This window comes from Hyphomonas oceanitis, from assembly GCF_036964545.1.
Taxonomy (GTDB): domain Bacteria; phylum Pseudomonadota; class Alphaproteobacteria; order Caulobacterales; family Hyphomonadaceae; genus Hyphomonas; species Hyphomonas oceanitis.
Genome location: NZ_JBALTL010000005.1, coordinates 1 through 115,343, shown reverse-complemented (window position 1 = coordinate 115,343; position 115,343 = coordinate 1). Strand labels below are relative to the sequence as shown.

Annotated in this window: 103 protein-coding genes, 1 tRNA gene and 1 pseudogene (1 of these 105 running past the window's edge); 40 read left to right on the top strand and 65 right to left on the bottom strand. The window is 59.9% G+C overall.

Annotated elements, in window-relative coordinates:
• Nucleotides 1–89 carry the start of a GDSL-type esterase/lipase family protein gene (locus V7651_RS14225; RefSeq protein ID WP_335613530.1) on the bottom strand. It extends 658 nt beyond the left edge of the window, so the window shows 89 of its 747 coding nt (coding positions 1–89); the start codon lies at nt 87–89; its stop codon lies off the left edge, out of view.
• A gap of 175 nt (nt 90–264) precedes the next feature.
• Here V7651_RS14225 and V7651_RS14220 point away from each other — a divergent pair, with 175 nt between their 5' ends.
• From V7651_RS14220 to V7651_RS14200, 5 genes are all read left to right on the top strand, one after another.
• The gene (locus V7651_RS14220; protein WP_335613529.1) at nt 265–459 is read left to right on the top strand and encodes a hypothetical protein; all 195 of its coding nucleotides are present in this window, start codon (nt 265–267) and stop codon (nt 457–459) included.
• 171 nt (nt 460–630) lie between these two features.
• Nucleotides 631–2,733 (top strand): TonB-dependent receptor, encoded by a 2,103-nt coding sequence (locus V7651_RS14215; RefSeq protein WP_335613528.1) that lies wholly within the window; start codon nt 631–633, stop codon nt 2,731–2,733.
• Nucleotides 2,734–2,831: 98 nt separating this feature from the next.
• The gene (locus V7651_RS14210) at nt 2,832–4,568 is read left to right on the top strand and encodes a carboxylesterase/lipase family protein (protein WP_335613527.1); all 1,737 of its coding nucleotides are present in this window, start codon (nt 2,832–2,834) and stop codon (nt 4,566–4,568) included.
• Between the two features lie 59 nt (nt 4,569–4,627).
• The gene (locus tag V7651_RS14205) at nt 4,628–4,891 is read left to right on the top strand and encodes a DUF4212 domain-containing protein (RefSeq protein WP_035541302.1); all 264 of its coding nucleotides are present in this window, start codon (nt 4,628–4,630) and stop codon (nt 4,889–4,891) included.
• A gap of 4 nt (nt 4,892–4,895) precedes the next feature.
• Complete coding sequence (locus tag V7651_RS14200; protein ID WP_418887251.1) at nt 4,896–6,671, top strand: sodium:solute symporter family protein; 1,776 nt, start codon at nt 4,896–4,898, stop codon at nt 6,669–6,671.
• A 37-nt stretch (nt 6,672–6,708) separates the two neighbouring features.
• On the opposite strand, the gene V7651_RS14195 is transcribed toward V7651_RS14200, so the two are convergent.
• Nucleotides 6,709–8,406, bottom strand: a complete 1,698-nt coding sequence (locus V7651_RS14195; protein WP_335613525.1) for a class I adenylate-forming enzyme family protein — start codon at nt 8,404–8,406, stop codon at nt 6,709–6,711.
• A 675-nt stretch (nt 8,407–9,081) separates the two neighbouring features.
• Here V7651_RS14195 and V7651_RS14190 point away from each other — a divergent pair.
• Together V7651_RS14190 and V7651_RS14185 are read left to right on the top strand one after the other, a co-directional pair.
• The gene (locus V7651_RS14190; RefSeq protein WP_035541299.1) at nt 9,082–9,999 is read left to right on the top strand and encodes a beta-keto acid cleavage family enzyme; all 918 of its coding nucleotides are present in this window, start codon (nt 9,082–9,084) and stop codon (nt 9,997–9,999) included.
• Entirely contained in the window at nt 9,996–10,418 is a 423-nt protein-coding gene (locus V7651_RS14185) for an acyl-CoA thioesterase (RefSeq protein WP_206741612.1), read from the top strand. The genes V7651_RS14190 and V7651_RS14185 overlap by 4 nt, the downstream gene beginning before the upstream one ends.
• 35 nt (nt 10,419–10,453) lie before the next feature.
• On the opposite strand, the gene V7651_RS14180 is transcribed toward V7651_RS14185, so the two are convergent.
• From V7651_RS14180 to V7651_RS14160, 5 genes are all read right to left on the bottom strand, one after another.
• Complete coding sequence (locus tag V7651_RS14180) at nt 10,454–10,939, bottom strand: DUF3237 domain-containing protein (RefSeq protein ID WP_335613524.1); 486 nt, start codon at nt 10,937–10,939, stop codon at nt 10,454–10,456.
• Between the two features lie 11 nt (nt 10,940–10,950).
• Nucleotides 10,951–11,937, bottom strand: a complete 987-nt coding sequence (locus V7651_RS14175; RefSeq protein WP_335613523.1) for an NADPH:quinone reductase — start codon at nt 11,935–11,937, stop codon at nt 10,951–10,953.
• 10 nt (nt 11,938–11,947) lie between these two features.
• Nucleotides 11,948–12,742: an SDR family oxidoreductase gene (locus V7651_RS14170; protein WP_335613522.1), complete on the bottom strand. Its 795-nt coding sequence runs from the start codon at nt 12,740–12,742 to the stop codon at nt 11,948–11,950.
• Nucleotides 12,743–12,814: 72 nt separating this feature from the next.
• Nucleotides 12,815–14,995 (bottom strand): TonB-dependent receptor, encoded by a 2,181-nt coding sequence (locus V7651_RS14165; RefSeq protein WP_335613521.1) that lies wholly within the window; start codon nt 14,993–14,995, stop codon nt 12,815–12,817.
• A 403-nt stretch (nt 14,996–15,398) separates the two neighbouring features.
• Nucleotides 15,399–17,030, bottom strand: a complete 1,632-nt coding sequence (locus V7651_RS14160) for a tetratricopeptide repeat-containing sulfotransferase family protein (protein ID WP_335613520.1) — start codon at nt 17,028–17,030, stop codon at nt 15,399–15,401.
• A gap of 56 nt (nt 17,031–17,086) precedes the next feature.
• On the opposite strand from V7651_RS14160, the gene gcvA reads away from it, so the two are divergent.
• The 3 genes from gcvA to V7651_RS14145 all read left to right on the top strand — a co-directional run bounded on the left by gcvA (nt 17,087) and on the right by V7651_RS14145 (nt 21,257).
• Nucleotides 17,087–18,079 (top strand): transcriptional regulator GcvA, encoded by a 993-nt coding sequence (gene gcvA, locus V7651_RS14155; protein ID WP_335613519.1) that lies wholly within the window; start codon nt 17,087–17,089, stop codon nt 18,077–18,079.
• A 113-nt stretch (nt 18,080–18,192) separates the two neighbouring features.
• Complete coding sequence (locus V7651_RS14150) at nt 18,193–19,749, top strand: carboxylesterase/lipase family protein (RefSeq protein WP_335613518.1); 1,557 nt, start codon at nt 18,193–18,195, stop codon at nt 19,747–19,749.
• Complete coding sequence (locus V7651_RS14145) at nt 19,749–21,257, top strand: BCCT family transporter (RefSeq protein ID WP_335613517.1); 1,509 nt, start codon at nt 19,749–19,751, stop codon at nt 21,255–21,257. The genes V7651_RS14150 and V7651_RS14145 overlap by 1 nt, the downstream gene beginning before the upstream one ends.
• 45 nt (nt 21,258–21,302) lie before the next feature.
• Here V7651_RS14145 and V7651_RS14140 read toward each other — a convergent pair whose 3' ends face one another.
• Both V7651_RS14140 and V7651_RS18715 read right to left on the bottom strand, forming a co-directional pair.
• The gene (locus V7651_RS14140) at nt 21,303–22,946 is read right to left on the bottom strand and encodes a BCCT family transporter (RefSeq protein WP_335613516.1); all 1,644 of its coding nucleotides are present in this window, start codon (nt 22,944–22,946) and stop codon (nt 21,303–21,305) included.
• Between the two features lie 415 nt (nt 22,947–23,361).
• Nucleotides 23,362–23,515 (bottom strand): annotated as a pseudogene (locus tag V7651_RS18715) (IS6 family transposase); the annotation flags it as partial.
• Between V7651_RS18715 and V7651_RS14135 the strand changes: the two are divergent.
• On the top strand, nt 23,441–23,641 hold the full coding sequence (locus tag V7651_RS14135; protein ID WP_335591281.1) for a hypothetical protein: 201 nt from the start codon (nt 23,441–23,443) through the stop codon (nt 23,639–23,641). The pseudogene V7651_RS18715 and the gene V7651_RS14135 sit on opposite strands and share 75 nt — an antisense overlap.
• A 263-nt stretch (nt 23,642–23,904) precedes the next feature.
• Here V7651_RS14135 and V7651_RS14130 read toward each other — a convergent pair.
• The 6 genes from V7651_RS14130 to ychF all read right to left on the bottom strand — a co-directional run bounded on the left by V7651_RS14130 (nt 23,905) and on the right by ychF (nt 29,439).
• Nucleotides 23,905–23,994, bottom strand: a tRNA-Ser gene (locus V7651_RS14130).
• 99 nt (nt 23,995–24,093) lie between these two features.
• Nucleotides 24,094–24,591, bottom strand: a complete 498-nt coding sequence (locus V7651_RS14125) for a Csu type fimbrial protein (RefSeq protein ID WP_335613515.1) — start codon at nt 24,589–24,591, stop codon at nt 24,094–24,096.
• Nucleotides 24,588–26,870 (bottom strand): fimbria/pilus outer membrane usher protein, encoded by a 2,283-nt coding sequence (locus V7651_RS14120; RefSeq protein ID WP_335613514.1) that lies wholly within the window; start codon nt 26,868–26,870, stop codon nt 24,588–24,590. The genes V7651_RS14125 and V7651_RS14120 overlap by 4 nt, the downstream gene beginning before the upstream one ends.
• A gap of 73 nt (nt 26,871–26,943) precedes the next feature.
• A complete protein-coding gene (locus V7651_RS14115) occupies nt 26,944–27,681 on the bottom strand; it encodes a fimbrial biogenesis chaperone (protein WP_035537234.1) in 738 nt (245 codons plus the stop codon).
• 19 nt (nt 27,682–27,700) lie between these two features.
• Nucleotides 27,701–28,210, bottom strand: a complete 510-nt coding sequence (locus V7651_RS14110) for a Csu type fimbrial protein (RefSeq protein WP_035537232.1) — start codon at nt 28,208–28,210, stop codon at nt 27,701–27,703.
• A 131-nt stretch (nt 28,211–28,341) separates the two neighbouring features.
• Complete coding sequence (gene ychF, locus V7651_RS14105; protein WP_335592313.1) at nt 28,342–29,439, bottom strand: redox-regulated ATPase YchF; 1,098 nt, start codon at nt 29,437–29,439, stop codon at nt 28,342–28,344.
• A 147-nt stretch (nt 29,440–29,586) separates the two neighbouring features.
• Between ychF and V7651_RS14100 the strand changes: the two genes are divergently transcribed.
• Complete coding sequence (locus tag V7651_RS14100; RefSeq protein WP_335613513.1) at nt 29,587–30,495, top strand: toll/interleukin-1 receptor domain-containing protein; 909 nt, start codon at nt 29,587–29,589, stop codon at nt 30,493–30,495.
• Between the two features lie 77 nt (nt 30,496–30,572).
• On the opposite strand, the gene V7651_RS14095 is transcribed toward V7651_RS14100, so the two are convergent.
• From V7651_RS14095 to V7651_RS14055, 9 genes are all read right to left on the bottom strand, one after another.
• Nucleotides 30,573–31,163, bottom strand: coding sequence for a F0F1 ATP synthase subunit B family protein (locus V7651_RS14095; RefSeq protein WP_084146205.1), 591 nt, complete (start codon nt 31,161–31,163; stop codon nt 30,573–30,575).
• A 4-nt stretch (nt 31,164–31,167) separates the two neighbouring features.
• The gene (locus tag V7651_RS14090) at nt 31,168–31,719 is read right to left on the bottom strand and encodes a F0F1 ATP synthase subunit B family protein (RefSeq protein WP_035537227.1); all 552 of its coding nucleotides are present in this window, start codon (nt 31,717–31,719) and stop codon (nt 31,168–31,170) included.
• Nucleotides 31,720–31,794: 75 nt separating this feature from the next.
• Complete coding sequence (locus V7651_RS14085; RefSeq protein WP_034737903.1) at nt 31,795–32,031, bottom strand: F0F1 ATP synthase subunit C; 237 nt, start codon at nt 32,029–32,031, stop codon at nt 31,795–31,797.
• Between the two features lie 115 nt (nt 32,032–32,146).
• Nucleotides 32,147–32,905 carry a F0F1 ATP synthase subunit A gene (locus V7651_RS14080; protein WP_418887250.1) on the bottom strand — a complete coding sequence of 253 codons (759 nt, stop codon included), beginning with the start codon at nt 32,903–32,905 and terminating at the stop codon, nt 32,147–32,149.
• A gap of 17 nt (nt 32,906–32,922) precedes the next feature.
• Nucleotides 32,923–33,273 carry an AtpZ/AtpI family protein gene (locus V7651_RS14075; RefSeq protein ID WP_051624638.1) on the bottom strand — a complete coding sequence of 117 codons (351 nt, stop codon included), beginning with the start codon at nt 33,271–33,273 and terminating at the stop codon, nt 32,923–32,925.
• Between the two features lie 149 nt (nt 33,274–33,422).
• Nucleotides 33,423–36,884 carry a chromosome segregation protein SMC gene (gene smc, locus V7651_RS14070; protein WP_335613511.1) on the bottom strand — a complete coding sequence of 1,154 codons (3,462 nt, stop codon included), beginning with the start codon at nt 36,882–36,884 and terminating at the stop codon, nt 33,423–33,425.
• A 15-nt stretch (nt 36,885–36,899) separates the two neighbouring features.
• Nucleotides 36,900–37,571, bottom strand: coding sequence for a DsbA family protein (locus V7651_RS14065; RefSeq protein ID WP_335613510.1), 672 nt, complete (start codon nt 37,569–37,571; stop codon nt 36,900–36,902).
• 64 nt (nt 37,572–37,635) lie between these two features.
• The gene (locus V7651_RS14060; RefSeq protein ID WP_051624636.1) at nt 37,636–38,301 is read right to left on the bottom strand and encodes a DsbA family protein; all 666 of its coding nucleotides are present in this window, start codon (nt 38,299–38,301) and stop codon (nt 37,636–37,638) included.
• Between the two features lie 26 nt (nt 38,302–38,327).
• On the bottom strand, nt 38,328–38,900 hold the full coding sequence (locus tag V7651_RS14055) for a DUF721 domain-containing protein (RefSeq protein ID WP_335613509.1): 573 nt from the start codon (nt 38,898–38,900) through the stop codon (nt 38,328–38,330).
• Between the two features lie 42 nt (nt 38,901–38,942).
• Between V7651_RS14055 and mutY the strand changes: the two genes are divergently transcribed.
• Nucleotides 38,943–39,986: an A/G-specific adenine glycosylase gene (mutY, locus tag V7651_RS14050; RefSeq protein WP_335613508.1), complete on the top strand. Its 1,044-nt coding sequence runs from the start codon at nt 38,943–38,945 to the stop codon at nt 39,984–39,986.
• Here mutY and V7651_RS14045 read toward each other — a convergent pair.
• The 4 genes from V7651_RS14045 to V7651_RS14030 form a co-directional block, all read right to left on the bottom strand.
• Entirely contained in the window at nt 39,983–41,065 is a 1,083-nt protein-coding gene (locus V7651_RS14045) for a site-specific DNA-methyltransferase (RefSeq protein WP_034737892.1), read from the bottom strand. The two genes, mutY and V7651_RS14045, sit on opposite strands and share 4 nt — an antisense overlap.
• 195 nt (nt 41,066–41,260) lie before the next feature.
• Nucleotides 41,261–42,403: a PA0069 family radical SAM protein gene (locus tag V7651_RS14040; RefSeq protein ID WP_335613507.1), complete on the bottom strand. Its 1,143-nt coding sequence runs from the start codon at nt 42,401–42,403 to the stop codon at nt 41,261–41,263.
• A 77-nt stretch (nt 42,404–42,480) separates the two neighbouring features.
• Entirely contained in the window at nt 42,481–42,885 is a 405-nt protein-coding gene (locus tag V7651_RS14035; protein ID WP_335613506.1) for a BLUF domain-containing protein, read from the bottom strand.
• An 83-nt stretch (nt 42,886–42,968) separates the two neighbouring features.
• Nucleotides 42,969–43,568, bottom strand: coding sequence for a TIGR04282 family arsenosugar biosynthesis glycosyltransferase (locus V7651_RS14030; RefSeq protein ID WP_335613505.1), 600 nt, complete (start codon nt 43,566–43,568; stop codon nt 42,969–42,971).
• A gap of 63 nt (nt 43,569–43,631) precedes the next feature.
• Here V7651_RS14030 and V7651_RS14025 point away from each other — a divergent pair, with 63 nt between their 5' ends.
• Nucleotides 43,632–44,168, top strand: a complete 537-nt coding sequence (locus V7651_RS14025) for a hypothetical protein (protein ID WP_335613504.1) — start codon at nt 43,632–43,634, stop codon at nt 44,166–44,168.
• Here V7651_RS14025 and V7651_RS14020 read toward each other — a convergent pair.
• Nucleotides 44,165–44,848 carry a TIGR04283 family arsenosugar biosynthesis glycosyltransferase gene (locus V7651_RS14020; RefSeq protein ID WP_035537219.1) on the bottom strand — a complete coding sequence of 228 codons (684 nt, stop codon included), beginning with the start codon at nt 44,846–44,848 and terminating at the stop codon, nt 44,165–44,167. The two genes, V7651_RS14025 and V7651_RS14020, sit on opposite strands and share 4 nt — an antisense overlap.
• 91 nt (nt 44,849–44,939) lie before the next feature.
• On the opposite strand from V7651_RS14020, the gene V7651_RS14015 reads away from it, so the two are divergent.
• Nucleotides 44,940–45,416 carry a hemerythrin domain-containing protein gene (locus tag V7651_RS14015; RefSeq protein WP_335613503.1) on the top strand — a complete coding sequence of 159 codons (477 nt, stop codon included), beginning with the start codon at nt 44,940–44,942 and terminating at the stop codon, nt 45,414–45,416.
• Here V7651_RS14015 and V7651_RS14010 read toward each other — a convergent pair whose 3' ends face one another.
• Nucleotides 45,417–46,220, bottom strand: a complete 804-nt coding sequence (locus V7651_RS14010) for a uracil-DNA glycosylase (RefSeq protein ID WP_335613502.1) — start codon at nt 46,218–46,220, stop codon at nt 45,417–45,419. It lies immediately after the preceding gene.
• Between the two features lie 92 nt (nt 46,221–46,312).
• Between V7651_RS14010 and V7651_RS14005 the strand changes: the two genes are divergently transcribed.
• The 5 genes from V7651_RS14005 (at nt 46,313) to V7651_RS18710 (ending at nt 54,586) form a co-directional block, all read left to right on the top strand.
• Nucleotides 46,313–47,995: an electron transfer flavoprotein-ubiquinone oxidoreductase gene (locus V7651_RS14005; RefSeq protein WP_335613501.1), complete on the top strand. Its 1,683-nt coding sequence runs from the start codon at nt 46,313–46,315 to the stop codon at nt 47,993–47,995.
• A 134-nt stretch (nt 47,996–48,129) separates the two neighbouring features.
• Nucleotides 48,130–50,043: a tetratricopeptide repeat protein gene (locus V7651_RS14000; protein ID WP_335613500.1), complete on the top strand. Its 1,914-nt coding sequence runs from the start codon at nt 48,130–48,132 to the stop codon at nt 50,041–50,043.
• A gap of 107 nt (nt 50,044–50,150) precedes the next feature.
• Nucleotides 50,151–52,775 (top strand): penicillin-binding protein 1A, encoded by a 2,625-nt coding sequence (locus V7651_RS13995; protein WP_335592326.1) that lies wholly within the window; start codon nt 50,151–50,153, stop codon nt 52,773–52,775.
• Between the two features lie 87 nt (nt 52,776–52,862).
• A protein-coding gene (gene prfB / locus V7651_RS13990; RefSeq protein WP_156950416.1) for a peptide chain release factor 2 occupies nt 52,863–53,982 on the top strand; the annotation gives its coding sequence in 2 pieces (ribosomal slippage) (nt 52,863–52,931 and nt 52,933–53,982; 1,119 coding nt in all).
• On the top strand, nt 53,960–54,586 hold the full coding sequence (locus tag V7651_RS18710; RefSeq protein ID WP_051624632.1) for a DUF1294 domain-containing protein: 627 nt from the start codon (nt 53,960–53,962) through the stop codon (nt 54,584–54,586). The genes prfB and V7651_RS18710 overlap by 23 nt, the downstream gene beginning before the upstream one ends.
• Here the strand turns inward: V7651_RS18710 and V7651_RS13975 are convergent.
• The 6 genes from V7651_RS13975 to V7651_RS13950 form a co-directional block, all read right to left on the bottom strand.
• The gene (locus V7651_RS13975; RefSeq protein WP_035537214.1) at nt 54,583–55,926 is read right to left on the bottom strand and encodes a vWA domain-containing protein; all 1,344 of its coding nucleotides are present in this window, start codon (nt 55,924–55,926) and stop codon (nt 54,583–54,585) included. The genes V7651_RS18710 and V7651_RS13975 overlap by 4 nt on opposite strands.
• Nucleotides 55,927–55,931: 5 nt before the next feature.
• Nucleotides 55,932–56,924 (bottom strand): AAA family ATPase, encoded by a 993-nt coding sequence (locus tag V7651_RS13970; protein WP_335613499.1) that lies wholly within the window; start codon nt 56,922–56,924, stop codon nt 55,932–55,934.
• A 392-nt stretch (nt 56,925–57,316) separates the two neighbouring features.
• Entirely contained in the window at nt 57,317–57,913 is a 597-nt protein-coding gene (locus V7651_RS13965) for a hypothetical protein (RefSeq protein WP_335613498.1), read from the bottom strand.
• A gap of 81 nt (nt 57,914–57,994) precedes the next feature.
• On the bottom strand, nt 57,995–58,399 hold the full coding sequence (locus V7651_RS13960) for an energy transducer TonB (RefSeq protein WP_335613497.1): 405 nt from the start codon (nt 58,397–58,399) through the stop codon (nt 57,995–57,997).
• Between the two features lie 101 nt (nt 58,400–58,500).
• Nucleotides 58,501–59,217: a DUF4328 domain-containing protein gene (locus V7651_RS13955; protein ID WP_335613496.1), complete on the bottom strand. Its 717-nt coding sequence runs from the start codon at nt 59,215–59,217 to the stop codon at nt 58,501–58,503.
• Between the two features lie 184 nt (nt 59,218–59,401).
• Complete coding sequence (locus V7651_RS13950) at nt 59,402–59,641, bottom strand: DUF2188 domain-containing protein (protein ID WP_335613495.1); 240 nt, start codon at nt 59,639–59,641, stop codon at nt 59,402–59,404.
• 175 nt (nt 59,642–59,816) lie between these two features.
• Here V7651_RS13950 and V7651_RS13945 point away from each other — a divergent pair, with 175 nt between their 5' ends.
• The 8 genes from V7651_RS13945 to V7651_RS13910 all read left to right on the top strand — a co-directional run bounded on the left by V7651_RS13945 (nt 59,817) and on the right by V7651_RS13910 (nt 68,236).
• Nucleotides 59,817–60,311 (top strand): hypothetical protein, encoded by a 495-nt coding sequence (locus tag V7651_RS13945; protein ID WP_035537205.1) that lies wholly within the window; start codon nt 59,817–59,819, stop codon nt 60,309–60,311.
• 56 nt (nt 60,312–60,367) lie between these two features.
• Entirely contained in the window at nt 60,368–62,536 is a 2,169-nt protein-coding gene (locus tag V7651_RS13940) for a primosomal protein N' (protein ID WP_335613494.1), read from the top strand.
• A 180-nt stretch (nt 62,537–62,716) separates the two neighbouring features.
• The gene (gene atpH / locus V7651_RS13935; RefSeq protein WP_335613493.1) at nt 62,717–63,277 is read left to right on the top strand and encodes an ATP synthase F1 subunit delta; all 561 of its coding nucleotides are present in this window, start codon (nt 62,717–62,719) and stop codon (nt 63,275–63,277) included.
• An 8-nt stretch (nt 63,278–63,285) separates the two neighbouring features.
• A complete protein-coding gene (gene atpA / locus V7651_RS13930) occupies nt 63,286–64,821 on the top strand; it encodes a F0F1 ATP synthase subunit alpha (protein ID WP_035537201.1) in 1,536 nt (511 codons plus the stop codon).
• Nucleotides 64,822–64,866: 45 nt separating this feature from the next.
• Nucleotides 64,867–65,745 (top strand): F0F1 ATP synthase subunit gamma, encoded by an 879-nt coding sequence (locus tag V7651_RS13925; RefSeq protein WP_335613492.1) that lies wholly within the window; start codon nt 64,867–64,869, stop codon nt 65,743–65,745.
• 15 nt (nt 65,746–65,760) lie between these two features.
• Nucleotides 65,761–66,291, top strand: coding sequence for a hypothetical protein (locus tag V7651_RS13920; RefSeq protein ID WP_335613491.1), 531 nt, complete (start codon nt 65,761–65,763; stop codon nt 66,289–66,291).
• A gap of 92 nt (nt 66,292–66,383) precedes the next feature.
• On the top strand, nt 66,384–67,811 hold the full coding sequence (gene atpD / locus V7651_RS13915) for a F0F1 ATP synthase subunit beta (RefSeq protein WP_034737861.1): 1,428 nt from the start codon (nt 66,384–66,386) through the stop codon (nt 67,809–67,811).
• Nucleotides 67,812–67,828: 17 nt separating this feature from the next.
• Nucleotides 67,829–68,236 (top strand): ATP synthase F1 subunit epsilon, encoded by a 408-nt coding sequence (locus V7651_RS13910; RefSeq protein WP_034737859.1) that lies wholly within the window; start codon nt 67,829–67,831, stop codon nt 68,234–68,236.
• A gap of 15 nt (nt 68,237–68,251) precedes the next feature.
• On the opposite strand, the gene V7651_RS13905 is transcribed toward V7651_RS13910, so the two are convergent.
• Genes V7651_RS13905 through V7651_RS13895 form a run of 3 tightly spaced genes read right to left on the bottom strand, consistent with a single transcriptional unit; the run spans nt 68,252 to nt 70,632 of the window.
• A complete protein-coding gene (locus tag V7651_RS13905; protein ID WP_335613490.1) occupies nt 68,252–69,043 on the bottom strand; it encodes a thioesterase family protein in 792 nt (263 codons plus the stop codon).
• Nucleotides 69,044–69,046: 3 nt separating this feature from the next.
• Entirely contained in the window at nt 69,047–69,367 is a 321-nt protein-coding gene (locus V7651_RS13900; protein ID WP_035537197.1) for a 2Fe-2S iron-sulfur cluster-binding protein, read from the bottom strand.
• A 17-nt stretch (nt 69,368–69,384) separates the two neighbouring features.
• Nucleotides 69,385–70,632: an NAD(P)/FAD-dependent oxidoreductase gene (locus V7651_RS13895; RefSeq protein ID WP_335613489.1), complete on the bottom strand. Its 1,248-nt coding sequence runs from the start codon at nt 70,630–70,632 to the stop codon at nt 69,385–69,387.
• A 167-nt stretch (nt 70,633–70,799) separates the two neighbouring features.
• Here V7651_RS13895 and tsaE point away from each other — a divergent pair, with 167 nt between their 5' ends.
• From tsaE to trxA, 6 genes are read left to right on the top strand one after another with little or no spacing between them, the layout of a single operon-like run.
• Complete coding sequence (tsaE, locus tag V7651_RS13890; RefSeq protein ID WP_335613697.1) at nt 70,800–71,255, top strand: tRNA (adenosine(37)-N6)-threonylcarbamoyltransferase complex ATPase subunit type 1 TsaE; 456 nt, start codon at nt 70,800–70,802, stop codon at nt 71,253–71,255.
• Complete coding sequence (locus V7651_RS13885) at nt 71,239–72,333, top strand: aminoglycoside phosphotransferase family protein (protein ID WP_335613488.1); 1,095 nt, start codon at nt 71,239–71,241, stop codon at nt 72,331–72,333. Before tsaE ends, V7651_RS13885 begins: the two co-directional genes overlap by 17 nt.
• Entirely contained in the window at nt 72,330–73,055 is a 726-nt protein-coding gene (locus V7651_RS13880; RefSeq protein ID WP_035537194.1) for a nucleotidyltransferase family protein, read from the top strand. Before V7651_RS13885 ends, V7651_RS13880 begins: the two co-directional genes overlap by 4 nt.
• Complete coding sequence (addB, locus tag V7651_RS13875) at nt 73,045–76,104, top strand: double-strand break repair protein AddB (RefSeq protein ID WP_335613487.1); 3,060 nt, start codon at nt 73,045–73,047, stop codon at nt 76,102–76,104. Before V7651_RS13880 ends, addB begins: the two co-directional genes overlap by 11 nt.
• Nucleotides 76,097–79,618, top strand: coding sequence for a double-strand break repair helicase AddA (addA, locus tag V7651_RS13870; RefSeq protein ID WP_335613486.1), 3,522 nt, complete (start codon nt 76,097–76,099; stop codon nt 79,616–79,618). The genes addB and addA overlap by 8 nt, the downstream gene beginning before the upstream one ends.
• Nucleotides 79,619–79,673: 55 nt before the next feature.
• Nucleotides 79,674–79,994, top strand: coding sequence for a thioredoxin (gene trxA / locus V7651_RS13865; protein ID WP_035537193.1), 321 nt, complete (start codon nt 79,674–79,676; stop codon nt 79,992–79,994).
• A 23-nt stretch (nt 79,995–80,017) separates the two neighbouring features.
• Here the strand turns inward: trxA and V7651_RS13860 are convergent, their stop codons facing one another.
• Nucleotides 80,018–80,506, bottom strand: a complete 489-nt coding sequence (locus tag V7651_RS13860; RefSeq protein WP_035537192.1) for a DUF305 domain-containing protein — start codon at nt 80,504–80,506, stop codon at nt 80,018–80,020.
• 62 nt (nt 80,507–80,568) lie between these two features.
• On the bottom strand, nt 80,569–81,528 hold the full coding sequence (locus tag V7651_RS13855; protein ID WP_335591618.1) for an ABC transporter ATP-binding protein: 960 nt from the start codon (nt 81,526–81,528) through the stop codon (nt 80,569–80,571).
• Nucleotides 81,529–81,646: 118 nt separating this feature from the next.
• Here V7651_RS13855 and V7651_RS13850 point away from each other — a divergent pair, with 118 nt between their 5' ends.
• From V7651_RS13850 to V7651_RS13840, 3 genes are read left to right on the top strand one after another with little or no spacing between them, the layout of a single operon-like run.
• Entirely contained in the window at nt 81,647–81,850 is a 204-nt protein-coding gene (locus V7651_RS13850; protein WP_035537190.1) for a zinc-finger domain-containing protein, read from the top strand.
• A 12-nt stretch (nt 81,851–81,862) separates the two neighbouring features.
• Entirely contained in the window at nt 81,863–83,068 is a 1,206-nt protein-coding gene (locus V7651_RS13845; RefSeq protein ID WP_335613485.1) for an FAD-dependent monooxygenase, read from the top strand.
• 54 nt (nt 83,069–83,122) lie between these two features.
• Complete coding sequence (locus tag V7651_RS13840; protein ID WP_335613484.1) at nt 83,123–84,499, top strand: L-serine ammonia-lyase; 1,377 nt, start codon at nt 83,123–83,125, stop codon at nt 84,497–84,499.
• Nucleotides 84,500–84,502: 3 nt separating this feature from the next.
• Here V7651_RS13840 and mprF read toward each other — a convergent pair whose 3' ends face one another.
• The 3 genes from mprF to V7651_RS13825 are packed head-to-tail and all read right to left on the bottom strand — an operon-like array spanning nt 84,503 to nt 88,607.
• Nucleotides 84,503–87,112: a bifunctional lysylphosphatidylglycerol flippase/synthetase MprF gene (gene mprF / locus V7651_RS13835; protein ID WP_335613483.1), complete on the bottom strand. Its 2,610-nt coding sequence runs from the start codon at nt 87,110–87,112 to the stop codon at nt 84,503–84,505.
• Nucleotides 87,105–87,674: a DUF1003 domain-containing protein gene (locus V7651_RS13830; RefSeq protein ID WP_335591622.1), complete on the bottom strand. Its 570-nt coding sequence runs from the start codon at nt 87,672–87,674 to the stop codon at nt 87,105–87,107. The genes mprF and V7651_RS13830 overlap by 8 nt, the downstream gene beginning before the upstream one ends.
• A 30-nt stretch (nt 87,675–87,704) precedes the next feature.
• A complete protein-coding gene (locus V7651_RS13825) occupies nt 87,705–88,607 on the bottom strand; it encodes an alpha/beta fold hydrolase (protein WP_335613482.1) in 903 nt (300 codons plus the stop codon).
• Between the two features lie 382 nt (nt 88,608–88,989).
• Here V7651_RS13825 and V7651_RS13820 point away from each other — a divergent pair, with 382 nt between their 5' ends.
• The 3 genes from V7651_RS13820 (at nt 88,990) to V7651_RS13810 (ending at nt 92,006) form a co-directional block, all read left to right on the top strand.
• Nucleotides 88,990–90,300, top strand: a complete 1,311-nt coding sequence (locus tag V7651_RS13820; protein ID WP_081812293.1) for a tyrosine-type recombinase/integrase — start codon at nt 88,990–88,992, stop codon at nt 90,298–90,300.
• 144 nt (nt 90,301–90,444) lie between these two features.
• Nucleotides 90,445–90,696 carry a helix-turn-helix domain-containing protein gene (locus V7651_RS13815; RefSeq protein ID WP_034742700.1) on the top strand — a complete coding sequence of 84 codons (252 nt, stop codon included), beginning with the start codon at nt 90,445–90,447 and terminating at the stop codon, nt 90,694–90,696.
• Nucleotides 90,696–92,006 carry a type II toxin-antitoxin system HipA family toxin gene (locus V7651_RS13810; protein ID WP_034742697.1) on the top strand — a complete coding sequence of 437 codons (1,311 nt, stop codon included), beginning with the start codon at nt 90,696–90,698 and terminating at the stop codon, nt 92,004–92,006. The genes V7651_RS13815 and V7651_RS13810 overlap by 1 nt, the downstream gene beginning before the upstream one ends.
• Before the next feature lie 10 nt (nt 92,007–92,016).
• Here V7651_RS13810 and V7651_RS13805 read toward each other — a convergent pair whose 3' ends face one another.
• The 21 genes from V7651_RS13805 to V7651_RS13705 form a co-directional block, all read right to left on the bottom strand.
• Nucleotides 92,017–92,211: a helix-turn-helix transcriptional regulator gene (locus V7651_RS13805; RefSeq protein WP_034742695.1), complete on the bottom strand. Its 195-nt coding sequence runs from the start codon at nt 92,209–92,211 to the stop codon at nt 92,017–92,019.
• A gap of 46 nt (nt 92,212–92,257) precedes the next feature.
• Nucleotides 92,258–92,476: a DUF2274 domain-containing protein gene (locus V7651_RS13800; protein ID WP_034742691.1), complete on the bottom strand. Its 219-nt coding sequence runs from the start codon at nt 92,474–92,476 to the stop codon at nt 92,258–92,260.
• Nucleotides 92,473–93,732 carry a TrbI/VirB10 family protein gene (locus V7651_RS13795; RefSeq protein ID WP_045698065.1) on the bottom strand — a complete coding sequence of 420 codons (1,260 nt, stop codon included), beginning with the start codon at nt 93,730–93,732 and terminating at the stop codon, nt 92,473–92,475. The genes V7651_RS13800 and V7651_RS13795 overlap by 4 nt, the downstream gene beginning before the upstream one ends.
• Nucleotides 93,729–94,751, bottom strand: coding sequence for a P-type conjugative transfer protein TrbG (gene trbG, locus V7651_RS13790; protein WP_034741927.1), 1,023 nt, complete (start codon nt 94,749–94,751; stop codon nt 93,729–93,731). The genes V7651_RS13795 and trbG overlap by 4 nt, the downstream gene beginning before the upstream one ends.
• A 12-nt stretch (nt 94,752–94,763) precedes the next feature.
• Nucleotides 94,764–95,450: a conjugal transfer protein TrbF gene (trbF, locus tag V7651_RS13785; protein ID WP_034741924.1), complete on the bottom strand. Its 687-nt coding sequence runs from the start codon at nt 95,448–95,450 to the stop codon at nt 94,764–94,766.
• Between the two features lies 1 nt (nt 95,451).
• Entirely contained in the window at nt 95,452–96,777 is a 1,326-nt protein-coding gene (gene trbL, locus V7651_RS13780; protein WP_034741922.1) for a P-type conjugative transfer protein TrbL, read from the bottom strand.
• 4 nt (nt 96,778–96,781) lie between these two features.
• Nucleotides 96,782–97,507 (bottom strand): P-type conjugative transfer protein TrbJ, encoded by a 726-nt coding sequence (gene trbJ, locus V7651_RS13775; protein WP_034741919.1) that lies wholly within the window; start codon nt 97,505–97,507, stop codon nt 96,782–96,784.
• A complete protein-coding gene (trbE, locus tag V7651_RS13770) occupies nt 97,492–99,921 on the bottom strand; it encodes a conjugal transfer protein TrbE (RefSeq protein WP_034741917.1) in 2,430 nt (809 codons plus the stop codon). The genes trbJ and trbE overlap by 16 nt, the downstream gene beginning before the upstream one ends.
• A complete protein-coding gene (locus V7651_RS13765) occupies nt 99,915–100,187 on the bottom strand; it encodes a VirB3 family type IV secretion system protein (protein ID WP_034741914.1) in 273 nt (90 codons plus the stop codon). The genes trbE and V7651_RS13765 overlap by 7 nt, the downstream gene beginning before the upstream one ends.
• A complete protein-coding gene (locus V7651_RS13760; protein ID WP_045698064.1) occupies nt 100,187–100,498 on the bottom strand; it encodes a TrbC/VirB2 family type IV secretion system protein in 312 nt (103 codons plus the stop codon). Before V7651_RS13760 ends, V7651_RS13765 begins: the two co-directional genes overlap by 1 nt.
• Nucleotides 100,499–100,503: 5 nt before the next feature.
• A complete protein-coding gene (trbB, locus tag V7651_RS13755) occupies nt 100,504–101,520 on the bottom strand; it encodes a P-type conjugative transfer ATPase TrbB (RefSeq protein WP_045698063.1) in 1,017 nt (338 codons plus the stop codon).
• The gene (locus V7651_RS13750) at nt 101,513–101,980 is read right to left on the bottom strand and encodes a hypothetical protein (protein ID WP_034741860.1); all 468 of its coding nucleotides are present in this window, start codon (nt 101,978–101,980) and stop codon (nt 101,513–101,515) included. Before V7651_RS13750 ends, trbB begins: the two co-directional genes overlap by 8 nt.
• Nucleotides 101,977–104,040, bottom strand: a complete 2,064-nt coding sequence (gene traG / locus V7651_RS13745) for an IncP-type conjugal transfer protein TraG (protein ID WP_051615504.1) — start codon at nt 104,038–104,040, stop codon at nt 101,977–101,979. Before traG ends, V7651_RS13750 begins: the two co-directional genes overlap by 4 nt.
• A gap of 337 nt (nt 104,041–104,377) precedes the next feature.
• Complete coding sequence (locus tag V7651_RS13740; protein ID WP_335613481.1) at nt 104,378–108,202, bottom strand: SIR2 family protein; 3,825 nt, start codon at nt 108,200–108,202, stop codon at nt 104,378–104,380.
• A 287-nt stretch (nt 108,203–108,489) separates the two neighbouring features.
• The gene (locus V7651_RS13735) at nt 108,490–110,394 is read right to left on the bottom strand and encodes a DUF3363 domain-containing protein (RefSeq protein WP_034741854.1); all 1,905 of its coding nucleotides are present in this window, start codon (nt 110,392–110,394) and stop codon (nt 108,490–108,492) included.
• Nucleotides 110,391–111,131, bottom strand: coding sequence for a S26 family signal peptidase (locus tag V7651_RS13730; protein ID WP_335613480.1), 741 nt, complete (start codon nt 111,129–111,131; stop codon nt 110,391–110,393). Before V7651_RS13730 ends, V7651_RS13735 begins: the two co-directional genes overlap by 4 nt.
• 81 nt (nt 111,132–111,212) lie before the next feature.
• A complete protein-coding gene (locus V7651_RS13725; protein ID WP_335612983.1) occupies nt 111,213–111,428 on the bottom strand; it encodes a helix-turn-helix domain-containing protein in 216 nt (71 codons plus the stop codon).
• 244 nt (nt 111,429–111,672) lie between these two features.
• Complete coding sequence (locus tag V7651_RS13720; protein WP_034744419.1) at nt 111,673–111,996, bottom strand: DUF736 domain-containing protein; 324 nt, start codon at nt 111,994–111,996, stop codon at nt 111,673–111,675.
• Between the two features lie 455 nt (nt 111,997–112,451).
• Entirely contained in the window at nt 112,452–114,470 is a 2,019-nt protein-coding gene (locus V7651_RS13715) for a ParB/RepB/Spo0J family partition protein (RefSeq protein WP_335613479.1), read from the bottom strand.
• Nucleotides 114,467–114,943 carry a hypothetical protein gene (locus V7651_RS13710; RefSeq protein ID WP_335613478.1) on the bottom strand — a complete coding sequence of 159 codons (477 nt, stop codon included), beginning with the start codon at nt 114,941–114,943 and terminating at the stop codon, nt 114,467–114,469. Before V7651_RS13710 ends, V7651_RS13715 begins: the two co-directional genes overlap by 4 nt.
• 2 nt (nt 114,944–114,945) lie before the next feature.
• Nucleotides 114,946–115,343 (bottom strand): antirestriction protein ArdA (locus tag V7651_RS13705; RefSeq protein WP_335613477.1); only part of this gene is annotated, 398 nt, incomplete at its 5' end.

The window sequence follows — 115,343 nt, the reverse complement described above, 5'->3', positions numbered from 1 at the left end:
AGTTCCGGCGCGCCCATAATCGACTGGTGGGTAAAGTTGCTCGCCGGATCGAGAAGGTCATGAACGACGCCCGCCATGAAAGTTGTCACGGTCGGATCTTCTGTCTGGCACGGCGGCGGTGCGTCTGCCGGCTCCGGTTGAGCGTTTGCAGTGAAGTGTAGTGCGGCAAGGGCGACTGAAAGAACCAGGGCATTTGGCAAGCGGACAAGCGGATAGTTTTTCACTTCGAATTCCCTTCAATGCGTATTTTGTTTTGAGATGGGCATGACGATACCGAATACGCAATGTTCGTCATCAAGTGTTTATATGGCTAACAACACCGGTATGATCGATGCGGACAATCGATTGTATTATAGTGATGCAATCGGTTCAAGCGCGATGTATGCGACCGATTTTGTTCGAACAGCAACAGTCTCCAAATTTTTGATTGAGTGGATTGCGATGCTTCAAGCGCGGTGATAGAGAATTATACAATCGATTGGATAAAAAATCGAGCGACAGGGAGAGGAGCAGGCCATGCGCACTGATTATGCTTGCCGAGATTATTCGGCATCGACAAAAGATATTTTCCGTAAATCCACAGCAATTGGAGGCTTGAAGTCCGCCAGCAGTGCGCTTGTGCTATCGGCTATGGCCGTCATTGCTGTCACTCCAGCCTTTGCGCAGGATGAAGCACCCGCAACAGCGGACGATAGTGTGCGCCGCGAGGCCACAATCGTCGTGACTGCCACCAAGACCGGCGCGCAGGCACTGGAAGACGTGCCGTTTGCCATTCAGGCGTTCAGCGGTGAATCACTGACGAACAGGAACATCCGTGAAGGCGCAGACCTGATCGAGTTGATTCCTGGGGCATCGCAGGTGCAGCAGATTGGCGCTGGCTATCGTATCTTCGCATTCCGTGGAACGGGAGCTGGCGGTCCTGTCGGTGATGGCATGGTAGGCTATTACCTGGATGATACGCCTTTTGGCGTGCCAAATAACCAGACTGCTCCGCCGCTTCAGTACTTTGATATTGAGCGCGTCGAGGTGCTGCGCGGGCCGCAGGGCACGCTTTACGGGCAAGGTTCAATGGGCGGCGCGATCATCTATCGCACCAAGAATCCCGACATGAGCGAGTTCACTACAGAAGGCGAAGCGGCCCTGTCGTCGACGGCGGATGCAAGCGATCCGAACTACAGGATTTCGGCGGCCGTTTCCGTTCCTTTGATCAAGGATAAACTGGGTCTGCGCCTCAGCGGCGGCTATGATTATCAGGCCGGTTATGTGGATGTGTATTCGGATGGTCCAGTGGGCAAACCACGTCTAACCGATGCAAACGATATCACGGCCAAGAACCTCCAGGCCGTGCTGCTCTGGCAACCGACCGATGACCTTTCTGTGCGACTTCGCGCCTGGGAATTCTCGACGGACCAAGACTTCTTGTCTGTCTTCGCGTCTGTTGATCCGCCATATGCGGCAAACCAGGGCGATGTGAATGGCTATGACAAGCGCAAAGCGCGATTCTACTCCAACACGATCAACTATGATTTTAGCAATTTCACGCTGACAAACGCGACCAGCTATCAGGAATCCCTGCCGGGTGGCTTCAGCACCGGTCTTGGCTTGGGCCCACCGCTTGGCACGGGCGTTCTGAAAAATGGTGGCAATTCCGACAGCTTTGTGAACGAATTTCGCCTCGCCACGAACGGCGATGGTCCCTTCCACTGGGTCGGCGGGCTCTATTATCAGAAGGCCGAGGGGCTCTACATATTCAACCTCGACTTCCCGTCACTTTCACTTGATGGCACCACCCTCACAAAAACAGAGAACAGCTCGGTGTTCTCGGAAATCAGCTATGACCTGTTTGGTGGCAAGCTCGTGCCACTGGTCGGGCTTCGGTATTATCAGGACACGCGGACGTCTGAATCCGTCTCCAACGGTGTGCCTGCCAACAGCAAGGCTAATCTCGACGCCACGACGTGGCGTGTGAATCTTGCTTATTACCCGACAGAAGACTGGACGGTCTTCTTCAATGCGGGAACCGGCTTCCGCAGCGGGATCCTGCAATCTCAGGCCCAGGCTGATGCGGTGATCGCTGACGGTGTCCCGACCGACATCTCTCTGCGTCCGGATGAGCTGCGCAATATTGAAGTCGGCGTGAAGGGCTCTCTTCTGAACGGCGCCCTCAATGTCGCGGCAAGTGTGTATGACGTGAAGTTCACTGACTTGCAGGCTGCGTTCAATACATCGATCGGGTTGGCAGCCTTTGCCAACCAGGGTGACGGCAAGACTCAAGGCCTGGACGTTGAGGTCAGGTGGGAAACGCCTGTCGAAGGTCTGAGCCTGGCCGCAATTGCCAACGTGAACAAATCGGAATTCACCAATATCGTTCCTGAGTTTGCGGCAGCCGACCCACGTGCCGGTAACGGACAAACACTTTTCAACACGCCGCCGCATAACGCCCGGCTTGATCTCGATTACTACCGTCCGCTTTCCGGCAAGTGGGAGCTGAACGCAAACGCCTCAGCTACTTTCAACAATACCGGGAAGAACCAAGACGCCTCCGTGGAACTCATTGGTAACTATGAGCTCTTCGATGCGAGCGTGGGCTTCCGTCGTGACAACTACGAGATCCGGCTGTTTGGCGACAACCTGTCAGACGAGCGCGGGCCGACGGCCGCAAACGGCACGACGTTGCTTGCTGGTCCTCGGCCACGGACGATTGGCGTCCAGTTGAGGCTTCTGACGAAATAATGCGTCGCAGTTTGAGCTGAGCTGGAGGGGGCGATCTTGTTTGAGGATCGCTCCCTTCTCGGCGCACATTTTCTGTGCTCGCTTGAGGGAGAAGACGTATGGCGACCAAGGACAAGAAAGATACGGCAGCCGTCGGTCAGGGTATTGCGCGTCGTGCCGTGCTCAAGGGATCTGCACTTTTGGCTGGCGGTTTGGCAACAGCCTGCGCGACGCGCAGTGGAACCACCGCAGATGTGGCACAGGGGCCTCCTCCGAAGGAAGATGAGGGGCCGGCCGTGAGAGCAGGAAAGGATACTGCGATCGTGAACACACAATCGGGCAAAGTTGCCGGGTTCGCTCGCGATGGCATTTTCGGATTCAAGGGCATGCCCTATGGCGCGCCCACAGGTGGCGAGAACCGCTTTCTTCCACCGAAGCCGCCCGTTGGTTGGACAGGCGTGCGAAGTTCACGCCAGTACGGCCCGGTTTGTCCGCAGGACAAAGGCATGGGCCGCTTCAATGACGAAGAAGCCTTCATTTTTCAATGGAATGACAGCGCTGAGTCGGAAGACTGCCTCCGCCTGAATGTCTGGACACCCGGCCTCGAAAAGACCGCGAAGCGTCCGGTCATGGTCTGGCTCCATGGCGGCGCTTTTGCCGCTGGTTCGGGGCACGACCTGCCGGCGTTTGATGGCGAGAGTCTGTCGCGGCGCGGTGACGTAATTGTGGTGACGCTCAATCACCGGCTCAATCTGCTTGGTTATCTCGATCTCTCTGCGCATGGCGACAAGTATGCGGAGTCTGGCAATGTCGGAATGCTCGACATTGTCGCCGCCCTGCAATGGGTCCGCGACAATATTGAGAGTTTTGGAGGCGATCCGGGGCGCGTGATGATCTTCGGACAGTCAGGCGGTGGGGCAAAGGTTTCCACGCTGATGGGCATGCCGGCCGCGAAGGGACTGTTCCACAATGCCGCCGTGATGAGCGGGTCGTTCGGAATGGTCAATACGACCGAGAATTCCCGCCGCCTGACGCACCTTTTTCTGAAGGAGCTGGGGCTTGATGCTTCGTCCGTACAACAGCTTCACACATTGCCCTATAATACGCTGCAAAGGGCGAGTGATGCCGTCTTGCAGCGAGAGAACGCGCCGTTTGACGATTTTGTCGACATTCGCAAGATTCGCAACAATCTCAGCTTTGCTCCCGTTGTCGACGGGAAAGTCCTTCCGGCCTGGCCCTTCAAGGAATCGGCGCCTGCGATATCAGCCGATGTACCCATGATTATCGGAACTACGCAGAATGAGTTCGTGACCGGGATCAACAATCCGGACGCGATGGCCATGACGGAAGATGAGCTGAGCGCGCGCGTCGCGCGTGCCTTCCCGGGCCGAGCAAAGGCGATCATTGCGGCATTCCAAAAGGCGGCCCCTCAGGCAAAGCCTTTCGAACTCTGGTCGCGCATTGCGACCGGGCCCATTCGCGCCGCTGCCATCCGGCAAGCGAAGGGGAAGGCGGATGGCAAAAGGGCGCCCGCCTATCTGTACGAGTTCACATGGCAAACGCCGATTCTCGATGGTCGGCCGATGGCATTCCATTGCGCGGATATCCCGTTTGCCTTCTTCAATACTGATCGTTGTGACACGATGTCTGGCGGGGGGGCAGAAGCGCGCGCGCTGAGCGCCACTATCGCAGATGCCTTTATCCATTTCGCGCGTACCGGCGACCCGAACCATGACGGATTGGTCGATTGGCCCGTTTATGAGAGTGCAACTTCGCCAACGATCATGTTCGGTGAGGATGTTAAGGTGTCACTGAACGGCGATGGGGTCGCATTGTCTACGTTGGGCGATCTTTAGGCGTTTCCAAGCCTCGGAAAGCTATGCAATATTCAGCAGAACGCCGGGGGAGTCGGGCTATGCAAGAGAAGATCGAAATTGACGGCAAGGGCTATTGGCGCGCTGTTTTGCGCCTGACCCTGTCATTACTCGCGATCTGGTTCCTGGCTTCATATGGCGCGGGCATACTGTTTCGTGACTTTCTAGACCAGGTGAAGATCGGCGGCGCCCCGCTTGGTTTCTGGTTTGCGCAGAACGGCGCGATCTATGTCTTCGTTGTGCTCATTTTCTATTACTGCTGGGCCATGGGTCGCCTGGAACGCAAGTTTGGTCTGAGGGGCTGAGATGATGGATCAGGACTTCTGGACTTACTTCTTCGTTGTTCTCACATTTGGTCTCTATATCGGTATCGCGATCTGGGCGCGGGCAGGGTCGACACAGGACTTCTATGTCGCTGGGCATGACGTGCACCCGACCATCAACGGCATGGCTACGGCCGCTGACTGGATGTCTGCGGCGTCCTTCCTCTCGATGGCGGGGCTGATTGCCTTCCTCGGCTATGGTGGCTCGGTCTACCTGATGGGATGGACAGGCGGCTTCGTGCTCCTGGCGCTTTTGCTCGCGCCTTTCTTGCGGGAGTTCGGAAAGTTCACGGTGCCTGACTTCGTCGGCGACCGGTATTATTCGACGACGGCGCGGGTCATCGCCGTGGTCTGTACCCTGTTCATCTCTTTTACTTATATCGCCGGCCAGATGAAGGGCGTTGGCGTTGCCTTTTCCGGATTCCTTGGCGTGCCATTCGAGTGGGGAATCGGGATCGGCATGGTGATCGTGTTTATCTATGCCGTGCTCGGCGGCATGAAGGGCGTGACCTATACGCAGGTCGCGCAATACGTGGTGATGATATTTGCCTATACCGTACCAGCGATCTTTATCTCCCTGATCATCACAGGCAATGCGATCCCGCAGCTAGGGTTCATATCCAATGTGCGTGGGGATGAGATTTCCATGCTCGACAAACTGAACGAAGTCGTCACCGGGCTGGGCTTTGGCGCATATACCGAGACAAGCAAGTCCAAGCTGGATGTCTTCGCCATTACGGGCGCGCTTATGTTCGGGACGGCTGGCCTACCTCATGTGATCGTGCGCTTCTTTACGGTGCGTAGCGCAAGTGCCGCGCGTTATTCCGCCGGTTGGGCGCTGGTGTTCATTGCGCTCCTGTATACGACGGCGCCTGCCGTTGGCGCGTTCGCGCGTCTCAACTTCGTAAATACGGTCAATGATGCGACCTATATCGAAGATGGCGAAGATTACGACACGACAGCCGCGGCCATTGTTGCAGAGGGCGGCAAGCCGGTACCAGTCTGGTACAAGGACTGGGAGAAAACGGGACTGCTCTCCTATGAAGACCTGAACGGCGATGGCATCATGCAGTATCGCGGACCGAATGCGCCTGACGGACTGCAAAACGAGTTGAAGCCAAGCAATGATATCTTTGTGCTGGCGAATCCGCAGATCGCGCAGCTGCCTGGCTGGGTGGTCGGTCTAATGGTAGCTGGTGGTCTCGCCGCTGCGCTGTCCACCGCAGCGGGCCTGCTGATGGTGATATCATCGGCGGTCAGCCATGACCTTTGCCGGAAGACCCTTTTCAAGGACATGAATGACAAGACAGAGCTGAGAGTAGCACGCGGCGCAGCGGCTTCCGCTGTGTTTGCAGCTGGCTTGCTGGGGATATTCTCGTCCCAGCTCGGCTTTGTCGCACAGGTTGTCGCCTTCGCGTTCGGCCTTGCGGCCGCCTCGCTGTTTCCGACGATCTTCCTCGGCATCTTTTGGAAGCGCATGAACAGGGAAGGTGCAATCGCATCCATGATCTTCGGATTGGTCGCGACCTTCACCTACATCGTTTATTTCAAGTTCGTGGATCTGGATCCGACGCACTGGTTCCTTGGCGTATCGCCCGAAGGGATCGGCTTCCTGTTCATGCTAGGGTCGTTGGCGGTTGGTATGGCCGTGTCACTGATAACGGCGCCACCCCCGCAGGAAATCCAGGACATCGTGGAGGATATCCGCGTTCCGGGCCTGCGGAGGACTTTATCTGTCGCGCAAGAACATTCCGCGCCCTAGCGCGCGGGTAGCAGGCAACATGCAGTCCGTCTGTGTATCAGGTGGACTGCAGTTCTGAACTTAGACGGTCACGCAGTTCGCGTTTGATGAACTTACCGCTCGCGTTGCGTGGCAGGGCGTCATCAAGGAACCAGATGTAACGGGGGACCTTGTGCTTCGCCATGACGGTAGCGCAATGGTCGCGCAGCTCCGCCTCCGTGAGGCTCTGCCCTGCATTCAGGACAATGGCGGCGCCAACTTCTTCTCCCAACCGGTCGTCCGGTACGCCGAAGACACAGCACTCTGCTATGGCAGGGTGGGTGTAGAGCGTGGACTCGACCTCGGCGCAGTAAATGTTTTCGCCGCCGCGTAGGACCATGTCTTTCTTGCGGTCGACGATGAATATGAAGCCGTCTTCGTCAATGCGCGCGACATCACCTGTATGAAGCCATCCATCGGTAATGGAATCTGCAGTCGCTTCAGGGCGGTTGATATAGCCCTTGATGACTGAGGACCCGCGGACCCAGAGTTCACCTGTTTTGCCGGGGGGAACGGTCTCGCCCATGTCATCGACGCATTTCGCTTCGAAATTCGGCATGGCGGGGCCAGCGCTGTCCGGCTTGTCGATGAAGAAGTCACCGGAGACCGACGTTATGATACCGCATGTTTCGGTCATACCATAGCCCGTTCCGGGGCGCGCGGTGGCAACCTGGGACTCGATCTTTTTGACTAGGTCAGGCGGCACCTGCGCGCCGCCTCCCGCCAAGGACGTAAGGCTGGATGTGTCGGTTGAGGCAAAGTCGGGATGGTTGATGAGCTCGCGTGCCATGACGGGCACGCCGCTCATCGCGGTTACGCCTTCGCGCGCGATGAGGCGGAGCGCTTCGCCCGCATCCCAGCGATACATCAGCACGAGTGTGCCGCCGGCCGCGGTGACCGCGTACGCGCCGCAATTGTTGGCGGTGACGTGGAAGAGGGGCGTCGTGATCAGGGTCACGGGGACAGGCGGATCTTCAGGAGGCGCCACGCCTGTGGCCCGCTGTGTCGCAAGCGAGGCCGAAGTGGCCGCATAGACCATGTTGAATAGGTTAGAGACGCAGCCCCGGTGCGTGAGTTGCGCACCTTTTGGGTGGCCTGTGGTGCCTGACGTGTAGAAAATGCAGCAATCGGAATCTGGGTCCACAGGGATATCCGGCATCGCTCCGTCATGCGCGATGACCTCAGACCAGGGGGGGACGTCTGCGCCAGCATCAGAAATTCGTATACCGACTAGCTTGGTTTTGTTTGCGACTTCCGGTCGTTCACGTATGCGATCAAGACGTTCGGCATCTAGAAAGACAACCTTCGGCGCCGAATCGGTGAGTGCATAGGCCATCTCTTCCGCGGTCCACCAGGCATTCATGCCAACCACGGCAATGCCACTGCAGGCGCAAGCCCAGTATATGAGCATCCATTCGGGATAGTTGCGCATGGCGATGGCCACACGGTCGCCAGCCTTGACGCCCTGGTCGGTCAACCAGGCAGCGACGGCGTTCACCTGCTCATGTGATTGAGCGTATGTAAGCCGCTCATCGCCATAGATGAGATAGGGGCGATCAGCGAATTCGGCTGTCGACAGCCAGAATTCTCGAACACTGGAAGGGGCATTCTTGTAGGTCCGGATTCGGTTGCCAAGTACCTCGGCTTCTATGATTTCAAAGTCGCCACCTGGCCCAGTCAACTCTTCACGAGCTTTCAATAATTCGGCGTAATGCATGTTTCTTCCCAATGATTTTGGGCAATCATACACGCAAGCTCACCAAGGGGAACACATGGCGCCGGGGCAAGCAGTGTGATCGGTAATTTGGCTTCGTGCGCGAGCCTGCGGGCAAAGAGGTTTTTAGTAGGTTGAATGATCAAAAAGCAGGACTCCGTTGCGAATTAAGTTTCATAATTACAGGGAACTGGGGGGCTCAATCGCGGCGCCATCTATCGTGTTCGAGCACGTTTTGAGACTTTTCATTGCAGGTCGGACGCGAGATGCCGATACGGCACTTACCGCTAGGGCTTCGCGTGGAGTGAATCCGGGGGCAATAAATGCCATCCGGCTTGCGTGCTCTGCTGTTCTTAGTGCTGCTAAAAACCAACATCTCGTGGGGTCAATTTAGGCAGGTTGATTTTAAGGTAGGCGCGACGAAATGCTGACCCAGAATTTGCCGTGAATCACTTGATTTAATAGTGAAATTCCCCCTATAATCAGGACTTAACAACTGCCGTTTACCGAGAGCGCCGCACCGTCTGATGCGCAAGCACAGGCCCATGAATTCGGCGCATTCAATTTCGGCGTTTTGCGCGTGCGGGCGACGTTTAAACAGCTTCTGCCATGAGCATCCTTGCGCAGGACAACTAGCGGCGAGATACAGGCGATCGTTCAGGCGGTCGATTAGCATTTATGAATCGGAATATCATCATTACCTGCGCCGTTACGGGGTCGGGAGATACTGCAGATCGTTCACACCACGTGCCGGTCACGCCAAAAGAGATCGCGCATGCTTCAATCGAAGCGGCAAAGGCAGGCGCTGCCATAGCGCATATTCATGTGCGGGATCCAGAAACTGGCGCGCCGAGCCGTGATGTGTCGCTCTACCGGGAAGTTGTTGATCGTATCCGGGATGCCGATACTGATGTCGTTATCAACCTGACAACTGGCATGGGCGGTGATTTGTATCTTGGGCCTGACGCAGAGCCGCTCGACCTGACAGATGACACAGACCTTGTGGGCCAGAGGGAGCGCATGGCGCACGTCGAGGCCCTGCTGCCGGAGATATGCTCACTCGATTGCGGATCATTCAATTATCCGGGCGGAAACTATGTGTATGTCTCAACGCCAGACATGCTGCGCCTTGGCGCGAAGCGCCTCCAGAAGGTAGGCGTGAAGCCCGAGCTGGAAGTGTTCGAACTCGGCCACATCTGGTTTGCCAAGCAATTGCAGAAGGAGGGGCTCTTAGACTCCCCGCCACTCTTTCAGGTCTGCATGGGTGTTCGCTGGGCTGCCGAAGCGACGCCACGCAACTTCATGAACATGGTCGACAACCTTCCTGACGGCGCAAATTGGTCGGGGTTTGGTCTTGGGCCGGATGAAATGCCAATGGCGGCGCAGGCTGCGCTGCTGGGTGGGCATGTGCGTGTTGGTCTTGAGGACAACCTGTATCTTCAAAAGGGCACGCTTGCTTCGAATCCGCAATTGGTGGAGCGGGCGCGTTCAATCCTCGAAAACATGGGGGCGAGCATCCAATCGCCGGCCGAAGCCCGAGAGACCTTGAGGCTTACAAAGCAGGCGAAGCCCGCTCTGGCGAGAACGTCAGCATGATGTACAGTGCATACAAGGGCGTTGCGCATCCATGGCTGTGTGATGTGATGGGGCACATGACGACACGCCACTATGTGGCGATGTTCGATGATGCGTCCTATCACTTCCTGAATGAGGTCTTCGGTTGGATGCCGGGGGCCTCTGATGGCCCGGGTTGGGTGGATGTGAAACACACGATTACGTATGAGGATGAAGTGGCCGCGGGTGACCTCCTTGAGGTGCGGGCGGCCCTTGCCAAGATCGGCGGAAAGTCAATTACTGTGATCTATGAAATGCACAATCTTACCAAGGGCGGGATTGCGGCAAATCTGGAGAGTGTTTCGGTATATTTCGATCTGACGGATCGCAAGGCGATTACCATTCCAGATGCGCTTCGTGCATCGGCACAATCATTTCTGCAGCCGGGCGACACCGGCTAATCTCTAAGCATCGTCATTGCGGAAATAAAGATAACTCAATGTAGAGCTTTATATTTTGGCACTTGCAAAAGTGGGTTGATCGCGAAAACACGATACTCAACGCCGGTCCGGGTTTCGCGTCCTTCGCCTATTGCTAGTGTTTCGTTGAGCCAGGCATATTCTGGATGGCTTGTCTCGAATTGCATCTGAGAGAGAAACAGCGTCTCGCCGAATTCGCAATCGTGTCCAGCTGCGAGACGGGCATCGACCTCGTCATTGAATTTGTAGAGGCCAGTGTAGGTGACATGAATGAGCGCGTCATCATCGGTGGCGAATGTTTTGCGTACATCTAGTCTTGCGAGACCATTGGCCCCTTTGATCATCCAGTCTCCGCCGCCTGGCAGGATGCGCCCGCGGAGGCGTTCGCCTTCGAACCGTCCCTCGCCGATTATGTATGTAATCCGATGTCCGAAGGGTGTGTCACCGATGGGCTGGACTGCCGCCAGCTCATTTCGAAATGTGAGAAGCGGAACCAGTTGCACGAATGAATATCCTATATGTCGATAATTATGTTGCCCATTTCGCTCGCCGCCTCGACGATCTCATGTGCCTTGGCGGTGTCCTCAAGCGGGATACGTTTGGCGATTGCATGGGATATCTTGCCGCTGGCGAGGGCGATGTTGAGGCCCTCAACGGTTTTCTTGCGGTCTGCTTCGCTAAGCAGGTACACGAGATACATCTTGAGCGTGACATTTTTGAACATCAGATCATAGAAAGGGAGTGCCGGTTTTGGGTCTGCCATAGAGCCATAGGTCGCGATGACTGCGCCAGCTTTGAGCACGGGAGCTACCTCCGACAGATTGCCGCCAAATTCGACCTCAACAACCCGGTCCACACCTGCTCCTTGGGTCAGGTCAGAGATCTTCTCGTGCACAGATTCCGTTTTGTAATTGATCACGTGATCTGCGCCAGCGCTTCGCGCGTGGGCGGCCTTGGCTTCGCCGCTAACCGTCGTGATAACTTTTGCACCGCCATATTTGGCGAGTTGTATCGCGTAATGACCGACAGCGCCCGCGCCGCCTGTGACCAGGATTGTCTGGCCTTCGACCGCGCCATCTGAAAATACGCCGTGATAGGCGGTGCTGGCCGGAATTCCGAGACAAGCGCCGGCGTCAAATTCCGTATTGTCAGGCAAGGGGATGGCTTGTGCGCTTGGAGTTGCGAGAAGCTCCGCGCAGGTCCCGAAAGCGCGGCGCCAGGCGGCATTCCAGATCCAGACGCGTTGGCCTATGCGGGAAGCATCAACGCCTTCGCCTACAGCTTCGATTATGCCTGCGCCGTCTGAGTGTGGAATGACTCGCGCAAAGGGGATGGGTCCGCGCAGGCCCGCGCGGGACTTCACGTCGGAAGGGTTCACCCCAGACGATTTAATCCTGACAAGGACTTCGCCCGGGCCGGCATCGGGCGATGCCATCTCTCCGAACTGCAGGACATCTTGAGCAGGGCCCGTTGCTTCATACCAGACAGCTTTCATCATCATTTCCTAAAGTTCAAAGTTGGGCCAGCGACTCTGTATGGCCATCCACACCGATGGCCTGGCCGGATATTTTCGCGCCGGCATCCGAGACCAGGAAGAAGGCCATTGCGGCGACATCATCGGCGCGAACAAAGGTTCTGAGAGAGCTTTGCCGCTGATAGTCTTCCCGGATTTTTTGAGGTGACACGCCGCGTTTGGCGGCTTCGCGCTCTATGACACCGTCTATCCTTGGACCTTCAACACTGCACGGGCAGAGCGCATTGACCCGAATGCCATGAGGGCCGAGTTCCATGGCCAGCGTCTTGGTCAGGCCGACAAGCGCCCATTTGGCTGCCGTATAGGGGGAGCGCATCGGGAATCCGAACAAGGCCGCATTAGAGGCCATCATGACGATAGAGCCGCCCCCTGAAGCTTTCAGCAGGGGGATAGCGTATTTCGCGCAATAGAACTGGGCGTTGAGATCGACATCTATCGTGCGGTGCCAATCCTCAATGTCTACGTCCTCGCAGAGCGCGGTCGGACCGGCAATACCTGCATTGTTCACGAGTATATCGAGTCCGCCCATCGTTTGCTCGGCGGCTTTGAAGAAAGCCCCGACTGCGGTTGGATCAGCTACGTCGACTTCAAATCCATGAAGCCTGGCGTAGCTGCCGCTCAGCCGAGATATGGCAGCGCCATCCACATCACAGATGCAAACAGTTGCGCCCTGTTCGAGAAAGTGGCGCGCCATAGCGAGTCCTATGCCGTTTGCGCCCGCCGTAATGACAACGCGCTTGCCCTTAAGAAGCCCTGAGGAGTCAGAAACCATTTCGTTTACTCTGTGTCGGTTGGATCGTCTCGCCTGCGCTTTTCGAGTGCAGGGGAGGATAGGGTCGGAGCTTTAGAAGCGCTGGTAGAAACTTACGCCGATCGTTCGTGGGCGATTTGTCGTTATCCGCTCGTCATAGGTGGCTGCATTGCGATTGAGCTCGGCGCGTTCATCCGCAACGTTGGTGACGTAGAGGCTTGCACCCCAGGCGTCGCGATCAATTCCGGTCGACAGGTTCACGATGGAATAGGCATCCTGTTCCTGGCGCGCTGCGACGAAGAGGTCGTTGTAGCGCTTGCCAACATAACGATAGCTGCCCTGAGCAAAGGCATCATTACCCATGAAGTCGAACTCGTAACGCCCGGTCAGCGCCAACTTGAGTTTAGGTATATCGGGAAGCTCAGTCCCGGCAGGGGCGTCGACATTCTCCCCAGACAAGTTGCGGATATAGTCTTCGGTCAGTTCTGCCTCGATCCAGGATGCGGCCCCGTTGATCTGGAAACCTCCTGCAAGGAGCAGAGAGAAGTCTGTCTCGATGCCGCGCGACCGGGCTGTGCCAACATTGGCTGTCAGGCCGAGGGGTGATTCTGCAGGATCGAACCGGGTGATTTGGATGTCATCCCAGTCCATATTGAAGATGGCGCCGTTCCAGCGCGCACGTCCGTCCCAGAAGGTCGTCTTCCAGCCTGCCTCATAATTTGTGATGAGATCTGATTTGTAGACAGCAGGAATATTGGACGTCGAGGCGCGGTTGTTGCCGCCAGGGCGGAAGCCTTCGGAATAGGTTACGTACACCAGAGCGTCCGGCGTGAAATTGTAGCTGAGATTGCCTTTGAAGACATCGCCACTTTCGCCGGACGATAGATCAACGAGCGGGCTGCCTGAGAACAGTGTTCCCACGGCACCTTTGAGGTCGCTTTCGGTCTCAAAGAAGCGTGCGCCGATTGTCCCGGTCAACTTCTCGGTAAAATCGAAGGCAACTTCACCAAAGAGCGCCTTTTCCTTTTCCTTGCGAGCCTGATCGGTGATGAAGTAGGCATCATCAGGATAACCGCTAAGTAGCGGGTTGGCATTCACACTCCGGTACGCAGGAATCGTCGGGATATGCCAGACGTTCAGATAGTCGTGCTCAGCGTCCTGATAGAACAAGCCCGCAATGAAACGCAGGCGTTCGGACCCATCGTTTTGGATGCGCAGTTCGTGCGTCATCGTTTTGTGCTTGTCGTCACTGTCATACTGGATGCGCGGGTCGGTACAGGTCGACTCGTCCAGCGTGCCTGAGCTGTAGCAAGAATAGTAAGGTATGTAGGCGGAATATTCTGCATAGGCAGAATAGTCGACATTATACTCGACTTCACGGTCGAGATAGGAGCCGGCATAGGTGAGCTGAAGCGCGCCGACATTGCCTTCGACAGAGAGGCCGGCCTGAGTGAACTTGTCCTGACCGCTATCATCGAAGAAACGGGCGACTTCGAGGTCTCCGATATCCTCCGGATCGTGATCCCACACACCATTAGTCTTCTGGCGCTGATGCATGACTTTCGCCGTGGCAGTCCAGTTTTCGTTGAGGTCGATCTTCAGGGCAGCGCGCGCGCCAGTATTCTCCTCGGTGTTGAAATCATCTTCTACGTATGCGGCATTGTCGACAGTGATGTTGCCGTAGGTGAATGTTTGAGTTGCTGGGACGTTGTCGATATAGCCGCCATCCTTGGAGTGCCATCCGACGATACGGAGGGCTGCTTTCTCGCCGAGTGGCAGGTTTGCGAATCCTTCCACTGAGTAGCTCTCGCTGCCTTCCTTGGTCGTTCCGACGGATAAGTCATAACCAGCTTCAAAGCCTGCGCTGCTTGGGGCGTGGGTGATGATCCTCAGCGTCCCGGCCTGGGATCCTGCCCCATAAAGCGTGCCTTGTGGGCCCGCGACAGCCTCGACGCGCGCGATATCGTACATATGCACATCAAGCACGCGGCCGATCGTGGTGACGGGCTGGTCGTCGAGATAGACGGCGACGCTGGGGCTTGACCCGGACTTGTTGCCGTCGCCGCCGGAGGAGATGCCGCGCATGAAGACTTGCGAGTTGCCAGGCCCCTGGCCAGCGAATGAGACGCTTGGCAGCAGCGCGACATAGTCTTCAAAGTTTGTAACGCCTTGGGAGGCAAGTTCGGAGCCGCCAAGCACCTGAAGGCTGGCGGGAACGTCTTGGAGGTTTTCAGTCCGCTTCTGCGCTGTCACGGTAACCGTTTGCAGTTTCATGGTCGAAGACTTGTCTGGCGTACCCTCTTGTGCGGCGCTTTGGCCTGCTGCAACCACGCTGGCGAGCGCGAATGCTGACGCTTGTGCAAGCAGCTGCTGCCGACTTCTCCACATTTGGTATGACACTTTTTTATCCTCCCTGAAGCAGCTCATCCGATATTTCGGTACGGAGCCTGCCTGACAATTTTTTACGGCTCGTGCGGGTGCCTTCGCACAAGAAGCGAGCGCTGCTCTCCCATCCTCCATGGCTAGTGGGACGCTGCTTCGGTGACAAAAGATGATTTGTCACGAATACATGAATACAATTCATGCGATGGGCAGAAGCTAAGCGAGGCTCAGGCTGTTATGCACTTTATCTAAGGGGGGAATAGAAGTGATGTGCGCGCGATGAGGTCAACATTTTCTATTGCTTGTAGGATCGCAGTGTTTCGCCAAGCGCGGTTTTAAGAGGGCTCAGCCATGGTTCATAATTTTCCCATTGGTCCAGTCCGGACGTGAATATCGGCTGGCGCACCTGTTCTGAACTCGCTGTTTTCACCGCGCGGCGATTCTCATAGAATCGAAGGCAGGCCTCCTCAAAGGGAAGGCCGCAATGCGCCAGAAGCCTCCGGACCTGTGTTTCGGTGTCCGCCACCACATTTTCATATTGCATGTGAAGGACATGGCCCGGCAGCACGTGATGCCAGTGCCGCATCAACCTGACATAATCGGCATAATAGCGACCGATATCCGTCAGATTATATGTGAAATGCTGCCCCTTGGCGAAGAGCTGCTTGTATCCACTGAAGCAGCAGGCGAGGGGATGACGCCGTGCATCAATTATCGTCGCATTGGGCAGGATCAGTTTGATCAGGCCAATATGGGCGAAATTGTTTGGCATCTTGTCGATGAAGAAGGGCGCGTCGGTCCTGTGGATGCGCGTCCGCTCTATGTATTCCTCGCCGAGGGCGGTGAGGTCCGAATCTGTCAGGCTGCTTATGCCGAGAGGGTAATTCGATTGATCTCCGGCGCGTTTCTTCTCCGCGATGCGGCGGGCTATGGAAATGATGTCCGGTAGTTCCTGAGTGCCTTCGACCTGACTATGGCTGGCCAGGATTTGCTCCAGCAGGGTCGAGCCTGCTCGCGGGAGCCCAATGATGAAGATTGGGGCCCGGCTCTGGTAGCCGGCATTTTGTCTGGACGCAAAGATACTCGCTGCAAAATAGTCGGAGAGCTTTGCCATGTCGGCCTGGTTCTCGTCGGCATTGTAAGCAACGAGGCGCCGCTTGATGGCGTTGCCGCGTCGGTACCAAGTGAAAGACTCCTCATATTCTCCCCGGTCTTCGAGCGCTTTACCGAGTGCGAATGCGAGATGATAATAGTCTTCGCGGTCTATCGTCTCGCGGGCGGCGACGCGGCGCATTGTATCGATCTCTTCATCCGAGAAACGAAAGGTCTTGAGGTTCGCGAGGCTCCAGTAGGCATCGCCGAGATCGTCCCGCATGGCGCGTGCCGCATTATAGGCGGCGATGGCTTCATCTTGGTCTCCGACAGTTTTCAAGCTATGCCCGAGGCTCATTTGGAGCCCCGCAGTGGCAGGCGCACGCGCAAGTACGTCACGATAGATGGCGATAGCGCTGGTATGATCACCAATGCGCACCAGTGTGTTTGCTTTCAGAACAAGATAGCCGGGTTGCGCGGGCTCAGAAGCGAGCAGCGCATCGAGTTCAGTCAGTGCTGCTTCGAATTTGCCCCGACGTCCGAGAGCATTCGCATAGCTTCCGCGCGCCAGGCGAAAGTCGGGTGCCAGTTGAAGGGCTCGTTCCAGCAACGCCTCGGCATCCTCGAGGCGACCGACCTCCATGCCGATCTCGGCGAGCAGACGCATTGCGTTCACATCGAGAGGGTCTCGTTTGAGGACGATGCGGCAAAGTGGTTCTGCTTTGCCAAACGCGCCAGCCATTATGTGGCTTGCGGCCTCGATCAGTTCAGGGTGGCCAGCGGCCCGCAAGGCGTCAGCCTCCGCCAAGCGCACATCTGAGGATTTGTCTGTCATCTAGGCAGACTGGCCGAGATGGCGCTGACTGACAAAGGTAAAATTGCATCTGGCCCTTGAAAAAATCTCATGTCACATTGCAATTTATGAAACGAACGCTTCCTCCCCTTACCGCCCTAAAAGCATTTGAGGCGGCTGCGAGGCTCGGCTCGTTCCGCCAAGCGGCTGAAGAGTTGAGCGTCTCCCAGTCTGCCATCTCTCATCAGGTGAAGCATCTTGAAGAGCAGTTGGGTGTTGAGCTTTTTGTGCGCACGCCGCGTGCCGTTGAGCTGAGTCCTGCAGGTGCGGAGTATTTTCCAATCATACGGGAGGCATTTGACCGGATCGCTGACGGCACTCAGCAACTCCTCCGTCCCCAGGAAGAGAATATCCTTACCGTTCAGATGTATTCGACATTCGCAGTCCGCTGGCTGATGCCACGACTGCATACATTCCAACAGGTGCATCAGGACATAAAGGTTAGGGTGAACTCCTCGCAGATGGACGCAGACTTTTCGGAGCACGGAATAGATCTTGCTCTCATGATAGGCCAGCGCCGTCGTAGCGGGATACATTATGAATATCTCTTTTCTCCGACAATGCTTGCGGTTTGCAGTCCGCGCTACAAGGAGAAATCGGACCTTGAAGGTCGACGACTTGAATGGCCCTCAGATCTTTCAAATCATCCCATCCTGCAGGTTTACCCGTCCGCCAATGACTGGCTAGTCTGGCTTGAGGCCAACAAGGTTGATGATGTCGATCCGGATGCCGGGTTACGCTTTGACAGCTATGATCACGCTCTGAAAATGGCTTCAAGAGGGATGGGTGTTGCCTTGGCTATGCAGCCTTATGTTGCAGAGGATATCGAGGCTGGGCATCTGGTCGATATATTCCCGGAGCGACGCGTGCGTACGATCGGCCACTGGTTTGTTACCTACCCCAAAGAACGCGCAAGCATTCGCAAAATCCGCCTGTTCCAGGAATGGCTGAAGGATCAGATTGCCGAGGACGAGACACTCGCGCCCTTGATCGACCCCGCTATGGCTGCGCCCGGTGTGGTAGAGGGATGAGCTAAATTCATCTACAAGCGAAGTTTATTCGTTTGTCGCAAAGTTCTGTCGGCGCATAAACTGGACTCTGGACGAGTCCATCCAAGTGACTTGCCGATGGGGAGGCTTGCAAGATGTGGCAACGCGCACAGCTGATCACAGCTTTGGCGATAGGCGCCGTCGCCTGCCTTTCAGGTTGCCTGGACTCGAAGTCACTGTTTTCGGCGGACACTGCGCCAACGATGGTTGCTGGCGGAGAGACGCTGGTAGGCGTCAGGTTGGAGTCTGGAATCTCGGCTTATCTGGGCGTGCCATATGCGGCTGCGCCGGTAGGTGACCTGCGTTGGCGCCCAGCCGAGCCGCATGTAGTAAGGCAGGGCAGTATTGATACCTCGCATTACGGACCGGCGTGTCCTCAAAGTCAGGGCAATCCCGAATGGTACCGGATGGTGGCAGAGGGGTTCGGCCATGACGCCGCGGCTATTCCAGACCTCACAAACATGGACGAGGATTGTCTTTATCTGAACATATGGACACCAAGCCGCGAAGGTTCGGCCGCGTTGCCTATAATGATCTGGGTACATGGCGGCAGCAATGTGAATGGGTGGGCATATGAGCCAAACTATATTGGTGCCCGGCTCGCGGGGCAGGGAGTTGTCGTCGTTTCCATAAACTATCGCATGGGTTCACTTGGTTTCCTGCCTGTTCCATTTGAGGGGGCAGGCGATATGCCTTCAGGAAATTACGGCATCTCCGACATCATCGCGGCTGTCCAATGGGTGCGAGACAATTCGGCGGCATTCGGTGGAGACTCCGATAACATCACGCTATTCGGTGAATCGGCCGGCGCTGCTGATATTTATGCCCTGCTAAAAAGTCCACAAGCGGATGGAATATTCCGGCGTGCTATTCTGGAAAGTGGTGCACTGGGGCCGGGCGACATGCCTTCTTTTGACATTGCTCAGGCACGGGCGAAAGAGATGTTCTCCAAGGCAAATATTACCAGCGTTGAGGCCGCGCGCGCGCTTCCGTGGCGGGACCTCGTGGACCTCCACAATGCGACGGGGGTAGATTATTACCACGGTCCTGTCGTGGATGGATATTGGGTGAGCGACACTGAGCGCTTCCATGACGATGTGGATGTCATCGTCGGTAGCAATCTGAACGAGATGCTTATGTACATTGGTGGATCGGACGCGGAAATGCTTGCCGAGGGCCTGGCATATTATCCAGTATATATTCGCTCCTCGCTTCTGGCCCTTCCCATGTTTGAAAATCGATCTGCCCAAGAGATCGCGGATGTATTGTCCACGGCTTCGCAGTTCCATTGCCCCTCCAGAAGGATAGCGGACATGGCTGCTGGACGGGGAAAGGACTCATTTCTCTATCGCTTTACACGCAAGCGGGTGGGCGCTGATGCCTATGGTGTCTATCATGGCGCGGAAATTCCCTACGTCTTCGATACGCACGACGATTGGCTGCCAACCAATGCAGATGATCGCAAGTTGACGGCGACTATGATGGCGTACTGGAGCAATTTCGCACGCAGCGGAAACCCGAATGGGCCTGGATTGCCGGAGTGGCCGGTGCATGCGCCCGGTCAGAATGTTGTGCAGGAGCTAGGCGACCATGTGGGCGCTACAGATGATTTCATGGCGCCGCTTTGTGATGCGCTGAACGGGAGCAATTGATGACAGGCAAGCCTATCGACAAGACCGTCTTCGCGCTGGCTGTCGCCACATCGCTGCTAGTCTCAATTCCTCTTATCCTGTTCAGCAATTCGATAGGTCCCGGAATTGTTGAACTCTATGACTGGACGGCCAGTAATCTCGGCATCATTTATCAGTGGGCGGCCATTGGTGCGATGGCTGCCGCCGGGTATCTCGCATTCGGTCCGTATGGTCATATCAAGCTGGGCGCCAAGGATGACGTCCCGGACTTCTCGACACTGAGTTGGGTCGCCATGCTCTTCTCGGCAGGCGTCGGCGGCGGTCTTCTGTACTGGGCTGGTATCGAGTGGACCTATTACTATGAAGCGCCGCCCTTTGGCGTTGAGCCTAGGTCAGCTGAAGCCATTCGATGGGCGACGAGCTATGGCCTGTTTCACTGGGGCATCAGCGCTTGGTGTATTTACGGCCTTCCCTCGGTAGCGCTGGCCTACGCCTTCTATAACAAAGGCGTGCCGTACCTGCGTTTCAGCGCAGCAATATTGGGCGACAAGTGCACGACCTCGCCATGGGGAAAGCCTCTCGACCTGATCTTCATGATCGGTCTGATCGGCGGGGCAGGCACGTCACTTGCCCTCACCGTGCCTGTCATTTCTGCCGGTATGGCGGAACTGTTGGGCATTGCGCGATCAACGGCTATGGACCTGATCGTTATTGCGGTCTGTGTCGGCCTCTTCGGGGTGTCCGTCTATCTTGGCCTCGAGAAGGGGATCAAGCGTCTCTCCGATACCAATTTGTGGCTAGCCTTGCTCTTCCTGGCATTCATCCTGATCGTCGGCCCTACCGGCTTCATCCTCACGATGGGTACCGAAAGCCTCGGGCACATGATGTCGAACATGTTCACCATGATCACCTATACCGACCCGATCGAGAAAACCGGGTTCGTGCAGGACTGGACGATTTTCTACTGGGCCTGGTGGATTGCGTTTGCGCCCTTTGTTGGCATTTTCGTCACGCGCATCTCGAAGGGACGCACAATTCGGCAAGTTCTGCTTGGCATGTCCCTGTTGGGAAGCCTCGGTGTGTGGACCTTCTATATCATATTCGGGAATTACGCGTTGCATCTCGAGCTCACGGGGGCGCTGCCCGTTGTCGATATGGTCCACGAAGACGCGCCAGCCGCCATTGCAGCCATCATAGCCCACCTTCCGCTTGGCAAGGTTGCGCTGGCAATCTTTGTGGCTGTGACGACTGTCTTTGTAGCGACGACATATGATTCTGCCAGCTACACGCTGGCGTCTGCCGCGACGCAGGCTTTGCATGCTGGTGAAGATCCCGCTCGCTGGCATCGGCTTTTCTGGGCGGGCGTGCTTGGGCTGCTTCCCGTTGGCCTCATGTTTATTGGCGGATTGAAGGTTGTTCAGTCGGCCGTGCTTCTGGCGGGTCTGCCAATAGCAATCGCTGGCGTATTTATGGTGCGCTCACTGCTTCGATGGTTGAAGGAAGATGCTTCAGCCACTGAAAAGGCTTAGCCGTAAGTGCCTGTTCCTAAATGAGCGCGGTATCTTAAAGACCGATTAGTCGGCATCGCTCTCCGGCAAATCGGATGCGGTATTTTGCATTTCTCGCCACTCATCCCGCATGCCGATATAAAGGCTTAGGCAGCACGCGAGCAGGATGACTGTGAATGGCAGGGCTGCCGTTATCGTGCCGGCCTGAAGTGATCTCAGCACGTCTGTTCCGCCACCATACAGCAAGGCGGAAGCTGTTAGCCCCAACATGCAGGCCCAGAACACACGTTGGGCGACCGGCGCATCCGTCTTTCCGCCGCTCGTGATCGTGTCGACGACCAGCGCGCCGGAGTCTGCCGACGTTACGATAAAGACGATCAGTAGAAGAATGGCGATGCCTGATGTGACTTCCGGAAAGGGCATATCGTGAAGCATTTCAAATAAGGTGATCGACGCACTTGTCATGTCGCCTGCTAGTTCGCCCGTGCCGGACTTATGTTGGGCGATAGCGGTCTCCCCGAAGGCAGAAAACCAAATGATGCAGATCGTGAAAGGTGCAATCAACACGACAGAAAAATACTCGCGCACGGTGCGTCCGTGCGAGATGCGTGCGATGAACATGCCCACGAATGGCGACCAGGATATCCACCAGGCCCAGTAGAAAATTGTCCAGTCATGGAACCAGACAATATCTTCGCGTCCAACCCACGTGGTAAGGGCGGGCGTGTCGATGATATAATCTAGCAGGTTTGTCCCAATTCCGGTGAATATGACCAGCGTTGGCCCAGCGATAATGACGAACATGAGCAATGCGAAAGCTACGCTCATATTTATATTGCTCAGCAATTTGACGCCACCATCCAGGCCTCGAAGCACGGACAGGACGGCGAGGCCTGTCATTGCAAGGATGAGAAGAATCTGGATCAAGCGCGTCTGTTCAAAACCGAAAAGGTAAGCAAGTCCGCTCGTCGCTTGCGTCGCGCCAATGCCGATGGTTGTCGCGAGTCCGAAGACTGTCGACACGACGGCGAAAAGGTCAATGATGTGGCCAGGCCATCCCCATACGCGCTCGCCGAGTATGGGGTAAAAGGCGGACCGGATACTTAGCGGAAGCCCTTTGTTGTGGGCGAAGAAGCCCAATGAAAGGCCAACGATTGCGTAAATGGCCCAAGGTGCCACGCCCCAGTGGAATATCGTGGCACTAAAGGCGAGGCGCTCTGCAGCCGGCGTTCCGGGCTCGACGGCTAGCGGTGTCCCGGCCCAATCCGTGTAATATGCAAGGGGCTCAGCTGCGCCATAGAACATGAAGCCGATTCCCACGCCCGCAGCGAAAAGCATCGCGACCCATGAGTGAATCTTGAAATCAGGTACGGCCGTGGGGCCGCCCAGACGTATGCGACCGAGCGGGCTGATGGCCAGTGAGAGCGAGAACAGAAGGACGATCACCGGCGTGATGGCAAATAGCCAATCTGCGCTTTGCAGAGTCCATGTTTTGGCGTTGGCCATGGCGAGGCTCGACGCCTCTGGAAAGATCAATGAGACGGCCGAAAACAGGATGACCAATGCTGCGCTCGTAAAGAAGACCGGGTTATGAACATCCAGTCCAATCACCTCCACATTGTCCTGCCCAATCTCATATTCGGTTTCGTATGGGTTGCTCGCGGAGAGATCAGGTTCGTCGTCGGGCAGTACGGGAGGAATTGAGGTCATCCCCGCCTATTGCAGATTTCTTCTCGATAATCAAAATGATCTCACGCCTATGACGCATTGCCTCGCGCAAGATTTCGTAAATACCATGACAAATTAGGGCCCTGTGTAGCCTCTTGTCAGGTGCTATAGGAAATGTCGGTCGATAACCTTTCTCTTATCAAGACAAAAATTAGCGCCCCTTTGCGAGCTACCGCCCTCGATAGATCGCCCTATCCGCTGCATGAAACATTTTCGTACAGTTTCAGCGATCTTCCTGGCTGGGAGCAATCGATACTGATTTCTGAATTGGAAAACTTCGACTTCGCTATTGAATGCCGAGATCCTTCATGCTGCTCCGGTCCCTGATATTAGTGATCTCCGCCCAAGCCCCTCAGGGCATTTTATTTCCCTTCTCGAAGTCTGCTTTGAGGATTCTTCGCATCGACTCTGATCGCCGCCTTCGGATCTTGTGAACGAAGTAGGTGCCGAAACGATCGACCCAGACGGACGCGTTCATGGCAAATCTCGATCCCACGCTCGTGGAGGAGGTCTTCTACATTGAGCAGAGACAGCGGGAATCGGACATATATCATCACGCCAAGCTGGATGATCTCACGCGAGGTTTTGAAGTAGCGGAACGGGTTCTTGCTCATAATCCGAGGCTAAATAGCAAGATCAGTCGCCCTGATGCCTTCACACAATTCCCAGAAAAGTAAACTCGCTCGGAATGCTTTCCTCTTGGCGATTTGCTCATCGTGGCTTCGGAGCGACCATCGCAGTTCGTCGCGGTAGAGTTTGGGCTGGAGATGGGAAGGCTGAGTTGAAATCGATTGCCACGCCGCGTGATGTATTTTGTCCACTGGAGGCTCATCGCGAGCCTCCCGCGCGGGAGTATTGGAACAGTAAATTGGAACACCTGTTGCAAGTCGAAACCGAGCGTATTGCTAGGTGTTTGATTTGTTTGAAGTATCTACAAAAGTGGCGGAGAGGAAGGGATTCGAACCCTCGATACGCGTTAACGTATACGCCCTTAGCAGGGGCGCGCCTTCAGCCGCTCGGCCACCTCTCCACACGAACCTAGTCGTCTATTGAAACAGGAGCGGAACCGCAAGTCCTGCCTTGCGTGAAAACGCATACGACCCCTCTCACGCATACCGGACTTTGTTGGTCAGAAGGTCACGGTTGCCACAAGGGAGTCGGAATAGCTGCCTGCCCCAACTGGCTGGGCGGGGGGGATGCGACCATAGACCGGGAAAGCGTCGGTCCTGGGAACGAGAAGGCTGAGGGAATAACCGTTGCTGAGCGTGACGGTACCTCCCGCTCCATTGCCCCAGATGCTAGTTCGGGCCGGAGTAGTGTACAGGTTGTAGGGGAGTGTTGTTCCGCCATTGGCCATAGTGCGAGCCAGCGATGTGCCGCTGCTGCCGCTACTCAGGGAAATTGTGTAGGAAACGGTTATGCTTGCGACGAGCGCCCCGCATGTCACACGCACCTCGCCGGTCGCATCATGGTTGGATGCGCTTAGCGGATCATAGGCGCCGAAAGACAAGTCATCCGCGCTGATCGAGCAGCTGCATCCAATGCCGGTGCAAGTTGCGTCTGCGCGTTCGCAGAAGATGATGACCAGCGCCAAGAACAGGCTAAGAGGGATGAAGGCGGGTCTCATGCCGGAGCGCCTTGGTTGACCAACTGGCAAGTGATCGTACCGAGGTCCGTGATTGCCATGTTCGTTTGCCCCGCGGGGCCGTGGAGACTTGCCACGCAGGTACCCGTATCTGATTCATGCGTCAGGTGGGTCAATGTGTCAGCGTCTGGAATGAAGACACGTCCGTCACTTCCGACGACATAAGACTTGCCTGTTACCCGATCTTCAAGCCGCGTCCCCGTCTCGAGCGGCCGCCCATCGGGTCGAACGACATGCGCAATCACATCCGCATGATGTGAGATGCCGAACTCCACCCGATGCCCGGTTCGGAATCCCGGCACAAGTGTTACTTCGGTCTTGGAGAAATCAGCTGTGAGAGGCAGGTCTGTTGGTTCGAAGGCAACGACATTTGTCTCATGGTTCCGAATGTCCGAGATGACCAGCCTTCCTCTCTTGTCGGTCACGCCGGCCAGCTGCCTGTCATGATAGACGCGAACGCCAGCCTCGCCGTTTAGTTCGACCAAGGCCATGCTGTCAGTGATAGCCGGGGCCACGACAAGTTCACTGCCGAAATAAGCCAGCCCGCCACGCAGTCCCAGTCGTCCGGCTCGGCGGCCCTCAATATCGCTTACGTCGGCAGAAGCCTCGCCGACGGCGCCACGATAGACCATGCCGCCCGCGAACCGATCGATGCCATCCCTTTCCATCTCAATATTATAGCCCAGCCCACCGCTGCGCGGCGCGCTCCTGCGAAAACGTGCTTCGACGCCTAGGTTGTTGTTGCGGTAATCCAGTCCCGATGCTGCGGTTCCATCGGATCCAAAAGGAACTGAAACGCGCAAGCTCGCCAGGAATGTGTCATCAGGCTCGGTTGCCTTGAGTGCCGATATGGCGATGGAGGCGCGCTTCCATCGGCTGTTGAGGCCAAAGCCTACAGCTGAATAATCCTTACCCGTACGTGCGTCCTGTTTGACCCAGTTGAGCGTGGCGGCCCCGATGGCATCGATATTCCATCCGACAAAGGCGCGCGCTGTTGTGCGGGGCAGGGCGCCGTCTTCGCCGATGCGCTTATAGGCTTCAGAAGCGTAAGTCACGGTCGATCCCAGGGTGAGGGACCGGCTGCGGTATTCGTGGCTTAACTGGAACTGGCTGCCTGTATGCCCGTCGCTACCTGAAAGCGCTGCCGAGGTTTCGATGACGCCGAAGTGTGTGCCTGACTTTGTTGCCGATAGGCCTGCGATATAAACGTCATCGGAGATTTCAGCCCGCGCGCCCATGGTCAACGTATCAGTCAATCCGCGCGCGTAGCCCCCCGCGAGAAAGGGGTCGCTATAATGGTTGGACTGCAGCCCGAAATCCTCTCGCAGCCAGCCAGCTTCAAGCGAATAGTCGGCAAGGCCCGGGCGCAGCAGCTGGGGCGCCGCATAGAATTGCGTCGTGACAATCGTTTCCCGCCCGAGCACATCGGTAACGACGGCCTGCGCTGTGCCCGCGCCAGTGACAACGGGCAAATCCGTAATCGTGAACGGTCCGGGCTTGAGACTGCCCTGAAAACGCTCTGTGGCATTGATCAGAACAGACACTGTTCCCGGCACGGTCGCGTCGCCGGAGAGTGACGGGGTAGGGAAGGTCAGGATGTCGGGGCTGAGGCTGAAGTCGGTGCCCCATCGCACTCCTCCGAAGCGCACCGGGATACCCCATGTTCCGGCATCGCTGACCGTATCGCCCAGTCGCAGACGCCGGGTCGAGCCGGGATCATCTATTGTCCAGTTTGATTCAAGGCGTATGCATTCGTTCGAAGGCTTTGAAATGCAGAACATGTCGTTCAGGCCAGTGCCCCAGGGGGTGAACAGGCCTGTTTCGGCAAAGCCCGCGACTGAATCGCCTGTGTCGCCGAACTGCGAGTATAGATCATAATTGATGAATAGGCCTGGTGTTACCGCCGAATAAGCCGGTTGCGCGCCGCTGTTCAGATCCAGTCTGTTGGACTCATAACACTCGGTGCTGCAGGTAATGTCGAGACGGGTATGGTCTGGCGAGAAGCGTACTTTTGCATCGCCAATGGCGCTGACCGGTACGTAGTCCTGGCCGCGTACTTTTTCAAAGCCAGCCGGAATTTTAAGGCCTGCTTGGCCGAGATAGGCTTTAGGGAGCCAGATAATGCCGTCCCGTTCGACAATCATGAGCGGGTCCGGCGAAACCTGCCCATTGAGGCGTGTCTCGACAATATGGAATGTGTCAGTTGTAGACGACAGGAAGCCTCTCAGACCGAGCGTACGCGAAAGGGAAGCGGCGACCATGCGGCCTCCCTCTCTCGCAGCAGGCGTGTCTGCATACACCAGACTGCCAGCGACGGCGCCCGGTACAATAAGACTAATCGTCAGTCTGGTGCGGAACACTTGCATTGCCCGCTGCGAGGTAAAGCATTTGCGCATTTGAGGCGTATGTCGGCGCTAGTTCAGCCGTAATAAGAGCGTGGGGCACACCCATCAGCGCTTCCGAACATATAGTGGCCTCAGACGCTGGCAGGATGTATTGCTGGACGGGGACCATCTCAGCCGGGCCGTTGTGGCCGCCTATGCCAATAATCTTCTGGTACGCGTTGCCCTCGTTTCGCAGACGGATGCACAAGGCGCCGTCACGCTCGCGCGCATCGGCGAGTCGGAGATTGGTCTGAGGTGCATTTGCGGGAACAATTACAGGCAACAGGAACTCCATGCGGATACGAAGGGCGTTCGCGGCGTTCGGGCTGGCGGGGGTGATATCTCGAACGCGTATCCGATATGTCTCTTCGCCATCGCTATGTGTAGAGGCCGAAGCGAGACCAACGCGGACCAGGGTTTCTTCGCCAGGCGCAAGCGATGTCACCGGAGGCGTGATGATCAGTGTCGGAGCCTTGGATAGTTGGTCATTGCCGTCCCGTTGCCGCCATGAAAACCCGGTCAACTCGTACGTCTTTTCTGTCGCCCCATCATTGGCCAGCTTCAAGGTGGCGATGGGGCGGTCTCGCTCCAGAGTGATCATTGTTGGGGCGATTTCGAGAGCGTTTGCAGACGGGAACAGGGAGGAAACTGCGGCCCCCAAAACGGCGACTTTCATTCGTGTGAACATCGGAATTTCCCTCCGCCTGCTAGTACGTAATCGTTGCGGTCACTGTGTCAGAATAATCACCGGCAGGTTCGCCTTGACCTGCAGGCATGCGTCCATAAACAGTCAGGTCCTGAGAGGCGCCACTCCCGGTGCCGGTCACTTCTGCAGAGCCACCCGTACCATCACCCCAGACTGTGCCATAGCCTGCGTTCGTGTAGAGGTTGTATGAGAGTGTGTTGGAGCCATCCGTCATGAGGCGGGCCGGGATCGTACCACCGCCCGTGGTTCCGGCATTCAGCGCGACGGAATAGCTCGCGCCTGACGTACAGGTAACCGAAATTGTCGATGTAGAATCAAGCGGCGTCGGCGACAGTGCGTCGTAAGTGCCGAAGTCATGATCGGCCGCCGAAATATCGCATGCTGCAATAACTGTTACAGTTACATCGAATGTATCCGTATCGGTCGCGGCATTGGTCATCCCCCATGGCAGCAGGAGCCCGGCAAGTGCAAGGATGGTAGATGGGCGGTAGTGAAAACGTATTCTCTGCATCGCGATTTCCCAAGCTGCATCCCCACAGCTAGGAATGTCTCTCCGGAAGGTAGAATGATGTGTATACCTTACGCGATAGTTAATTCTTGCTCATATCTACACGCTCAAAATGATGTCAGTGAGATCCCTCCTCAAACGTTGAATCTGAAGTGAAGCACATCGCCATCCTGCACGACATATTCCTTGCCTTCCGCACGCATCTTGCCGGCCTCTTTTGCGCCCGCCTCACCGCCATTGGCGACAAAATCGGCATATGCAATAGTTTCGGCGCGGATAAAGCCTTTCTCGAAGTCACCATGGATGACGCCGGCCGCCTTTGGGGCCGTCCAGCCGCGCCGGATGGTCCACGCGCGCGCTTCCTTTGGGCCGACAGTGAAATAGGTCTGCAGGTTGAGCAGGTCATAGCCAGAATGGATCAGGCGCGTGAGACCGGGCTCTTCCAGTCCGAGCGTCTCAAGATATTCGGCGCGGTCGGCATCGTCGAGCAGGGCTAGCTCGCTCTCGATCTGGGCCGAGAACACCACGCAACCTGCGCCTTCTTCCTTGGCGCGCTCCATCACACGTTCGGAATGGGCATTGCCGGTGGCGGCGCTGTCTTCATCGACATTGGCCACGAAGAGGACGGGTTTGGATGTCAGCAGCTGGAGCATGTTCCAGGCGCGCGTCTCGTCCTTGGGCACGGCGGCCTTGCGGGCAGGGCGGCCTTCATTGAGTTCAGCCAGGGCGAGGTCGATCAGCGCAACCTGCGCCTTGGCATCCTTGTCACCTGATTTAGCTTTCTTCTCGACCCCGGCCTTGCGCTTGTCGAGGCTTTCGAGGTCAGCCAGCATCAGCTCTGTTTCGACAACTTCAAAGTCTGCAATCGGGTCGACTGTGCCGCGGACGTGCGTGATGTCATCGTTCTCAAAACAGCGTAGCACGTAGATAACCGCGTCGGTTTCGCGAATATTGGCCAGGAACTGGTTGCCCAGACCTTCGCCCTTGGACGCGCCCTCAACAAGGCCAGCGATATCGACGAAGTTCATTCGCGCCGGAATGATCTCCTTGGAGCCGGCAATCCGGGCCAGTTCATTCAGCCGGGGTTCTGGCACAGCGACTTCACCAACGTTCGGCTCGATCGTGCAGAACGGATAGTTGGCGGCCTGTGCGGCGGCCGTCTGCGTAAGCGCGTTGAAGAGCGTCGACTTGCCTACATTGGGCAGGCCCACAATTCCACATTTGAAGCCCATTCCGGCCTCCTTTTTCTGACTGTCTGACGGGGGCCTTAGCGCTATTTCGCAGCGAAAAACAGGCAGTTTTGTCGCCTGAAAGCGGAATTGGGTGGCCAAGGGGGGCAGTATTGCTATGCTCGGCACAAGAGTTGCAGGAATGACCCCATGGCATATGACGTCTTTCTGGTATCCGCGAACGAAGATCGCGACACGGCGAAGCTGATCGCAAGGCGGCTTCGCGCCCTCAAATTCAAAGTCTGGTTTGACCAGAAGCAGGTCGACGAGACTTTTGACGCCAAGGACGCGCGTAATGCGATGAACTCGACGTCCATGCTCGTCCTTTGGTCTGAGAACGCGGTTAAGAGCGACTGGGTAAGGGCTGCCGCCTCGGTCGGACATTCCCGTCCTGGCACGCTTGTTCAGATGGCGCTCGACAAGACCATTCCCTATGAGCCATTCCGGACCAACAAACGCTTCTCGATAGCCAGCATGACGTCTCGCAAGACGCCAGAAGGCTTTTACCAGGCCGTGGACGAGCTTGGCAGCCGAGATGGTCGTACCGACCTGCGTGAATGGATGGGCTACGGCTCCAAGGACGAGGACGAGCGCGCCGATTGGCTCGCCGCCCACCCTGAGGACCCTCTGGCGCTCCACGCCAAGGCACAGCGCGAGAAAGAGCTAGGCAAGAAGCCCGCACCTGCGCCTGAGGCTCAAGGCGCTGCCGCGCTCGCTGCGGCATCACTCAAGGGCACCAATGGCAACGGTCATCGTCCGGTCGCCGGGGTCAAGATTGCCGAGGCGGCCCGTCCTACAGCAGCGACCATCCGTCAGGCGGATGCAGACATGGGCATAGGCTGGGGCACGATAGGCGGCATAGTGGTCGCAATCGGGGCAATGCTGGTGCTTGCGTGGGTATTCCGGTCCCAACCTCTGACATCTGAAATGCGGGCATCCATGCCAGCAATCAGCAATGGCACGCCTGTGGCCATGACGTGCCCTGCCGGTCAGGTGCCACGGTCGCTGGTGAACCAGGTGCTCCAGCCGGGCGCCATAGTGGACGACACCACCGAATAGCCATTTCTCCAACGCCAAAAGAAAAGCGCCGCCGGATTTCTCCAGCGGCGCTTTTCTTTTGGGATTGGCGTAAGTGTCTAGCTCAGCGCGCGGTCGATCTCGCGTGCAGCTGCCTCGAACTGGTCAACGCCATTATCCTCGCTGAGAACGCGGCGAGCGGCCGAGATGGCAGCATCAGCTGCAGCGCGGCGAACCTGTTCGGTCGCTTCCGCTTCGGCGCGGTGGATGCGGGCTTCTGCCAGCGCTTCACGACGAACGAGACGGTCGGCAATGTCCTTGCGGGCTTCTGCCATGATCTGTTTCGCATCAGCCTTGGCCTGGTCGATCATCGCCTCGGCTTCCTTGTCGGCATCCTGCTGGCGACGCTCGGCGAGGGCGAGTGCCTCAGCTGCACGTTCGCGTAGGTTGCGGGCTTCTTCCAGTTCGGCAGAGATGGCGCTGGCGCGATTGTCCAGGCCGCCCAGAATGGTCTTGAAGGCGCCCATGCGAGCAGCGATCAGGAGGAAGACAACAAATGCCAGGAAGGCTGTGAACGTCACCGGATCGGTGAACGCATAGGCCAGTCCGCCAATGAAGCCCTCACCATGACCTTCTTCAGCCGCAAGGGCCGGCAGGGCCGCACTTGCGGCAAGCACGCTCATCGGGATGAGATATTTCATCGTCCGCATGTGACTACTCCAGCGCCGCGGTAACGGCTTTTTTCAGCTCGGATTTCGAAGCCGACACGCCGAAACGGCCAACAATAGTGTCCGCTGTTTCAATGGCGATCTGCTCGACATTCTTCATGGCTTCAACGCGAAGACTTGCGATCCGCTCGTCAGCCGCATCCAGCTTCTTTTCAATTTCGGCGTCAACGCGTGACGTTTCGGCTGCCATTTCGGCATCCATCTTGGCGCGTGCCTTGTCAGCCGTTTCACGGGCCTTGTTCTTGGCCTGCGCAATGCGCAGCTCAAGGGCCTGCTGGGCTTCCGTCGCCTGGTCGTTCAAGCGAGCCGCCTGGTCGAGGTCGGATGCGATCCGGTCAGAGCGCTTTTCAAGCGTATCCGACAGTTTCGGCAGGATGACCCGCGACATGGTGAGATAGAGGATGCCGAACAGAACCGCCAGCCAGAACAGCTGGGACGGCATATGCCACGTTTCGAACGGCGGAAACGGCGGCGGTGTGTCTTCCGCAAGATGTTCGGACCCGTGGGCCGCAGTTTCTGCAAGCAATGCGATCAGCATCAAATTATCCTCGGTTTCATGTCAGTCGTCAGGGCTGGAGACGCAAGTGTCGCCAGCCCGAAGCAGAAAAGCTTCTTAGACGACGAACAGGATCAGGATGGCCACGAGGAACGACAGAATGCCGAGCGCTTCGGAGAGGGCCATACCGATGAAGAGGTTACCGGTCTGCTGTGGGGCAGCGGATGGGTTGCGCATTGCGGCGTCGAGGAACGAGCCGAAGATGTTGCCCACACCGATAGCGGCACCGATCATGCCGAGTGTTGCGAGGCCTGCGCCAACATATTTGAGGCCGAGGGTGATATCGCCTTCCATGGGGATCTCCTTATGGGAATGCTGTTGTTCTACAAAGTGCCGCCCGTGAAGCGTGTTCCGTGTGCGGCGTCAAGCGGTTTGGTGTGACCATGTGGCCGCACCGGCGAAAGGGTAACTAGTGTGCGGGGTGGAGCGCGTCGTTGAGGTACACACAGGTCAGAATGGCGAAGACGTAAGCCTGCAGGCCAGCCACCAGAAGCTCAAGCGCGTTGAGCGCAACGCCCATGGCAAAAGCGAACGGTGCGATGATGATGTAGGCGCCACCTGCTGCGATCAGGCCGACAGCAAAACCAGCGAACAGTTTCAGCATGATGTGTCCGGCGAGCATGTTGGCGAACAAACGCAGCGAAAGGGTCAGCGGGCGGGCAAAGAAGGAAATGATCTCGATCGGGATCAGAATGATATAGATTGGCCATGGCGCGCCCGATGGCGCAAACAGTTTCAGGAACTTGAAGCCGTTCTTGTAGAACCCGAAGCCGATAACGATCGAAATCACGAGCAGGGCCAGGGCGCCGGTCACGATGATATGGCTCGTCGTGGTGAAGGCGTAAGGCACCATGCCGATCATGTTCGCGAAGAACAGGAAGAAGAAGAGCGTGAACACGAACGGAAAGAACTTGAGGCCTTCCTCGCCTGCTGCGCCGCGCACCATGTCAGCCACGAAGCCGTAACCGATCTCGGCCAGCGACTGCAGGCGCGAAGGTACAAGCTGGCCTTTCGACGCGGCGACACCAAAGAAGGCGATCGTCAGGATGACGCCGAGCGCCATGAAGCCGGATGCGTTTGTGAACGACAGGTCGATGCCGCCGACATTGAAGTCGAGCCACTTGGTAACCTTGAACTGGTGGATGGGATCCAGCGCAACGCTCGGCATAAACAGGTTCATCCGTCTCAATTCCCGTCTTCGGAGGCCTGCGGCCCCTCTGTCTGTTTCAGCGCCTGAGCATTCAGCTCTTTGTAGGCGTTCAATATTGCCCGAATGCCCGCTGCGAAGCCAAAAGACCCCATGATCAGCAAGCCCCAGGGCTTCGTTCCTGCGAAAACATCAATCCAGTAGCCCATGAAGCCACCAACAAAGATGCTGGCGCCAAATTCCGCGCCATATCGCAGGGCATAGGCCCCAGCCGAATGATTTCCTTCGTCAGCCTTGGTCTGGGCTTGCTTTGTCGCTTCCCGTTCAGCGCGGGCTGCCCTTGCTTTGGCGATTTCCTCACCAAGGCCGTCTGGACCCTCACTGGACATGTTTTTAAGCGCTCCGCAGCCGCGAATCCTTGCTGATCGGGAGACCCCCGGATTTCGGCGCAAACTATGAGGGGGGCTCTGCCAAGTCAACCGCGATTACAGAAACACAATTCCTTGTTTTTATTGCAATTCCTGACTGTGGGTCTGCGCTACTCCGCCGCAACAAGCTGTTCGGCGGCCTCAAGGTCCACAGAAACGAGTTTTGAAACGCCCTGTTCACGCATGGTAACGCCGAAAAGACGGTCCATCCGGCTCATGGTAACGGGGTTGTGGGTGATGACCACGAAGCGCGTATCGGTGCGCTGGCGCATTTCGTTCAGCATGTTGCAGAAACGGTCCACGTTGGCGTCATCAAGCGGCGCGTCCACCTCGTCCAGAACGCAAATCGGTGCAGGCCGTGAAAGGAACACAGCGAAGATCAGGGCAGCCGCTGTCAGGGCCTGTTCGCCGCCTGACATCAGGTTCAGCGTGCCCAGCTTTTTGCCTGGCGGTTGGGCGAAAATTTCCAGACCGGCATTCAACGGGTCTTCGGCGTCGACAAGCCGGAGTTCCGCCTGGCCGCCCCGGAAAAGGGCCGTGAACAGGGCCTTGAAGTGCTCGTTGACGGTCTCAAAAGCTGCCAGCAGACGTTCGCGCCCCTCGGCATTGAGCGCATCGACCCCTTCGCGCAGCTTGGCGATAGCGGCCGTCAGGTCTTCCTTCTCGTGAACCTGGCTGCCGAGGCGGGTTTCGAGTTCCTCGGCCTCTTCCTCGGCATTCATGTTCACGCCGCCAAGCTGGTCGCGCTCGCGACGAAGGTCTTCAACCTTACGCTCTGCATCGCGCGGCGTGAACTCGCCCATCTCGGCTTCGTCGAGGCCTGACTCGGCAATGGCCAGCAGGCCTTCGGGCGTGCGCTGGAACGAGTTGCGGGCGATCTCGACGCTTTCTTCGAGGCGGCCTTCAGCCGTTTCCAGCTTCACGCTCCAGCCGGCCAGAGTCTCGCGCGATTCAGATGCGGCGACGGCAGCCTGACGTGCAGCGGTCTCAGCTTCGCGCGCAGCGGTTTCCTTTTCCGACAGCTGGTCAGCGATGCGTTTGCGCTCGGCTTCAAGCCGCTCGACATCGGCGGCCATGGCCTCGATTTCAATGGCGAGTTCCTCAGGGCGAGACTTGGCGGCGATGGCTTCGGACGCGGCACTGGCGCGCCGCTGAACAAGCCTTTCGACACGCTCACCTGCGGCGATCGCGCGTGTGGTCCAGGTCTCGACATCGCGCTCGAGCCCGGCGCGCCGGTTGGCGGCCTGTTCCCGACCGCGTGTAATGTCGGTGAGTTGGCCGCGCGCCTCGATTTCGGCATCGCGGGCCCTTGTGACGCCCATGCGTGCCTCAGTCAGCCTCTCCTCAAGCGTGGATTCTTCCTCAGCGGAAGACTGTGGCGACATCAGCGACAGGGCTTCCTTGACCACAGCAAGGTCGGCATTGGCGCGTGCAAGGGCTTCACCGGCGGTGTCGCGCTTCATGGCGGCTCGTTCGGAGGCCTGTGAGGCTTCCGTGACCCGTGTGCGGGCCTCGCTGAGGCTACGCTGGGCCGGTGCAATGGTCTGGCGGAGGCCCCGAAGGGCTTCCTCGGCTGCCAGCCGGGCATCGCGGGCTTTGGTTAGCGTTCTGGTGTGGTTTTCAAGTTCGGCCTGAAGGGGGCCGATCTCTTTTTGCGCGGCTTCAAGCCGGGCCTGTTGTTCAAGGCGCGCGGCGGCAGATACAGGCGCATCCGGTGTGCGTGTGAAGCCATCCCAGCGCCACAAATGCCCCTCGCGCGAAACCAGGCGCTGGCCCGGTTTCAATTCGGCCATCAGGCGAGCGCCATCTTCTGCAGCTGCAACGCCGCACTGTGACAGGCGGGCCGCCAGCTCGGAAGGCGCTTCGACGAATTCGCTCAGCGCGGTTGCGCCATTGGGCAGGGATTGCGTTGCAGCGGCGGCGCCGCTCCAGAACATGGCCGCGGAACGGTCCGTCGGCGCCTCGATATCGTCCCCAAGCGCGGCAGCAACGGCCTTTTCATAGCCATCACGGGTACGGATACGGTCGATAACGGGCGGCGCGCTGGGGCCATCGGGCTTGCGCAGGAGTTTTTGCAGGCCAGCAATCTCGGCTTCGAGTGCGCGCACATCCTTGTCGGCTGCGTCGCGCGGAGGCTGGGCATCCGCTTCAGCCGCGCGTGTCTCGGTTAGCCTTGCTTCGGCGGCTTCGACCGCGGTCTCGGCATCCTGCAATGCTTGCTCGGATTGCGCTTCGGCGTCCTTGGCATCCTTAAGCTTGCGCACGAGCGACACAGCGTCTTCCAGGCTAGCCATCTCGGTGGTCAGCCGATTTATATCGGACGTGATTTGATCGCGACGACGCGTCTGGGCGCCGACATTTTCTTCCGACGCCTTTCGGCGTGCGCGTACTTCAGAAAGCGCTGCCTGCGCGTTGTCAGCGGCTTCTTCGGCGGCTGACAACTGGCTTCTGGCGGCTTCCAGACGGGCGCGAATCTCGGCCTCGATCTCGTCATTGCGCGCTTCGTCCATGACGGGCAGCGCGGAGAGTTCGTTGCGCGCGTTCTGGGTTGCGGCTTCGGCTTCAGCTTTTGCTGCCTGTTCGCGCTCAAGGTCTTCAATGAGGCGGGTTGCCTCTGCTTCCAGTCGCGCATGGGCGTCGGCGGCGATCTTGCGCTCGGTTTCCAGACGGGCCAGTGCGATACGGGCCTGGCCGAGCTTGGCCGAGGCGACGCTTTCGGCTTCGCGCAGCGGGCCGAGGCCTTCGCTGGCTTCGATTCGCTCACGCTCGCAAATCGCGTCCCGGCGCGTCAGGTCTTCGACGGCACGGCGCGATTCTTCCAGTTTTTCACGGGCAATATCGCAGGCGAGCTTGGCTTCGCTCCAGCGCAAATGCGCAACAAGCGCGTCGAGCGCATGGATTTCGTCCGACAGGCGCTTGTATTTACGGGCCTTGCCGGCCTGACGCTTGAGACTGGCCAGCTGGCGCTCCACCTCGGCAGACACTTCCGTCAGGCGTTCAAGGTTCGATTCGGCGCCATTGAGCTTCAGTTCGGCTTCATGGCGGCGTGTGTTGAGGCCAGCGATACCTGCGGCCTCTTCCAGGATCCGGCGGCGGTTCTGCGGTTTGGAGCCGATCAGTTCCGAAATCTGGCCCTGGCGCACGAGGGCAGGGGAGTTGGCGCCCGTCGAAGCATCCGCGAACAGGAGCTGGATGTCCTTGCCACGCACTGTCCGGCCGTTGAGCTTGTAGGATGTGCCCGCACCGCGGCGCAGTTTACGCACGATTTCCAGTGTGTCCGAGGAATTGAACTCGGGAGGAGCCGTGCGTTTGGAATTGTCGAGCACGAGCGTGACTTCGGCCGTCTCGCGCGCGGGCCTGCCTTGCGCGCCGGAGAAGATGAGGTCGTCCATCTCGCCGCCACGCATGGCCTTTGCCGAGCTGGCGCCCATGGCCCAGCGAAGGGCCTCAAGCAGGTTGGACTTGCCACAGCCGTTCGGCCCCACAATGCCCGTAAGGCCCGGTTCCACGGGCACGGTTTGCGGGTCGACGAACGACTTGAAGCCGGCGATGCGGAGTTCGGTTATCTGCATGCCGGCCTCATATCTCTATTGTCCTGCCGTGTCGCCAGCGAGCAAGGAATCAAGCTTCGCTGAAAAGCCTTCGACTGTACGAATGTCGCCATCAAAGCGGGACATTTGACCGTCAAAAATGAATGTCGGGGTGCTGTCGACGCCGTCCTTTTGAGCTTCATCATAGGTCGCCTTGAGGCGGTTCCGAATGGCCTCATTCGACATGCAAGCATCGAAAGCGGCTTCATCGGCAATCCCGTGGCGTTCGCCAATGGCAACCAGCGCCGCTTTCAGCACGCCATTGCGGGCTGCGTCGGTGATACCGGACTGGTGTTCGAACATATCGTCGAGCACATCGAAGAACTTGCCGTCACCCGCACAGAGCGCCATCGCATAGGCGGGCACGTCGATGTCGTGCACAGGATATTCGCGGAATACCATGCGCACCTTGCCTGTGGAGATATACTTCTCGGTGATCTCCGGCAGGACAGAGTCATGGAAATACTTGCAAGCCGGGCATGTCGGCGAGGCGTATTCGATAAATGTCACTGGCGCATCAGCCGAGCCGATAGCGTGTCCGATTGCGGCCGGGTCGCTTCCCGATTTCTTGGGGCTCGTCGGGCTGTTGTCGCTGCCACCACAGGCAACAAGAGCCAGCGCCGAAACGGCGGCAAAAGCGGTTCGTCTGGAGATGCGTTCCATCATCATAACCTTCGCGTTAAGAATTGAGTCGGGCTGGTTGCCAAATCGTTAATGCTGTGTGCCGGGTCGCCTATTGGGGCAGCTTGGCCAGTTCGCCGTTCAGATAGGCCTCGAATGCTTCGCCGGAGCGAGCATCCTGGTCAGCTGGTTTGACCTGACCATTGACCACGAACGTTGGCGTGGCGTGAACGCCAAAGATATCGCCGGTCATGATCGTGTCGGCAATGCGCTGGCGGATCGCGCGGTTCGTGGTGCAGGCATCAAAGGCCTTCTCATCAGTGATGCCATGACGCGCGGCGATATCGAGGAGTATTTGCTTGATCGTCCCGGACTTGGAAGCATCGAAGATATCCTGCTGATGCTCAAACAGATCGTCCAGTACGTCAAAGAACTTGTCCTCGCCGGCACAGTTGGCGATCGCATAGGCGGCGACGTCGATATCGTTCAGCGGGTATTCGCGGTAGATGAACTTCACTTTGCCGGTTGCGATGAATTTCTCGTCAACCGTGGGCATGACATCGTCATGGAAATGCTTGCAGTGTGAGCAGGTCGGCGACGCGTACTCGATAACGGTCAGCGGCGCGTCGGCCGCGCCCTTGACGTGACCCAGCACGGCGGGCGCTGCAGGGGCTTCGGCTGGAGCCGGCTTTGCGTCGTCGCCCGTAGCACTGCCGCAAGCGGCGATGAGGAAAGCGAGAGCCGTGACAAGAGCGGATGGGCGAGCAATCAGAGACATTCAAACGGGCCTTCGGGACAGGAGGTCTACGTGGCCGGACGTGGGTCCGGGGTGGAAGTATCAGAGTCGTCTGCGGTTAGCACAGCTGCGCCCAGCGCAACAATCGCCGCGCGCAGGCTGGAATCCTGAATGCCGGCGGTCCGTGCCTCAAGTGCCTGGCGCTCTGCCGCCGTAAGGGCGCGTTTCTTGCGGCGCGGCGCGACTGGGTCACTGGTCGTAAGGGCGCCCTGCACGATCTTGATGGCAACAATGTCGCCACCAGCCGAAACGGACACGCGCTGGCGGATCGTTTCGGCTTGGTGCTGCACCAGCGGCGCAGCCTGCGGGATGACGCGCAGTGTCAGCACGCGACCGTCCTTGCCGCCGGTAATCTTTTCCGGCCGGCAGAATGGATAGAGTTTTTCGCCGACGATTTCCCGCCAGCGGCGCTGCAAGATCTGCACGGCTGGCAGTTTCTTCGCGCCCGATTTGCGCGTCAGGCGCTCGGCAGCGAGGCCGATCTGCGATATGCCGGGGTGGACCTTGCGGGCGCGCAAATAGCGCAGCCGGACGCGTGCGCGCGCCTCTTCGATGGGGTCCAGGGTTGATCTTGTTACCATTCCCCAAGACAAGCACGGCTTGGTGGCGAGGAAAAGGCACACATGCCCGGCAAGAGGTCTTTCAAGGAACTGCCTTCACGGCTTCTGGCCTGGTACGACCAGCATGCCCGTGATTTGCCCTGGCGTGTCTCGCCAGCTGACCGAGCGCTCGGAAAACGCCCTGATCCTTACAGGATCTGGCTATCCGAGATCATGCTACAGCAAACGACCATCCCGCACGGCACGCCGTATTTCCACGCATTCACGCAGCGCTGGCCCACGGTGGAGGCGCTCGCAAATTCTCGTGATGAGGAGGTCATGACCGCCTGGGCGGGGCTCGGATACTATGCCCGGGCGCGCAACCTGCTGAAATGCGCGCGCGAAGTTGTTGGCCTCGGTGGATTTCCGGAGACCGAGAAGGCACTCGTGAAATTGCCGGGCATAGGCCCCTATACAGCCGGGGCCATCGCTGCGATTGCGTTTGACCGGCAGGCGGCGGCTGTCGATGGAAATGTGGACCGCGTGTTCGCGCGTCTGCTGGCGCTGAAAGGCGACTGGGCCGAAGCGAAGAAGGTGATTGCGGCTGAGGTGCGTGCGCTCGTACCTGAAAAGCGACCGGGGGAATTCGCCGAAGCGCTGATGGACCTTGGCGCGACTGTCTGCACGCCGACGCGCCCGAACTGTCTCATCTGCCCGCTGGCGACTATGTGCGCGGCGCGAGCCGAGGGCGAGCCGGATACCTATCCCCGCAAGCCTGCAAAGGCGGTGACAAAGGTGCGTCACGGGGTGGCTTATGTGCTTCTGGATCGCGACGAAATCATGCTCGTGCGTCGCCCGGACAAAGGCCTGCTGGGGGGCATGCTTGCGTTGCCATGCACTGACTGGCCCAAGACGGGCATGCCTGAAGAGGCGCCGCCAGTAGGGGCGGGCTGGGAAATAATCGGCGAGGTGCGCCATGTGTTCACGCACTTTGCCCTGATCCTGACGGTCAAACGGGCCCGTCTTAAAGCAAAACGCCCGGACGGTGTGTGGACACCCATCCGGGACGTTGAAGGCTTGCCGAGCGTGTTCGCGAAAGCCTTACGGCTCGCGGTGCCCGAGGCCTAGTTGAGGCCCATTTCGTCGCGATAACGGCGGCGCAGCAGGTCGATCGGGGCGAGGTTCCGCTTCGGGTCTTCGAAGTGCCAATAGGTCCAGCCATTACAGGCGGGTGCCTGCTGGACATGCGCGCCAAGGCGGTGGATCGAGCCGGAGACGGCGCCGGTTGTCAGCGAGCCATCGACGCGGATGCGCGCCTGGAAGCGGCGTTGCGGCGAGAAGAGGCGGTCGCCCGGTTTCAGCCAGCCATTGTCGATCAGGGCGCCGAACGGAACGCGTGGAAGGGACTTCTTGCTGCGCTCTGTCTCAAGGATTTCGCCCTCAATCGGCGTGATGGCCGCGATGCGGGCGCGCGACAGGCGGACATAGTCAGGGTCACGCTCGATGCCGATGAAGTCGCGGCCGAGGCGCTTGGCGACGGCGGCCGTCGTGCCTGTGCCAGAGAAAGGATCAAGCACAACATCACCCGGATGGGTCGTGGCGAGCAGGATGCGTGAGAGCAGACTTTCCGGCTTTTGCGTTGGATGCGCCTTCTTGCCGGCCTCATCCTTCAGGCGCTCGCCGCCCGTGCAGAGCGGGATGACCCAGTCCGACCGCATCTGCTTGTCTTCATTGAAGACTTTCAGCGCGTCATAGTTGAACGTGACGCGCGAGGCTTCGGACTTGCCCGCCCATATCAGCGTTTCGTGGGCGTTCTGGAAACGCGTGCCCTTGAAGTTCGGCATCGGGTTGGATTTCAGCCAGATGACGTCGTTCTGGATCCAGAAGCCTTGGTCCTGCAGCACGGTGCCGACGCGGAAGATGTTGTGATATGAGCCGATCACCCAGATCGCGCCATCATCCTTCAGGACGCGGCGGCACTCTTCCATCCACTCATGCGTGAACAGGTCATAAGCATCGAAGCTGTCGAACTTGTCCCAGGCATCGTCCACACCATCGACGACCGACTGGTCGGGGCGGGTCAGGCCACCGCCGAGTTGGAGGTTGTAGGGTGGATCGGCAAAGACCAGATCGACTGAGCGGTCCGGCAGGCGGCGAAGAATGTCGATGCAGTCGCCCTGCAGGATCGTGTTGCGCTTCAATTCCATTTGGCCAGCCCCGTATTGTCTACATGTGTTTCGTGGAGACGAATCACTGAAGGACGCCGGTTTCCGAAACCCTAATAGTTGCGGAGCCGAATCAGTCCGGAGTCGTTTCGGAATCGAAACTAACGGGTTTCCAGCCTGTGGATAGAGCTGTTCATAACCTTGTGCATAGAGTCGGGAATATTGGTGAAATAATTGTCAAAAACCAAAGCCTAGCTGGCCATTTGGGGCGACAGGTGGCTGGAAAAGGTCTGTCCGCAGCGCAGGCCGAGGCGCATCAAGACCGAGCCGGCGTGTTTCCCGCGCAAAGCGCTGCGAAATTATCTGCGCCACCGGACCATTGCCGCCGCCGCGTTCGAACCAGCGCGCGTCATAATCCTTGCCGCCGCGCATTTCACGAATCGTATTGATCACCTTCGCGGCGCGGTCAGGCACGTGGGTCACCAGCCATTCGTGGAAGAGGTCCTTTATCTCATGCGGCAGGCGCAGCATCACATAGCCCGCGCCTGTGGCCCCATGATCTGCGGCTGCTTCAAGGAGGTGTTCGATCTCATGGTCCGTCAAACCAGGAATGATGGGGGCCGTCATGACTGTTACAGGTATGCCCGCGCCGGAAAGTGCGCGGATGGTCTGCAGCCTTCTTGTGGGTGTGGCGGCGCGTGGCTCCATCTTGCGGGCCAATGTGCGGTCGAGCGTCGTTATGGATACGCCGACCCGCAGCAGCCCGGCTTTTGCCATGGGGGCCATCAGGTCGATATCACGTTCTATCAGCGAAGATTTGGTGAGGAGGCTGACGGGGTGGCGATAGTCGGACAGGATTTTCAGCAACTCCCGCGTAAGTCCAACCTCGCGTTCGACCGGCTGGAAGGCATCCGTGTTGATACCCAGCGCAATGACACGGGGACGATAACCGGGGCGTGACAATTCCCGCTTCAGCAATTCCGGCGCGTTCGGCTTGAAGAAGAGCCTGCTTTCGAAGTCGAGCCCGGCAGAGAGGCCGCCATAGGCATGGCTCGGCCGGGCGAAGCAGTAGATGCAGCCATGCTCGCAGCCCCGGTAGGGATTGATTGACCGGTCAAACGAGATGTCGGGTGACTTGTTGAAAGTGATGATCGTTTTGGCGGATTCGCGCGTCAGCGTCGTCTCGATACGGGCGGCTGTTTCTTCGACAGTGTCCCAGCCATCATCAAACGTGTGACGTGTTTCGGGCTCGAACCGGCCGGTCTGGTTGGAGACTGCGCCGCGCCCGCGCTGGTCAGACCGTTCGACGGCCTGCTGCGTGTCGATCAGCGTCACGCGCCCTGTGGGCTTGAGTTTCTGTTCGGTCCTCATGGGGCGCATGTGCACACAAGATGAAGAACAAAACAAGAACATAGTTATGAATGTTGCGGAGAACCTGTGGATTCACGCAGGTGTCATCAACCCATCAGGCTGTCGAAATTCTTGATGATCGCGCGCACGTTATCCGGCATTTCGAGGGCCATGATTTCGGACATGGTCACCTCAGGAATATCTTGTTCCGTGGTTTCAGGTTTGAGCTTCTTAAATAGCATGGCCCATGGGGCAAAAATCCGCGTATCGGCATCGCCTTGCAAGATCGAGGCAACGGACACATGGCGCTTGTCTTGGGATATCTTTTCAAACAGGGGTTCGACATCGTCCCGCTCGCCTTCGAGCACCTGCATGAAGTTCAGTCCGTTGTACATCAACAGGCCTGTGATCTCCATATTCCGGTTATTGGACACAGCGGTTGTCAGGATATCCTGAATGTCCGTAGGGGAAATCTCTTCGGACGCGGAGCTGATATAGATAAGCCGAAACATGGGTGTCCCCTCATGTAGAAAAACATGATCGTTATCCACCGGCATTCCTCTCGCCAAGCGATAACATAAATTAATTCCACTGCTTATCGGGCTGCGTTCCACGCATGCCAGTCATCTGCCTCATCAATATCAGTCAGTGTGCGCAAAAGACCGACACGCGCATGTGGCGGAAGGTTTCCCCAAACGTCCTCCATTGCGTGTGGCCCCGACCAGCGCACGCCGTCAAACGGCGCGCGCGTGCGCGATCCCTTGTTGAGGCCGAATAGCCAGAATCCGCCATCGCGCGCCGGGCCAAAGACGGCGTCGTGGTTCTGCAACGTGCGGATCGCCGTGCGCAGAAGGGCCGTCGACAGGTCCGGAGTGTCGGCGCCAATGAACAGGACCGGGCCGGGCGGGGCTTCGGCAAGTCCCTTGGCCAGCCGTTGGGTCAGACCGCCATGCCCCTGGCTGCGCCGTATGAGGCTGGCTGGCCAGAGTCCGCCGATACTATCGCCCAATGCCTTGTCAGGCGCGGTGTATAGAATGGGAGTCCAGTGTCCGCTGAGCGCCGCACGCATTGTGCGGGCCAGCGTAAAATGGGCTACGCGCCGCGCTTCAGTGAGGCCGAGGCCTGCTGCCAGCCGCGTCTTTGACAGTCCCATGCGGGGTGGCTTGGCATAAATGAGCAAGGTCGCTTTTGTCATGGCCTGGCCTTACTTTCGACCTCAACCGGATGAAAGCTGGAATTAAGTGGAGGGAGAAAGAACATGGGACCGTTTCGTATCCTCACAGCGCTGGCGAGTCTCGCGGCGCTGTCTGCCTGCTTCTATAGCGAGGTGCCGCTGATACCGCCTGGTGAGCAAGTCACTTTGCCGTATGATGGCGTCGTTCTCTGCCTCGCAGATGATTGCCGCAATGTGATGGTTGGCGACGACGGCGTCTATGAAATTTCCCCACCCCCGGATGAGGCCGACGAAAAGCCTTTGCGCGTGCGCTTCCAGGTGCTGATGTCGGATGCCGCTAACCCGGTCTATCTTGCCGAGGTCGAGATGCGCGATGATCCGGAGATCAGCTATCACTATCTCGTCGCGCACATTCGCACAGGCGCCGCCACGCATGTCCCGACCTATGAGTTCGCGATGCCCGCCTGCAATGATTCCGAGGATGACGTTCTGACCGCACATGGTCTCGAACGGGTCGATGCCTATTCCTGCCGCGTGACCGATCTTGCTGCCTTTAAGGCCTATCTGATCGCCGCCCATGGCGAGGATTTCGGCACGGAAGCATTCTGGACCGAAGACTAGGTATATTCCTTGGCAAGCTTGTCCGGGCTGACGCCCAAGAGGAAGCGCGCCAGCATCCAGGAATTCTTCCATGCGCGGCGACGCCAGCCATCACGCTCGTATTTCACTGCCGACGTGCGCGCTTCTGCATCCAGGAAGGTCAGCCTTTTCTTGCCGACAGCCCGCACGATCATGACGTCTTCCATCAGGCGTACATCCGGGAAGCCGCCGACAGCATCATAAAGCTCGCGCGAGATCAGCAGGCCCTGGTCGCCATAGGGCAGGCCGAGCCACCGGGCCCGGCGGTTGGCGCGCGATTCCAGCCAGCGGGCGCGCTTGTCGTCGGAGCGATACTTGAGGCGGAAGGCGCCTGCATTGCCCGGCCGGTCGCGAATATGGTCAGAGACACGCTCGGCCCACTCGCGCGACAATATCGTGTCGGCATGAAGAAACAGGAACCAGTCGCCGCGTGCGGCTTCTGTTCCGGCAATCAGCTGTCGGCCGCGGCCTTTGGCGGTGGCGATATAGGTCGCTCCCGACGCCTCGGCGATGGCCTGCGTCCCATCTTCGGAAAAGGCATCGCATGCAATGACCTCACGGATAAGGCCGGACTCCAGGCCTGGCATCAGGCTTTCGAGACAGAGCGGCAGGTCATAGGCGGCGTTCAGTGTGGGAATGATGACGGAAAGGGGAGCGGGCATTGGAGATCCCTAGCAGGCGCTTGTGATGTCAGGAACTCTCTTGGGTCTGCTGCGTTCCATCTCCAATCTCCAATGCACAAGGAAAACGCATATGACCAGCATCTATGAACGGCTGAAATCTGACCATGACCGCCAGCGCGACATGCTCGCAAGCCTCGCCGAGACATCCGGCGACAGCCAAGAGCGCCGCAAACTCTGGAAGACATTTTACTACGATATTGGTGCTCACGCTGCTGCTGAAGAAGAAGTTTTCTACGCCCCATTGATGGAAGATTCCAAAGGCCAGCCCAAGGCGCGCCACTCGGTTTCTGAGCACCATGAAGTCGACGAGATGATCCAGGATATCGAGGACATGGACTTTAGTTCGCCGGGATGGCTCACGCGCTTCAAGACCATGCGCGAGCGCTATGAGCACCATATGAAAGAGGAAGAAGAGGAAATCTTCGAGACCGCCCGCAAGGTGCTGGGCGCGGATTCTTCGGGCGAAATGGCGGACAAGTTCGACACGCGCAAGAAGAAAGAGCGCGGCCTCGTCGACAAGAAGGCCGAAGAAGAGATGGAAGAATAGTCAGGCGAGCTCTTTGAGCCTCTGCTCCACCAACAACAAGTCCCGCCAGGCGCGGCTTTTGTCCTGCGGGCGGCGGAGCAGGTAGGCCGGGTGAAGGATCGGAATCAGCGGAATGCTGGTCCCGTCTTGCGTTTGAAAGACATGTTCGGTGCCGCGCAGGCGCATGATGCCGTCACTCTTGCCCAGAAGGGCCTTGGCCGGCACGCCGCCTGCCGCGATTATGAGCTTGGGTTTGCCCAGCACGATCATCCGTTCGACGAAGGGGCGGCAGACGTCGAGTTCTTCGTCTTCCGGGTTCCGGTTTCCCGGTGGGCGCCAGTAGGTCACATTCGTGATGAACGTGTTCTCGGTCCGCGAGCGATTGATCGCCGCCAGCATCTTGTCGAGCAATTGCCCCGCCTTACCGATGAAAGGGAGGCCTTTGCGATCCTCTTCGGCTCCCGGGCCTTCACCGATCACCATCAGGTCGGCACCTTGTGTGCCATCAAAAACCACCGTGTTTTCAGAGGAAGACTTAAGCGGGCAGCCTTCGAAGCCCTCGATGGCGGCTTTCAGCGCGTCGAGCGAATCGGCAGCAGCTGCCGCCTTTTCGGCTTCCGTGACCCAATTCTTGGGTGCGCGGGAGCGGCGCTGCATGGGTTTGATGGAGGGTGTGACGGCTTTGGCGTGGGTATTCGAGGGCGCTTGGGAGGGTTTCAGCTGGCGCATCAGCGCGTCAATGCGGGCCGAATCCACTTCTACGCCCATGTCCTGCCACCACTCGGTCAGGGCCTGAAGGGCTGAGGTTGACGTAGGGGCGGACATTGCGACGCTCTGGACCTTCTTGAAACAGGCTGTAATTGCTTAATGTTTGAAATATACGGCGGTATCCTACACGCCAAAATGAGGAGTTACCAATGGCTGATGACGCCCCGCAGCGCGAGTCGATGGAATATGATCTGGTCATCGTCGGCGGCGGCCCGGCTGGGCTCTCGGCAGCGATCCGATTCAAACAGCTCGCCAATGAGAAGGGCGAGGACCTTTCGGTCGTCGTTCTGGAAAAAGGCGGAGAGATCGGCGCGCATATCCTGTCGGGCATCGTGCTCGACCCGAAGGCGCTGGACGAGTTGCTGCCTGACTGGCGCAACAATAGCGATTGCCCGCTGAAAACCGAGGTCAAGATCGACCGCTACAAGCTGCTCGGCGAGAATGGCTCGGCTGAACTCGGCTGGCTGCCCTTCCCGCCGCTGATGAGCAACCACGGCTGCTACGCTGGTTCGCTGGCCAATGTCTGCCGCTGGCTCGGCCGCGAGGCCGAAGCGCTGGGCGTTGAAATCTATCCGGGCTTTGCCGCCTCTGAAGTCGTCTACGATGCCGAAGGCGTCGTGCGCGGCGTTGTGGCGGGTGTCATGGGCATCGGCGCGGATGGCCAGAAGAAAGCCGATTACGAACCCGGCATGGAATTGCTCGGCAAGTACGTTCTGTTTGCCGAGGGCGCACGCGGCTCTCTGACCAAGCAGATCATGAACCAGTTCAACCTGCAGGCCGATTGCGACCCGCAGAAATTCGGTATCGGCCTCAAGGAAGTCTGGTCCGTCCCAGAAGCGATTTTCGTCGACGGTCTCGTCCAGCACTCGTTTGGCTGGCCTGTCCAGGACAAGGACGGCAATGGCGGTGGCTTCCTCTACCACTTCCGCGACAATGGCGAGCCCTTCGTTTCGGTCGGCTATGTGGTTCACTTGAACTACAAGAATCCGTACCTGGCCCCGTACCAGGAATTCCAGCGCTACAAGCACCACCCCGACATCCGCCGCTATCTCGAAGGCGGCAAGCGCGTAGCCTATGGCGCGCGCGCCATCACGTCGGGCGGCCTACAGTCCATTCCGAAGCTCAGCTTCCCGGGCGGTGCGCTGATCGGTTGCTGCGCCGGCTTCGTGAACCTCCCGCGCATCAAGGGCACGCACAATGCCATGAAGACCGGCATGCTCGGCGCCGAGTCAGTCTTCGCGGCGCTGCAATCAGGTCGCTCGGGCGACGAGATGACCGAATATGATGATGCGATGCATTCGAGCTGGGTGCAGAAGGATCTGTCGACCGTTCGCAATATGAAGCCGCTGATGTCGCGCTTCGGCACGATGATCGGTGCCATGATCGGTGTGCCGGACATGTGGCTGCGTTCGCTGGTGGGCTTCGGTTTCCTGCCGACGCTGAAGCACGGCAAGACCGATGCGGCCTCGCTCAAGCCTGCCAAGGATTACAAGCCAATCGCTTATCCGAAGCCCGACGGCGTCCTCAGCTTCGACAAGCTGACCAATGTGTCCTTCACCAACACATTCCATGGCGAGGACCAGCCGTGCCACCTGATCGTGAAGGACATGGCCCTCCAGAAATCTTCCGAGCATGATGTCTATGCTGGCCCATCGGCGCGCTATTGCCCGGCTGGCGTGTATGAATGGATCGGCGAAGGCGCAGACCTCAAGTTCCAGATCAACGCGCAGAACTGCATTCACTGCAAGACGTGCGATATCAAGGATCCGAACCAGAACATCAACTGGACCGTTCCAGAGGGCGGCGGCGGCCCTGCCTACCCGAATATGTAGCAACCGCTACACAAAGGCGTGACAAGAGCGCGGGCAGGGCAACCTGTCCGCGCTTTTACCATCTGGCGCCTTGCTCTTGCCGCAAGGGGCTGCTTCACTCTTCGCACACGCGAAAACGGAGATACCTGACGCCCATGCGCCTCAAGCCAGCCCTTGCCGCCTCTGCTCTTGTCCTAGCCTTTGCACTCGGCGGGTGCGCTTCCACACAATCCGGCGGAACAGTCGGCGCGACAGCCAATGCTTATCCGGATGAAGCATTGTCACCCGCAGCGCGCTCGACCGCTGTTCTGGGCGACAATGGCAAGCCGATCGGTATCTCGGCTTATCCGGCGCCAATAGACGCCGTGAAGGCTGGCGACATGGCCGCCTTCCTCGTCATGACGCAGGGCCTCGACGCTGCGGACAGGAACTCCAATCCCTTCTTCAACGCTTTCCTCGCCCTCGACCGTGCCGCAGCCGGTGACACCGCAGGCGCGCGAATGATCCTGAATATTCAGGATGATGCCGAGACAGCCGATGCCGGATCAAACCTTTACGCCTATCTCGACGCCTGGTTTCTGGCGATGGACGGCCAGCCCGATGCAGCCATTGAGCGTCACCGCAGTGCCGCTTCTGGCATGCCGGGCCTGACCGGAGAGCTATCGCTTGCGGCCATGCTCGAAGCCGTGGGCCGGGCGGACCAGGCCCTTGCGGTCTACGAGTCCCTGACGCCTTCCAAGATCGAAGCGCCCGAGCACCAGTTTGACCCACGCGGCCTGCTTTACTCGCATATCAAGACGGTGATCTCGCGTCATGCCCTGCTGCTTCAGCGGCTCGGTCGTGTCGAAGAGGCCAAAGCTGTCTACCAGCGCCTCGCCGATGCAGAGCCTGAGGAAGCGATCAGCTATGCGGCTGCGCTCGACAGTCTCGAGACGGGCAAGAACCTCAAGAACGAGCCACTTACGGTCCGTGCGGCCTTTGCGCAGTCGCTGTCCGATGTGTCGCGCACGCTGCAGGAGCAGCGGATCATCCGCAAGATCATGATGGGCGGACGGCCTGACGGCTTTGACGACCAGCGCTCTGCGATGGATCAGGTGGCGCTGCTGATCAATCCGGAGGATGACGGCCTGCGTTCGGCGATCATCGACGACTTTTACGATAATGCGCTTTACGATTCCGCTGCGCACATGGTCTCGGTCAGCCCCAAGCCGACGGCGTCTCTGGAACTGGCGGCCGGCCAGGCTCTCCTAATGGCCGGCAAGGTGGATGGGGCGCGTGAAGCCGTCGACAAGGCGCTCTCGCTGGCGACAGATGAGGACCGCCTGCCTACGCTCTATGGCGCGCTCCAATTGACTACTTTGCTGGATGATGAAGCTCGGTCCGACAAGCTGCTTGGCGAATTGCTGAAGACAGCTGAGAGCCCCGCAGAGCGTGCCTCCGCGCATGGTCTGGCGGCCGAGATTTACGGCCAGTTCGGCAATTACGAGAAAGCCGCGAAGAATGCCGAAGAGGCGCGCAATCTGGACGATACGCATGATCGCCGTCTCGCCCTGGCCGACGCGCTTGGCAAGGTCGGCAAGGTGAATGAGGCGATCATCCTGCTCCGCACAGAGCGGCTGGCCCGTCCAAACGATCCCTACACGCTGAATTCGCTCGGGTATTTCCTGATCGTGAATACCGACAAGTATGAGGAAGGCTATCGCGTTCTTGCGCGTGCACGCGCGCTCGCCCAGCACGACCCATACATTTCAGACTCCTTTGGCTGGGCGCTGTTCAAGATGGGTGACCTTGAGGCGGCCCGCCGGATGATCGAGTCATCACGTCAGGAATTGCAGCCTCACCGTCACTGGGAGATCGAGAACCATCTCGGCGATATCTACTGGTATCTCGATCGCAAGGATGAGGCCAAAGAAGCCTGGCAGTACGCACTCGACAACCGCCCGCCGGCGGTTGAACGCAAGCAGCTCGAAGACAAGCTCGCCTCCGGCCTGACGGCGCCCGCGCCCGAGAAGCGGCCGCTTCCGGATGTTTCGCTGACAGATGGAGAAGTTGATAGGCAGGACATCTGACACTCAACCCTTTAACGCGCCGCCGACGCGCCTTACTATCGCCGGAAACGGATGCGATTCCAGCGCGCGGCGCCAGGAATGGCTGGCCTTAGTAACAGGACAAGTACATGGCTGATGCCTACGAAAAACCCCGCATTCCTGTCTGGGTTTGGCCGGTAGCAAAGTGGACGCTCATTGCCGGATTCGTCCTGGCAATCATCGTGTTCATTGCGGTCTGGATGTATTTCCTCGCGCTGGGCCGTGACGTGCCGAGCATTTCCAAGCTCAAGCAGTATGAGCCGCCGATCACGTCGCGCGTTCACGCCGGCGACGGGACGCTCATTGCAGAATTTGCTGACGAGCACCGCGTCTTCGTGCCGTATGAGTCCATTCCCAAGCATGTGATCGACGCCTTCGTGGCAGCTGAGGACAAGAATTTCTTCACCCATGACGGGCTCGACTATCAGGGTATCGCGCGCGGCGCCGTGAACTCGGCGAAGAACAAGCTGACCGGTTCGGGCGGGCTGCAGGGCGGATCCACCATCACCCAGCAGGTGGCCAAGAACATGCTGCTGACCCGCGACCAGAACCTGACCCGGAAGGCCAAGGAAGCGATTGTCGCCCAGCGTATGGAGAAGGAATTCTCCAAGGGGGACATCCTCGAGCTTTATCTCAACGAGATCTATCTTGGCGGACGCTCCTACGGTGTCGGCTCTGCTGCCCTGAACTATTTCAACAAGTCGCTCCCTGAGCTGAACCTTTCAGAAGCCGCGGTGCTGGCCTCGCTCGCCAAGGCACCGTCGGCTGTGAACCCTTACACCAACCCGGAAAAACTGCTGGCCCGCCGCAACTACGTTCTCAACCGCATGGTCGAGGACAAGTATATCACGCGCGAACAGGCCGATGAGGCCATTGCCATGCCGTTGACCACGGCCAAGCGATTCCGAGGACCTGAATATGCGGCAGCCACCTATTTCGTACAGGAACTGCGCCGCGACCTGATCAATACCTATGGCGAGGAAACGCTGGAGCAGGGCGGCTTATCCATCCGCTCGACCATCGACACGCGCATGCAGCTCGCCGCGCAGGAAGCGCTGCAGACTGGCCTGATCGCCTATGACCGTCGCCATGGCTATCGCGGCCCGGTGACGAAACTGCCTATCGGCGATGGCATGCTGGAAGCGCTGAACGCTGTTGAACTGCCAGGCGGATACGGCACGTGGGAAGCAGGCCTGATCACGTCCATGAATGACAAGGGCGCTGAATTGCTGCTGATCGACGGCGCCAAGATCAAGCTGCCTGCCGAAGAAATCGAATGGGCCAAGACCTATAAGCCGAAGGAAGGCAAACCCGGCCTCCAGGTCGGCGATGTCGTGCTGGCAGAGCTGGAGCGGAAGGTTCTGAACGCGAAAGAAGCGTCTGCCCCTGACCTGAAAGAGGAACTGGACGAAGAAGGCAATCCGATCGCGAAGCCTATCGCCCAGCCCATGCTGGTGCCCGCGGGCAATGCAACGCTGCGCCAGGTGCCTGCAGTGGACGGCTCACTGGTCGCTATCGATCCGAACACAGGCCGTATTCTGGCGATGCAGGGCGGCTATTCCTTCTTCAAGTCCAGCTACAACAGGGTCACACAGTCGAAGCGTCAGACAGGGTCCAGTTTCAAGCCGTTCGTCTACGCAGCCGCGCTGGAGAGGGGCTATACGCCTGCCACGCGCATGCTGGACGCACCCTTTGTTTCCTATGACGTGTCGACCGGCGATTACTGGCGCCCGGCCAACTATACTGAGGGTCGGTCCTACGGGATGGTCACGCTGCGTGTGGCGCTCGAGAAGTCTTTGAACCAGGTGACGGCGCGTGTTGCCCAGGATATCGGCATGGACTCCGTCGCAGACCTCGCTGTGCGTGTCGGTGCTTATGACGAACTGGCGCCCTATCCGGCCATGTCGCTCGGCTCGGGTGATACTTACCTGATCGAACTCACACGCGGTTACGCGGCATTTGTGAACGGGGGCAAGAAGGTCACACCGACACTGCTCGACCGGGTTCAGGACCGTCACGGTCGTACGCTGTTCCGGAACGATGAGCGCGTTTGTGAGGGCTGCGAGTCCGAAGAGTGGAACGGAGGCGAGCCGCCTGAGCTCCCGGATGACCGCGAACAGGTGCTTGATCCGATCATCGCCTACCAGATTACCCACATGATGGAAGGCGTTGTGGAGCGCGGGACGGGCCGCCGGGCACTGCGCGTCGGCAAGCCGCTTGCGGCCAAGACCGGTACAACGAACGACTATCGCGATGCCATCACGATCGGGTTCTCGCCTGACCTTGTTGTCGGTGTACGGGTGGGCTTTGACGACAACCGCTCGCTTGGCGAAGGCGAGGCAGGCGGCTCGGTCGCGGCCCCTATCTTTACTGACTTCATGGAAAAGGCGCTTGAGGGCACACCGGGCATCCCATTCCGGATTCCTCCCGGCGTACGGCTCGTGAAAATCGATGCCCGGACAGGCGAATTGCCCGGTCCAGGTACGTCAGTCATCATTGACGAGGCTTTCCGGCCCGGTACCGAGCCCGGCATGGCGGCCTTCAACGGGTCTGACGACTGCCTGTCGATTTCCGGCAATTGCGGCCCTGGCGCTGGCACCGGTAGTTACGGTACATTTGACCCGCGCACAGGCGAACAGCCCGTGCCGGAGGATGGCCAGCCGGCCAAGGCACCTGAACCTGCCTCAGGTGGCAATCTCGACGGGATTTTCTGATATGGCGTTTTGACGGATTGCCGACCCTCGGCTATCCCCGGCATCAGTCAATCAAGTCACCTAATTCAGCCCAAAGAGGCCAGTTCAATGTCCGCAGAAATCAAATCCCTGATCGACCAGATCCGCCAGTCGTCAGATCTGCTACGGAGGCGTCTTTGACTGGGATACAGCCACAAAACGCCTTGACGAACTGACAGCACTCTCTGAGCGTCCTGACTTCTGGGACGATCCTCAGGAAGCGCAGGCGATGATGCGCGAACGTCAGCGCCTTGCCGACGGGATCGCCACAGTCGAGGCCCTGCAGCAGGAATCGTCGGATGCCGAAGAGCTGCTTGAGCTGGCCGATGGCGATGCGTCCATGATTGCAGATATCGAGCGGACGCTTTCGAAAGCGGCCGAGCGTGCGGAAAAGGCTGAACTGGCGGCACTCCTCTCCGGCGAGGTCGACGGGAATGATGCCTTCGTACAGGTCAACGCAGGCGAAGGTGGTACGGAAAGCCAGGACTGGGCGAACATCCTGCGCCGCATGTATGTGCGCTGGGCCGATGCGCATGGCATGCAGGTCGAGGAACTCGACGAACGCGAGGGCGAGGAAGCCGGCATCAAGTCTGCGACCATCCAGGTTAAGGGCGAGAATGCCTATGGCTGGCTGAAATCGGAGCAGGGCGTGCACCGCCTCGTGCGTATTTCTCCCTTCGACAGCTCTGCCCGACGCCACACGAGTTTTGCTTCTGTCAGCGTCTCTCCCGTGATCGATGACAAGATCGAAATCGACATCAATCCGGGCGACGTACGCACCGATACTTACCGGGCCTCGGGCGCGGGCGGCCAGCACGTGAACCGCACCGATTCGGCCGTTCGGCTCACGCACATTCCGACAAATATCGTGGTTCAGTGCCAGAACGACCGATCGCAGCACCGTAACCGCGATCAGGCCTGGCAGATGTTGCGCTCGAAGCTCTACGAGCTGGAGATGCAGAAACGGCGCGCCGTTGCGGATGCCAGCTATGCCGGAAAGAGCGAGATCGGCTTTGGCCACCAGATCCGCTCCTATGTGCTTCAGCCCTATCAGATGGTGAAGGACCTCCGCACCGAAGTTGAGACATCTGATACGCAGGGTGTACTTGACGGTGATATAGACAGGTTCCTCAGCGCGGCTCTGGCCGCGGCGGTGAAGAGCGAGAATGGAGCCGATGATGCGGCGTGAAGGCCGCCTTGTTGAATGGTTTGCAGATCGGGGGTTTGGTTTCATCGCTCCCGATGATGGCGGACCCAATGTATTCCTGCATATTCGCGCCCTGCCGAAGAACGACAAGCGTCTGGAAATCGGTCAGGCCTACGCGTTTGACGCCGTCCTTTCGCCAGACGGCCGCGAGCGGGCGGACAATGTTGTTCCGCTCGACAAGCCTGTCACGCCGCAGCCCGAGCCAGAGAAGCCCAAGCGGAGCCGGTGGCGCCTGCTGGAACACGTGCCACCTTTTCTGGTGATCGTGGCCTTTGCCGGCATTTTCGCCAGCGTGTCGATGGTCACGGATGTCTCAAGCAACTGGTACATCATCTACGGCGAGGCGAGTTTTGCCTGTCTGGTCGGCTACTGGATCGACAAGAACGCCGCGATCCAGAAGAACTGGCGTGTATCGGAGACGATTCTTCTCCTGATCGGTCTTGTGGGCGGTTGGCCGGGGGCGATTGTGGCCCAGGAAGTTTTCCGCCACAAAACCCGCAAGGGCACGTTCCGTTACCTGTTCTGGATGACCGTTGCGATCAACATGGCGGCCTTCGTGCAGATCAACGTGTTCAAGTCGCTCTAGCCGTAGGCGCTGAGCACTTCATCGACGGCCCGTTCCAGATCCTTCAGCGTCGCCACGTGGCTCATCTGCGTACAGAAGGGCAGGTAGCGTGGAATAGCGCTGTCGCCGGTACCCCAGAGGGCGCGGCCTTCGGGATTGAGCCAGATCATGCTTTTTGCGCGCTGGGCAAATTCACGGAAGAGGTCGGCACGCGGATCGCCATAGTTTGAGCGGCCATCGCCCAGCACGATGACCGTTGTGCGCCGGTCAATGATACTCTCATGATTGACCTTCAGGTCTGACCAGGCCTGACCGTAATCGGTCGAGCCCATACCCATCTCGCGGATAATCTTGGTCATTGCCTGCTCAAACTCATTGTCGGCGAGAATGTCGTCCACCGGTTTCAGCCGGTGCGAAAAGGCGAAAGCGTGAATGTCGGGCACGGCGTCTGCGAGCGAGTAAAGCAGCAGCAGAAGGAAGCGAACGTATTGGGCGACTGAGCCAGACACATCGCAGATCGCGACGATCTTCGGCCTATCCTTCTTTTTTTGGCGCCAGATCACATTGAAGGGCACGCCGTCGAGCCCGGCATTGGCGCGCATTGTGCGGCGCGTATCGAGTTGGCCGCGATTGCGCTTTTTTCGGCGGCGGGAGTGTTTGACCGCGAGGCGTTTGGCGATCTTGGCGATGAGGGTTTTCATCCGCTCCATGTCGTAGCGGTCGAGCGCGCTGAGGCGTTTCTCGGCAGCGAAGTCATCGCGGAATTGCTGGGTCTCGCCGGCGCCGAATATGTCAAAGGCACGCTCGGCGCGTTCGCGGGCACGCATTGTGAGATCGCGGCGAATGTCGATCAGCTCTTGCGCGTCAGTCTCGTTTTCAGGTTCGCGGCCCTGGAGCGCTTCGAGCAGGCGCTCCTGCAGCCCTTCGCCGCCCATCTGCTTGATGATCTGCTGGGCGTAATAGGCGACCTGCGTTGAGAAGCGGATATCGTCGATTCCGGCGGCTTCAGCCGCGCGTTCCATGGCGGTGGAGATGGCGGCTTCATCGCCGGACTGCATGAGTTCGATAAGGTTTTCGGGTGCAGGCTGGCTTTCGCCATTTTCCGCTTGGGACTCTTCGCTGTGGGAGTCTGATTTTGAAGTGGATTCGGAATGGGAGAAGTAGAGATCGAACAGGCGGTCGTGGACCTGCTTTTCCTGTTCGGATTTCGCCAGCACGCAGCCGAGGGATTCCTTCAAAAGCGAGCGGTCGCCATAGCCAATCAGGGCGACGGCGCGGGTCGCATCAAGGGCTTCGCCGGTGGATACCCGCACTTCGGAAGAACGCAGGGCCCGGATGAAATTGGTGAGCGCGCGCTCCATCTCCGCTATCCGAGATCAGGATAGCCGGAGGATGTGCGACCTGCCTTGTCCGGCCCGGCGGCCTCGCGGACGAGGCGGGGGATTTCCTTCGAGACCGCGGCGATGTCGCTCTCATGCTTGAGGAGGACATTGAGCGTTGAGCGCACGAAGTTCTCGTCGAGTACATTCGCGTGCATCAGCAGAAGCGTTCTGGCCCAGTCGACCGTTTCGGAGATAGACGGGCGTTTCTTGACGTCGGTTTCGCGAACGCCCTGAACGAAGCTGACCAGCTGCTTCAGCAGGATTTCTGCCACGTCCGGCACGCGGGCCTGAACGATCATTCGCTCGCGGGCTGCATCGGGGAAGCCGATATGGAGATGGAGGCAGCGGCGCTTCAGGGCGTCGCCGAGTTCGCGGACATTATTGGACGTCAGGATCACGATGGGCGGGACGTTCGCGCGGATCGTGCCGATCTCGGGAACGGTGACCTGATAATCTGACAGGACTTCCAGAAGGAAGGCCTCGAATTCCTCGTCCGACTTGTCGATCTCGTCGATGAGCAGGACCGAGCCGGCGGGCTGCTGCATGGCGGTGAGCAGGGGGCGCGATTCGAGGAATTGCTCGGAGAAGAAGAGGTCTTCAAATGAGGAAAGCTTGCCCAGCGACTGGGAGAGATTGTCGGCCGAGCCGATCAGCTCGTTGAGCTTCTCTTTCAGGATCTGCGTGTAAAGCAGCTGCTTGCCGTATTTCCATTCATACAGCGCCTTGCCCTCGTCGAGGCCCTCATAGCATTGCAGGCGCAGGACCGGCAGGTCGAGCCATTTGGCGAGCGACTGGGCGAGATCGGTCTTTCCGACGCCGGCAGGGCCTTCGATCAGGATCGGCTTGCGCAGGCCATGGGCGAGGAAAACCGAGGTCGAGATCTCGCGGGTGGAAATATAGCCGACGGTTGCGAGCCCGGATGTGACTGCCTCGATCGAAGTGAGCGGCTCGTAGCCGGTGGAAATATCTTTTGCCATGGCAAAAGGGGTAGGGGGCAGGCGAATGGCTGGCAAGGCATATCGCTGGGGCAGGGTGGTGTGTGGGGGCTTTGCGAGCCCCTTACCGCATCCCCGGCGCAGGCCGGGGTCTCTTGCCTTTCTTCAATTGCCTGAGGTCCCGGCGTTCGCCGGGAGCACGGCGTGGGGGATGCCCCCCTTTTGAGAGACCCACTCACCTCCCGGGGATACCTGCGCAGGCAGGTATCCATGGACGGGACTTTCCCAAAGCGCTGTGAGGCTCGGCCAGTCCATGGGCCCCTGCCTGCGCAGGGGCCATCGGGGGAGCGTTGGGTGTACGAATTAGAGGGATGTGGGTGTGACCGGAAACGCCTTTAAGCGCCCGGCAAAAAAGGTCTGATTGACTGTCGGATTTAGCCGGATGTTTCCCAGCTTTTGAACGCGTCGCGCAGCAATTCCGGCAGGGCCGTGGCGATGGCGCCGAGTTCCGGCGGCAGGCGGTGGGTGCGGGTCATGGGGAGCGCCATGGGGGCCGCTTCACCGGCCTTGCGCTGGCGTTCCAGCGTGCGGGCGAGGCGTCTGGCATGGGCTTCGGGGGCTGCGAGCAGTTCCTGTAACGCCGCGAGGCGGGCGAGGATCGGGGCAGCTTGAACGGGTCCGCAGGCCCGTGTCGAAACCGCGAACCCGTCCCTGTCCATGTCCGGCCCCAGGCAGCGGGGCGACAGGCCTTGCAGGCCGGTTGAGGCTTTCGTTTCAACGCGCTCGGTATCCGAATGATGCCCGGACGATGCCCGAATAGTAACCGGAGGCAGCACGAGTCCGAGCGCCATCAGCACGAGCAGGCGCCGGATGATGATTTCGAGGCGGGCGAGTTCGGCGCGTGCGCGCTGGGCGAGGGTACGTTTCAGGGTGGTGGGGTGGAGGTGTGCGTTCGTCATCGCGGCGAGGTTCGCCAGCGCGCGTTGCGCATGGGCGATGCCGTGGGTGACGAAGGCGGACGAATTTGTCATGGCGGCCAGTATAGGCCGGGCGGGATTAGGGTTGGATAAGGTGGGGGAGCGAGCGGCCCCATCCTCCGGTTTGCTGACCTGTCAGGACGTCAGACCGGCCGCACAGGCCAATGTTTCGAGATCATTCGGCAGTTGTGCATCACGATTGAGTAAAAAGGACATTGGATAAACAATGTTGTCGCGGCGCCCGGGAACTTTCGTTCCTTCCTCGTCAGTTACTTTGAACCTGGTTTTCATGATGGCATTGATGGCCGCATCGCAGAATATGGGCGAGGTGCAGGCCGCATCTTCAATTTTTATGGTGTCACCATAGTCGCGGACCGAAAAGCGGACCTCGCAATAACCGCTGACCCCCAGGAGCGAGGCAATCAGCGGGAAGACCGGCCGAGGCGGTTCCAGAACTTCTGCTTCGATAGTGGTGATGTCGGGCTTTGCGATTGCCACGTAGGGCAATGCCAGTAGCGCAAGGGCGATGAGCGACTTCATTCCGGTCCAGCGTCCTCGTGCTCTATCAAAGATTGAAGTTTAGCCGCGGTTCGCCTGTTGTCCAGAGTGTATTGGAAGGCCTTTCTGCACGACGCCTTAGGTCAGGCGAATGTTTCGGCGAGGCTGCCCTGGCTGAACTGGTCCTGTGCAGCGCGGATACGGCGGACGAGTTTCCGCAGGAATAAGGCCGAGACAGCCCCCAGCACAATGGCGACAATACCAACGGCAATCGACATGATCGGATCGGTTCTGCCCATGAAATTTGAGATGAAGGAAAGGATGCTCATGGCAAGCCATGTGCCCCACCACCAGCTGACGATATTGGACGTGTTGAGCGCGCCGGTTTCCTCAATGGAGCCCTGATGGATTTCCGACATGCCCTTGGCCGGCAGGAACCATGTCGCGAAGGGCACGAAATACCAATAGACCGTGGCGCCGGGCGACATGTCCGGAACGGTGCTGCGCACGGTATAGAGGTTGCGCATGGCGCGGTAGGTGAAACGGGCGACCGTAAACGCGCATATGATGAATAGCGCCCGTTCCGCAACATAGAGCAGAAACACAAGTGAAGAGGCGATGATGAGCAGGTAGTCGTCATCCGTCGCGTCCTCAAACGCATACTCATCCAGCATGCGCGCGTCGACGAATGTATATGAAAGCGCCAGGGCGAGCAGTAGGCTGACGATAGCGTAGGTCAGCAATGTGACGGACAGCACACCGGCAAACTTGCCGAGGGGGCGGCACCCGTCCTCGTATGCATATTCGCTTGGACGGCTGAGCCGCTTGGGTATGTAGTCCGAACCGATTGTCGCTTCCATGGCCCCTCAACCTTCCCGCTTCCCGACTCGATTTACACTCACAAGTTTCAGGTTTTCAACCTTAATTTTGTGACGGATCGAAGATGTCGGAATCTGCGCCAGAGTGTGCAGGGGCACGGACGATAAAGGCAGAAGGCGTTGACGGTCTGAGGGGGCGTGCTCAACGTGGGCGCAGGACGGCTGGCTAGCCTTCGACGTCTGTCTGTGGGCGGTCTTCGCCATGGGCATATTCGGTGTGCCATTTGCCGTTTTCGTCTTCCCAGGTGATGTGGGCATCCTTGCCGGGCAGGTTCTGTCGGCGGGCGGCCGAGAGGGCGGCGGCGCGGGCCGCGTCATGGGTGCGGAACGCCTCGGAGATGGTGTCGCCGAGCTTGTAGGCCCAGCCATCACCATGCTTGACGACGTGATACACGATCTTTTCCATGCTGTGCCTCTTTCCGGAATGTCTGCGAACCAGACCTTGTATATTGGGCCGGGCGCTGAGGCTCACAAGTGAACGAAAGTACAGGCGCGGCAGGCGATGCTGGCGGACTTGGGCCTGTGTTTGCGTTTTCCCTTACAAGCGGGGCCTTTGCCCGCAAACCGGAAGGGGATCCGATATGACATTCAGTGGCTCAAGACTTGTTCTGGCAGGCTTGGTGGGGGCGATGGCCTTCTGTGCGGCCTGTTCGGGGAGCGCATCGCCGGATGCCGGTGAAAAGGGCGAGGCGGCGCAGGGAAAGAAGGTGGCCGGGGGTGAGGCGGATCGCCTTCTCGGGGCCGTGAACCTGCCGAAGCCGGACTGGCTGCCGAAGGGATTCCCGCTGCCGGATGATGCGCACATCTATATTGTGACGAAGCCCAATGTGACGCCGGCGGCCTACCAGCTGCAGGCGCGGACCATGGCGGACGGGGACAAGGTGTTCGCCGACATGATCCAGTGGGGCGAGGATCAGGGCATCTCGGTCACGGATGCGCTGGCGGGCCGGGAAGTGGGCGCGACGCGGGTGCTGGAAGTATCGGGCGGCGGCTGGGCGGGGGTCAGCTCGGTGCAGATACAGGATGATGCGAGCGGCTATCGGCGGATTATCCTGTCATTGCAGAAGGCGGAGTAGCGAGGGACCTGCCCGGACGGGATGACGCCTTGGCTTAACGGCGCTAAGCCAAGGCCATGGCTGTCGCGCGGATTCTCTTTGTCTTGCCCCTGCCGGAACCGTTTGATTACGCGGTGCCGGAGGGGATGGATGTACGCGTCGGCTCCTATGTGACGGCGCCGCTGGGCCAGACCGAGCGGTTGGGCGTTGTCTGGGAGCTGCTGGGCGACGAAGCGGTCGCCGGGCGCACGCTCAAGCCGGTTCTCTCTGTCTATGACGTGCCGCCGATTCGGGACGCGATGCGCGAATTCATCAGCTGGGGCGCGAAATACACGGTGTCGCATCCGGGCCATGTGCTGGGCATGACTCTGCGGGCGCGGGGCGGGCTGTCGCCTTCGCCGACGGAGACCGTGTTCCACCTGACGGGCCAAGTGCCGGGGAAGCTGACCGATGCGCGGCGGCGCGTGCTGGATGTGGCGGAGGAGGTTGGCGCGGTGAATGCGGCGACGCTGGCGGCGGCGGCAGGCGTGTCGAGCGGCGTGGTGAAGGGGCTGGAGAAGGCTGGCGCGCTGCGCGCCGAAGAGATGGCGGCAGACCTGCCATTTGCCCTGCCGCAGCCGGACCTGCCGGGCGCGACCCTGACGGGCGAGCAGGCCGAGGCCGCCGAGGTGATGAAGGCATCAATGCGCACGGGCGGCTTTGCGGCCTTCCTGCTCGATGGCGTGACGGGCTCCGGCAAGACGGAAGTGTATTTCGAAGCGATTGCGGAAGCGCTGCGCGTGGACCCGGAGGCGCAGATACTGGTGCTGCTGCCGGAGATAGCGCTGACGCAGGCGATTCTCTCGCGGTTCGAGGCGCGGTTCGGGGCGGCGCCGGCGCCGTGGCATTCGGGCCTCTCGGACAAGGAGCGTCGGCGGACATGGCGCGAGGCGGCGCATGGCCGGGCGCGGATCGTGATCGGGGCGCGCTCGGCGCTGTTCCTGCCCTATGCGAACCTGAAGCTGGTCATCGTCGATGAAGAGCATGATGGCAGCTACAAGCAGGAAGACGGCGTGACGTATCATGCGCGCGACATGGCGGTGATGCGGGCGAAGCTGGAGGGGGCGGCTGTTGTGCTGGCCTCCGCCACGCCTGCGCTGGAGACAATGGTGAATGCCGAGGCTGGGCGCTACACGCGGCTGATGCTGGCGGCGCGGCCGGGGGCGTCGCGCCTGCCGGATGTGGAGCTGGTGGACCTGCGCAGGGCGCCGCCGGAGAAGAATCACTGGCTGTCGCCCTGGTTGATCCAGGCGCTGAAGGAGACGCTGGCAGCGGGCGAGCAGTCGCTGCTGTTCCTGAACCGCAGGGGCTATGCGCCGCTGGTGATCTGCAAGGCGTGCGGCGAGCGGCTGAAGACGCCGGGCACCGAGAACTGGCTGACCGAGCACCGTTATAGCGGACGGCTGGTCTGCCATGTGACGGGCTATTCGATTCCGAAGCCGAGCGTCTGCCCGGCCTGCGGGGCGAAGGATTCGCTGATGGGCGTCGGGCCGGGCGTGGAACGGGTGGCCGAAGAGGTGCGCGTGCTGATGCCGGAGGCGCGGATCGAGATATTCTCGTCGGACACGGCCATGGGCGGCGACGCGACACGCGGCATCATCGAGCGGATGGAGACGGGCGACATTGATGTGCTGATCGGCACCCAGATCGTGGCCAAGGGGCACAATTTCCCGAACCTGACACTGGTGGGCGTGGTGGACGCCGATTCGGGCATGAAGGGCGGCGACCTGCGGGCAGGGGAGCGGACCTATCAGCTGTTGAGCCAGGTGGCGGGCCGGGCCGGGCGGGCCGAGCGGCCGGGCAGGGCGCTGGTGCAGACCTATGCGCCGGACAATCCCGCCATGCTGGCACTGGCGGACGGCGACCGGGACGGCTTCCTGCAGATCGAGCGGGATGTTCGGGCGGAACTCGGCCTGCCGCCCTTTGGGCGACTCGCGGCGATGATCGTGTCGGCGCCGAGTGCGGAAATGGTGGAAGAGGCCTGCCGCGAGATATCGCTGGCGGCGCCGAACGGGGCGGGAATCGAGCTGTTCGGGCCGGCCCCGGCGCCGATCACGGTGCTGCGCGGGCGGCACAGGCGGCGATTCCTTGTAAAATCGCCCAGAAACGTTGATCTTTCTGCCTATATGGCGGCCTGGATGGCGCGCCTGAAACCCCCGCGCCCTGTCAGGATTTCGGTGGATATCGACCCATACTCGTTCATGTAGGGCGTATTCACCGTGCCGCTTGCCATTTCGCCGCAGAAATTGGCGCGGCGGCCATGTTGTCAGGGTGATTTTCTGGTGCTAAGCGGCGCACAGATCAATGGGGCGCGCGTGTCGGGCACGCTGTCTCTTTAACATAATTCCGGGCCTTACCCGCCCCGACAAGCAACGGATCCTGGACCCTTGGCGGCATCGACACGTACACATGCGAGTGAAGCTGCCCGGCGCTATGCGCGGGCACTGTTTGAACTGGCGCAGGACAAGGGCCAACTGGCCGATGTTCATAATGATTACAAAGCTTTCGTCGAAATGGCGAACGGCTCAAAAGACCTGACCATCCTGCTCGATTCGCCCGCGTTTTCGCGCGACGAGAAGGTGAAGTCGCTGGCCGCCGTGATGAAGAAGTCCGGCCTTGGCACGCTGCTGGCGAATTTCGTCGGCGTGATGGCCACGAATGGCCGCACGGCCGACATTGTGCCGGCCCAGGGCGCCTTTGATGAGCTTTATGCAAAACAACGCGGCGTTCAGCGCGCTGTTGTTCGCACAGCAAAAGACATGTCAGGCGCCGAACGCGCCCGCATCGAATCGATCCTCGCAAAAGCCGTTGGCGGCGAGGTGGAACTGACAAGTGAGGTTGATCCCTCGCTCATCGGCGGCATCCAGCTGCGCATCGGATCGAAACTGGTCGATGCGAGCATTGCCGCCAAACTTGAACGCATGAACACCGCCATGAAGGGAGCATAGTCAGCTCGATGGATATCAGCGCAGCAGAAATTTCGGGCATCCTGAAGTCCCAGATCGAAAACTTTGGCGTCGACGCTGAAGTCTCCGATGTTGGCCAGGTGCTTTCAGTAGGTGACGGTATTGCCCGTATCTATGGTCTCGACAGCGTGCAGGCTGGCGAACTCGTTGAGTTCGACGGCGGCATCAAGGGCATGGCCCTGAACCTTGAAAGCGACAATGTCGGCGTCGTGATCTTCGGTAGCGACAGCTCGATCAAAGAAGGCGACACAGTCAAGCGTTCGGGCGAGATCGTCTCCGCGCCGGTCGGCAAAGGCCTTCTCGGTCGCGTTGTTGACCCGCTGGGCGAGCCAATCGACGGCAAGGGCCCGCTGACAGACGTTGCTTCGCGTGACCGCGTGGACGTGAAAGCGCCAGGCATCATCCCGCGTAAAGGCGTTCACGAGCCAATGATGACAGGCATCAAGGCGATCGACGCCATGATCCCGGTCGGCCGCGGCCAGCGCGAGTTGGTCATCGGTGACCGTCAGACCGGCAAAACGGCTGTCTGCATCGACACGATCCTGAACCAGAAAGCGACGAACGACGCTGCCAAGTCCGACAAGGACAAGCTGTTCTGTATCTACGTTGCTATCGGCCAGAAGCGTTCGACGGTTGCCCAGGTTGTGAAGACGCTCGAAGAGCGCGGCGCCCTGGACTATACGATCGTTGTCTCCGCTACGGCGTCCGAGCCAGCTCCGCTCCAGTACCTTGCACCGTTCACCGGCTGCACGATGGGCGAATGGTTCCGCGACAACGGCATGCACGCCCTCATCATCTATGATGACCTTTCCAAGCAAGCTGTTGCGTATCGTCAGATGTCGCTGCTGCTTCGCCGTCCACCAGGTCGTGAAGCCTATCCGGGCGACGTGTTCTACCTTCACTCGCGTCTCCTTGAGCGCGCTGCGAAAATGGGTGATGCTGCCGGTGCCGGTTCGATGACCGCCCTGCCGATCATCGAAACGCAGGCCAACGACGTGTCGGCCTACATTCCAACGAACGTGATCTCGATCACCGACGGCCAGATCTTCCTTGAAACCGACCTGTTCTACCAGGGTATCCGCCCTGCCGTGAACGTCGGCCTCTCGGTGTCGCGTGTGGGCTCTGCCGCCCAGACGAAAGCGATGAAGAAGGTTGCCGGCTCGATGAAGGGTGAACTCGCCCAGTATCGCGAGATGGCCGCCTTTGCGAAATTTGGCTCCGACCTTGATGCCGCCACCCAGCGCCTGCTGAACCGTGGTGCGCGTCTGACCGAACTCCTGAAACAGCCGCAATACTCGCCGCTGCTGATGGAAGAGCAGGTCTGCGTGATTTACGCCGGTACGCGCGGTTATGTGGATAAAGTGCCGGTTGCTGACGTGACCCGTTACGAGAAAGAGCTTCTGGCCCACCTGCGTGGTTCGAAGAAAGAGCTTCTCGCAACGATCCGCGACGAAAAAGCCGTGTCGGACAAGACAGAAGCCGAGCTCAAATCGACGCTCGAATCCTTCACGTCGAAGTTCGCCTGATCCCGCCCGTCCTGACGCATAGTTTGAACAACCAGAAGGCCTGACATGCCCAGCTTGAAGGACCTCAAGAACCGGATCACCAGCGTGAAATCCACGCGGAAGATCACGAAGGCCATGCAAATGGTGGCCGCAGCGAAGCTGAAGCGTGCGCAAGACGCCGCGACGGCCTCGCGGCCCTATGCTTCGCGTATGGCTTCCGTTCTGGCAAACCTGTCGGCTTCGGCCGGCGCGGGCGGCCCGAAACTGCTGGCCGGTACCGGTGAGAACAAGACGCACCTGATCGTCGTCATGACGGCAGAACGCGGCCTCGCCGGTGGCTTCAACACCTATGTGGTGAAGCTGGCCAAGCAGAAGATCGGCGAGCTGCGCGCAGAGGGCAAGACGGTCAAGATCCTGACTGTCGGCAAGAAGGGCCGCGAACAGCTGTCGCGTGAATACGGCGACATGTTCATCTCGCACGTTGACCTGACGGACGTGAAGGGCGGCAACTATACCGAGTCTGCCCTTGGCCTCGGCCATGCACTGACGAAGCGGTTCGAGGATGGCGAGTTCGACGTGGCGACACTGATCTACTCGCAGTTCAAGAACGTGCTGAGCCAGGTGCCGACCGCGCAGCAGATCATCCCGGCATCCGCACCCGCTGATGCGCCGAAAGTGGACCTGAAAGGCGCGATCTATCAGTACGAGCCTTCCGAGACCGAGATCCTCGAAACGCTGCTGCCGCGCTACATCAATACGCAGATCCTGTCGGCCATGCTGGAAAGCGCGGCGGGTGAGCAGGCGAGCCGCATGACCGCCATGGACAATGCCACGCGCAATGCCGGCGACATGATCGACTCCCTGTCGCTGCAATATAACCGCGCCCGCCAGGCGCAGATCACCAAGGAGCTGATCGAGATCATCTCCGGTGCTGAAGCGCTTTAGAGAGAGGGACCCGCCATGATGAAGTTTCTCATAGGGATCGTGGTCCTTGCCGCTGGCGCTGCCGTCGGTTGGTTTTTCCTAATGGTGTTGCCAGCGGGGAAGCAGAAGCAGACGGTGGCGATGACACTTAATGTCGGCACGGCATGGATGTACTGGCTGACGGACGAGGTTGGAGATTCTAGCTCGGGTTCCAACGTGAACGCCGAGCTTATGACAAGGCCAGAAACGCAAATCATTTTTGATGCGAATAAGAAGCTCGGTGGAGCGTACAGGAAGCTGGACTACGACGACATGACGAAGCTTTTGAAGCCACGCTACCTGCAAGATGTCCCGAGGGTCGATGGCTGGGGAAGCGAGCTGGAGTTTTATCTCTCGGATAATCTTTTGAACTCATATGTAATGCTTGTCCGCAGCCCCGGCAGCGACGGCAAATTCTCGGGCAATACCTATACTATGGGCGCGTTTGATTCGAAAAATGCCGCAGAAGATATTGTGTGGGCAGACGGATATTTCGTCCGGTGGCCCGAACAGAGCAAGGCGCCATGAAATCCTAGACAGCTGAAAAAGCTTCCCAAATTCCCGCAGCAACGATTGCTGCATTTCTTTCCAAGACTACCGCTCCAAAGGAGACGACCCGCATGAGCACTCCCGCAAACGCAAAAGGCCGCGTATCACAGGTCATCGGCGCCGTGGTCGACGTCGAGTTCGACGGCGAGCTTCCGAGCATTCTGAACGCGCTTGAAACCGACAACAATGGCAACCGCCTTGTTCTCGAGGTTGCCCAGCACCTCGGTGAGAACACTGTGCGCACGATCGCCATGGACTCCACGGAAGGCCTCGTTCGCGGCAATCCGGTGGCTGACCTTGGTCGCTCGATCAACGTGCCGGTTGGCCCGGCCACGCTCGGCCGCATCATGAACGTCATCGGCGAGCCGATCGACGAGCGCGGCCCGATCGACACGGACATGCGCCGTTCGATCCATGCGGATGCGCCTCCGTTCACCGACCAGTCGACCGAGTCCGAAGTGCTCGTGACCGGTATCAAGGTTATCGACCTGCTCTGCCCCTACGTGAAGGGCGGCAAGATCGGCCTCTTCGGTGGTGCCGGCGTGGGCAAGACGGTTCTGATCATGGAACTGATCAACAACATCGCGAAACTGTTCGGCGGCTATTCGGTGTTTGCCGGCGTTGGCGAGCGGACCCGTGAAGGTAACGACCTTTACCACGAGATGATCGAATCCAAGGTTATCAACCTGGAAGGCGAAAGCCGCATCGCGCTGGTCTACGGCCAGATGAACGAGCCTCCAGGTGCGCGTGCACGCGTCGCCCTGACCGGTCTCGCACAGGCCGAATACTTCCGTGATGAAGAAGGCAAGGACGTTCTGTTCTTCGTCGACAACATCTTCCGCTTCACGCAAGCCGGTGCCGAAGTGTCCGCTCTGCTTGGCCGTATTCCATCGGCTGTGGGCTATCAGCCAACACTGGCTACCGACATGGGCCAGCTGCAGGAACGCATCACATCGACCAACAAGGGTTCGATCACCTCGGTTCAGGCCGTGTACGTGCCTGCAGATGACTTGACCGACCCTGCACCAGCCACATCGTTTGCCCACCTTGACGCGACCACGGTTCTTAACCGCGCCATCGCTGAAAAAGGCATCTACCCCGCTGTGGACCCGCTTGACTCCACAAGCCGTATTCTTGACCCGCGCATCGTTGGCGAAGCGCACTACGAGATCGCTCGCGGCGTGCAGGAAATCCTGCAGCGCTACAAGGAACTGCAGGACATCATCGCCATTCTCGGCATGGACGAACTGTCGGAAGATGACAAACTGGCCGTGGCGCGCGCCCGCAAAGTGGAACGCTTCCTGTCGCAGCCGTTCGACGTGGCTGAAATCTTCACCGGTTCGCCAGGCGTCCAGGTGAAGCTCGAAGACACGATCAAGGGCTTCCAGGGCCTGATCGCCGGCGAGTTCGACCACCTGCCAGAGCAGGCCTTCTACATGGTCGGCAACATCGACGAAGCCAAAGCCAAAGCCGCCAAAATGACGGCTGACGCAGCCTAGGATACAGGATCAGCCTCATGGCCGACAAACTTCACTTTGCACTCGTTTCACCTGCCAAGGAACTCTTCTCCGGTGAGGTCGATCAGGTGATCGCGCCGGGCACCGAGGGTGAGTTCGGCGTGCTGGTGAACCATGCGCCGTTCATGACGACGCTGAAGAATGGTGTCGTGCGCGTTCTCGAAGGCGACAGCGTGAAGATGCGCATCTTCGTGCGCGGCGGCTTCGCCGACGTGACGCCGGATGGCCTGACCATCCTCGCTGAAGAGGCCCGCAATCTTGACGGCGTGAAAGTCGAAGAGGTTCAGGCCGAGATGGAAGCGACGCTCCTGAAGATCCAAGCGCTGGACAAGGATGATACGGCAAAGGGTGCACTGCAGGCGCACTTCGACTATCTCGAAAGCCTGAAAGCCGCGCTGGTCCACTAAGGGGCCAGTCTGGCCCTAGCCAAAAATTGCAATTGTCTGACGGCCAACCATCACAGGTTGGCCGTTTGCGTTCCAGAGGGTCATGGCCTGGCTGGAATAGCCGTGGCGGGCCGTCTCGGCAACGTGACGCGCGAGGAACCAGCCGTCGCGCGTGGTGATTTCGTCGGTCAGGAATTCCGCCATCCAGGTCATCGAGCTGATCCGGGCGGGTGCCGTGAACATGGACATGGCCGCAGGCGGCGGCGCATCGGCAATGGCGAGCACAGCGACGGCGTCCGGGACGACAGCTGGATCGACATGGCGCATCCAGATCGTGACGTCACCTTTGTCTGCCCCGGAAATGGGGCGCTCGCCCGCCGCCATGCGCATGTTGAAATTGCGCGTGAAGTTGGGCCGGTTGGGATTCTCGCCAAAATAACTGACCGTTTCCTCGGGTGAGGTCACGTCAGGCGCTTTGAGATTGTTGAAATCGAGCGCGGATTCCCGCGCTGCGCCGAAAGCGAAGATCGCTTCGGCAGCCACGCCATCGCTGCCCATCATGCGGACCGAGACGAAGACCGTGTTCTTGCCCTGCCGCAGCAGGGTGGGGGTGCACGTCACCTCGCCGCCCACCGGGCCGACAAAGGCGACCTGCGCGGAGCGGATCGGCATGCCGGGTGCCAGCGGCATGGCTGCTTCGAGGCAAAGCGCCGCTGTCAGGCCACCATAAGTGGTGCGGCCCTGCATCCATGCGTCGGGCAGCACCACTTTGGTGGCGTTCGCCTCATCCCTGCGGATGCCTGCGAGTAGTTCGGTATAGGCAGCCAAGACCTAGTGCTGGCTTTCCGGCGTCGTGACCTTGAGGCCATCAAGCGCGTCAGACACGGTGATCTGGCAGGACAGGCGGGAATTTTCCTGAACGTTTTCAGCGAAGTCGAGCATGGACTTTTCCATTTCCTGCTGCTCGCCGACCTTATCCATGAAGGCTTTGTCGACATAGACATGGCAGGTGGCGCAGGCGCAGGCACCGCCGCAATCGGCATCAATGCCGGGAATGCCGTTTTTCACGGCGGCTTCCATCACGGATTCGCCGTTGGTGGCCTCGACGACGCGTTCTGTGCCGTCATTGTCTACGTAAGTGATCTTTGCCATGGGCTGTATTGTCTCCTTCAAGCGGCAGTGGCTGCCGCGGCAATGTCTTTCATCGAAACTGATGTATCGCCAAGCGTGGCGGGCGCAAGCTTGGCCCCCGACATGATCAGCTTTTTCGAGGCGAGGAATTCCGGCGGGCTGTTCACAGCGTCCACCGCAATCAGGGTTCCGTTGCGCAGGTAGAAGGCCGCGAACTTGCGCTCCTTCGGGTCGCCGCGCACGACGATTTCATCATAATCCTGGCTGAGACCGGCAATCTGCAGCTTCAGGTCATACTGGTCGGACCAGAACCAGGGGCAATCTTCAGCCGGGCGAGGCTTGCCGAGAATGGCCGCCGCCGCGAGCTTGCCCTGCTCGATGGCGTTGTGGACGCTTTCAAGACGTCCCGACCGACCGAAATGCACGAGCGGACGGCTGGCGCAGTCACCCGCCGCGAAGACGCGCGGGTCAGACGTACGGGCGTCGCGGTCAACGAGGATGCCGTTGTTGCAGGCGATGCCAGCGTCCTTGGCGAGTTCCTCATTGGGCAGGATGCCGATGCCGACGAGCACGATGTCTGCGTCGAGGCGGGTGCCGTCAGCCAGTATAGCCGCCGAAACTTTGCCATCGGCGCCGTCAAGATGGTCGAGGCGGGCGCCGGTAAGAATGGTGACGCCCTGGGCACGGTGTTCGGTCTCGAAGAATTCGCTCATGACCGGGCTGGTAACGCGCGCGAGCACGCGGGGCGCCATTTCCAGAACGGTGACATCGAGCCCCATCTGGCGCGCAACGGCGGCGGCTTCGAGGCCGATATAGCCCGCGCCGATGATGACCATCCGACGTCCGGCAATCATGTTGGGGCGGATGCGCTCGACATCCGAAAGGTCCCGCAGGTCGTGAACACCTTCGAGATCGGCGCCTTTGGTGGGCAGGGCGCGCGGGCGCGAGCCCGTTGCGATGATCAGCGCATCATAATCGATTTGCCCGCCATGGGGCAGTTCCACTGTCTGCGCCGTGCGATCAATCTTCGCCGCATGCGTCGAGAGAATGACCTCGATATTTTGATCCTGATACCAGGATTCAGGACGGAAATAGAGGCGCTCCTCGGAGAACTCGCCCTTCATGTAGGCCTTGGACAGAGGCGGGCGCTGATAGGGCAGCGCAGCTTCGTCAGCAACGAGCGTCAGTTTGCCTTCATAGCCACCCTGGCGCAGCGACTGAAGCGCTTGCGCGCCAGCCTGTCCGCCGCCGATGATGACGATGCGTGTTGCGCCTGTCAGATCCAAAATGCGTTTCCGTCCCGTGGTTTTGATCAAATTATGACGCTAGCGTCATTTTTGCAATCCCTTATGGCACTGGAGTTCCAGCCGGAGGCGTCGGTGTCAAGAACCCTGTCGGATCCCGCAAGGAATTGCGCGTAGCCGGAGTGACAGGAGTGGCTATATTGCGCGGTATGAAATTGACCTTTGACCTTGTAAATGATGCCGCGACGCGAACCCTTGGCGCGCGCCTCGCCACCCTCCTGCGTGTGGGCGATGTGGTCGCCCTGCATGGCGATCTGGGGGCCGGCAAGACCACGTTGACCCGTGGCCTCGTGCAGGCGCTGTGCGGGGCCGATGAAGAGGTGCCGAGCCCGACTTATACGCTGGTCCAGTCCTATGAGGGTCCGGAATTCCCCATATGGCACTTCGACTTGTACCGCATGAACACGCCGGATGAGGTGATGGAACTGGGGTGGGACGAGACGCAGGAGGGTGTGGCGCTGATCGAGTGGCCGGAGCGGGCCGGACGCCATTTGCCGAGCGTGAGGCTGGACCTGACTTTGGAAATGGTTGGGGAGCAGCGCCGCGCGAGGCTGGAACCTGTGGGCGAAGACTGGCAGAAGCGGCTGGATGGATTTCGATTCTAGCCACCGGACAGCGCAGATCGACACCTTCCTGGCCAAGGCCGGGTGGGGCGACGCAACGCGCATTCCGCTTGGACAGGATGCCTCTACACGCCGCTACATAAGGCTGGTGCGGCCAGATGCCGCGCGGGCTCTGCTGATGGATGCACCCCGGATCGAGGCGGACCCGTGCCCGCCCGACGCTGATGAAGCCTTGCGGAATCAGATGGGGTGGAACGCGCAGACGCGTCTTGCCGCCTCGCGCGTGGATGCCTTCGTGCTGCTGGCGGGCTTTCTGGCCGAGCATGGGCTGCGGCCGCCGCAGATAATGGCGCATGATACGGCGGCCGGGCTCGCGCTGATCGAGGATTTTGGCGATGGCCGGGAAATTGCGCGCCAGATCGAGCGCGGACTGGTTGATGAAACCGAGGCCTATGTGGCGGCGGCCGACGTGCTGACAAGGATCGACGCGTTGCCGGTGCCATTGCATTTGGAGAGCGGTGGCGAGGTCTGGCCCATCCTTGAGTTTGACCGGCTCGCACTGGCAACGAATGCGGACCTGTATGCTGACTGGCTGCCGGTACAGGCGGGTGGCGCCGCGCTTGAGGGCAAGCTGCGGGCGCGCTGGGAAGCCGAGCGCGATGCGCTGATCCAGCAGGCCATGGCCTTCCCGCGCGGACTGACCCTGCGCGATTTCCATGCCGAGAACCTGCTCTGGCTGGAAGGCGGCCAGATTGGCCTGCTCGACTTCCAGGACGCGGTGAAAGGCTGGGATGCCTGGGATATTTCCATGCTGACGCAGGACGCGCGCCGTGCCGTTTCGCCGGAAGCGGCGGAGGCTGCAATCAGCCATTACGTGAACACGACTGGCAAAGACCGCGCCGCGTTCGACGAGCGGCTGGCTGTGATCGGCGCGCTCAACGCGTTGCGCATTGCGGGCATTTTCGCGCGACTGATGATCCGGGACGGCAAGCCACGTTATGGGCTGTTCCAGCCGCGCCAGTTGTCGATCCTTGCGCGCAACCTGTCCCATCCTGCACTGGAGGGTATGGCGGCGTTCGTGCGCGAGACGACGCCGTTCGTATTTGAGGCAAAGCCATGAGCGTTCCGGTTCCCCATACGGCCATGGTGCTGGCGGCCGGCCTCGGTACGCGGATGCGGCCGCTGACGGATGGCACGCCGAAACCGCTGATCGAGGTGTGCGGCAAGCGTTTGATCGACCGGATGCTGGACCCGCTGGCCGCAGCTGGCGTGAAGCGCGTGGTGGTCAATGTGCACTACCTGGCGGACCAGCTGGAAGCGCATCTTGCCGGGCGGACCGATCTGGAAGTTGTGATCTCGGATGAGCGCGGCGAAGTACTCGAGACGGGCGGTGCGCTGGCCAAGGCGCGGCCGCTACTGGGCGATGATCCGATCTTTGTAATCAACACGGATGCCTTTTGGGCGCCGGAATCCGATGTGCCCCTGCGGGCGATGGCCGAGGCTTTTGAGCCCGACAAGGCCGACGCGCTGCTGATGGTGGCCGACACGGGGCAAAGTCTTGGCTTCGACGGAGCGGGGGATTTCTTCCTCGGCGAGGACCGCCGCATGGTGCGCCGGGGCGATGCGGTGTCTGCGCCGTGGGCCTATGCGGGCGCGCGGATCATTCGGCCGCAGCTCTACGATAACACCCCCGTTGAGCGCTTCTCGGCCTTGCGTGTGTGGGACAGGCTGATCGCCGAAGGGCGCCTGATGGGCTGGCCGCTCGACCGGTTCTGGCTGCATGTGGGCGATCCCGGCGCGCTGAAGGATGCCGAAATGTGGCTGCGTTGCCATGGCGAATGAGGCGCAGATCTTCGGGGCCGGGCGCCCGAAAGTCTGGTCCATTCCGCCGGGGGCCGATTTCCTGCGGGCGCTGGCGACAGCTTTAGCCAGAGAAACGCACCTGAGTGAGCAACCCGACGCGCTCAGCGATGCGATCATCTACGTGCCGAACAGCCGATCATCGCGGGCGCTGATCCTTGCGCTGTACGATGCGGCGGGAGAAAAATCGATCCTGCCGCCGGATGTGCGCACGCTGGGCGACCTTGAAAGCGAAGAGGCGCCGCCGAATGCGGAGACGGCGCTGGTCGGCCTGCCGCCCGCACTGTCGCCCGCCCGGCGGCTTGGCGCGTTGGCGGCGCTGGTGCGCAAGTTTTACGAGGCGGAATATCGCGTCGACCTGCCACCTGCCTCGGCACTGGCTGCGGCGCGGGAACTCTCCCGGCTGCTCGATCAGGCGGCGCTCAGTGCGGGCGCGGACTGGTCGAAGCTTGATACGCTGGTCGGCGAGTCAGACCTCGCAGCGCACTGGCATCGGTCGGTTGCGTTCCTGAAGATCATTACGGCAGCCTGGCCGGAATGGCTGAATGACAATAATGCGATGGACCCGTTTGCGCGGCGCCTCGCGGCTGCGGAGGCGCTGGCCGCAGACTGGCTGGCGAACCCGCCATCTGCGCCGGTCATCATTGCAGGCTCTACCGGCGCCACGCCCGCTGGACGTGTGCTGATGAAAGCCGCGTTGATGCTGCCCAAGGGACTGATCGTCCTGCCGGGGCTCGACATGGATGCGGACGAAGAGGCGTGGAATGCGATCCGGCAATCAGTAAGCCATCCGCAGAATTCCCTGATTGATGCGCTGGATCATCTCGCCGTGGCACCTGCCGATGTCGCCGGTTGGCCGGGTATTAAAGAGCAGGACACGAGTACGGCCCGCCGACGGCTGATCCACGAAGCCCTTGCGCCGGCTGATGCGACGGCTGACTGGCGAGCGACGCTGAAGGTCCTCGCGAAGGCGACAGGCTCGACGGTTGAAGGCTTTGCAGTCGATGCGCTGTCGGGCCTGACGGTGATCGAGGCACCGGATGAGGCGGCCGAGGCGGAAGCCGCTGCGCTGCTCATGCGGGAGACGCTGGAAACGCCCGGTGAGACAGCAGCATTGGTGACGCCGGACGCCGGGTTGGCGCGGCGTGTGTCGGCGCTGCTCAAACGCTGGGGCGTGGACGTGCCGCCGTCTGCGGGTGTGCCGCTGGGGCGAACGCCTGCGGGCAGCCTGATCGGGCTTTGCGCCAGCTGGGCGATTGATCCGTCCGAGCCGGTGGCGCTGACCGCGGCGCTGAAACATGGCTTCGTGAAGGATCGCGAGGGGCTGGCCGTGCTGGAACGGTATTTCCTGCGCGGCCCGCGTCGCTGGCGAGATCTGGCAGGTCTGCGCGACAGCATCGATACGCGCGGCGAGATCGAGCCTTATGCGAGCTTCAAGCGGGAGCATCAGGACGCGGCCATCGCGCTGGTTGATCGACTGATCGCCGTATTTGAGGAAACGGATGCAGACCTGTCTGTCGAAACGCTGGTGGATGGAACGCAGGGCGCTGAGCGGATCGCGGCGCTCGCGGGCCGCATCAGCGAAGCGCCGTTGCCTTGGGCGGGTGAGGATGGTCGCGGGGCGACCAAGCTGCTTGAAAGCATCAGCGAGCTCTCCGGGCAGCTTGGCCCGATGGCGCCCTATGCGCTGGTTGACCTGATCCATGCCCAGAGCGCACAGATGACCATCAGTGCGGGGATCGTCGAACATTCGCGGCTGTCGATTTGGGGTCCGCTGGAAGCGCGTTTGCAGTCTGCCAGCCGCGTCATCCTTGCGGGCCTGAACGAGGATGTCTGGCCGCACCGCCCGGCGCCAGATGCATTCCTGCCACGTCGGTTCCGGCAGCAACTCGGGCTGAACGATCCGGAAGATAGGCTGGGCCTCTCGGCGCATGACTTTGCCCAGCTCGCCTGCGCGCCGACCGTGGTGATGCTGCATGCGGCACGGCGCGATGATGCGCCCGCCGTGGCCTCGCGCTGGGTCTGGCGCCTGAAGACGCTGGCCGAGGGCGCGCTGGACGACAAGGCCGCTGCCGCGCTCGCGCCTGTCGGCGGCCATCCGCTGGAGTGGGTCGCGGCGATGCAGGATCGAGGAACCGGCACCTTGCCGAAAGACTTCCCCGTGGAGCCGAAACCGACAAGGCACCCGGAAGGCTGGCCCAAGCGGCTGTCTGTGACGCGTATCGACCTGCTGCAACGCGATCCCTATGCGATGTGGGCGGAGAATGTGCTCGGGCTCGACGCGATTGATGCGATGAATGCGCCGCTGGGGCCAGCCCCGCGCGGCACAGCGATCCACCATGCGCTGGAATTGCTGGAAGAAGACGGCGCGCCGAAGACGGCGCGGCATTTGATGGCGCTGCTGGAACAGGAACTCGCCCGGGTTGGCGAGCCAAGGGAAGATTGGGTGGCGCGCCGGGCTGTCTGGCAGAAGACCGTGGACTGGTATCTGAGCTGGCGTGCGACGCGCGATACAGGCGGGACGAAGCCGAAGCTTGAGGTCAAAGGTGAACTGAATTTCGACATCGCGGGCTATCCCTTCACGCTTTCGGCAACGGCGGACAGGATAGAGCGTACGGCCACAGGCGATCTCGTGATTGTCGACTTCAAGACGGGTAGTCCGCCATCTGACAAGGAAATCGCAACGGAGCTGAGCCAGCAGATGCCTTTACAGGCCCTGCTGGCCCGCGCCGGAGCGTATGCGGGTATTGATAAGGCGCCCGTTGCAGCGCTGGAATATGTGGCGTTCAAGGCGAAACCGGATGCGCGGGTTGTTGGTACGTCGCGGGCGCTGACGGCCACGCCGGGAGAGCTGGCCGACAAGGCGGAAGAGGGCATGAAGCGACTGATTGCCAATTACCGCCAACCCGAAACGAGCTTCCTGTCGGCCCCGCGTGTGAAATTCGTGAAGTATGACAATGGCTTCAACCGACTGGCGCGCCGGGCCGAGTGGGCGGGCGATACGGAAGACGGGGAGGGCGACAATGGCTGATCCGTTTGCCCCCGTCCGCGAGAGCAATGAGGCGCCTGCCTTTCTGGAGGCGATCGGCGTGCAGGCTGCCGTGGCCAATCCGGCCATTCCTGCGTTCGTTTCTGCCAATGCCGGCAGTGGCAAGACCAAGGTTCTGATCGACCGCGTCGCGCGCCTTTTGCTGCGCCGTGAAGACGGGCGCCCGGGCGCGGCGCCGGATTCCATCCTGTGCATCACCTACACCAAGGCGGCGGCGAGCGAGATGCTGTCGCGGCTGTTCAAGACGCTGGGCCGCTGGTCGGTGATGGCGGATGACAAACTTCGCGCGGAACTCGCCAAGCTCGAAGGCCGCCCTGAGGAAGCTTACAAGCCGGATGACCTTAAAGCCGCCCGTGCCCTGTTTGCGCGCGCGCTTGAGTCGCCCGGTGGCTTGCGCATCGAGACGATCCACGCCTTCTGTTCGCGTATCCTACGGCGGTTCCCGCTGGAGGCTGGCGTGCTGCCGGGCTTTGCGGAGATCGAGGAAGATGAGGCGGCGGCGCTGTGGAATGCCGCGCGGGCGCAGGCTGTGCTGCAGGCGCAGGAGGAGGCGCCCGACCTCTTGGATCTTCTGGCGCTGGAAGGCGGACATGAAGGCGCGATGGCGGCGCTGGATACGCTGCGCTGGTCGGGGGGTGTCGTGCTCGATTTTGCCGAGACACATGACTTTGATTTCGACGCGATGGATTTTGTCCTGCGCGAGAGCCTCAACGCGCCGGAGGCGAGCGCCGACGAGATGCTTGAACTGGCAATGGGCGAGGGGCTGCCGGCTCAAGAATTGAAGTCCGCATTTGCGACACTTACGACTGATGCAAAGCGGGAGGACGCCCGAACGGCAAATGCAATTGAAGCAATGTTCAGCGCTCGTGACTTCGGAGAGAAATGGTTAGCGTATAGGCGAGCATTCTTTGGCGATAAAGCGCCGTACAAAAATCTCTATAATGCGGGTTCCGCAAAGGACCTGAATGTAGTGGCGCTGTTCTCAACTGGGGATACAGAAGGCAAGGAAGTACGTCGGGTTCTCGAACTGGATGTCAATCTGGCACGCGCGCGGGCGTTCGAGCGGACGTCTGCCTTGTTCCGTGTGGGCGTGCCTGCGCTGCTGGCCTACCAGCGGGAAAAGGCGGCGCGGGCGGCACTCGACTTTGACGACCTGATCCACAAGACGCGCCTTTTGCTGACGCAGACGGGCATGTCGGACTGGGTGCTCTACAAGCTGGATGGCGGCCTCAGCCATGTGTTGCTGGATGAAGCGCAGGATACGAGCCCGCCGCAATGGGAGCTGATTAGCGCGCTGACGGCGGAATTCTTCTCCGGGATGGGCGCAGAGCGCCTGCAGGACCCGCGAACCCTGTTTGTGGTCGGTGACGAGAAACAGTCGATCTATTCCTTTCAGGGGGCCGACCCGTCGAAGTTTCGCCAGAAGGCGCAGGAATTCACGCTTCTGTCGACGGACATGCTGCTTGGCTCGATGGACATGTCGTTCCGCTCGTCGCCGCAGGTTCTGGAATTTGTCGACCAGGTCTGGAACACGGCGCCGCCGATTGAGGGCGCGCATGCGCCTGACGCGCCGATGGTGGCGGACCTTGTGAAACATACGGCACGCCGGGCAAGCCAGCCAGGCTGTGTTGAACTCTGGCCGTTGGAGCCGCCAGCCGAGGATGTGCCGGAAGATGCCTGGGACCGGCCGGTCAACGCGATGCGCGAGGCCTCGCCCAAGGCGCAGTTGGCGAAACACCTGGCCGCTGAGATCAAGGGCATGATTGATCGGCGCGAGACAGTCTGGGTGGAAGAGGGGCGTGACTGGGTGCGCCGCCCCGTGGAGCCGCAGGACATTCTTGTGCTGGTGAGGGGCCGCACGGGCGGATTGTTCGATGCGATGATTTCCGCCCTCAAGGCGGCCGGCCTGCCCGTGGCGGGCGCGGACAGGCTGAAGCTGCTGGATCATATCGGTGTGCAGGATTGCCTGAACCTGTTGCGGTTCGTGACGCTGCCGGAGGCGGACCTGACGCTGGCGGAAATCCTGCGCGGGCCGTTCCTTGGGCTGGTCGATGATGACCGATATCTTTATCCGCTGGCTGTCGGCAGGGAGCGCAAGATCTCGCTCTGGACGCGGGTTCAGGAAAGCAAGGACCCGGATGTCATTGCGGCGGCGGCATTCCTGCAGAGTCTGTTGCAGCGGGCGCATCTGGCGCCTTATGAGTTCCTGTCATCCGTGATGGATCAGCCGGGCGCCGATGGGCAAACGGGTTGGGAAAAGATCAATGCGCGGCTGGGGACGCCGGCGCGCGACCCGGTTGAGGCGCTGATGGCGCGGGCACTGGCGCATGACTCGGCTGAGCCGGCTTCGCTGCAGGGATTCCTTGCGGCGATGGAGGCGCATGACACTGAAATCAAACGGGATTTGGCGGCGCCGGAGCGGGAAGTGCGGGTGATGACGGTGCACGGGGCCAAGGGCCTGCAGGCGCCGGTCGTGGTGTTGCCGGACACGACATCGGGGCCGCGGGGCGGCTCTGGGCGCCTGTTCGAGATTGATGGTGTGCCGGTCTGGTCGCCGCGCAAGGACACCGATACGCCAGACGTGGCTGCTGTAAGGACCATTGCAGATGCCAAGGCGGAGGAGGAGCATCGTCGCTTGCTTTACGTGGCACTGACACGGGCGCAGGACAGGCTGATCATTGCCGGTCACTGGCATGGCGGCGGCAAGGAAGGCTTCAACAAGAAGAGCTGGTATGCGCTCTGCCTCGACGCGATGGATGGCTTGGCACCAGAGGGTACCGAAGGGGTACGGATATATGGTTCCCGGGGGCCTTCGAAGGTGGTCCCGGACCAGTCCCGGACCATTCCCGGACCATTCCCGGACTGGGCCTTGCACAAACCGCCTGCTGACGGGCCTGCCCGGAAGCTGAGCGCGCCGACAAGCCTGCTGGCGCGCAACACGCCGGTGCTCGCCCCGTTCGGACCCCGCCGCGAGGAACAGATGCGGCGTGGCCGGCTGATCCACTCGCTGCTCCAATACTTGCCAGCGATTCCGGAGGCGAAGCGCGAGACGGCGGGGCAGGAGTTCCTGCGGCGGAACCCGGACCTTGATGATGCGCAGCGCGCAGAGATGCTGAGCGCGGCCATGGGCGTGATGAATGACCCGGCGATGGCGGAGATCTTCCAGCCGGGTGGGCGCGCGGAGGCGGCGGTGATCGGCACCGCGCCGGAGCTACCGGATGGCACGGTGATCAATGGCCGGGTCGACCGGCTGGTGGTGACGCCGGAGCGGGTGCTGATCATCGACTTCAAGACGGACCAGCCGGCGCCGGCAACGGCGGCGGGTGTGGCAGACACGTATCGGGCGCAGATGGGGGCGTATTGGGCGGTGCTGAGGAAGGCCTATCCGGGGCGGGAAGTGGTTGCGGCACTGTGCTGGACGGACGGGCCCAAACTGATGGTTCTGCCTGAGGCAGACCTGTTAGAGTCACTAAAGCGTGCGCAGAGCGAGGTTTGACTTCGCTGATGAGTCCCTATGTATCAAGCAAGAAACAAGCATAAAGGAGCCAATCATGGCTGCAGTGAATGTAACGGACGACGAATTCGACTCCGTGATCGCCAATTCCGAGCTTCCGGTCGTCGTAGACTTCTGGGCTGAATGGTGTGGCCCTTGTAAGCAGATGTCACCTCATCTCGAGGCTGTCTCGGAAGAGATGGCTGACAAGGTGAAAGTCGCCAAGATCAATGTCGACGAAAACCCGATGGTCGCGTCGAAATATGGCGTGCGCGGCATGCCGACCCTGATGGTGTTCAAGGATGGCAAGGTTGCCGCGACCCATCTTGGCGCGATGAGCAAGCAAGCCATCGCTGACTGGATCAAGCAGAGCGTCTAGTTGACGCTGGCGCGCCCGGGCTTTTAGTCCGGGCTGCCCTGTGCCTGAACGCCATTCTTGTCGATATCGGCGATCAGGGCTTCCATTTCCCCAATCTCTTTCCGTTGTGTCTCGATGATGCCGTCCGCGAGTTCCCGAACGCGGGGATCACGTATGTGAGCGCGCTCGCTGGTCAGGATTGCGATGGAGTGGTGCGGGATCATGGCCTTCATCCAGGCGACGTCATCCACGGTTTCCTGACTGCGCACGAGCCACAGCGACAGCGCAAAGACCGCCACACTGCCGGCGAAAATGGCGATGTTGACCTTGGTGTTCTTGTACATGTTCAGCATGAAGCCGAGCATGACCACTGCCATTGATGCACCCATGACAAAGGCCATGTAGAGCCGGGTTTCGCTGAACCAGACATGATCCAGCGCATATGTGTTGAGGTACATGAGCCCGAACATGACGACCGTCGAGGTCGCGATCATGGCCGCGAATTTCCAGTAATGTGAGCCTTGGCTTTCCATCCTCTCCTCCTTGGGTTGCTATTGAGGCAACGGAAGAGGGGGGTGACAGTTCCGTAACCTGCCTAGGCGGCTTCGGGCTCGCTGGTCAGTGACAGGAATACGTCTTCCAGATCGGGGGCTTCGGTAACGAGGTCCCCGATACTGATTCCAGAGGTGCGCACCTGCTCCAGGATGCGGCCGATGCCTGTCTCGCTGGTGCGGAACGTGATGGCGAGGGTGCCGGTATCACGAATCCTGGCATCGAAGGCCGCGAGGCCTGCGGGAACAGCGGTCAGCGGTTCGCGCGGTGTGATGACGAGTGTCTTGTAGTCGAGGCGCGCGAGCAGTTTCGGGGTGGGCTCGCTGGCGACGATCTCGCCATGGTTCACGATGGCGATCGTATCACAAAGCTCCTCGGCCTCTTCCAGATAGTGTGTGGTGAGGATGATGGTCGTGCCGCGGTCGTGCAGTTCGCGCACATAGGTCCAGAGGGACCGGCGCAGTTCAACGTCAACGCCAGCGGTGGGCTCATCGAGAATCAGGACGGGCGGATTGTGGACGAGTGCCTTGGCGACCATGAGTCGGCGCTTCATGCCGCCTGACAGCTGGCGCACATAGGCATCTTTCTTGTCATCAAGGCCCAGCGCGGTGAGAATTTCGAGGCTGCGGCGCTCGTTTTTTGGCACACCGTAGAAACCGGCCATGAGTTCCAGCATCTCCATGGGCGTGAAGAAGGGGTCGGCCACGATCTCCTGATTGACGACGCCGATCGCTGCGCGGCTCTGGCGCGGGTGCTGGTCGATATCGAGGCCCCAGATGCGGGCCGTACCGGATGTCTTGTTCACGAGACCGGCGAGAATGTTGATGAATGTGGACTTTCCTGCGCCGTTCGGACCGAGCAGGCCGAAGACCGAGCCGCGCGGAATTTGCAAGCTGATATCCTTCAGGGCGTGCTTTTCGGGCATTTTGCCGGAGGCGCGGTAGATTTTCTGGAGGTGTTCGATCTCGATGGCGTAGTCGGGGGCGGTCTTTGCGTCAGTCATACGGGCCTCAATGCTCTTCACAGGGCGATCTTGCGCAGCGCGGCCCTGCGGACTAGTTAGGTCTGTGTAGCGGCGCGAACAAGGACTGCGCCGGAAACTCCATGGAAAGCCGCCCATTATGAGCAAACCCCGTGATGTCTTCAGCCCGCCTGAAATCGTGCTGTCCAACAGCCACAAGGTATCCTGCAATGGCGCTGGCGGCGCGCTCGGCCACCCCAAGGTGTGGTACGAGATGGGCGACGAAGACTATGTCGAGTGCAAATACTGCGACCGGCGATTCGTTCTGATTGGCGGCAAGGAAGACCGTTCGCAAAACCGATAGGCGGCGAAAGCCATGAAAATCCTGATTGCAGGGGGCGGTATCGGCGGGCTGACAGCTGCGCTGGCCTTGACGCAATTCGGGCATGACGTGGTCGTGCTGGAGCAGGCCGAGGCGCTTGGCGAAGTCGGCGCGGGCCTGCAGATAAGCCCCAATGGCATGAAAGTGTTCGAAGCGCTCGGCATGTCCGACCGGATTGCGGCCAACGCCTTCCAGCCAGAGGGCATCGAGTTGCGCATGGGGCGAAGCGGACGTGTCGTGTTCGATATTCCGTTGGGCCTGAGCGCGGCTGACCGCTGGGGCGCGCCGTACCTCCACCTGCATCGGGCCGATCTGGTTGATGCGCTGGCGGCTGAGCTGGCGGAGCGCGCGCCGGGGGCCGTGCGGTTTAATGCGAAGATCGCGTCCTACACGCAGGATGGCCAAAGCGTGACCGTCACGCTTGAGGACGGCACCCATATCGATGGCAGCGTGCTGGTGGGCGCCGATGGCATCCATTCGGTTGTACGCGGGACAATGCTGGGGCCGGACAAGCCGCGCTTTACCGGCAATGTCGCCTGGCGTGCGGTGGTGCCGATTGAACGGCTGGGCGATGACCTGCCGCCGCCGACGGCCTGCGCCTGGGTCGGCAAGGGGCGTCACGCCGTGACCTATCGGCTGCGCGGCGGCGCGCTGGCGAACTTTGTCGGCGTTGTGGAGCATGATGGCTGGCAGGTGGAATCATGGTCAGGCGAAGGGCAACGCGAGGATGCGTTGGCGGATTTTGCCGGCTGGCATCCTGTCATCTCCAATATGATCCGGCAGGCGGACGTGCTGAACCGCTGGGCACTGTTTGATCGCCCGGCCCTGCCGCGCTGGCATGAGGGCCGCGTCGTGCTGTTGGGCGATGCCTGCCACCCGATGCTGCCTTTCCTGGCGCAGGGGGCTGTGATGGCGATTGAGGACGCATGGGTGCTGGCGGCGCGCCTTTCGGAAGGCGGCGACGTGACCCATGCGCTGGCGGCCTATGAACGCGACCGGCGGGGGCGGACATCCGCCGTGCAAGCCGGTGCGCGCAACAACGCGAAACTGTTCCACCGGCACAACCCCGTCACGCAGCTGGCGACCTATGGACCGATGTGGCTGGCGGGCCGTGCGGCACCAAAATTTGTGCACGCGCGCAATGACTGGATCTATGGACATGATGTGACCGCCGGATTGCAGAACAAGCCCTTGCCTTGAGACGCAGGGGCGGGCAGGCATGGCGGCCCAGTGGCATCATGAGCGGACACAGCCATGCTTTCAGTTCTTGATCTCTTTCGCGTCGGTATCGGCCCGTCCAGCTCCCACACTGTGGGGCCGATCCGGATTGCAAACCGGTTTGCCGCCTCGCTGGCGGATGGGGATGTTCTGGGCAGTGTGGAGCGGATCGAGGTGGAGCTGCAGGGATCGCTGGCGCTGACCGGCGCGGGGCACGCGACGCCGAAGGCTGTGGTGTTGGGCCTGCTTCGCATGGAGCCGGAGACGCTGGACCCGAACAAGGCCGATGCGATGGTGGCGGATGTCTATACGGCCAAGGACCTCAGGCTGGCTGACGGGCGGGTGATTCCGTTCGATCCGGAGACGGACATTGTGTTTGCCTATCATGTGCTGCCGGACCTGCACCCGAACGGGATGAAGCTGAGCGCTTTTGCGGCCAATGGCGATGTGCTGGTGGAGGAGACGTATTACTCCGTTGGCGGCGGATTCATTGCGACAGCCAAGCAGCTGAGCACGCCGCCGGAGGACGACATTGTAAAGACCGGCAGTGATGTGCCCTATCCTTTCGGATCGGCGGCAGAGCTGCTGGGGATATGTGCCGACAAGGGCATGGCGATCCATGAAGTAATCCTGACAAACGAGGACGCAATGCGGCCGCGCGCGGAGACGGAAGCGTCGCTGGACCGTATCGCAGATGTGATGTTGGCCTGTATCGACCGCGGGCTTGTGCATGAGGGCATTCTGCCGGGCGGGCTGAAAGTGCGGCGACGCGCGCCGGAGATATGGGCGAAGCTGCAGGCCTCACCGCAATCGAATGAGCGCGAGCAGATATTCGACTGGCTGAACGCCTATGCAATGGCGGTGAATGAGGAGAATGCGGGCGGCGGGCAGGTGGTGACGGCGCCGACCAATGGCGCGGCGGGGATTATTCCGTCCGTGATCAGGCATTATTGCGCGGACGCCGAAGACCGCACGGTGCGGCTGCGCAAGTTCCTGCTGACGGCGGGCGGTGTGGGCCTGCTCTACAAGCAGCGCGCGTCGATCTCGGGGGCGGAGATGGGCTGCCAGGGCGAAGTGGGCGTGGCCTGTTCGATGGCGGCTGCCGGGTTGGCATCTGTGTGGGGCGGCACGCCGCAGCAGTGCGCCAATGCGGCCGAGATCGGCATGGAGCATAATCTGGGGCTGACGTGTGACCCCGTTGGCGGCCTCGTGCAGATTCCGTGCATCGAGCGCAATGCGATAGGTGCGGTGAAGGCGGTGAACGCGGCGCGCCTCGCGCTGCACTCGCTGGAGCAGACCAAGGTGTCGCTCGACCAGGTGATCGAAACGATGCGTCAGACGGGCATCGACATGTCGTCGAAGTACAAGGAGACCAGCCAGGGCGGGCTGGCCGTGAACGTCATCGAGTGCTGAGGCTCAGCCCTTGGTGAACATGCCTTTGAGGCCGCCGCTGGTGAGCATGGCGACGTCGCCAAGCGCGATGGGCAGGGAGAGACCGGCAGGCGCGGCGAGATAGAGCGGCTCCCACTCGGGCAGGAACTTCTTCTTGTAGTTTCGCAGGCCCTCGAAGCCGTAGATCTTGTTGGCATGCTCGTAGACGAATGCACCTAGCTTGGACGTGAGCGTAGCGAGGCGGTGGCCTTCGAGGCCTGAGAGCGGCGCCATGCCGAGGTCGAACGTCTCGGCGCCCTCCGCCCTTCCCCAGAGCATCAGCTCGATGAACAGGAAGTCCATCACGCCTTTCGGTGCGGCATGGCCATAGCGCATCAGGTCGATGGCGATTTCCTTGCCGTCGGAAGTGGACATCAGGTTGGCGAAGGCGACGATCCGGCCGTCGCACCAGGCGACGCCCATGGGAAAGTTACGCAGGTAATCGCGGTCGAAGCGGCCGAGGGAAAAACTTTTCTCCGCGCCGCCATGGATGGCCAGCCATTCGTCAGAAATGGTTGCGAGGTCTGGCAGGATATCGTCGCAGGCGCTGGCGGGGATGATCTCGAAACTGAGGCCATCGCGCAGGGCGCGCTTGTGGCTGGCGCGCAGGCCTGAGCGGGACGAGCCTTCGAGGGAGAAGTCCTGCAGCGGCACGAGCGCTGTCTCGCCGATCTTCTGGGCACTGAGGCCAAGGTCGAGCGCGAGGGGCAGGAATTCCTTCCGCACTGAATAGAAGACCGGCACGGCGCCATAGAGATCGGCCTGCTCGCGGAAGAGCCAGAGGAGCGGACCGATTTCTTCCTGTTTGCCGACGGGTGCGCTCATGGCGATCCAGTGACGGCCGCGTACGCCGTACATGATGTAGCTCTCGCCGCTGGGGCTGAACAGGAACTGCTTGTCGTCGAGCAGGGCGAGCGCGCCATCCGCATAGCCTGTTTCCGCGCTGGCGAGGATTTCCGCGATCCGGCCGGGCGCAGGCGATTCGAGCGCGGTATCACGCTTGCGGATGGCGGGCTGCAGCCAACGCCAGAGCGATGCGAGCAGGAGCACGATGGGGATGCCGGCAGCGGCGCGCAGGAAGCGGGATGTCTGGCCCTTGATGGAGAAGGTCCACCAGAGTTCGTCGCGATAGGCGACATGTTCATAGGAGAAGAAGCCGAGCCAGATGGCCGCGCTGACGGCGCCAAGGATGGCGAGGATCCAGGGCAGTGTGAGGCGCGCCTGACTCAGCGGTGTCTTGCGATAGAAGGCCTTGCGTGAGGTGGCGAGCAGGCCGAGCGCTGCGAGCAGAATGATGGCCTCATGCGGTTGCGCGCCCTTCAGCAGGGTCAGCCCCGCGCCGAGGACAAGAAGGATCATGCCGATGGTCCAGGCATGGTCGAGCTTTTGGCGCAGGCCCAGCGCGACGATGAGGAGAAGCACGCCGACAATGGAGGCGAGGAAGTGCGACAGCTCGATCACCGGCAGGGGCAGGATACGCGAGGCCGCCTCCAATGGGCCTGCCAGCGTGGGTGTCGTCGCCGAGATCAGCATGAAGGCGCCAGAAAGGAAGGCGATCAGCGAGAACAGTGTTGGCGCGAAGAGTTCGGTCACGTCCTGCGCTGCGGCGGCGGCGCCTTTGATCTGCGCCCCGGCGTGACGGTACTGATGCACGGCCAGCAGGATGGCCGCCACGGCGAGCGGCATCAGGTAGTAGATGACGCGATAGGCAATCAGACTGGCGGCAAGGGCCTCGCTACTCCCGGCCGGAACCATCAGCAGGATGACGGCTTCGAACACCCCAACACCGCCCGGCAATCCGCTCATGCCACCGATGAACGTCGCGGCGACGAATATGGGAAGGAAGGCCAGAAAGGAGAGGCCGGTGTCTGGCGGGAGGACGGCGAAGAGAACGAGGCTCGCGCCCGCCCAGTCGGCCATGCTGACCAGTAGCTGGCCGGTCGCCACGGGCAGGCCGGGCGGTGTGATCTCGTAGGAGCGTATGCGCCAAGTGCGGTTGGTGAACCGGGAGAGGACGAGGAAGGCCAGCACAAGGGCGAGGGAGACGATGCCTGCCAGGTGCGCGAGGATTGCCGGGATATGGAAAACGGACTCGAAACGGTCTGCTTCGACCAGCAGGCCGAGGCCTGCAAAGGTCAGCGCGCCGACATAGAGCGTCCCGCCTGTAACCACGGCAAGCAGGCCGACATCCTTCGCTGTCAGGCCCCAGCTGGAGTAGAGTCGGTAGCGAACGGCGCCGCCGGTCAGCAGAGGCATGCCCAGCGTGTTGGACAAGGCGTAGGACGTGAATGAGGCGAAAGCTGTCTTCTGATAGGGGAGCGGCCTGCGCGCGTAGCGAAGCGCCAGCGTGTCGTAGCCTGAGACGCCGAGATAGCTGATTACGGTGCCCGCGAACGCAAGCAGGACCTGGCCCGGTGTCAGGCCTCTCAGCTCGGCATAGATCTTGTGGACCGACATATGCCGCAATTCTGTATGCACGGCGGCAATTGCCGCCACAAAGAGGAGCGCAACAAGAAGCAGCCCCAGTCGCCGTTTCCATGGCGAAAGGGCGATGACGGGCTCGTCTTCGAAATCAGCTTTCGTTTGTTCAGCCAACTTCCGGTGCTCCGTCTGTTTTCGTCTGTACCAGTTTTTCAAGGATCGCCAGTTGCGCGGCCTGTTGTTCCAAGAGGGCCGTCAGTTGATTCTGACGCATCTCGTCGAGCTTTTCATGAAGCTGGAGGATTTCCAGCTCGGCCTTGAGGTTCACTTCATAGTCATAGCCAGCCGCCGCACGGTCCTTCGTGGCCTGCCGGTTCTGAGACATCATGATGACCGGCGCCTGTATGGCGGCGACCATTGAGAGAATGAGATTCAGGAAAATGAAGGGGTAGGGATCGATTGCGCCGATCTTGCCCGCCGCCAGCAGCGTGTTGCCGCCGATCCAGAGGACGAGCACCACGAAGAAGATGATGATGAAGGTCCATGAGCCACCGAAGGCAGCGACCTTGTCGGCAAGGCGGTCGCCGAAGGACATCTCTGTGTCGAGCATCTTGCTGACATTGCGGGATATCCGGCGCCGTTCGACAAAGCGCTCCAGTACACGGCGCTCGCGTTCGGTCAGATCCTCCGGCTTTGTGTGCAGAAATTGGCGCGCAAGCGTCGCGATATCCTTCATGCCGGTATTCCTTCCGTGGCGCGACCGATCCTATACGCCTATTTCGGACTGGTCATGCATCGCTTTATCGGGCGGAGATGTGCGGCTCCACGGTACCTGGATACGTGTCATGTAGCGAACTTCGCGGGCGATTCGGGCCGCGTGGTGTGGGTTGAGCAGGGATGTGTGCGTCTCGCCTTCGAGCGCAAAGAGGCGTCCGTAGCCTCCCTGATTCGAAACGGATTTGACGATACCCGCGTTTTCGCCGCCATCGGCCGCACGTGAAAAAACCGAAACCGGCGTGGTGACGGGAATGGATTGGTCGAAGCAGGCCGCCTCAGGCTCGGTTGCCAGTACTTCGCCCAGTGCGGACGTCCAGTGATCCGTCTTGCGAAAAAGGAATCGCTTCTCGAGCTTGCGCTCCTTGGGCAGGTCTATGTCGTCGCCGGTGAAGGGGGCGATCAGGTTGAGTGCGCCGATCTTCGAGGCCAACCGCCCCATTCGCAACAGGACTGAAAATGCCTCCAAGAGACGCATGCCGCCCTTCCGGCGCAGGTTGGCGGGGTTCATCGCGTCAACGAATACCCGGCCTGCGATCTCGTCCGGATGGAGGTTGGCGTAAGCATGAAGCCTCAGGCCCGCCATGGAGTGGCCGACCAGCACATAAGGTGGACGCGCGCCGAGCTCATTCAGCAGGCGCCGCAGGTCTGCGACATGGAATTCGGGGCTGAGGGGCGTGCCTTCGGGAGCCGGATCGCTCCAGTCCATGCCGGCGCGACCGTAAAGCACGACGCGATGATCGGCTTTCAGTGCCTCCTTGATCCACCAGCCATCGGTGTAGGAGCCAAACGCGCCATGATCGAAGACGACCCAGGGGGCATCGACGGGGCCTTCGACACAGACGTGCAGCCGCCGACCAGGCTCGACTTCGACAAGGTCAAAGGGGGCAAGCATAACGCAAGGTCTCCGCGGGAGGCTGGCTTTGGGAGGAGGAGGGCGGGTGAAGTAACGGTTTCCGGGCTTATATGGGCAAGCCCTCAACACCGAAACAGCTCGAGGCACATCCGTAGGTATATTTGAGCGTGTCGTGACAGTGATGACACGGCTGCAGCTTGCGGGAAGCAGCTGGTGGCCGGCATTGGCCTCGAGGTTGGTAAGGGGGGTGGCTCCGCGAGTAGGAGCCACCCCAGTATTTCATGCCGTTCCATGTTGTTCCAAAAAATGTAAAAAAATTCATTTAATACAACTCATTGGAGAACAGGCTTGTTTTGTGGTGTTCCATTTTATATCACTCTATCGAAATTCTTTTGTGGGGCGGTTTGTGGGGCGAAACCATATGCCAAAGTTACTTACTCCTCTTTCAGCCAAAGCTGTCGCGTCTCTGAAACACTCAGGTACGGGCGAAAAATCGAGGCATTCGGTGGGCGGCATTGCCGGATTGTATCTCGTCACTTATGCGAGTGGGGCTCGGTGTTGGTTGCTTCGGGGTACATTGAACAAACGTCGCAAAGAAATCGGTCTGGGCTCGGCATTCGAGTTGTCACTCAGCGAAGCGCGCGAGAAAGCACGTGAGTACCGCAGGCAGTTGGCAGATGGGATTGACCCCACTTTCAAGGAAGAAACAGTTGAGCAAAAGCGAATTATCTTTGCCAAGGCTGTCGAACAGTTTTTCGAAACTGAATTGTCCGAGGTTAAGGAGAAAGAATTTAAAGCGTGGAAAAATACGCTCCATACCTATGCTGTTCCGATCATTGGAAAATTGGACGTTGAGCATATTACTACGCTTCACATCGCAGATGTGCTCAAGCCAATTTGGTCGACGAAGCGCGAACTCGCCAAGAAGATTAGGGTACGCCTCGACAAGATATTTGTCTGGTTGAAGGCAACGGGCTATCGGGAGCAAGACAGTCCCGCGAAATGGGTGGACCTGAAACCGATTTTGGATCCCCTGGGACGGGATAAGAAAGCCGCGCATCGGCCAGCGGTGCCATTCGTTGACGCGCCGAGGTGGTTCGAATTGATCCGCCAGAAGAAGAGCTTGGCTGCGCGAGCACTCGAGTTTCTGTGTCTTACGGCGGTAAGGTCGGGTGATGTGAGATACATGTCCTGGAGTGAGGTCGATTTCGACACGAGAGTCTGGACGATACCGCCGAACAGACAAGGGACAAAACTCAAGACCCGAGACCACAAGGTGCCGCTTACCGAGCCGATGCTGGCGCTACTGCGAAAGGTAAAACAGGAACAGAACGGCGAGTATGTCTTCGCGGGACTCAATGGTTGCCCTATGAGCGAAAATACGATCGCCAAACTTATGCGGGAAGTTCACCTGGAGGAGATCGCAGCCGGTCGAAAGGGCTTCCTGGATCAACAGACAGGGAAGCGCGCGGTGCCGCACGGGCTGCGGTCAACTTTCAGGGATTGGATTGCTGAGTGTACCAACTACCCGGGCGAACTCGCTGAAATCGCAATTGCTCATAAGCAAGGGTCAGAGACAGAACTGGCCTATAAGAGGCTTTCCCAAGTAGAAAAACGCCGCCGCATGATGGCTGACTGGAGTAACTATTTGGGCCATCGCTCAGCCAAGGTTTCCGCACGTTCGAACGCACCTCGCCAGTCAACTTATAGCCTGCACTATGATCCAGTGTAAGTCTGCCCTGTCGCGCCATTAATCCATTCGACCAAAAGGTAATTATGCGCTGCAGGTGATAAAGCTTTATCATACGCCGTAGCGTATATTGACATTTTATACGCTGTGGCGTATGGGGGTCATGAATAGTCAGGAAGCTCGCCAATGTCCCAACTCGTCAGATCACCCAAGCAGCTTGGCGTCGCCTTGCGGCGTTCTCGTCGTACGCAGGCGATGACGCAGGCTGACCTGGCCAGCCGAGCCGGCGTGAGACAAGGCACCATATCACATGTGGAGAACGGGCTTGAAACGGTCAAGCTCAACACGGTGATGGACCTGCTGCGGGCACTCGACCTTGAGATTGTTGTCCGCCAGCGGACCAAAGGCTCGCACAGTGACATTGAGGATCTGTTCTGATGTCCCGGCCGCGGCGTAGCGCAGGACTGGTCGTCGCTCTCAATGGCCGCGTCGTGGGGTTGCTTGATCGCGCCCCGAACGGCGCAATCTCATTTGCGTATGACAAGGAATGGCTCGCCGATGCGCGCCGGGCCATACCTGTCTCATTGTCGCTTCCGTTGCGTGAGGAGCGTTATACCGGGGCGGAAGTGTCCGCCTTCTTCGACAATCTTCTTCCCGACAATGACCAGATCAGGCGCAAGGTTGCCGAAAAGGTGGGGGCGGAGGGCACCGACGCGTTCAGCCTCCTGAATCAGATCGGCCGTGACTGCGTCGGGGCTCTGCAATTCGTACCGGAAGGTGATGAGGTAACACCGCCCACACAGCCTGAGTATCTCCAGCTGAGCGACGCAGACGTCGCTGAGATCATTCGCAATCTGGCCACAGCGCCGCTGGGTGTCAGGCCGAGCGGCGAACGGGAACTGCGGATCTCCATTGCAGGCGCCCAGGAAAAAACGGCCTTGCTTTGGAATGATGGCTGGTGTTTGCCAAAGGGCACAACGCCAACCACGCATATTCTGAAGCCCGGACTCGGCAAGCTTCCGAATGGACTCGACATGACCCAGAGTGTCGAGAACGAGCATTTCTGTCTCACGCTTTGCCGGGAACTCGGGCTTGAAGTGGCGCAAAGTCAGATTGTTGATGTCGATGGCATCCGCATTCTCGCTGTGGAGCGCTTTGATCGCCTGAGAGCGAGTGATGGCCGTTTGCTCCGCATTCCCCAGGAGGATTTCTGCCAGGCGCTCTCGGTGCCGCCGACACGCAAGTATAACAATGACGGCGGACCAGGCATTCGCGAATGTCTCGGTCTCCTGGCTGGCAGCGACTATGCTGAAGAGGACAGGCTGGCCTTCCTGAAGGCCCAGATCGTGTTCTGGCTTATTGGCGCTACTGATGGCCATGCCAAGAATTTCAGCCTCTTTCTGACACCGGGAGGACGCTACCGAATGACGCCGCTCTACGACATCATGTCCTTGCAGCCGAATTATGCGGCGAAGCAGCTCAGGCGGAAGGAATTTCGTCTCTCCATGGCGATTGGGGACAATCGATACTATGCGATGGAAAGCATCCTCCCGTACCACTTCCTTGAGGACGCGAAAGCGGCCGGAATGGCGCAAGATCGGGTCAGGAGTCTCTTTGGCAGTCTTGGCGAAACTATTGAGGGTGCCCTCGAGCGAACCGCCGCAATCATGCCAGACGATTTTCCGAAGCTTCTGGTTGAAGGAATTGGCCATGCGATGCGTAAACGCTCGGCCAAGTTGCTGACTTGAGCGGGAGTATTCACGACCTGGTATATGTCTGCCGGGGAGCTTCCTCGATCCAGTCCTGAACTTCCTGTTCGCGCCAACGAACGGCATCGCCTGGAAGCTTCACCGGGGCAGGAAAGACTTTCGCTCTGACCTTTCTCCACAGTGTTGTCCTGCTGCGATACCCGGTCAGTTCGAGAACCTGTTGCGCTGTAATCAACTTAGCCATTGCGTTTACTCCACTATTGATACTGTTTTTGAGCGAAGACGCTCCTTCAAGATTTCTTTGCTCTTCGAAATCCGCTGTCACTCGCCAGAAAGGTCTCCAGCATCAGCGGCACCAGTGCCGAGGCCGAAACGTCCGTTCCGTACTTCTGCGAATGGATCCGCGCATACGCGTCCAACTCCGACGCAAGCAGGGGATCGACGAGCACCGTCAGTTTCTGCGGCGTCCGGTCCGGCAGCGGCCCGATCTTCAAATTGACGTCACTCATGGCTGTCTACCTCCTTCATAGGGTTTCAGGACAATGTCCTTGTTCACCAGTACGCCGAGCCGCCAGCCGGGCCGGATTGTGATCGAAGGCTGGACGTCCAGATTGCGGCGCACGATTTCCTGACCGGCTTCATTTGCGCCGGTCTGAGCTGAACGGCGCACCGCCCGGGCAATATCGCCCTCGTCATCGCTGGAGAGTTCGGAGCCGACGCCAAGCAGGGTCGAGAGCGCTACGCCCTGCAACAGTTTCCAGGAATGATAGTCGATCTTGTCTTCGAGGCCCGCATACCCGCGGGCATCGACGCCGGCGAGATTGTCGATCCGGATCGAGGATCCGTCCGGCATCACGATCCGGCTCCAGACAAGGAGCGCGCGGGACTGGCCGAACGCGATGACGCTGTCATAGCGCCCGATCAGGCGCGCACCCTGCGGCACGAGAACGCTCTCTCCCGTGACGGTGTCATAGACCGGGCTCGTCACCTGCGCGATGACTTGGCCCGGAAGGTCGGAGTTCACGCCCGTCAGCAGGGTTGCTGGGATGATTGTCCCAGCCATCAACTGGTAGGGCGAGACCGGTGTCTCGAGTCGGTGCGGATTGTAGATCGATGGATCCGTCTCGGTGCCCAGAAAATCAAGCTTGCGGGCCTGCCGGTTCGGATCCTCGCCAAGTGACGAGCCGAACGCCCCCTCGTGAGAGGCTGTAAAAGCCGAGAGGTCCGGAAAGCTCAGTGAAGGCGACGACGATGCAGGGGCTGGATTGCCGATGACCTTCGCTCCCGCGGCCGATCCCACCTGGAAAAACACGCTGCTCCCACGTGCGGCCTCTGAGAGGGCTGCCTCGCGCGCGCGCAACTCTGTCTCCAGCGCCGCCAGCTTTTGGGGCATTGGACCCGCCTCAGGCGCATCTTCCGCCGGCAATACCATCCGCCCTTCACGCTGCGCCTTAAGGATCGGCGTACCGAGGTCTCCGGGTAGCGGTGGCCCGAGAATGTCTTCGGCAGGCTTTATCTCGTTGTAGGATGCAGGCAACGCCGCAAGGCCATCTGCTGTCGGATTATGGCCCGTGTTATAAAGCTCGCGAGACGCGCTGGCGGACTCATCCTTTGGGCTTTGTAGGGCGAAGGCCAGTGAACAGAGCACGATCGCGCTGCCGGTGCCGAGCAGGACCATCAAAGCCCGTTTGGAAAACCGTTTGACCGGCCTCGGGCGGCCTCGGATTTCGAGCGGCTGTGCCGGTGGGGAAGCTGCTTCCGTCATGGTTTCGCTGGCCCGAGATCATTGCGCGCGATCTTCACGACATCTTGTCGCTTTTCACCAAGGCGCAGTTCTGCGCGGGCGAAAAGGCGATCGACGACGTAGTAGTCGCCCGACATGCGATAGTTCACGAGCTGCGATTTGCCGTCCCGGCCAATGACGAAGAGGGCCGGGGCCTCGCCCTGGTCGAGCCGGGCCGGGAACTGGATATAGACTTTGCGGCCATCATCGAACACGCGGTCCGGTCGCCAATGAGGAAAATCGCCATCAAGGTCGTAGCGGAACTTCAGCCGCTCCAGTTGTAGTCCGGCGGGAGACGCTGAGGCGGGTGTTGCGCCGGACCGCGCGACCCGCGTCACCAGTTGCTGGTCCGCATAGCGCCAGGAAACGGCCGCCATATAGGTTTCTTCGAACGCGCGCAGTTCAAGGTGGTAGGCGCGAAGGCTCGTCGTGATGATGAGGTTGGTTTTCAGCCCCGCCTGTGTCGGCTTGATCAGGATATGGGCCTGCGACTCGGCGCCGGTCCCGGAGACTGTGTCGCCGAGTACCCAGCGAACTGTGTCGCCGGCTGAGACGGACACGAGTTCCTCGCCGGGCTGCAGGACAATGTCGGTGACCTGCTCCGGCGCGCAATAGACTTGGTAGAGCGCACCGATCGTATAGGGATAGACTTGGATCGCGTTCATGTAATTGTCGAGTGAGGGTTCGACCGCCGCCTTGCCGTTTGCCGTCTCGATGGCCTGGTAGGGCTTGAGCGATGGCGCATCTGCCTCCGCTGGCATGGGTTTCAACTGGCCGGGCATCGCGCCTGTGACACTTGTCGGCGTATAGGTGCGGTAGACAACCGGCGTTGGAGCAAGGTCCGCGTCGGCGATATCGGTCTCTTCCGCGTCAGGGGCGAGATAGAGATCTTCGACATAGTCCGGCTCATCGAGTGTGATGTCGGGACCGACGGCGGTAGGGACAGACTCGCAAGCCGTAAGCGCGGTTGAGGCGAGAAGAACCAGGGCAAGGCGTTTCATGGGGAGGTGCTCCTATTGATGGTCTTTCGACCAGTTGAGTCCGTGGACGTAGAGGCCGAGGGGATTGGCCCGCAGGGCCTCTTCCGTGCGTGGCGGGTCGATGACGATCGAGAAAACGCCGGTATGGTTTGACTGGCCGGTCTCGGTGCCGTTTCGGTAGGCCGTCTCGTGCCAGCGCACCGTGAAACTGTCGTCCGACGCCCGCACGACGCTCGCCACGTCGACAGACACAGAGCGCCGTCCGAGATCCGCAAATGGATCATTGTCACGGGCATAATCATTGAGCGTAGCTGCCGCCCGGTCGGTCGCATAGGCATAGGCCGTCAGCCAGTTCTGACGGACGACGACCGGATCGATGGAGATCGACCGCGTGTTCTTCACAAATTCTGCGAGGTGGAACGCGATCTGCGCATCAGTCGGTTCATAGCGCTCGTCGGCCGGGCCGACGGCGCGCACGGCGCCTTCGCCCGTCAGTTCGACCACATAAGGCGTGACGAAAGACTGGGTGGAGCGCCAGACAAGGCCGCCCGCGAGGACGAATGAGAGGGTAAGACTGCCGAGTGCGGCCAGCCGCCAGTTCGCCGCCTGTACGCGGGCCGACCCGATCCGGTCGTCCCAGGCCTGCGCCGCGCGCTGGTAGGGTGTGACAGGTTCCGGTGTCACGCCATAGCGGCTAGAATTTCGCTTCCAGAGCTTCATGTCAGTCCTCGTCATTTCTGAGTTGTAGCGAAGTGCCGCCGCCCGGACGGTCGCCGTCGCGCACCGCTGAGGCCGCCATCATGCCGGCATCGCGGGTCGACTGATCGCGCCGGATACGCCTGGCCCAGTCCGGGGGAGAATTCGGTCCATTGGTTGGACCCGCGTTCCGCGCGCCCGTGCCACCCGTTGCCGCGAAAGCGGCGCGTGCGCCGGCCTGATGACGCTCCCCTGGGGTTCCGAACGCGCGCCGGGCAAAGGCTTTCGCGCCAGACGCTGCCGCACGAGCACCTGCGTCCGCGACACCGCTCACGCCCGCCATCGTGGCGCGGACACCGGTCTTGCCGGAAGCGGCCGCATTCATCTGGTAGGCTGTGCGAGCGCCGCCTGCCATGGAGGCTGCTGCGCCAACAGCGCTGCGAGTCCCACCGGCTGCTGCCCCGATTCCCGCCTTGGCGATGGAACCGCCCGCGACCGTTCCTGCTGCCACACCGGCGGCGGTGCCAATGGCCGCCCCAGCCCCAAGTTGTGGTGCCCCGGAGACAAGGCCTGTGGCGATGCCGGGTCCGAACAGGCCGAGGGCCAGAAGCGAGAGGGATCCGAGGATGACGGAGGCAGCCTGTTCAAGGGTCACCTCGTCTGGCTGGAAGGTCGATGTGATGGAGGAGAAAATGGTCGATCCAATGCCGACGATGATGGCAAGCACCATCAGCTTGATGCCCGACGCGATGACATTGCCGAGGACTTTCTCGGCGAGGAAGCTTGTCTTGTTCCAGAGCGCAAACGGTATCAGCACGAACCCGGCCAGTGTCGTCAGCTTGAATTCAATGATGGTCACGAAGAGCTGGATCGCGAGGAAGAAGAAGGCGAGGAGCGTGATGATCCAGGCGAGGAACAGGACAGCGATAATGACAATGTTCTGGAAGAAGGCGATCGGGCCGGTGAGCTTCTCGATCTCGTCTAGCAGCGGCAGCCCGGCATCGAATCCGGTCGCCGCGACGAAGCCGGGTTTGATGATGTCGTCGGCGGTGATCGTGCCGCCGGTGGCGTTAAGGCCCAGCTGCGCAAAACTCGTGAACACCACGTCCGAGAGAAGGGCAAAATTGCCGAGGATCAGCGCGAAGGCGCCGACATAAAGGACCTTCTTCAGGAACCTGCCAACAATGTCGGTATCGGGGCCCATGGCCCAGAACAGGCCCGCCAGCGTGATGTCAATCGCGATGAGCGCGCTCGTCAGGAACGCGACATCCGGCTGCAAGAGACCGAACCCGCTGTCGATATAGGCGGAGAAGGTCGCAACGAACTGGTCGATGACGCCAAGGTCTTCCATGGCACTAATCCCTCGAATAGGCGACGCCGTCGCCGACGAAGCGCTTGTGGCGGATGCGGGCCTGTTCCTCGATCGCGGCGCGCCGGGACTCTTCGAGCGCCACCATCCGGTATTGCGCCGCCATCAATTGCTGCATCTGCATCTGTTGCTCGACCGAGAGGGCGACAAGCTGGTTGCCGGCCTGGGCGACGGACAGGTTCCCCGTCGCGGCCTGGCTCTCGCCGACAAGGTCGGTCAGCGTCTCGCGCGCCTCCGCAATCGAGGTCACGATCCCCGACTGGACCTGGATCGAGGCCCGGAACGCCTCGCGGCTGATCCGCCACTGGTCGGCGGCTTCAGCGACGATTTCCTCATTGGTGAGGTCTTCATACGTATCCGGGAAGGCCTCGCGGTACTGGCGCTCGCTCTCTTCGACCTCATAGGTCACCTCGCTCGCTTCGCGCATAAGCGTGTCGATCCGTTCGAGCAGGCGTTTCAGGTGTTCGAATGAGGCATAGTCGAGCCGTTTCAGGTCTTCGGCCTGATTCACCAGCATCTGCGCCTCATGCTGGAGTTGCTGGACCTGATTGTTGATCTGTTCGAGCGTGTTGGTGGCGGTCAGGATGTTCTGGACGAGGTTTGTGGGGTCGATCACGACATCTCCCACGCCCAACAAGGCGTCTGCAGGAGGCGCAATAACGACAAGCGACGACACGGTCCCAAGGAGAATGGCGATCATTCGGCGGCGCATGGCACATCTCCTTCTGTCCCGATCAGGTCAGCGGCCCAGTGAAGTCCGCGCGCTTCCAGCCAGGCCGGTGCAAAGCCCTCCGGACCAACTGAAGCGAGAATTTCGGAGATCATTTTCTGGTCGGATTTCGACCCGGCAGCGCAGAAGGCGAGGGCAACTGGACCAAGGTCGAGGTCGAACAGGCGGTTGCCCTCCGGGGTTTGAACATAATAGTCCCGCTTCGGCGTGGCCCTTGCGATCAGTTCGACCTGTCGGGCATTGAGTCCGAAAGCTTCATAGGTTGCTTGTTGCGACGGCTCTTCCGCGCGTGCATTGGCCAGGAAAATGCGGGTCGGGGCGCTTTCGATCAGGCTCGGGGCAATTGAACTTGATGAGATGTCCGACAGGCTCTGCGTCGCGAACACGACGGAGACATTCTTCTTGCGAAGCGTCTTCAGCCAGTCGCGGAGACGCCCCGCAAACATCGGGTGATCGAGGAACAGCCAGGCCTCGTCGAGAATGAGCAGGGTTGGCTTCCCGTCGAACCGGGCTTCCAGTTTCGAGAACAGGTGCGCCAGCACGGGCGCGGCGAGCCGCTTGTCCTGCATCAGTGCATCCATTTCGAAGCAGAGCATGTCGCCGGTTTCGAGATGATCCTCATCGGCATCGAGCAGGGCGCCATAGGGCCCGGCCAGCGTATAGGGCTCCAGTGCCTGACGGAGCTCCGGCACCTGGATGAGGGCCACCAGCCCAGTCAGCGTACGCTGGGAGACGGGGGCTGCGCAAAGGCTCTGCAGCGCCGTCCAGACGGCCTGTTTGACCTCCGGCGTCATCGCGACGCTTTCCTGCGCTAACAGTCCGAGCACCCAAGCCTGCGCCGCAGCGAGGCCCGCTTCACTGTCGACATCCCGCAGCGGCTGGAAGGCAAGGTCGCCATCAAGACCGAGTTCGTACCAGGTGCCTCCCAAGGCGAGCGTCGCGCAGCGCGCCGACGCCCCCTTGTCGAAGACAAAGACCTGAGCCTGTTCATAGCGGCGGAACTGCAGGGCCAGCAGCGACAGCAGCACCGACTTGCCGGCGCCGGTCGGTCCGACCACCATCATGTGGCCGACATCACCCTGATGGGTCACCAGCCGGAACGGCGTCGAGCTTGCCGAGCGCGCCATCAGGAGCGGCGGGCCGTCCAGATGGGAATTCCGTTCAGGCCCGGCCCAGAGCGATGCCAGCGGCGCCATATGGGCGAGATTGATCGTGTTCAGCAGCGGCTGGCGGACATTGGCATAGGCCTCGCCCGGCAGCGTCCCGAGCCAGGCCTCCACCGCGTTGACGCTCTCCGTCACGCAGGTAAACCCGCGCCCCCGGATCACGCGCTCGACGGCGCGGATCTGGTCCTCGGCTATCGATGCGTCTTCATGCCGGACCACAATCGCCGTCGTGCAGTAACCGAACGCGACATGACCGGCCCCAAGCGCCTGTAGGGCTTCGTCCGCATCGGCCGCTTGGTTGTCGGCGTCTGTGTTGAGCAGCGATGCCGGCTCGTTTGTGAGTATTTCCCGCAAGTAGGAGGTGAGCGAGCGGCGTTTGGCAAACCAGTTGCGGACGTAAGAATTGAGCGTCTTCTCCGCCTCCGGCTTGTCGAGGGGCAGGAACCGGGTCAACCAGCGATAGGCAAAGCCGAGCTGGTCGAGGTCCGAGAGGAGCCCCGGCTCGCCCGTCGCCGGGAACCCGTTGATGGTCAGGACCTTCAGCGTCTCATCGCCAAGACGGGGCGACAATCCACCGATGAGCGGCGTATCGACCAGGAGCGCATCGAGGCACATCGGTACGGACGGCGCCCGCACGGCCTGCCGCACCGTGGAGATGCAGGCATGAAGGTATGTCAGTGTCTCGTCATCATCCAGAAACCGTGCCTCCGGCATGAGGTCCGCCATCATGTCCCGCGCCCGGGATGTTTCGGTTTCAAAATGAACAAGATGCTCGCTCCAGAACGCCGCCGGGGCGTCCGCCGGATCCTCGATGAAGAGCTGTTCGATCCTTGCCGTCCGGTCGGCTGGCGGCATCCAGGTGAGAGTGAGGTAGCAGTCCGTCTCGAAATGCCGGCCCGCTTCCTCGAAGGCCGCGCGGCGTTCTTCATCCACGAGCCAGGCGGCCGGTTCGCGCCAGATGCTTTCAGGATAGGTGACGGACGGCCTGCGGTCGGCCTCGATATGCAGCGCCCAGCCGGAGCCGAACCGGCGGAGGAGATTGTTCATGCGGGCTGTGACGGCTACGCGTTCTTCCGGCGTCGAGCTTTCAAGATCGGGTCCGCGATAGAAACAGGTCCGTTGCAGGCTGCCATCCTTGTTGAGGATGATGCCCGGAGCGATCAGGCAGGCCCATTTTAGATGATCGGCAAGCGTAGCGGGTCGGGCGCGGTATTCGGACAAATTCAGCATGCGTAATAGCCCCTTGTCCTTATGTGCCGGATCAGCACGTCGGCAAATTGCGGATCGCGCCGCGCGGCGAACACGCAGATACCTTGGGCCACGATCCAGAAGACGAGCCCCACACCCCAAAGCTGGAGGCCGATGCCGAGTGCGGCGGCCAGCGTGCCATTGACGATCGTCGCAAGCCTTGGCGCACCTGCGAGCAGGATAGGCACTGTGAGCGAGCGATGGACCGGCACGCTATAGCCCGGGGGCAGGGGGCGGTTGTCAGCCATCAGAGCGTCGCCCCACCGCCGAAGGAGAAGAAGGAGAGGAAGAACGAGGTCGCGGCAAAGGCGATCGAGAGACCGAACACGATCTGCAACAATTTCCGCATGCCGCCGCCGCTCTCGCCGAAGGCTAGGCCAAGGCCGGTCAGGATGATGACGATCGTGGCGAGGATTTTCGCGACCGGACCTTCGATGGAGTCGAGGATCGATTGCAGCGGGGCTTCCCAGGGCATGCCAGAGCCAGCCGCATGAGCCGGGAAGGTGAGCACAACGGCAAAAGCCGTCAGGCTCAGGGCTTTGATAACTCTGTCGTTCATTGAGATTACGTCCTTTCTGGAGCGGTGGAGAGAAGCGGTTCGGAGAAGGGCAGGCTCGGCAGGACGAGCTGCAGGTCGGGCTGGACGGGCATCAGGTCATAGCCGCCGCGTCCAATCCCGTTCATTCGCGCGACTGTCTCGACGCGGTGAACTCCGGCGCGCCGGGAGATGTAAACGACGCAGTCGATTGTTTCCGCGATGAGATCGTGCGGCACCTGCGCCGAGGTCTCGCCGATCAGCTGTTCGAGCCGGGAGAGGCCGCCCAGGGCCGAGTTGGCATGCAGGGTGGCGATGCCGCCCGGATGGCCGGTATTCCAGGCCTTCAGCATGTCGAGGGCTTCAGCGCCCCGGACTTCGCCAACAATGATCCGGTCGGGGCGGAGCCGCAGGGTCGAGCGGACAAGGTCTGCCAGCGTGACCGATCCCGGCTGTGTGCGAAGGTGCACGGCATCGCGCGACGTCGAGACAAGTTCGCGTGTGTCTTCAAGGATGACCAGTCTGTCGCCCGTACGGGCAATCTCGGCCAGTAGCGCATTGGCGAGCGTTGTCTTGCCAGAGCCCGTGCCGCCGACAACGAGAATGTTCTCGCGGTCCAGCACGGCTTGCCGGAGGGCCTCGGCATGATGGGCAGCCATCACGCCGGACGAGACATACTCATCCAATGCGATCACCCGGCCGGCAGGCTTGCGGATCGAGAAGCAAGGCCCCGGCGCGACGGGCGGCATCACACCTTCAAACCGCTCTCCGCCCATAGGCAGTTCGGCGGACACGATGGGGGAGGCAGCATCGACGCGGCGCCCCATATGGCTTGCGACGAGCCGAATGACACGTTCGACATCGCCCGCCGTGACGATCAGGCCGGACTCCTTTCGGCCAGATCCATGCCTTTCGATCCAGAGCCGCCCATCGGGATTGATCATGATTTCGACAACGGCAGGATCATCCAGCGCCGCGACGATCTCGCTGCCCAGTGCCGTGACCAGCATGGCGCGTGTCCGTGTCTGGCTTGTCGCGTCACGCATCGGCTCGCACCTCGCCCAGGAGTTCAGAGGCGGACTCGCCATCAAACCCGGAAGCCTCTTCCGTCACGTCTTCAACGGCGTTCTGGAGAATGCGCTGGCCCGACCGGAGGGCTTCAGCGACCTGCCGCACGAAGAGATCGAACCGCATGTCGCCCTTGGCGCGTGCGGCCTCGACCTGGTTGGCTGGCACAGGCGGCGTCACCGTCAGGAAATAGTGGACGAATGTCGCGAGCGTTTCGGCAATGACCAAATTATCCCGTTCGATCCGACCGAACTGGCGCGTCAGCCGGTCGAGCCGGCGATTGATGGCGGCTTCACGCTTGTTATCCGCTTCGCCCGCCCTGTAGGCCGTCAGCGCCCGGTCAACGATGACGCTTTCAGAAAGACCTGGGCGTTTGGCCATGGCCTTGAGCGAGTGATAATTCTCTGGTGAAATATAAGGCTGGATGCGGGGCTTCATTCGCCATTCCCCGTCAGGTCAATGCCGGTCGCCTGTTCGAGACTGTCGGCCTGTACGAGCGCATCGAAGAGGCTGGCCTGCAGGGGAGCGCGTGCCCTGCCTTGAAAACCACCGGACTTTACAGGGCGGGCAGACCGGGCCCGGTCTTCAGCCACACTGCGCTCTTGTCGCCGGCCCAGGCCATCGGCGTCCGGTTCCAGATCGTCAGCCTGCATCAGGCCTTCATGGATGGTACGAACGTCGCTGCCCCAATCATTCTCCCGCGCCTCCGGAATACAGGCCGCTGCACCCGGTGCTTCTTTAAGGCGTTCTGTAAAGTTCCGGTCTTCATAGTAGCGCAGCTTCAGCGCCCGCACGGGCGGGGAGCCCGCGACAAGGACGAGCTCCTGATCGGACGGCAGCTGCATCACTTCGCCTGGCGTCAGCAGCTGGCGGGCAGTCTCCTGGCGCGACACCATCTTGTGCGACAGCCAGGGGGCGAGCCGGTGGCCTGCATAATTCTTCATGGCGCGCTGTTCGGTCTTGGTGCCGAGCGCATCGGATATCCGTTTCGCCGTGCGCTCGTCATTTGTCGCGAAGGCGACCCTGACATGGCAATTGTCGAGAATGGCGTTCGAAGGGCCATAGGCCTTCTCGATCTGGTTCAGCGACTGCGCGATCAGGAAGGCCTTGAGCCCATAGCCAGCCATGTAAGCCAGCGCGCTTTCGAAAAAGTCGAGCTTTCCGAGGGCCGGGAACTCATCCAGCATGAACAGGACCCGCCGCCGGGTCTTCGGCGCGGCCACCGACACTTGAGGCGCGAGCAGCCCGCAGGCTCTCAGAGTATTCGCCACAATAGATATGCTGCGCGAGACCTTGAATGGACTGACATCGAGATGCTCGGTCAGGCGCCGGCCCACCTGGTTCAGGATGAGGCGCATGAGGGGTTTCGTGCGTGAAAGATCCGATGGCGGTACAACGAGATAGAGCGACAGGGGCCGATCACCCGACACCAGGTCATCAATCCGGAAATCACTCCGCGACGTTACTTCGGCAATGACCGGATCGGCGTAAAGGGCGAGAAAGCGCAAGGCCGTGGAGAGCACGCCCGAGAGCTCGTTTTCGGTCTGGTTAGACATTTCTCTCGCCTTGGTCGCGACAATCGGGTGAACGCGTGGCGCTTCATTCGTGCCGAGGTGATTGGTCCGCTTCATGATCTCGATTGTCGTCCGGAATGTCCGGTCGGGGTCGGCGAGGAATGTGCCGACCCGAGCGAGCGTCTTCTCAGGCTCGGCGTAAAGGACGTGCAGGATGGCGCCGGTCAGGAGGGACTTTGCCTTGTCCACCCAATGCCCTGGTTCTTCGACGACACCGCGCGGATCGACGAGGATATCAACAATGTTCTGGACATCGCGGGCTTCATTAAGCCCTCGGCGCACTTCCATCAGCGGATTGAAATGAGCCGAGACAATATCGGTCGGATCGAACCGTACACAATGCGAAAACTCCGAGCGCCAGCCGGAGGTCAGCTGCCAGTTCTCCCCCTTGATATCGTGCACCAGCACCGAATGCGGCCAGGAGAGCAGGGTGGGCACGACAAGCCCGACGCCCTTGCCGGAACGTGTCGGCGCAAAGGCCATGACATGATCTGGCCCGTCATGGCGCAGGTACGCGCCTTCCGTTTGGCCGAGGAACACGCCGGCCGGCTTCAGCAGTCCGGACTTGCGCAAATCCTTGCTTTCCGCCCAGCGCGCCGAGCCGAAGGTCGAGACCCGCTTGTCCCCCCGGGCCCGCAGGATCGATCCCGTCACCGCGATCACGATAGCAGCAATGCCGCCAGACCCTGCGATCATACCGCCGCGTTCAAACACATCCGGCGCATAGGCATCAAAGGAATACCACCAGCCGAAAAAGGCCCAGGGCACATAGACCGGCATGTCCAGAATGACGAAGAGCGGCTCACCGAACCGAGGCGACCAGCCAAGCGACCAGGCCGTCCACTCGGTCGCGCACAAGAGCGCCAGGAGAACGACGAACAAGACGAGAAGGATCTGCCAGAAGAGGTGCGTGCCATGTTTCATGACACCGAACCTGACCAATCAGCCTCTCAGTCTCCAGAGAGGGAATTGGGGAAAATCTGTGGGGTATTCTGAAGGTTTGGGAATAGCCGAGTGGTAAGTGTGAAGTTCTGGGAAAAATTCGTAGGGGGTGATAATAGATGGCGGGAGTAGGCGCAGCCGAACCTTGGGAGAGCGACTATTCTTCTTTATGTGCGCTAAGGGCGAAGCCTTAAGTCTTGCGCGAGGGATCGAAGCCGACTGGTCGGGACCGCCCCTGACGGACCCTGTTTACTAGAGCCCGGCCCGAAGGTCGCGCCCAGTACAGTTCACAGTCATTTGTTTTATACAACCAAGGATATCATCCCATTCGCGCACTTAACTCAATGAATTTCGCGCTCGAACGCAATGATGGCTTCGCCTCTCCAATCCGCTCTAAGGCGGCCTGGGTGCCATAGGGCCATAAAGACACGCTTTCCGGCAAGACGGCATATAGCAAATCCAAGAGTTCATCTGGATGCTGTAGGGCGATAGAATCTTCCGATTTTCTAAGCTCCGGGATGAAAATGCGATCATCATCTACGCGCGAGACCAATCCTGTTACAAGTTTTGCCACCTCTGGAAAATTTGCCTTTTGAGAAAGCGCGAGTTCAACCAGTCTTGCAGAAATGTCCTTCGTGCGGATGGATTTTTGCTTTGGCCAAACATCGCGTAAAAACTCCGGAACGCTGGCGGACCATTCATTTCCGTCCTCAGCCCACCTATCCAGCGTCCAGAGCGTGTGTCGGCGATACTCTGCACTCCCCTGCAACAAGAAGGTTCGCAGTTCTGAGCTTGAAACCAGCCGCTCGCCAGAACTTTCATCTTTCGAGTGCCAGCCGGCTAGCAGGATGCCGGACAACACTTCCATGTGCTGTCTCTTTTGGGTGGGCCTTCCTTGCAGGCGTTCGACAAGCTTGGGCTTTAGGCGAGCAAAAAGTTCTGCGCTTGGGGTCTGTGCCCGCCAGAAGAAACCAGCCCATAATGCATCACCATCGATCTCTGGCTCATAGTTTGTGTCTAGAACGGCGAGCAGTTTTTCTTCCGTCCATTCTGGATCAACGTAGTAGAAAAATCGAAGACCATAACCAAATAATACCAGGGCAAACCGCCTGGAATCCCCAGGAAGGGAAAGAAGTTGCTCTGCTTTCAAACGCCATTGATCCGGCAATCCTTCTCCTTTCTCGAATGTCTTCTTCAAAGTGTGAGACAACAGGAATTCTGCGAGGTTTCCTGCAGGAGAATTTATGGCTTCAGTTGACCAGTCGGGTTCTTCTTCCTCACGGACCAACGTCGAGCGCTGAGTAGATTCTTCTTCCACGAGAGCGAGGGTTAGTCTGTTCCAAAGTTCATCAAACAAAGAGAAGTCTTGATCCTTCAAGGCTTCCCCATGCTTTTCAAACCAGTCAGATGCACTCAATGCGATTTGCGCAAGACGTTGGTTTGGAAGTTTTAAAAGCGACTGAGCTATTTGCGCAAGCAGCGATGAATCATCGTCTTTTCGAATATCAGTACGAAGGAATGTGTTCCAGAAGCTGGGCTGGAACTCGTCCTCCGACGCAGCATGGGCATCAAGTGCTTCAAGCGCGCATTCAGGTTGATCGGTGCTCAGTCCGAGGAACGGGTTGTATTCCACCAAGCGGCCGACCGGGCGTCGGTCCATGGAAAGAATATGCGGAATAATGTCCTCGGCGGACAGAGACTTGATCTCATCAAAGGAGGTTTCCGTGCGGACCCAACCGCCGCCACCATCTAAAGATCGGGCTGCTTTCAGCGCATATTCAGGTTTCCATTCCGGTGCGGACTGCTGGAGACGCTCTGTCTTTGCAGTCAGGTCGAAATCGAACGCACAGCCTTGGCTTGCTAGCCAGTGCAGCCTGTTCAGCACGATATAGGCCATGCGTTCCTTGTAGGCAGTGCGAGTTTCTTTCTTCCTTTTTGTCGGCCCTTTTAAGATGCGGCGTCCAATTTCGCTGCGATCCGCATCAGAAAACTCGACCCATCTTCTGGCCAAGCCTAACAGCAGGTCCCTGTTACCTTTGAATGGCCAGAAACTCTCGTCATCGAGCGAGCAGACCAGAAGTGCGAATTCATTAGCGGGCACCAAGTCGAGCAGGCCCATTCCCCAGACTTTCAGACGCCCAAAAATGGTCTCTGAGGTCGTCCATGATCGCAGTTCACCTGACGCCTCGATAGGATGCAGAACGGCATATCGCCGAAAAAGGCCGACGAAATGCAGAACATGTCCGGATAGCTTGTATTGGCGATGAAAGTCATCATCACCCTCATCTTCACCACGTTCATCGGGCTCAATCGAACAAATATCGATATCGTAGGAGTAGCGGGTCTCCAGGTCGGACGCGAGATGTAGCGCATCACGCAGCTTGCCAATCAGGGGAGCTAAATAATCATCCGGAACCTCGACCGAACGAATGCCCTCAAAATACTCTACCGCAACCTGTACCAAATCGCGCTCTCTTAGCTTTCGGCGACCATCAGGAGGAATAGGGCTTCTCCAAACACTCTGGAGCTGAAGATAAGGAGCAAAATAGCTTGCGTACTCGCGCGCCAAGGGCTCGTGCCACCCTGTTGCTTTTGCGCGCAACTTTAGTTCATAGCTCAGGTCGCGGTCTTCGCCTTTGAGGGCGTGATACTCACGAATTGTTCGCCAACTATCAGCGACAGGCTGTGTCGTGTTTGCAGAGGTTTGGGTGTCGAAATCTATTCTCAGCCGCGACAAGATATCAGGGTGCAGGGCATTCTGTTGGCCTGCCCACCAAGTGCATGCAGGCTCATGTGCCACCATAGCAATCCAACTTGCCAGATGAGAAATTCTGATAGGCAAAACAGGAAGATGCTCTGCGTAGTAACCACGCAAAAAAGAGACCTGGTTGAGTTGGATGGACTTCAGATCGTTCGGAGAAGGTTCCAACCCGTTCCAGGCTTCTTCAGGCATACGACCGCGTCGAGGTGAATGATCGTCGGGCGCGCGAGGCGATGCATCACAATCTAGACGATAACGTGGATGGGGATCGACAATGGGGCCGCCGCTAAAGCGGCCCGCAATGGAACGGGGCTCACCGAAGCGCACATACGGGTCAAACACGCAGAGCCATTCAGACGGCAATGATGGACGAAACGAAGAAAATGCTTTTGCACCATCCTCATAGCTGACAATGTGCGCCACCATTCCGCGTTCGTGCGCTTCGAGTGAGCGGGGCCCTTTCTTTGCTTTTTGAAGAATGGACTGTCGCCACTTTTGTGGGTCTTTTGAGCGTTGGGTCCAGGCATCCAAACTTAACCAAAGTCGATCATATCCGACGTCATCATCAGTCCTGAATGTGATCGCCGTAACACCTTTCTCATCCCACGCAGCAACGGCTTCATCGTCCGGAATTGATTGAAACGCATATGCCTTGTTCTTCAGGCCTTTAGATTGTTGGAGACCTTCAAGCAAATATCTGATTGGCGGGTCATCGGCTGAATAGCCGAGAAATACGGCAACGTATCGATCTAGAATTTTCCGTACAAAATCGCGCGCCCAGCCGAGCGCTAGATATGCATCTCCAAGCTCCGCGCTTGATAGAACAAAGCCATCATTTTCTGGCCCCGAATAATCAGAATTGACCATCCCATGAAGGTGCACAACCCCCCAATCGGCTTCGTTAAACTCGACATGTGGGAGATTCGAGCGTGTGGCGTATTTCAGGCGGCGACCACCAGCCTGTTCAAACAAAAAGTCAAAGTTTGTGGTAATTAGCCTGAGTTCGCCTGTTTGCAGCGTAGCTAACTTAAGCACTGTTCTGTGAGCGGAGAAATCAACCGGTTCTATAGGCCTTAACGAATTCGCTACGGCCTCTCCGATCAGGTCATCTGTAAAATCTCGCCTCAGCTGGCCGAAGACGCGGTCTGATGTAGTCAGACCCTTGATACCATAGTCGGTCTCGATTTTCCCGGAGGCTGTATGAAATAGGCGCGCTTTATTGTCAGGTGGTGCACCGAGGTGATCCAGGACCTCCTCAGTCAATTGTGCGAAATCGGGCAAGCCCGCCTTGGCTCGTGAAACACCGGCCCCGCAAAAAAACACGGTCCTGCCTTCGTCATGCGCCCGCAATAATTCATCGGGAAAATCGATACCATCTGCCAAAAAACGCATTTTTCCCCCGCATCTACGATTCCGTAGTGTACCTGTTTCGTTCCATGTGTCACGGGAAAATACTAGGTGGAAAAGCAATGTTGGAATTTGCTTGGATGTATCGGCTCAGCATGTCGATGAGCCGGGTGCCCAAGGAGAGAATTGATCGGTTAGGCCCGACCACTGATAATACTGTGTTAAGTTGTTAATCGCGCTTTGGGGTTAAGTCTGCATTGTCGTCAGACCAATTTCCGCTTTTCGGGTAAGAACGAGTTAAACGGCAAGATTTGGTATTGGCATTAATCCACCATCCCGATTCCGCGCCCTAACGTCCACGAAATTTTTCCCCCACGCACAACTCCAGACACCGCCATCCCGCGCCGCTGTTCCAGCACCTGTCGCCAGGGCACAATCGTAAAATCCCGCTGCCGCTCAATGAGCGCAAACTTCCCACTGACTCGGCTCACCGGCTCGCGGTAAATGCCCTCAACATGTCCCCGCTCCGGGGCTGGCGAATAAGGCTTCCTGATCTCCTCAGCCAGCGTCCGTCCGGCTTGCGCCAAGTCACGCTTCAGCAGGTCCGTCTTCTGCGCCGCGGTAAGTCCGATACCGGCCTCCACCTTCATTCCAATGCCAGCCAGAAATGCGCGCCGGTTTGCCTGCGCCTCAGCCACCTCCTGCCCAAATCCCATCGGCACTCCGGAAGATGGAGGCGCGTCGTCTAGCCAGGTCATTCCGAGCGCCGTTTCCTGCTCTTTCAGACCCAGTTCGGATCGAACAAGAACCTGCGCCGCGCGGTACCGGGCCTGGGTCCGCTCGTATACTTTCGTGCGGTCCAGAAAGTCCCGTGGAATCTTCCAGTCCGTATCGGCCGACCGCTCAACATGCCCAGCGCGCCGAAGGGCCTCAAGTCGCCGCACATGCGCTGCGACATACTCCGGACTTGATCGCGGATCGTCCGCCTGGTGCAGACCCGCCGAGTACACCCCTCCATTCGCCCGCGCGATACGATTGATCGTGATATCCGACGGCTTCGGTTCGAGGTTCGGCTGAGACACCGTTACAATCGCTCCGAGCTTCTGTTCCTCGACGTCTCCCGCGACACCCAACTCCACAAACACTGCACGCCCATCCATCCCGTCGATAATAGCGTAGGCGCGATCATGCGCTTCCCCCGTGAGCCCCGTCTGCAGCACCGCGCCCGTCACGCTTCGCCCGTCCGGGTCCGACTTGTCAAAGATCGCATCCGAGTCCAACCGCCGGCCACCGTGTCCTACGAGCGCGCGGTTCATCGTCTTGATGATGTCGTGCCGCTCGGAAAGCCCGCGCAAAACGTCGCGAAAATTCTCCCGCATCTGCCAGCGCCCAGCTCCGAGCTTCCGGGCGAGTCCAAGCCGCTCCAGAGTCCGAAGCCGCGCGGCATGTAGAGTGCGATACTGTGAGGGACTATCCATCAACCGGAACTCATGTTCAGGACTGACCTTCCGCGCGATGAAGTGATCAATCCGCGTCACGCGCTCGGCAGCGATATCCGATTGAAGTTTCCGCTCCTGCTCGAGCCGGGTTTCAGGCCCGAGTTCAAGTATCACCAGGTCCTCGGCGCGTTCCCGAATGCCATGCGAAATATACGCCCGCGGCATAACAAGATCAGAGCCATCTTCGCGCCGTCCCCGGATGACCAGATGCGCATGCGGTCGGCCCGTATCATGGTGCACCGCGCCCACCCATTCGAGCCGCGTCCCCAGATCAGTTTCCATCTGAGAAACCAGGTCGCGAACGAAGGGCTTGAGGTCTGCCATTTCGGCGCCGTCTTCGGGCGAAACAATGAACCGGAAATGGTGCCGGTCGTCAGTAATGGATTTGACGAGATCGGACGCATTCGCGTCCTCACTCATCGCATCGAAGAGTTTCCCGCGATCCTTCTCCTCAAGGGCCGCGTCCCGCCGGATATATCCGATATGTGCAGCGAGAGCCGTCACACTCGACGCGGACATCCGGACGATACGTGCCTTGACGATCACGCGCCGCCGTCCGCCGCGCAGCGCGGCTCGTGGCCGGGCGGGCAGGGCAGTCCTGCGGACCCCGCCTGCGGAGGACAGCGCCTTCGTCATCCGCGTGAGGTAGGTCTTCGCGCGTCCCCCTGATCCGGCCGAACGAATCCTGCCAGGTCTGGGCGTGAAAGGATTGTCCGGCGGCGTGCTCATTCGGGCCGATCCGGGGGAAAACGGGCCTCATTATGGGTATGGAACCATGCCAATCTGTTGTCGCCATTGGGAATCGCATCTGACCGCAGAGCTGCATCCTGAGGCGTGGAACCATAAAAATCGATGTGCAGACAAGGGACTAGACCCTCTTTGGCTCCATGAGCTTTTATCTTGCAGTCAAATTCGCCATCAAACTGCTCTCGGTCACCAATTTCCGCAGCCAAATCAAGGTCCTTTAGGAGGATCGCCCTACCCAGAATGTCCGCCTTCAAAACAGTTCCGAAATACCGTCCATCAAAAGAGTCCGGAGTGCGGTCGGACAGGAGCAGGACTTCATCCGTTTGAAGCTTCCGACAGGCCGTCCAGGGAGACGGTAGAGTGCGTCCCATACTATCGTCCGATAGCAGGCGGACGGCTGGCGTTCCGTTGATGAGCAACACCCCGTTGACCGCACAAATCGTATCCCCTTCGAGCGCCCGGACGGTCTTGATGACGGGGACACCAGACGGCAAATAACCCCGCTCCGCAGCGAGCCTCGAAGCCGCTTCCGGAAGGTGCGAAACAACTAGATCACCCCTAGAAATCACCTCCAAAGACTTGACGCGATACCAACCCAGCGGCGCGCTTTGGCTCGGATTGTAGAGTAGAAACGGCAGCAAAATCCCGGTCGCGGGAAGGCCTGTCAATGCCACTCCAATCACAGAAATCCCGCTCCAGAATGCTGCACGGAGGCTCATGAATTGCCCCTCCATTTGCCAGGATGCAGCGCTCGATGTCTTATCGAAAGTGTCGCTAAATCCGCCTTTGCGGTAGCAATTTCACGAGCCATTTCCTGATCCCCGAGAGCGGTTCCAGACCGTCGAATAGTCATTCAGGTCATCGACGTGATAGACGACGGTGCCGCCATGTTTCCGGTATTGCGGTCCATTGTTCGACCAGCGCCAGTTTTCCATCGTACGGACCGTGATGCGCAGATAGGCAGCCGCTTCTTTTGTCGTCAGGAAAGGACTTGGGCGTCCTTTTACCTCGTTCATTCCCCGTACCCCGTTTTGCCGGACACAGATCAACGTGGCGGCTTCAACACCTCTGAGAAAGCAAAAGAAAATTCTAATTGGAAGTCACGAAGATATACGGTGTCGCGGCGACACCTCACTTAACCATGCGCAGCGCATATGGCTTCGTGTGGTTATAGATACCCTTCTATCGAGCGATGTAAACACGTCTAAAGCCGCCCCGGAATGATCTCCGGAGCGGCCAGTTTGGCGATGTGTGTGGGGCTTAGTCCCTGGGGTTCCAGAGGATCACGTGGCGGCCTTTCTTGCCCTTGACCGGTGCAAGGTTCGCGTAGATGCGGCGTGGGCCGATCTGCGGATCTGCGAGGGTCAGGGAGACGTATTCGCGTCCCGAGGACTTTGCCTTGCGCATCCAGCCGCCGCCGATTTCGGTGGAGGTCTCACCGGCGAAGATGCGGTAGTCCGGCTGGGCCGCTTCGGCTTTTTCCGCATTCTTCTCGATACGGATGGCGGCTGAGAGGTTCATCATTGCGAGGGCGCCTTCGAAGCCGGTCTTGGTTTCGCTGACATATCCGAGTGCGTTTGCCATGGGGGTCTCCTTTTCGTTTCCGTGGCTGTCTCCGAGGGACACCTTGTCCCCGTCGACGCCGGACCGCCCGGACGGCGCGGAGCGGGCCTGAACCTGTAAGGGCGCAGCAAAGCGAAGCACCGGACAGGAACGCGAATTTGTCTCGCGAGGAGCCGTAAAGCGGCGGGGAAATTCGTGGGACTGGCCGGTTTCAGGAGCGTTTCGCGTCGTCCAGGTCACACGGCAGCAGACGGGGACAAGGTGTCTTTCGGAGGTAAGCGGAAGTGCGGAACAGGCCGCTTTGACAATCGCACCCGGAGGCCATACGAAACTCACAGACGGACGATTTTCCGGAGGCGCATCTGCCGTGATCTGAACCGCGCGCGTGCCGGGCCATCTGGTAAAAGCATGCGGAAAAGCCGCCCGGCACACTGCCGGACGGCTTGCACTTCTATCGACAAGAGAACCGCAATCCGTCAGGCGGCGTCCTGCGCTGCGGCAGGCTGGGCTTCGGGAGTAACGTCGCCTTCATCTGACGTGAACAGGCGGGCGATCCGGGCCCATGCATCTGCTGGCGCCGACCCCGCAGCCTCGACAAGTCGTGTGGGCGGCACCTGCATCCAACCGGGACGCCAGCCCGGATTGGCCTCACACCCTTCGCCTGCGATCCGGTTCCAGATCAGGTCCTTCTGGGCTTTGCCCGTGTCGGTTAGCGCCGCTTTCGCCGTGGAGGGTGATGCGATGTCTGCCACCATGGCATTGATGGCGCGCTTGTCGCGGACGAGATCAAGGAAGACAGGTTCCGGCATCCAGTAGGCAGCCATGTCGGTTTCGGTCGCGACAGCGACGGCTTCAACGATTGCACCGCCCGCTTCCAGCGTGTCAGCCATCACAAAGGCGAGGACGCTCAGGGCCTCTGTGTCGTCCATTCCGAGCAGCGCTGTAAAGACCTCGCTGAGGTGATAGTCATCGCCATTCGCGCGCAGGGATGCCAGCCCATGGGCTTCGAACAGGCTGCGGACATGATCTCCGGCCGCGTTCATCTCAGCTGCGGCGCGGGAGCCATCCACGCTCGCCTGAATGTCTTCCTTTCTGGCGAGGAAGTCGTGCCGCCTGACGGTCCACAGAGAGGACCCGACCATGGCGTGAGCGACCATCAGCCGGAGAGCGATTCCAGGGTGACCCAGTAATGTGGCGCGCGCTGCGCCATGGCGGTGCAGGCCGATATATTGGGCGAGCGGTCCTGACATTTCAGGCTTGGTGTGGGCGGCTTCCGCATCGCCACCCGGCCTTGCGCTCTTGTCCTGCTTCCGGGCTTCGGCCTGCGTGATGTAGCCCTCATGGAAGGTCACCGTGCCATCATGGCGGACTTCGACAATGACCTTGCCGCCCTTGGTGCGCGGGCGCTTCACATGCTCCCAGCTGGCAAAATACTTGCCGCGTTCGAGAACCTGCACGTCGGGCCATCCGGCGGCGATATAGGTCTCGAATCTCGCCGCAAGTGCTGCCGATTGGGCTTTCCAGAACGTGTCGGCATCGGCGAACACACCTGTCTCACCGAAGAGGTCCGCCGCCACTTTGCCCTCATAGGCCGACAGGTCAAACAGCGCCTTGCCTGTAGTGATGGTGGTTCCGCCCGTGATCCATGCCCTGCAGGCGCGGCCCATGGGCGCGCGTTCGGTTTCGCTCCGGTACAGGGCGAGCCAGTCGGCCTGCTGGTCCTTCGTGGCGAGCGTGAGCGCGCGGATCGTCTCCGGGTCGATCTCGTCCTTGGCATAGAGGGCGCGGATCGGGCCGGAGAGATTGGCGAGCGCGAGGATGCGGCGGACTTTCAGCTCCGTGACCCCGAAATGCCCGGCAATCTCGTCCACGGTCCGGCCTGACTGGGCCAGTTTCCCGAACGCGTTGTACTGCTCCATTTCCGTGGCAGGCAGCCGCGCGACATTTTCGATGAGTGAGGCCTCGACGGCAGCTGCATCGTCATCGGCTTCCATGATCGCGCACGGTACCATCACGGGCTTGCCGGTCTCGGCCGCGATGACCTGCAAGGCATGGAAGCGTCGGCGTCCCGCGACTACTCCAAAGCCATCGCCTTCGGGCCGCACCAGCAGCGTCTGACGGATACCTTTCTCGCGAATTGAGGGGAGGATATCGGAGACATCCGGGGCCTTGCGTCCATGCCGCATGTTGAGCTTGCTGATATGGAGCTGTTCGATGGGGATCGTTTTCAGTGCGGGCTGTGCCATGGGATGGTCCTCCTGTTCTGGCGGGTAAAGCGAAAGGCCAAGCGCCCATGCCGGGCCTTTCCAGTTGATCGGGGTGAAGGGGAAACCTTCTGCGTCGCGCACCGCGTGCCTGTCGGTTTCGCCCCAGTCATAGTCATGCAGGGCAATCAGCGGCGCGCGGCCATCGACCCAGATTTCAACGACGCGGGACGCCTCAACGACGAGTGTCAGGCGCGGACGTGGACCGAGAATATGCTCCAGCGCGCTCATCCCCGTGACGCCTGTGCAGGTGCAGACGCCATCAGCCGCGTCAGGGCTGTGCGGCCTGCCGCCAAGGCGTCCGGGAGCAATTCGCCCGCGACTTCACTCAGATAGGCATTGTCCGACCCCGGATAATTAGCCTCGATACCCCAGAGGCTGGCTTGTGTTGAGTCCAGTTCCACGCCTTCGCATTCAATCGCGAGCACGATCCCGCAATAGAACCACTCATCCCTGCGCCACGCGTCCATGACAGCTTCGGCCTCGGCTTGTGCCTTCGCCAGCCGCTCGCGGAAATTGTTTCCCGGGCCGATGAAGCCGGGATCATTGATGTAGAGCGACGGCCAGAATCCGTCCTGGCGCTGGTCGGGTGCGTCCATGCAATCGTCACGGACAATCCGCGCGGTGACGCGAAAGCCGTCAATCTCGCAGGCAATGCTGTCACCTTCGCAGACATAGCAGTCAAATCTCTCCCGGAAGGCCATGGTCAGCGGCTCCAGAAAATGTGGACTTCATCAAAGCCCGTCTGGAACACCATGATCTCGCCATTCAGCGCCATGTCGCGGGCGAGCGCGGTCCAGTCGATATAATAGTCGAGTGCAGCCGGAATCTCCGTGCCGCTGTCGCGGATCAGTTCCTCGGCAAAGTCTGCGGCGCTGTGATATGAACCCGCATAATCCTCGAACGCGGCTTCGGCTTGTGTAATGTCGTCGCCGAAGTTGCGGTAGAGTTTCGCGCCAAGCGCGCCATGCTCGGCGATGAAGGCCGCCAGAGCGCACACAGTCTCGAACGAGGCATATTCCGAGAGGCGCGCCCCTTCGAACCCTTCATAATGTCGGGTAACAGGCCGGTGTTGCCACCGGCCCGTCCCCTCAGAACCGTGCT

Coding starts and splice junctions, on each gene's coding strand:
- V7651_RS14220 (WP_335613529.1), top strand. CDS start 265: ATGACGATACCGAATACGCAATGTTCGTCATCAAGTGTTTATATGGCT.
- V7651_RS14215 (WP_335613528.1), top strand. CDS start 631: ATGGCCGTCATTGCTGTCACTCCAGCCTTTGCGCAGGATGAAGCACCC.
- V7651_RS14210 (WP_335613527.1), top strand. CDS start 2,832: ATGGCGACCAAGGACAAGAAAGATACGGCAGCCGTCGGTCAGGGTATT.
- V7651_RS14205 (WP_035541302.1), top strand. CDS start 4,628: ATGCAAGAGAAGATCGAAATTGACGGCAAGGGCTATTGGCGCGCTGTT.
- V7651_RS14200 (WP_418887251.1), top strand. CDS start 4,896: ATGGATCAGGACTTCTGGACTTACTTCTTCGTTGTTCTCACATTTGGT.
- V7651_RS14195 (WP_335613525.1), bottom strand. CDS start 8,406: ATGCATTACGCCGAATTATTGAAAGCTCGTGAAGAGTTGACTGGGCCA.
- V7651_RS14190 (WP_035541299.1), top strand. CDS start 9,082: ATGAATCGGAATATCATCATTACCTGCGCCGTTACGGGGTCGGGAGAT.
- V7651_RS14185 (WP_206741612.1), top strand. CDS start 9,996: ATGATGTACAGTGCATACAAGGGCGTTGCGCATCCATGGCTGTGTGAT.
- V7651_RS14175 (WP_335613523.1), bottom strand. CDS start 11,937: ATGATGATGAAAGCTGTCTGGTATGAAGCAACGGGCCCTGCTCAAGAT.
- V7651_RS14170 (WP_335613522.1), bottom strand. CDS start 12,742: ATGGTTTCTGACTCCTCAGGGCTTCTTAAGGGCAAGCGCGTTGTCATT.
- V7651_RS14165 (WP_335613521.1), bottom strand. CDS start 14,995: ATGAAACTGCAAACGGTTACCGTGACAGCGCAGAAGCGGACTGAAAAC.
- V7651_RS14160 (WP_335613520.1), bottom strand. CDS start 17,030: ATGACAGACAAATCCTCAGATGTGCGCTTGGCGGAGGCTGACGCCTTG.
- V7651_RS14150 (WP_335613518.1), top strand. CDS start 18,193: ATGTGGCAACGCGCACAGCTGATCACAGCTTTGGCGATAGGCGCCGTC.
- V7651_RS14145 (WP_335613517.1), top strand. CDS start 19,749: ATGACAGGCAAGCCTATCGACAAGACCGTCTTCGCGCTGGCTGTCGCC.
- V7651_RS14140 (WP_335613516.1), bottom strand. CDS start 22,946: ATGACCTCAATTCCTCCCGTACTGCCCGACGACGAACCTGATCTCTCC.
- V7651_RS14135 (WP_335591281.1), top strand. CDS start 23,441: ATGGCAAATCTCGATCCCACGCTCGTGGAGGAGGTCTTCTACATTGAG.
- V7651_RS14125 (WP_335613515.1), bottom strand. CDS start 24,591: ATGAGACCCGCCTTCATCCCTCTTAGCCTGTTCTTGGCGCTGGTCATC.
- V7651_RS14120 (WP_335613514.1), bottom strand. CDS start 26,870: ATGGTCGCCGCTTCCCTTTCGCGTACGCTCGGTCTGAGAGGCTTCCTG.
- V7651_RS14115 (WP_035537234.1), bottom strand. CDS start 27,681: ATGTTCACACGAATGAAAGTCGCCGTTTTGGGGGCCGCAGTTTCCTCC.
- V7651_RS14110 (WP_035537232.1), bottom strand. CDS start 28,210: ATGCAGAGAATACGTTTTCACTACCGCCCATCTACCATCCTTGCACTT.
- ychF (WP_335592313.1), bottom strand. CDS start 29,439: ATGGGCTTCAAATGTGGAATTGTGGGCCTGCCCAATGTAGGCAAGTCG.
- V7651_RS14100 (WP_335613513.1), top strand. CDS start 29,587: ATGGCATATGACGTCTTTCTGGTATCCGCGAACGAAGATCGCGACACG.
- V7651_RS14095 (WP_084146205.1), bottom strand. CDS start 31,163: ATGCGGACGATGAAATATCTCATCCCGATGAGCGTGCTTGCCGCAAGT.
- V7651_RS14090 (WP_035537227.1), bottom strand. CDS start 31,719: ATGCTGATCGCATTGCTTGCAGAAACTGCGGCCCACGGGTCCGAACAT.
- V7651_RS14085 (WP_034737903.1), bottom strand. CDS start 32,031: ATGGAAGGCGATATCACCCTCGGCCTCAAATATGTTGGCGCAGGCCTC.
- V7651_RS14080 (WP_418887250.1), bottom strand. CDS start 32,905: ATGCCGAGCGTTGCGCTGGATCCCATCCACCAGTTCAAGGTTACCAAG.
- V7651_RS14075 (WP_051624638.1), bottom strand. CDS start 33,273: ATGTCCAGTGAGGGTCCAGACGGCCTTGGTGAGGAAATCGCCAAAGCA.
- smc (WP_335613511.1), bottom strand. CDS start 36,884: ATGCAGATAACCGAACTCCGCATCGCCGGCTTCAAGTCGTTCGTCGAC.
- V7651_RS14065 (WP_335613510.1), bottom strand. CDS start 37,571: ATGATGATGGAACGCATCTCCAGACGAACCGCTTTTGCCGCCGTTTCG.
- V7651_RS14060 (WP_051624636.1), bottom strand. CDS start 38,301: ATGTCTCTGATTGCTCGCCCATCCGCTCTTGTCACGGCTCTCGCTTTC.
- V7651_RS14055 (WP_335613509.1), bottom strand. CDS start 38,900: ATGGTAACAAGATCAACCCTGGACCCCATCGAAGAGGCGCGCGCACGC.
- mutY (WP_335613508.1), top strand. CDS start 38,943: ATGCCCGGCAAGAGGTCTTTCAAGGAACTGCCTTCACGGCTTCTGGCC.
- V7651_RS14045 (WP_034737892.1), bottom strand. CDS start 41,065: ATGGAATTGAAGCGCAACACGATCCTGCAGGGCGACTGCATCGACATT.
- V7651_RS14040 (WP_335613507.1), bottom strand. CDS start 42,403: ATGCGCCCCATGAGGACCGAACAGAAACTCAAGCCCACAGGGCGCGTG.
- V7651_RS14035 (WP_335613506.1), bottom strand. CDS start 42,885: ATGTTTCGGCTTATCTATATCAGCTCCGCGTCCGAAGAGATTTCCCCT.
- V7651_RS14030 (WP_335613505.1), bottom strand. CDS start 43,568: ATGACAAAAGCGACCTTGCTCATTTATGCCAAGCCACCCCGCATGGGA.
- V7651_RS14025 (WP_335613504.1), top strand. CDS start 43,632: ATGGGACCGTTTCGTATCCTCACAGCGCTGGCGAGTCTCGCGGCGCTG.
- V7651_RS14020 (WP_035537219.1), bottom strand. CDS start 44,848: ATGCCCGCTCCCCTTTCCGTCATCATTCCCACACTGAACGCCGCCTAT.
- V7651_RS14015 (WP_335613503.1), top strand. CDS start 44,940: ATGACCAGCATCTATGAACGGCTGAAATCTGACCATGACCGCCAGCGC.
- V7651_RS14010 (WP_335613502.1), bottom strand. CDS start 46,220: ATGTCCGCCCCTACGTCAACCTCAGCCCTTCAGGCCCTGACCGAGTGG.
- V7651_RS14005 (WP_335613501.1), top strand. CDS start 46,313: ATGGCTGATGACGCCCCGCAGCGCGAGTCGATGGAATATGATCTGGTC.
- V7651_RS14000 (WP_335613500.1), top strand. CDS start 48,130: ATGCGCCTCAAGCCAGCCCTTGCCGCCTCTGCTCTTGTCCTAGCCTTT.
- V7651_RS13995 (WP_335592326.1), top strand. CDS start 50,151: ATGGCTGATGCCTACGAAAAACCCCGCATTCCTGTCTGGGTTTGGCCG.
- V7651_RS18710 (WP_051624632.1), top strand. CDS start 53,960: ATGGAGCCGATGATGCGGCGTGAAGGCCGCCTTGTTGAATGGTTTGCA.
- V7651_RS13975 (WP_035537214.1), bottom strand. CDS start 55,926: ATGGAGCGCGCGCTCACCAATTTCATCCGGGCCCTGCGTTCTTCCGAA.
- V7651_RS13970 (WP_335613499.1), bottom strand. CDS start 56,924: ATGGCAAAAGATATTTCCACCGGCTACGAGCCGCTCACTTCGATCGAG.
- V7651_RS13965 (WP_335613498.1), bottom strand. CDS start 57,913: ATGACAAATTCGTCCGCCTTCGTCACCCACGGCATCGCCCATGCGCAA.
- V7651_RS13960 (WP_335613497.1), bottom strand. CDS start 58,399: ATGAAGTCGCTCATCGCCCTTGCGCTACTGGCATTGCCCTACGTGGCA.
- V7651_RS13955 (WP_335613496.1), bottom strand. CDS start 59,217: ATGGAAGCGACAATCGGTTCGGACTACATACCCAAGCGGCTCAGCCGT.
- V7651_RS13950 (WP_335613495.1), bottom strand. CDS start 59,641: ATGGAAAAGATCGTGTATCACGTCGTCAAGCATGGTGATGGCTGGGCC.
- V7651_RS13945 (WP_035537205.1), top strand. CDS start 59,817: ATGACATTCAGTGGCTCAAGACTTGTTCTGGCAGGCTTGGTGGGGGCG.
- V7651_RS13940 (WP_335613494.1), top strand. CDS start 60,368: ATGGCTGTCGCGCGGATTCTCTTTGTCTTGCCCCTGCCGGAACCGTTT.
- atpA (WP_035537201.1), top strand. CDS start 63,286: ATGGATATCAGCGCAGCAGAAATTTCGGGCATCCTGAAGTCCCAGATC.
- V7651_RS13925 (WP_335613492.1), top strand. CDS start 64,867: ATGCCCAGCTTGAAGGACCTCAAGAACCGGATCACCAGCGTGAAATCC.
- V7651_RS13920 (WP_335613491.1), top strand. CDS start 65,761: ATGATGAAGTTTCTCATAGGGATCGTGGTCCTTGCCGCTGGCGCTGCC.
- atpD (WP_034737861.1), top strand. CDS start 66,384: ATGAGCACTCCCGCAAACGCAAAAGGCCGCGTATCACAGGTCATCGGC.
- V7651_RS13910 (WP_034737859.1), top strand. CDS start 67,829: ATGGCCGACAAACTTCACTTTGCACTCGTTTCACCTGCCAAGGAACTC.
- V7651_RS13900 (WP_035537197.1), bottom strand. CDS start 69,367: ATGGCAAAGATCACTTACGTAGACAATGACGGCACAGAACGCGTCGTC.
- tsaE (WP_335613697.1), top strand. CDS start 70,800: ATGAAATTGACCTTTGACCTTGTAAATGATGCCGCGACGCGAACCCTT.
- V7651_RS13885 (WP_335613488.1), top strand. CDS start 71,239: ATGGATTTCGATTCTAGCCACCGGACAGCGCAGATCGACACCTTCCTG.
- V7651_RS13880 (WP_035537194.1), top strand. CDS start 72,330: ATGAGCGTTCCGGTTCCCCATACGGCCATGGTGCTGGCGGCCGGCCTC.
- addB (WP_335613487.1), top strand. CDS start 73,045: ATGGCGAATGAGGCGCAGATCTTCGGGGCCGGGCGCCCGAAAGTCTGG.
- addA (WP_335613486.1), top strand. CDS start 76,097: ATGGCTGATCCGTTTGCCCCCGTCCGCGAGAGCAATGAGGCGCCTGCC.
- trxA (WP_035537193.1), top strand. CDS start 79,674: ATGGCTGCAGTGAATGTAACGGACGACGAATTCGACTCCGTGATCGCC.
- V7651_RS13860 (WP_035537192.1), bottom strand. CDS start 80,506: ATGGAAAGCCAAGGCTCACATTACTGGAAATTCGCGGCCATGATCGCG.
- V7651_RS13855 (WP_335591618.1), bottom strand. CDS start 81,528: ATGACTGACGCAAAGACCGCCCCCGACTACGCCATCGAGATCGAACAC.
- V7651_RS13850 (WP_035537190.1), top strand. CDS start 81,647: ATGAGCAAACCCCGTGATGTCTTCAGCCCGCCTGAAATCGTGCTGTCC.
- V7651_RS13845 (WP_335613485.1), top strand. CDS start 81,863: ATGAAAATCCTGATTGCAGGGGGCGGTATCGGCGGGCTGACAGCTGCG.
- V7651_RS13840 (WP_335613484.1), top strand. CDS start 83,123: ATGCTTTCAGTTCTTGATCTCTTTCGCGTCGGTATCGGCCCGTCCAGC.
- V7651_RS13830 (WP_335591622.1), bottom strand. CDS start 87,674: ATGAAGGATATCGCGACGCTTGCGCGCCAATTTCTGCACACAAAGCCG.
- V7651_RS13825 (WP_335613482.1), bottom strand. CDS start 88,607: ATGCTTGCCCCCTTTGACCTTGTCGAAGTCGAGCCTGGTCGGCGGCTG.
- V7651_RS13820 (WP_081812293.1), top strand. CDS start 88,990: ATGCCAAAGTTACTTACTCCTCTTTCAGCCAAAGCTGTCGCGTCTCTG.
- V7651_RS13815 (WP_034742700.1), top strand. CDS start 90,445: ATGTCCCAACTCGTCAGATCACCCAAGCAGCTTGGCGTCGCCTTGCGG.
- V7651_RS13810 (WP_034742697.1), top strand. CDS start 90,696: ATGTCCCGGCCGCGGCGTAGCGCAGGACTGGTCGTCGCTCTCAATGGC.
- V7651_RS13805 (WP_034742695.1), bottom strand. CDS start 92,211: ATGGCTAAGTTGATTACAGCGCAACAGGTTCTCGAACTGACCGGGTAT.
- V7651_RS13800 (WP_034742691.1), bottom strand. CDS start 92,476: ATGAGTGACGTCAATTTGAAGATCGGGCCGCTGCCGGACCGGACGCCG.
- V7651_RS13795 (WP_045698065.1), bottom strand. CDS start 93,732: ATGACGGAAGCAGCTTCCCCACCGGCACAGCCGCTCGAAATCCGAGGC.
- trbG (WP_034741927.1), bottom strand. CDS start 94,751: ATGAAACGCCTTGCCCTGGTTCTTCTCGCCTCAACCGCGCTTACGGCT.
- trbF (WP_034741924.1), bottom strand. CDS start 95,450: ATGAAGCTCTGGAAGCGAAATTCTAGCCGCTATGGCGTGACACCGGAA.
- trbL (WP_034741922.1), bottom strand. CDS start 96,777: ATGGAAGACCTTGGCGTCATCGACCAGTTCGTTGCGACCTTCTCCGCC.
- trbJ (WP_034741919.1), bottom strand. CDS start 97,507: ATGCGCCGCCGAATGATCGCCATTCTCCTTGGGACCGTGTCGTCGCTT.
- trbE (WP_034741917.1), bottom strand. CDS start 99,921: ATGCTGAATTTGTCCGAATACCGCGCCCGACCCGCTACGCTTGCCGAT.
- V7651_RS13765 (WP_034741914.1), bottom strand. CDS start 100,187: ATGGCTGACAACCGCCCCCTGCCCCCGGGCTATAGCGTGCCGGTCCAT.
- V7651_RS13760 (WP_045698064.1), bottom strand. CDS start 100,498: ATGAACGACAGAGTTATCAAAGCCCTGAGCCTGACGGCTTTTGCCGTT.
- trbB (WP_045698063.1), bottom strand. CDS start 101,520: ATGCGTGACGCGACAAGCCAGACACGGACACGCGCCATGCTGGTCACG.
- V7651_RS13750 (WP_034741860.1), bottom strand. CDS start 101,980: ATGAAGCCCCGCATCCAGCCTTATATTTCACCAGAGAATTATCACTCG.
- traG (WP_051615504.1), bottom strand. CDS start 104,040: ATGAAACATGGCACGCACCTCTTCTGGCAGATCCTTCTCGTCTTGTTC.
- V7651_RS13735 (WP_034741854.1), bottom strand. CDS start 110,394: ATGAGCACGCCGCCGGACAATCCTTTCACGCCCAGACCTGGCAGGATT.
- V7651_RS13730 (WP_335613480.1), bottom strand. CDS start 111,131: ATGAGCCTCCGTGCAGCATTCTGGAGCGGGATTTCTGTGATTGGAGTG.
- V7651_RS13725 (WP_335612983.1), bottom strand. CDS start 111,428: ATGAACGAGGTAAAAGGACGCCCAAGTCCTTTCCTGACGACAAAAGAA.
- V7651_RS13720 (WP_034744419.1), bottom strand. CDS start 111,996: ATGGCAAACGCACTCGGATATGTCAGCGAAACCAAGACCGGCTTCGAA.
- V7651_RS13715 (WP_335613479.1), bottom strand. CDS start 114,470: ATGAGCGCGCTGGAGCATATTCTCGGTCCACGTCCGCGCCTGACACTC.
- V7651_RS13710 (WP_335613478.1), bottom strand. CDS start 114,943: ATGGCCTTCCGGGAGAGATTTGACTGCTATGTCTGCGAAGGTGACAGC.